Here is a 113,537-nt window from a genome sequence, read left to right as displayed (position 1 = left end):
AACCTTGGCTATTGCGAAACGATTGCGGCGACGAACCCCTGCGGTGAGCAACCTTTGCCCCCGTATGGCGCGTGTTTGCTTGGCTCGATCAACCTTGCGCGCCTCGTGCCGAACCCGTTTGAAGCGGATGCGGCCTTGGATGTTGCGGCGTTGAATGAATTGGTCGCAACTGCCGTGCGAATGATGGATAACGTGGTTGATGCGTCCAAGTTCCCGCTGGATGCGCAAGCGCGTGAAGCGGCGGCGAAACGTCGGATTGGTTTGGGTGTGACAGGCCTTGCAGATGCGCTTTTGATGGTTGGTCAGCGCTATGGCTCCGAGGAAGCGGCGCGTCAAACGGACGAATGGTTGCACGCGATCGCTCGCGCCGCATATCTGGCGTCGGTCGATTTGGCGAAGGAAAAGGGTCCGTTCCCATTGTTTGACGCTGAGGCCTATTTGGCGAGCGGCGCAATGCAGGACATGGACGAGGACGTGCGCGAGGCTATCCGCGAGCATGGTATTCGCAACGCATTGCTGACCTCGATTGCACCGACAGGCACGATTAGCCTCTATGCGGGCAACGTGTCTTCGGGCATTGAGCCTGTGTTTGCATATGCTTACACGCGCAAGGTCTTGCAAAAGGACGGCACGCGCACGGAAGAGGAAGTCGTTGATTACGCTGTGCAAATGTGGCGCGACAAGTTCGGCGACAAGGAGTTGCCCGACTATTTCGTAAACGCGCAAACGCTTGCTCCGCTGGATCACGTGCGCATGCAAGCAGCGGCGCAGAAATGGATTGATAGCTCGATCTCCAAAACGATCAACTGCCCTGAGGATATCGCCTTCGACGACTTCAAAGAGGTCTACATGGAGGCGTGGGACTCCGGCTGTAAGGGCTGCACAACCTACCGTCCTAACGATGTGACGGGGTCGGTTTTGTCTGTTTCCGAGACAAAAGAAGCACCTGACGTTATTGCAAACACTGACGCAGAGCCTCAGCGCCCGCATTCTGATGTGGTCTATATGACCGAGCCACTGGATCGCCCTCAGTCATTGGAAGGGGCGACCTACAAGCTTAAATGGCCTGACAGTGAGCATGCGATTTACCTGACGGTGAATGACACGATTGTTGGTGGTCGCCGTCGCCCGTTCGAGGTGTTCATCAACTCCAAGAACATGGAGCATTTTGCCTGGACCGTTGCGCTGACGCGCATGATGTCGGCTGTATTTCGTCGTGGCGGCGATGTGACGTTTGTCGTGGAAGAGCTTAAAGCGGTCTTCGATCCGCGCGGTGGTGCTTGGGTGGGAGGGAAGTATATCCCGTCTATCCTCGCGGCAATTGGCGGCGTGCTAGAGCAACACATGATCCAGATCGGCTTTCTTGAAGGCGAAGGCATGGGGCTAAAGACGGACCCACAAGCGCAAGTCGTGAGCATGCCCGCAAACCGGGGCAAGGCCTGCCCAAGCTGTGGTCAATATGATCTTCGCATGGTTGAGGGTTGCATGACCTGCGGCAGCTGCGGCCACTCCAAGTGCGGTTAGTGTTGCATCCGCACTGAACTAAGCTATTGAAACGCGAATACTGGGCGGCCATGAGTGCCGCCCATTGTATTTGAATTCACTATCGGACGACATTCATGACCATTGATCACCTTGTTACGCATTCAGGCGGATTTCACGCGGATGAATTGCTGTCTTCTGTCATTCTGACCTGCCTATTTCCTCAGGCTGAGCTGCGCCGCACGCGTGATCGCCAGTGGATTACACCTGCGGTGAACAAAATTATCTACGACGTGGGTGGCGCGTTTGATGCAGATGCGCAGATTTTTGACCATCACCAACGACCCGGTCCCTTGCGTGAGGACGATCAACCTTTCAGCTCATTTGGCTTGATCTGGGCGCAGTATGGGCGTGCGTATTTAGGCAAGCAGGGCGTTCCTGCCGATGCGATCGAAGCGATCCATGAGAAGTTTGACAGCAAGTTTGTGCTTCCGATTGATCTATTGGACAACGGCGCAATTGAACCTTCGGTGGCGGGCCCGTTGTCGATCATGACTTTGCCCGCGCTTTTGGCGAGTTTGAAGCCTGTCTTTGATGATCCGTCCCCGAGCGCTGACGATGATGCATTTTTCGCGGCGTTGCCTATCGCACGCAGCTTTGTTGAGGCGAAAATTCGGGGTATGGCTGCAAAAGCCCGCGCCGAGAGCATTGTGATCGAAGCAATCGAAAAAGCGGGTCAATCTGCGATTTTGGAGCTGCCGATGGGCATGCCTTATGGTTCGGTTCTGGATAAATCCGGGGCGGATCATATTTTATTCGTTGTGACACCGCGCGGAGCAGATTGGACGATTGGCGGCATAAAATTGTCTCGTGATACGTTTGATCAACGCGCGGATTTGCCTGCGTCATGGGCTGGATTGTCTGACGCGGCATTAGAAGAAGCGAGCGGCGTAACAGGCGCAAAGTTCTGTCACAACGCGCGTTTCATTGCAGTCGCAGAGTCGCGCGAGGCGATAATGGCAATGGCCGAGATTGCTGTCGATGAAGCACTAAGCGTCGCTAAGGCTACCGCTTAAACTGAGCGAAGCTTTTTGAGTTACGCGAAGCGATATGCTCACCTGCTGTGACGGGTGGGTATTTTGCTTCGTTGTCAGGGGTTCCCAAATGACGAGGATCGACCACAGTGTCGGTGTGCGGGTCGAAGAAAACGGGAATCGAATAACGCGCATTTGGTGTGCGATTGATGACGCGGTGCAAGGTTGATGCAAAGCGGTCGTTGCTCCACCGCGCGAGCAGATCGCCGATGTTGCACACGAGAGTGCCTTCGATAGGGGGCGCTTCAGCCCACTCACCTGACTTAGTGCGGACCTGCAAACCGCCACTTTGATCCTGCAACAATAGGGTCAAAACACCAAAATCTGTGTGCGGAGCAACGCCGAAACGCTCTTCAGCCTCATCTTGAGCGGTAGAGGGCGGATAGTAGACAAGCTGACCACGCGCGAGCGGTTTTTCATAGGCAGACGCGAAAAAATCCTTCGGCATATCAAGGCTAAGCGCGAGGGCTGACATGAGTTTACGCCCGATGTCACAGATTGCGTCATAGTATGGAATCAGTTCTTTGTGTAAACGCGGGAAAGCCTCGTCTGGCCATTGGTTTACAGCAACAAGCGGCTTGCCTAGGTCAGGGTCTTTGGGTGACGTTTCAGCACCCCAAAAGAATACTTCTTTGAGATCGTGGGTCTTAGAACCCGCAAGCCGTGACATACCCGGTTTCATCCAGCCGCGCTGATCGGTGTTTACCGCGACCGTTTCTTTGATTGTGCTTGATGCGGCGAAGAAATCTTTGCTGATCTGAAACGCTTGCTGCATGAGCGCTGGATCGATACCGTGGTTCCTAATGTAGAAAAAGCCTGAAGTGGTCGCAGCGACGTGGATATCTTTTGCGACCTTGCTTAGATCGCTGCCATCCATCGCGTCTGAAATGTCGATTATCGGAATCGTATCAAGAGATTTGGCCGCGCCAAAAGTGTCTCTACTCATGTTTGATGGCCCTCAAGAAAGTTCGGCTTGATGATGTTCGGTCTGCTCTGTTCAATGAGCGTGAGAATATCAGTGATCGGCAAGTTTGTTGAGCGGTGCAAAGCTGCCTTGTAAGGAGGCAGGTTTGTGCATTCCAATAGGATGTGCCGATGTTTTGGGGTTTGATGCTTTGCCACATGCGCGAGGATTTCGTCGCTGGCGCGTTTCGTATCGAGATGGGTTTTGTTCTGCGAAATGACCGTCCTTAAATGGCACTCTTTCGGTAGACCGACGATGCTGCTGGTATAAGCTTTATGTTTGCCAAGATGGGCGGCGTTCAGACGCTCGGCGTCGAAGGTCAGGATCAAGAGCTCTTCGGGTGCAATGCTTTGGCTCATGTGATCCAATGCAATGAGGGATGAGCTGATAAAAGGCTTTGGCGTGCGTGCCGCGAGGTGGTTCTGCCAATAGGAAAGAAAGCCACAAGACGTCGCGATGATGTCTCCGCTGGCCTTTCGCAGCGCATTTTCAAAGGGCTTGATTGCGATGCCTTCAGGATTGTCAGTGACGACCTGCGCGACGGTTGCTGAGGGAATGCGAATAATTTCAACGTCGCTCGCATAAGTATCCGAACATCCTACGTCGCCCGCCACCCTAGGAAAACTGGTGTCGAGCTGAAGAACGGTAAGGGCAGGGGGCATCGCTATTGCCGAATGTTTTCAGGTAGCCATGTCGCCAGCGCCGGGAAAGCAACAAGAATGATGACCATCAGTAACATCAGACCAACCATAGGGATTGCGGTTTTCGAGATGTAGCCAATCTCATGTCGCGTCATGCCTTGCAAAACGAATAAGTTGAATCCGATTGGCGGCGTGACCTGAGCCATTTCCACGACAACCACGATGAAAATACCAAACCAGATCACATCGATTCCTGCTTGGCGGATCATCGGCTCAACGATTGCCATCGTGAGAACGACGGAAGAAATGCCATCAAGGAACATGCCGAGGATGATATAAAACACTGTGAGCGCGGCAATCAGCGTGATCGGCGAAAGCTGCATTTCGTCTATCCAAGCTGCAAGGGCGCGGGGTAAACCTGTGAAACCCATTGAGAGTGAAAGAAAGGCCGCCCCCATGAGAATTAGGGCGATCATTGCAGAGGTACGGGTCGCACCCATGAGGCTTTCAAGGAAAACGCTAGGTGTGAGCGAGCGCTGAAATGCTGCGAGCGTGAGAGAGCCGAGAACGCCGACTGCGGCGGCTTCGGTAGCGGTTGCCCAGCCAAAATACATAGAGCCAATGACAGCGAAAACGAGCAGCAGAACGGGAATAAGAAAGCGGGATTCCGCGATCATCTGAGGCAAGCTCATCGCTGGTTCTGGTGCCGGGCGTTCACTGGGGCGGAATATGTGCCAGGCCATGATGTAAGCCATGAATAGACTTGCAAGAACGAGGCCCGGAATGATGCCGGCCATAAAGAGTTTGATGATGCTTTCATTGATCGAAACACCGTAAACGATGAGAGTCAGCGAGGGCGGGATCATCAAACCAAGTGTCGCGGCACCCGCAAGAGTGCCAACAATCATGTATTCGGGATAGCCACGTTTGCGCAGTTCTGGGATCGACATTTTGCCAACTGTCGTGAGAGTTGCGGCGGAAGAGCCAGAGACAGCCGCGAAGATCGTACAGCCTGCTATGTTGGTGTGTAAAAGACCTCCCGGGAGCCAGCGCATCCAAGGGGCTAAGCCGCGAAACATATCCTGCGAGAGCCGTGTTCGATAGAGAATTTCGCCCATCCAAATGAACAAGGGCAGCGCTGTTAGGGTCCAAGAGCTGGAACTGGTCCAGATGGTTGTGATCATCGCATCCCCTGCGGGGCGCACTGTGAACATTTCCATGCCCACCCAGGCCACGCCCATAAGGGCAAGACCAATCCAGATGGACGATCCTAAAAGGGTAAATAGGACAAAGAGGAAAACGATGGTTGCATATGCTTCGCTCATTCGACGGCCTCCGAAACGATAGGGTTTTTGCCGGTAACAAGCAGGCGGGTGAGTGTATCCCAAAGGGCGATTGCCAGAAGAATCGTGCCGATAGACATCGCGAGCTGAGGTATCCAAACGGGCGTGTAAACAAGTTTGTCACCGCCCGCCAAAGCACCAGAAAAATCGAGTTGGAAAAGTTTGACCACCCATTCGGGGATCCTGTCTTGCCCCTGTGTGCGATCATTCAGCATTTCTGAGAAGAAATTTGCTTTCACCGCGAAGCGGGCAAAATAGGTAGCGATCACTGCGGCGGCAAAAACGGCGAAGATATCGAGCCACTTTTTGAGGAAGGCTGTCGAGTTCAAAATGATCGAAACGCGAATATGCGCGCCGCGCATCATCGCATGGCAAAGCGCGAAGAACGACGTTGCAGCCATTGCATAACCAGCAAATTCAGTCGTGCCAGGCAGGGCGATGCTGGTCCAACGGGCGACCATCTGCGCGACGATGAGCAATAAAATTGTAACCATAAAGCAAGCGGCGATAACGCCGCTGGCGAAATAAACGCCGTCCAAAAAACGCCAGATCGGACGCATGATCTTTTCAATCTTTGGGCCCGCGATAAAGCAGGTGGCGGCAAGGATGCTTGGGATCACAAAGAGCCAAACCCAAAGGGGTAGGCCCATGACGGGCGACCAATCACGCATGGCAGTGTCTCAATTCTTTTGGAAGAAAACGGCCAGCCCGTTCATCTAGAAGGGCTGGCCGAGGCTTTGGTTAGTTCGCGTTGTATGCGTCGAGGATCTTTTGACCATCGGCACCAGCGGTTTCGAGCCAATCAGCGGTCATTTTCGCGCCGATCTTCTCAAGCTCGGCGAGGAATTCTGGACCTGCGTCTTCAACGCTCATGCCGTTTTTCGCAAGTTCGTCAAAGTAGAAGTTCGCCAATTCAGCGGACTTGGCTTGGCAGCTTGCTGCTGTCTCATCGGCGGCTTTCTGGATGCCTGCTTGAACTTCGGCGTCGAGACCTTCCCAAACTTGCGTGTTTACCATCACGTAGTTGCGCGGCAGCCATGCGTTGACTTTGTAGTAATGGGACAGATGCTCCCACACTTTGCGGTCATATCCAGTAGAACCTGAAGAAATAAACGCCGATGCAACACCTGTTGCGAGCGCTTGGCTAAGTTCTGCCGCTTCGATCTGGACGGGGATCATGCCCAGCTCTTCCGCAAAAGTTGCTGTGGCAGAGTTATATGAGCGGAACTTAATGCCTTGGGTATCAGCGGAGGACTTTACTTCTTTGTTGAAGTAGAAGCCTTGGCCCGGCCAAGGGCATGTATAGAGCGCAACGAGGTTGAGATCGGCAAGCTGAGCGTTGACCGTGTCTTTTGCGGCGGCCCAAAGCTTGGCGTTGTCTTCATATGTGGTCGCAATGAACGGTAGGTTGTCCCAACCGAGAAGGGGCGCTTCGTTTGCATGTGCTGACATGAAACGCTCGCCGATTGGAACTTGGCCTGTTTGAATAGCGCGTTTGATGTCGCCGCCGCCAAAGAGAGAGCCGCCTGCATGAACCGTGATGTCGATCGCGCCGCCTGTATGCTCGCGCACTTTGTCAGCGAAGATCACGCCATGTTCGGAATGGAAATTCGTGGCCGCATAGGCCATCGGCATATCCCATTTTTGCGCATGCCCATCGGCGATAGCTGTGGTTGCTGCGAGAGCGCCGAGCGCTGCGACGTAAGCAATTTTTGTAAAATTGGTCATTCCATTTTCCCTGATGTTTCAACTGTTAGCATATTTGCGAGGATCAAACGGGGCCAAATCTATGTTCGGCTTTTTCCCGTCAATGAGATCTGCGATGATCCGACCTGTTTTAGGTCCACCTGTCAAGCCAACGTGTTGATGTCCAAAGGCACTATAGCTGATCGCGCTGGAATCATTGGCACCGATAAGTGGTAGGCTGTCTGCGGGAGCTGGGCGATGCCCCATCCATTCCACGACCGAATCGTAGGAAATGTCAGGCAACAGGGTCGCAACTTGGCGTTTGAGCAATTCAATCGGCGCTTTGCTTGGGCCAGCCTCCAGCCCACCAAATTCGATAACTCCAGCCGCGCGCAGACGCCCGTCCATCGGTGTAAGCACAAATTTTCCGCTGGCTACCATCATCGAATTTTTTGGCATGTGGGACGGGTTTACGAGCTCGATGTGATACCCACGTTCGCTTTCGAACGGGACTTTGACGCCTAATTTGTGAGCAATTTGTTTCGACCACGGGCCAAGGGCGAAAACGATCTTATCCGCCGCGAGACGGCCAGCGCTCGTGTCGAGTGCAGTGATTGCACCGCCGTCCATATCAACATCATTGATGGTGGCGATCTCTAGTGTGCCCCCTTGTTCAACAAAATGTTCGGCTAAGGCTTTGACATAAGCGCCAGGGTCACTGATACGGCCATGGTTTTTGCAGCGCACAATTGTTTCAAAGGCGGTGCCAAAAGCTGAGTCCTCTTGAGCGTATTCGCTGCCTGTCAAGACCTCGTACTCGACACCTTGCGCGTCGCGTTTGCCCCATGCGTAGCTGTCTGCAAGATAATCAGCATGTGTTTTGTAGCCAAAGCAATAGTCTTGATCCCCAACGAAGCGTTCTGCTGGTGTCCCTTTGGCGAGAGCCATGTGTTGATCGTAGCTGTCGTGCAACAGCGTGTTCATCGACCGTGCGTAGTGATCAACATGATTGTTAGTCGCATGGGCCATGTATTTTGCAAGGAAAGGCAGCAGTTTTGGAAAATATGGCCATCGGATAAACAATGGAGAGTCTTGGCGTAGCAACATGCCCGGCGCTGACTTAAACAGACTTGGCGTTGTAACGGGGACGACACCGCCTGCGGCGAGAACCCCCGCGTTTCCGTGACTTGTGCCGCTTGCCGGGCCTTCACGATCTACGATTGTGACGTCGTGGCCCGCGCGTTGAAGCCAGATTGCCGTTGAAACCCCCACGATTCCCGCGCCTGCGACTAAGATATGCATTTTCCTGATCCTGTGATGATGCCTACTTAGACAGGATCACGGATCGTCGAGCGGATCAAATCGCTAGTTTGTTGCTTTGCTAATTGTCAGCAATTTGTTCAGCATAACCACTGCTGGCGTCCATTTGGCGAAGGGGGATTCACTCGCAAGAACGACGTCGCCCGGTAGAATTTTGAACTCACTCGCGCTGAACAAACCTTCGGCTTCGGTCAAGTTCATCACAAAGACAACCCGTGGGTATTGAGGTTCGTAAGTAGAACGTTTGGTTGCAAAATGAGGGAAGGTGCGGAGAACCAGCACGCCTTCGGCATCGGCGCGGGTTTCTTGGAGGCCACCAATCATTGAAACCGCTTCGATTGCGGTGATGGAGTCTTTTTCGAAATAGACGAGTTTCTCAGCGCCCGAGGCACCAAGGCCCACAAAGCTGCGATGATCTTCTTCAATTATGATCTTATCGTTGCCGCGAAGAGCGATATTGTGCCCCGGTGCTTCATAGAGGTGACGCAGTGAGATGGCGTAGCTTTTGCCAGAACGCTGTAGTCGGACCCTTGGGTTGCGAAGCGTCGTTGCAACGCCGCCACCGAGGCTAAGCGCGTCTAGGACCGTCAGCGATTCCAAACCCATCGGGTATGTTCCCGGCGCGCGCATTCCTGCGACCAGATCAATCGAATTGCGGTTGCCTGAGTTTAGTTTGAGTTGCACCTGCGCCGTTGGAACAATGGCTTCAAACGCGCTTTGAATTTTGCCCCGAGCCGTTTCAGGGGTCATTCCCGCGATGCCAATCTTGCCAACGTAAGGCAGGAAGACTTCTCCGTTGCTGGATACGTGCAACTGATTCATTTCGGTGCTTTTCTGCTCTGGGCTTGTAAGCAGAGAGTTGACTTCGTTGTCCCAAATCACAACGTCGACGGTATCGTTCGCCATGATTACAGTGCGCCGCCCAGAAGTGCCCTTGGGCCAACCTGCTTCTGCACCAACACCGCGAGACCATTTTTTCACTTTGGGAAGTAGATCGCGTGTTACAGGATAAACCGAGACTTGCGCTTCGGCTGCGCGTTCGGGGTTGGTGAGTTCATATTGGGTCGCAGCGCCTCTTGGCAGCGAACACGCTGCAAGGCTGAGCAAAAGCCCGAGTATGACAACGCGAGAGATCGCGCGGCTTATGCTCTTCATAGTCCCAAATCTCCAAAGGCAGCTATCGAATTTAGGTCCTTTCACCCATGACAAAAACTTGTCGAATTGACAAGCTAAACAGGCTTGGAAAAATGGATGTTACCTCTTTATCTTGTGGATAACTCGAGGCGTCGCGCTACTAGTAGTGGAAAATTTGCTCTAGGACGTGTTTGCACAGGTGCGTTTTTCAAAGAGAAAGAAGGCTCTTAGCGAGGTGCCGTTTCGGCCCGAGTGGGCAGAGGAAAGCGCCGCTCTAAGAACATGCAAATCTGATCGTTCCAGTAGGTGTCGTCATGGCTGTCATCGCCGTCGTTCAGGCAAAAAGTACGAACATTGCTACCTTCAACCATTTTCAGAAAATCCGCCTGCAAATCGGTCGTTGTGTTTTTTACGAGTTTGGCACGAAAGCCATGATATGCCGTAGCTTTGGTAGCAAAGCCGTAATGATGAAACAGAAATGACGCTGTAGATATGTCGGTTTGAGAGCGAAATTTGCCTGCTCGAGTGCGTTCAAAGTCGTCGTGGAAACGGTTTTCCATTTCAGTCATCAGAGATTTCGTCATCGCATAGGGCGAGTGTTTGTGAAGGCGTGTTGGCACCATGCCAAATTCCTTGTGCAACAAACCAACACCATTTCGCGCTGCGTTTAGGTAGTCGGGATCACCAGTGGTGCAGAGTCCATTGACGGTGCCATATTCTTCGAGATTGGCTTGAGTGACGCCATTCGCAGTGAAGAAGAGATGGGCGGGAAGCGCGTTATTCACGAAGAAATCATCGTTGAAGTAAATGAAATGCTCGGCAATTTTGGGGATCTTGTGAAGGTAACTCTCAATAGCATGAGAGCTGAAGGTGGGCAGGTGTTCGGGTGCAATGACCTCTTCATGGCGCACCCAAACGACAGTGTCGGATTCCCCCAACCAATCAGGTTTTGCGCAGTTGGAGAAAATGTAGATGTTCCGCACCCAAGGCATATACTGCTCAACCGAGCGCAGTGAATATTTGAGTTCTTGCCGGTTTTTAAAGCGAGACATGGCTGATGTGTCTGTCTCGCCATACGGCTCGTTTGGACTGCGTTTATCGTCCGCGCGGCTTTGGTCGCGCTCAGATTTGGCCGCAGCATACAGTTTTTTCCATTCAGCGTCCTCGTGGTTCACCCACGTGTAAACGACGTCAATCGGAAAGCTGATTGTCTGACTCGAAACACCATCTAGCAAGTCTTCGATGAAATGACATGCAGGCGTATCGAGCTTCTTTTGCAAGTTACCGCGAATGTAGCGCAGATCGCTATTTCGCTCGTTCGCGCTGTTTGTACCGCCGTCTGCGCGTCGATAAATATCAACTTCGATGGAAAGGCTTATTTGCGGGCCGAAAAGGACTTGCGCAGTGACTTTGTCGCAATCGCTAAGAAGCGGTGCAAAGCCTCGGTCTTTGGTGCTTGCCTGTTTGAAGGTGTTGCTGTTCCAGTGAAGCAAAGTTTTGAAATGAGCCTCGCAGAGAGCGGCGAAAGCGAGAAAGTTTTCATGTCGCATCCCTACTTTGAGCAGATTGCCTCTTTCCGCTTGGAAGACAATCACTGCCGCATCGCGCGCCGCGTCTTGGATCAAGGCTTCAACGAGTTTCGCGATCTCGGGAGACGCAAGAAAAGCATGATCTTTCAACGCCCTAGTGCGCTCTAAAGCGTTTGGGGAAATTGGAGAAAGGGAGCCGCTTGATCCCTTTTGACCCGAGAGTTTTCGCGCGATTGCCTTGGCAAGCGCCTTTGGTGTTTTGTATTTGCGTATCTTTTTCAGAAGATTCACTGAGGCTGCCTTTTACGACGCTCTGACGTCAGATGAGAGAAGATGAAAAGAATAAAAGCGCGATAAATGAGGGTGTCGTTTCAATCGGTGGACTTTCGCAAAAGCGAAGAAAATTGTCCATGTTTTGATCGCCCTCGCGCAGGAGACCAAGGATTTTTGTGTCAAACTGGCAAGAAGTTGCCGCTTCGCGCCTGCAAAACTGACAGGGAAGCCACAGTTGACCAATTTACGTCTCGATGCGGGTGAGGACCGTACCCAAGGTGCGGAGTTCAAGCTATAGACGTTAAGATTATAGATACACGAGGATTTTTGGGGCGTGCGCACATTTATTTTTGGAATAGCACTTTCAGCGCTTCCAGTCGTTGCCTCTGCTCAGACGCAGACAGCATTTGGAACGCCCGGCCTGATAGATATGCCGACCGCCGAAAGTGCGCCCGATGCGGAACTTTCGAGCAATGTGTCGTACTTTGCGGGTAGTTTGCGAACCACGCTCTCGTTCCAGATTACTCCAAGACTTTCGGGTAGCTTCCGGTATTCAACCGTTGAACGCATCAAACGTGGCGGTGGACCATTGTTCGATCGCTCTTTTGATCTGCGCTACCGGTTGTTGGACGAACGTAAATATACCCCTGCAATTGCCATTGGTTTTCAAGACATCATTGGTACTGGCATTTATGCTGGAGAATACATCGTTGCTACCAAACATGTCGTTCCGAGCGTCGCAGTCACGGGCGGTATAGGCTGGGGGCGCTTTGGCACGTTCAATGGTTTTTCCAACCCCTTGGGTGGTATCGATAGCCGATTTAACACGCGACCAACGGGGTTTACGGGAACAGGTGGTATCGTAGAAGCAGGTCGCTGGTTCCGTGGGAACGCCGGCTTTTTTGGGGGTATTTCTTGGAAGGCGAGCCCAAAGCTAACCCTGAAGGCAGAGTATTCGTCCGACGCCTATACCCGCGAAACCAACAAAGCGCTCTTTAAGCGCAAGTCACCTTATAACTTTGGTCTGGACTATCAGGTATCCAAAGCGGTGAACCTTCAGCTTAATTATCTCTATGGCTCTGAGATCGGGGCAGGCGTTACCTTCAAATTAAACCCCAAACATCCAAGCATTGTTGGTGGACTGGAACGCGCGCCTCAGCCTGTGCGCGTGCGCGTGCCAACGAATGTTGCCAATTTGGGCTGGACTAACATCCCCAATGCGGCCGCCAACATTCGCAAAGCCGCAAAAGAGCTAATGACGCGCGACGGGCTGGTTCTGGAAGCGATGTCGATCAAGTCAGATACGGCGACAATTCGAGTGCGTAATGGTCGCTACACTGCGAGCGCGGAAGCAATCGGGCGTACCGCGCGTATTATGACGCAAGTGATGCCGGATTCAGTTGAAACTTTTAATATCGTGCCTGTTTCGCGCGGAATAGCTTTGTCGAAGATCACGTTGCGCCGCTCGGATTTGGAAGTGCTAGAGCATGATCCAAATGGTACAAAGCTATCTTATCAACACGCGAAAATAACGGATGCCGCTGCGCGTGATGCTGATTTGGTTTATTCAAAAGGCTTATACCCACGATTTCGTTGGGGCATCGGCCCTTACCTAAGTGCGAGCTATTTTGATCCTGATAGCCCGATCCGCGCAGAAATTGGTCTCGAAGCCACTGCAGCTTATGACATTGCGCCGGGTCTTGTTATTTCGGGTGCCGTGCGCAAACGCGCGGGTGGCAACAAACATACGGCAACGCGGGTCTCAGATTCGATCATCCAGCGGGTCCGTTCTGACGGCAACATTTACAATCGCGAAGGCGATCCAGCGCTGACTAACTTGACGCTTGCTTACAATTTCCGACCTGGGAAAAACCTCTATGGTCGCGTGACTGTCGGGTACCTTGAAAAAATGTACGGTGGCATTTCGACAGAGTTGTTATGGAAGCGTGTGAATAGTCCCTTTGCGCTAGGCGCTGAGCTGAATTACGTAAAACAACGTGATTTTAATCAGCTGTTCGGCTTCCAAAGCTATGAAGTCGCCACGGGCCATCTCACGGCCTACTGGGACATGGGCAACGGCTTTCATTCTCAAGCAAGCGTTGGCCGCTATCTAGGCGGTGACTACGGCGGCACTTTGAAAGTGGAACGCATCTTTGCAAATGGCTGGCGCGTTGGCGCTTATGCGACACTTACAGACACCCCATTTAGCGATTTTGGCGAAGGATCGTTTGACAAAGGCTTAACGTTTACTGTGCCTCTCGATCATTTCATTGGGTCACCAAAGCGCAAGGTGTTCAACACTGTTCTTCAGCCACTTTCGCGAGACGGCGGGGCGCGATTGGATGTCGATGGACGCTTGTATGAAACGATCCGATCCAGCCATAACCCTGAACTTGTAAATAGCTGGGGGAGGTTCTGGCGATGATCCGTTTTTCAATAGCTTTGCTTCTTTCCCTCGCGGTCGCAGGATGTGGCTCTGAACGATCCGGGATTTCGGGCGTCGCGTTTGGCGCGCTAAAAGATGCCTTTTCCCGCAACAAACAGCCTCCGTTAACGACGGCCATTTTGCGTTCTCGTTTGACCCCTGAAGTGCGTGCCGAGCTTGGAGGGCCGCTGTTGATCATGGAACTGCCCAAGCAAAAGGTTGCGGCGGTCGTTGTCTATTCAACGCAAAATGGTGGTCACGTCACTTGGCTGGCACCTGATCGCACTGCCGTTTATACGAAGGGCGGTGTTTTGACAGGGACGCGCGGTGTTGGCTTTGACCTTATGAGCTCGCATGTAGATGGGCCTTTGTCGATCATTACGGGGTCGGGCACTGGTTTGGCCACACGTGTTCAGAACTATCTGGATGGTGAAAACCAGGAAGTTAGCATTCGCTTTGAATGCCAATATGTCGGTTCAAAACTGTATGTTTCGGAAACCTGCGAAGCAAAAGACCTCAAAATTGAGAACCACTATTGGCTGAACAAAGATCGCACGATTCAATCTTCACGTCAGTGGGTTGGTGAACGCAATGGTTACATGTTGATCGAGTCTCCCATTTTCGCTGACTAATGTTGACCCTGTCAGAGCAGTTGCCTTGTTGTTTTGCAAAAGAGGCTTTGGCACGCGCCTCACGCAGGCTCTCTGCAGGCACGCTTTTCACAAGTGATTCATGAGGGTAGGTTTTGAGTTAGTTGCGCTTGCGAAGCTTGCGACGGAGTTGCTTGCGAAAGTTTAGCACTTTTTGAGTGGCGCGGTAGCGAAGCTTGTCCAGCATAGTGTTTTGCGCGCTCTTGCTTCGTGCAGATGGATAGAGCGCGGTGAGCTGCCTTTGCATCCCCCGCGCGGTAGATCCACTCATGGCGCGATCACCTGTCGAATTTATGCAATGCACTTTGGGGCGTAGCTCTGCGCTCTCATAGCTTAACTTCATTAATTTGAGCACGAGGCGCGGCGCAGCGGTGTCATAGTAGCGATATTTGATCTTTGATGGCACAGCGCGATCAATCATCACCGCGTAATGAGCATAGAAGGATCCAGACGGAGAAATATCTGTGCGCGAGCGAAATCTGTTCTTCCTGAGACGGGAAAATTCCTTAGCAAACAATTCTTCCATCGTGAACATGACATCTTTGTGGATCGCGACGGGTGTATGTTGAAACTTGCGTGTTATTTGGTGATTAAACCGTTTGGCCAATAGCTTTCGTTGGTTGATCGCAGCGGCGTCAACAGCAAGCGTTTTATCAGTAATTGACCCCTTCGGAATGTAGGCTTTATTCGAATAGAATACTTTGGAGCGTCCTTTGGCGTCAAAAAAGTCGGCAGGGCAGGTTGGTCGTGCAAAGAGGAAGTCATCATTCAAATATAGGTATTGCTCGGATAATCCCTTGATATGGTGAAGACAGCTTTCAATGACATGAGAGTTAAACGTCGGTCGCTCGACATCTGTTCCCATGATATCAGCATGATTGACGAGGCTGACGCGCCCTTCGAATTCTTCGATAAAGTGAGGGGTTTGGCCGTCCGTGACCAAGTAGACTTTGCCGATGCCCGAAAAATACCGAAACAATGAACGCAGTGAGTAGAGAAGTTCATCGTTGCTTTGAAAGCGTGATTTATCTTCAGCGTCAGCAGAAGGATTTGCTGGATTGTACTGCCGCCGTTTTTCTGACCAAACGGGATCGGTATCGTCGACCCAAGTATATACGATATCCAATTTTGTCGGGATTTTACTTTTCTTGAGGCCTGACAGCAGCGTTTTGCTGGCCCGTAGGGTTTGGCCCGTCAAATAGGCGTTCGCTGCAAGACCATCAAAGAGGTCGTTTGGGAACTTGATCTTTCTGCCCTTGGAAAGGGTGTCCGTTAGCGTCATTTCGATCCCGCTGCTCGACCCGTGGATCATCCGCGCGTCTATCAGGATAGGGCTAAATAGGACCAAACGGGCAGGGAGAGCGACGCTTTCAAGAGACGCTTCGCCTAACGCCTGCTTTGTGGTTGCAGAGGTGATCTGAAAACCGTCAGCCAGCAAGCTCGCCAATGCTCTTAATGTGTTTTCGTTTGAAACAATCTCAAATCCTAGATTCGGTGTTTCATAGCAGTCGACTAATTGAGGTTTAACCTTGTGGGCATGGCAGGCGGTCAGGAAATTTTGGAGCAGGTGGCGCTGAATCTCTGGAAACTCGGGAATCGTGGCAGGCGCATCAGCGTTAGGCCAGCTACGAGAGTGGTTCATGGAGTATGCCCGTCATGAGTCGCGGAGAAATTTGTGTCTTTAATAATACGCGCTTTATCTGAAATGCAAAGGAAGGGAAACGCAGTTGTTCTATAGCAAGCGGTTTTGCTCCGTCGCGCTTTTGCACCCTCAATCAGGTTCTCGCAGCCAAGCAAGCCACGCATATTCGACCGAAAGCGCGCATTTAAGTCATGCGTTTCACCTTGCTGCGTCAAGGTTGCGCAAGAAACAGCTGTTGATGCGGATTGCAGTTCAAATCGCCACCAAAAACCTCTAACAGCGAATGAAGAAGCAAGTGAAAAGCGCAAGTTGGACGGATCAAAGTGATAAAGCGATCTTTCGGAGTGTTGAGGTTTTTGAACCGTCAGCACATTTGGCCGGTCCGCGCCTCGGCTGCATGTGTTGGCGGGCTTATCGCGCTTGTTTCCACGGGGCGTCTTGGCCTCGCACGTGAATTGTTTGGGCAATTCTATAACGGATTTTTCAAACTCGGTGGACGACGCACTGGATTTTACCTCTATGCGGGGTGGATGAAACGTAAGTTGGCGCATGATCCGTTCTTTAATTTTACGGAAGGCATGTCGCCAAACGAGCTGTCGGTGCTTTCTGATTGGATTTTGTCGCGTCGCAACGCTCTATCCATTGAGCTGTTCTCGGGTCATATGATGTTGCTCGAAGCAGCGCATGCTCATTGGGCGCTGGAAACCGACGATCAAGATGGTTTCGAAGCGCATTTGAAGCAATTCAAGCACTACGCGGATTTACTTTTGGGTAACGTTGTTGAGAACGACGATGTGCCTGTTGAATTGGATGCGGATGTTAGAGACACGCCAGGGTTTGTGCAAAACGCCGCTGAAGTTTTGCGCGATTTCGAGCGCGACCTTCCTATTGAACAGTGGCGCTGGTTTGTAGTCGGAGGGACGTTCCTTGGGCTTGTTCGTGATAAGGACTTTATGCCCCATGACGTCGATCTTGATGTCGGGTTGTTTTTAGACGATCTTGATTTGGTGGCTTTTGAGGCTGTTTTTGAAAACAGTGATCACTTTTCTATTGCCAAATTTGACTACCAGACAGAGATCTATCGTGACGCCGAAGGGCATGCGCAATTGCGCCGCGTTCCTGCTATGCTGAAGATTGTACACTCCAACGGTGTGAACTTGGACGTGTTTTTGCATGAGCGTAGGGATGGCAAAATCTGGCATGGCTCAGGCGTCAACAAGTGGGTGAATGCGCCGTTTAAGCTGGCTCCGTATGAGATCAAGGGTCAGAAGGTCTTGGGGCCAGATGATGCCGACCATTACCTACGTGAACACTATGGTGAATGGCGCGTTGTGGTTAAGAATTTCTCTTGCATTACTGGAACGACAAACCTCGCTTTTGTTAAAAACCTGCATACGATCGCGGTACTCTTGAAACGCTATGCGCACTTTTCCAAAGCGCGCCCTGCTGAGGCCAAAAAGGTCCTGAGAGAGCTACGAGAGCAGGGCTATATCGAGATTAACGATGGCACCAAATCGCTGTCGAATCATATTGTTTAGGCGGTTTTCTTTAGGGAAGTGGGCTCGCTCAGGTTGATTGGCCCGAATTTTCCGAGCGCTTGTTGTTACACTTTCGAAAGGATTTTTGCCGCATTTTTAGGCCGACGAGCTAAAAAGTGGCTATTTTTCGCCCATCTTCACGCTCGGTCTTGTAGACTCAGGGCAAAAAATGCTCATAAGGTCTCCTATAGTCATAAATTTTTTACAATGAGTTATTGGTGCAAATTCGTAAGGGGAGACTTCTCAACTTGAGCATTCAAAAATTTAATACTGACTTCGTCTTCGCGATCGACGCAGTCCCAGCAGGGCGCACATTCTTCTTCGCCAAACGTGCTGCTGACATTATCATTTCTATCCTATTATTGCCGACCCTCGCATTTTTCGCTCTGATTTTGTCAGTTGTTTGCCTGTTCGACTCTGGATCGTTGATCTTTTCGCAAAACCGAGTTGGCCAGCGCGGTAAGATCTTTAAGATTTACAAGTTTCGCACGATGACATGCCAAGGCGAAGCGCGCCCTGCGCGGTTTGCGCCTCAGGAACAGGATCGTATCAGCCGTATAGGTCGTTTTCTGCGATCAACGCGTATTGATGAGCTGCCGCAGATCATCAACGTGCTGAAAGGCGAGATGTCCTTGGTCGGTCCACGCCCTGAACAAGTTGCTTTCTACCGCATGTACGAGCATTCCATTCCTGGATATGCGCGTCGTCAGCTTGTCCGTCCGGGTATCACTGGTTTGGCACAGCTGAAGTATGGTTATACATCCGACGAAGCTGGCACAACGCGCAAGCTAAAGTGGGACTTGGCTTACATCACTCGCCAAGGTTTCTTGCTTGAGAGCTACATCATGCTGCTGACATGTCTTTTTGTTCTGGGTCGTTTGCTTCACATTCCAACGCGCTCAAAACTGTAAGCATCTTTAGATATCGTTGCGATTTTGAATGGGGCCTCATGCGGCCCCATTTTCGTTTCTGCTAGTGGGTTGGAGAAAACTGTGACGAATACTGTGCTTTCAAAGAGCAATCGTCGCTCGGTCGATCACCCTCGATTCACCAACACTCTGTTCCAGCGATAAAGCATGGTCATACCCAAAGCCATGGGGATCAAAGCAAAGGCAAATACATAGAGTGGCGAGGCATATTGCGCATCGTAAGACGGATAAAACCCTTTGCGCATAACGCCAACAATGTGAATGAGCGGATTATACCAAACGATATCCTGAAACCGCCAAGGGACTTCTTCAAAAATGTAGATCACTGTCGACAAAAGCATCAAAGGACGCGTCATCATCGACCAAACCTTTTCCCAAATCGGGAAAAACGACATAAGAAAACAGTTTAAACAGCCTACGCCCAAGCCAAGTGTTGCGGCCATTGTAAGCGCAAGTGCGATGGCAGGAATGTTCAGATGTACATCAAGATCGAAGCCAATATGTAGGCCCGTCATTAGAACGTAAAACACAACGAGATGGGTGATCAGATACACGATAAATCGCGCAGCGATCGCATCCACAAAGGTCACGCGCGGGTATTTGAGTAGTTTCTTTGAATACCGTAGTGATCTTGCAATTCGTTTGTTGGTTTGCATGAAGAGCATGTACGGCAAAAGACCCGACGCATAAAAAAGCATGAAATTGCTGCCGATGGAAGGTGAGCGTAGCCTAAGGCCATAAGCGATTACTAAAGTGAACAGAGTGATCGCGCCGACTGGCTCAAGAATGGCCCAAAGATACCCGCCCGGCGATTTGCCATAGCTGGTTTCCATCTCGCGCATTACCAGAGCGATGGTCGCACGCGGTCCTTTGAAGCGTCGCGCGGGCAGGGCTTTGGGGATGTTTTGATCTATCAAGTTGAAAATCGATCTTTTTTGCGCTCAGGATCACGGTTGGCCGCGTCTAAGGTCGTTTCGTTGCCAATTTCATGCTTCAATTGCTTCAGCGCAGACGTTCAGTTGCGCCCAGCTTATCTTAGAGATAGTATCCCTTTGAATTTAGCCCGTAAAGAGGCAGTGAGCATCGGCCAACAGACCAATCTGTTAGACCCCATTTAACTCCGTTCCTTGCAGTTTTTTCGAGCAAGGAATGTGGAATTTTTAACATCGCAAAGGGCTTGGTTTTTTGCCAAAGAAGAAATCGCAAAAGATACTGGACGCTGAAAATTCAGAAGTACCAGAGGCTGTAGAGATCGCTCCTGAAGGCGATCACGAAGCAGGTCTTGATGTCGAAGCAGTGAATGAAGCTGCCGTGGAAGATGATCCAAACTATGACGCCGGCGCGAAGTCAGGCCGTGGTGGAAAGCGGAAAAACCGCAAAGGCAACAAAAACCGGAACAAGCGTGACGGAAAAGGCAATGCAGCTGGCGCTTCCGAAACGGATGAAGCAGATAGCGAAGCCCTAGAACACGAAGAAAGTATCGGCGGCGAAGACGACGGCGTGGATGTTGGCCCTGTTGTCAGCAACGTTTCGAATAATCGCAATGGAAATATCAGGGACGGGAATGCTCAACCCAATTCTGGGGGCGATGGTCAACGCCGCGTAAGCGAAAAACAGCGGAGGCAGAACCGAGCGAACATGCGCGTTGAAAGCGTTAAGATGCCACCTGTCGCGGCAGGTTCTACATTCAAGCTGCGCCATTTTATGGTTGTCTTCAGTTTTTTGCTTATGGTGGTTCTGCCGTCTTCGGCGGTTTACATGTACCTCTACGAGCGCGCTGCGGATCAATACGTTTCTTCGATCGGGTTTTCGGTTCGCAAAGAGGAAGTGGGCTCGTCTGTCGATATCTTAGGTTCGATCAGCCAAATTTCATCCGGCAGTTCCACCGATACCGATATTTTGTACGAGTTTATTCAAAGCCAAGAGCAAGTCGCGCTCGTGGACGCGCGTCTTGATTTGCGCTCGATCTACACCAAACCTGACAATGATCCACTGTTTGCTTTAGCCGAAGGTAGTTCGCTAGAGGAGCTTGTCGTCTATTGGAACCGAATGGTGAAGGTCTTTTACAACGGCAGCAATGGGTTGATCCAAATCCGCGTTCATGCGTTCGAGGCGCAAGACGCGAAGGACATTGCCGAAGCGATCTTTGAAGAAAGCACGCGGGTGATCAACAAACTTAGCACCATCGCCCGCTCGGATGCGACGAAGTATGCGAAAGATGAATTGGACTTGGCCGTTGCGCGTCTGAAAAAAGCGCGTCAAACCATCACAGCATTTCGCAATGAAACTCAGATCGTGGATCCTCAAGCCGATCTTCAGGGCCAAATGAGTTTGATTAATACTTTGCAACAGCAATTGGCCGAAGCGATAATTGAGCAAGATTTGCTGCTTCAAACAACCAAAGAAAATGATCCAAGAAACGCGCAAGCGGCGCGCAAGGTCGAAGTGATCCATAATCGAATTGATAGCGAGCGGCGGAAATTCGGATCAGGTGGAACAGAGCAAGCAGAGGCCTATTCAACGCTTATAGAGCGCTATGAAGGATTGGTTGTTGAGCTGGAAGTTGCTGAGCAGTTCTATGTGTCATCCTTAACCACCTATGACGCGGCGCGCGCAGAAGCGCAGCGTACAAGCCGCTACTTGGCAGCCTATGTAGAGCCGACGCTTGCGGAAACACCCCAGTATCCAAAGCGTTTGACGATTCTTGGTTTGGTGACGTTCTTTGCATTCTTGATCTGGTCAATTGTCGTTATGGTTGGATATAGCATCAGATCGCGGCGCTGATCCTGGGTGACGGTTCTATGATTAAGATCACCAATCTGAACAAAGAGTTCGTCCTGCGAGGGCGGCGTAAAGTGGTTGCGGACAATATCAACGTGACTTTTCCAACTGGGGCAAGTGTTGCCATTCTGGGGCGAAACGGGGCTGGAAAATCCACCCTCTTGAGTATGATTTCCGGCGCGATTGAGCCAGACACTGGGAGCATTTACTCTGACGGTACAATTTCTTGGCCCGTTGGGTTTTCGGGGTCTTTTCACCGTGAATTGTCGGGCTGCCAGAACGTCCGCTTCATCGCGCGCGTTTATGGTGTTGATAGCAATGCTCTGGTTGAATTCGTCAAAGAGTTCGCGCAGTTAGGAAAGCACTTTTATCTTCCTGTGCGCACATATTCTTCTGGAATGAGATCTCGCTTGGCATTTGGTGCGTCGATGGGGGTGCAGTTCGATACGTATCTGGTAGATGAGGTTACTGCCGTAGGCGACGCCGATTTCAGAATCCGATCACGTATTTTGTTTAAGGATCGCATCCGTAATAGCGGTGCTTTGCTTGTGACCCATTCGATGCAAAAAGTACGCAACATGTGTGACAGTGCGGCGATCTTGGAAGATGGCAAACTTACCTATTACACTGATCTCGAATACGCGATTTCTAGGCATCTTGAAACGGTAGGCGGCGATCCTGATGACGATGAGGATGAAGAAGAAGGCTAATTTGATTCGTAGCTAGAGCCCGGTTAAGGGCTGATGCGGTGGCATATGCTCAATTCTTGAGCAAATTCCCGCCTTAAACTCGTATTTTCGGCAAGTTCTCTGGGCGTATTTTTGCCGAATTCACGTTGGGCTCGTGAACCGCGCCGCAAAACCTCGCTTGTTGGGTTTAGAGGTGATGCCAAAAGCACATATCGGCTGCGGCACGGGGAAGACAGCCTTTTCGCTTTTGCCGATAGAAAGCTGTTCTTTTTCAGATGCTTGAATAGTTTTGCTACGAGAGGGCGAGATATGCGTTTTTCGACAGCGCCAAGTTCGAAAAGTAAATGCTCGCCTTGCGAAAAGCGGCGCTCCCAAAAGGGGACATCCACTTGACAGAAAAATCCGAATATGCGACCTATTTTAAAGGATTAGGCGGGACCACTCGTCTCTACGGTGGTATATTACTGCCTGAATAACGTTTTTGCTTTGGAGAAATCTCATGAATCGTATTTCACTTCTTTCTGCTGCTGCGGCATTGGCTCTTTCAATCGCGCCAGCGGCTAACGCTCAAGTAATCGCAGGTGCCGGCGCTGGCGCAGGTGCGGGTGCAGGCGCTGCTGCAGGTGCCGCGGGCGCTGCAGGTGCCGCGGGCGCTGCGGGCGCAGGTCTTGCTGCTGGTCTCGGTGGCCTGACTGCTGCTGGTACGGCGCTTGGTATTGTTGCTGCGACTGTAACTGTTGTTGGCGTTGCTGCTTCTGACGACAGCGCACCAGGCACGAACTAAAAAATAGCTCGTCCTTAAGGCGAGCGTATTGTTGAAAGGGTCGGCTTAGTGCCGGCCCTTTTTGTTTGCCCGTTGTTCAGTTTTTGCCGCGTCTTTATTTGTAACGAGATAAGTTTACGCAAGAATGGGTAAAACAAAATAGGGCGGCCCAGCGTTGGGCCGCCCTTGTTCTTCAGAAATTTCAACTGGGCTTAAGACGCGGCGATAAGGCCCATGCTCTCAAGCTTGAGAAGCACTTGATGCGCGCAGTTGTCGACTTCGACGTTTGCGGTTTCAACGCTTAGCTCAGGGTTTGCTGGGACATCATAGGGATCAGAAATTCCTGTGAATTCCTTGATCTTGCCTTCGCGCGCAAGCTTGTAAAGGCCTTTGCGGTCGCGCTTTTCACACTCTTCAATCGAGGTTGCAACGTGAACTTCGATGAAGGCACCGAAGGCTTCGATGTCTTCACGAACTGCGCGGCGCGTTGTTGCGTATGGTGCGATTGGCGCACAGATCGCGATACCACCGTTTTTGGTGATCTCGGATGCAACATAACCAATGCGGCGGATGTTCAGATCGCGGTGCTCTTTCGAGAAGCCCAGCTCGGAAGACAGGTTCTTACGAACGATGTCGCCATCCAAAAGCGTCACAGGGCGACCGCCCATTTCCATCAGTTTCACCATCAAAGCGTTCGCAATGGTGGATTTACCTGACCCAGAGAAACCCGTGAAGAAGACAGTAAAGCCTTGCTTGGAACGTGGTGGCTTGGTGCGGCGTAGCTCTTTCACAACTTCTGGGAATGAGAACCACTCAGGGATCTCAAGGCCTTCAGCCAAACGACGGCGCAGTTCGGTGCCAGAGATGTTGAGGATCGTGACGTCGTCTTTGTCTTCGATTTCATCCATCGCTTCGTACTGCGCGCGCTCGGAGACCCAAACCATGTGCTTGAAGTCTACCATTTCACAGCCAATTTCGGACTGGTTCGCACGGTAGAGGTCTTGCGCGTCGTATGGGCCGTAGAAATCTTCGCCTTGGGAGTTGCTGCCGGGTCCAGCGTGATCGCGACCAACGATGAAGTGTGTGCAGCCGTGGTTCGCGCGGATCAAGCCGTGCCAAACCGCTTCGCGCGGGCCAGCCATACGCATTGCAAGGTTCAGAAGGGACATTGTTGTTGTGGACTGTGGGTATTTGTCCAGAACGGCCTCATAGCAACGAACGCGGGTGAAGTGATCAACATCGCCCGGCTTGGTCAGGCCAACAACTGGGTGGATCAACAGGTTTGCTTCTGCTTCGCGAGCTGCTCGGAACGTCAGTTCCTGGTGCGCGCGGTGCAGTGGGTTACGTGTTTGGAACGCAACCACTTTGCGCCAACCCATTTTGCGGAAATAGGCGCGCATCTCGTTTGGCGTGTCGCGGCGACCACGGAAATCGTAGTGAACCGGCTGTTGAATGCCTGTAACAGGGCCGCCAAGATAGATTTTGCCAGCTTGGTTGTGGAGGTAGTTTACGGCTGGGTGCGCGTCGTCGTCAGCGCCGAATACTTTTTCAGCTTCAACGGATTTGTTTGGCTCCCAACGGTCTGTAACAGTCATCGTGCCGAGGATAACACCCTCTTGGTCACGAAGCGCGATGTCTTGGCCAATCTCAAGCGATGCAGCGAACTCTTCGGAGACGTCCAAAGTGATCGGCATTGGCCAGAGGGAGCCGTCCGCGAGGCGCATGTTCTCAACGACGCCATTGTAGTCTTCTTCGGTTAGGAAACCTTTGAGTGGGTTGAAACCGCCATTCATCAGAAGCTCAAGGTCGCAAATCTGGCGCGGGGACAGATCATGGGATGTAAGGTCAGCCGCTTCGAGCTTCAGCTTTTCTGCTGAATCATAGCTGACATACAGCTCGGGGATTGGGGCAAGGTTGTTTTGCATCAGTTTGGTCCTGTGTTTGAATGGTTCAAGTCCGCTCGTCGTGCCGGTCAATTCGGCATGAAGAGCGTCATATTCGGCGAACTTACGAGTTAGAAAGTGATCAGTGAGGCGCGTCTTTTCCGCAGCGCCTCGCAAAGTGATTTCATAGGAAAAGCGTTGGCGCTTGTCCGGATTGTCATGTTCGCAAACTTTGATGAATCCTTTGCCCGTCGCTGAGCGCAGGAGCGCGTTTAGGCGGCCGAGCGATATCTTCAGTGCCTCTGCCATAGCGCGCTGCGTTGCGCCCGGCGTCAGATCAATCTGGCGCAGGAGGCGGAAGAGCTGGTCTTCTTCTTGTGGCAGTGATTTGGCTTCGGCGGGGTTCATATCGGTCTGCTTAAGGTTTGTTCATTTGTGAACAAACTCCGTATCAGATATTTCCTTACGTCGCGCAAGTGGGGATTTTTGCCATGCGCGGAACGTGGCCCATCCGCAACGAAAAACGCCCCGCAGTGCAAGCAGGGCGTTCTCTGAGCTTCATCGGTTTCTTTAGAAAAACAATACCTTAGCTGTCGTTTTCAGCCAGCCAGCGCTCGGCCTCCAGAGCGGCCATACAACCCATCCCAGCAGAGGTAACGGCTTGGCGATACTTATGATCCGTCAGATCACCCGCGGCAAAAACTCCGGGAATCGATGTGGCTGTGCTATCTGGTTGCGTGACGACATATCCACCCATGTGGGTTTCCAGCGTGTCCTTGACCAACTCGTTTGCGGGCGCATGACCAATCGCGATAAAGAGACCTTTGCATGGCAGATCAGTAATTTCGCCCGTTTTGGTATGTTTGACCTTCACGCCTTCAACGCCAAGCGGTGTGTCAGTGCCATAGACTTCTTCGATCTCGTGGAACCAAAGCGTTTCTATCTTTGGATTCTTATGAAGGCGGTCTTCGAGAATTTTCTCAGAGCGCAGTTCGTCGCGGCGATGCACCAGCGTTACTTTGGAGGCGAAGTTAGTTAGAAATAGCGCCTCTTCAACAGCCGTATTTCCGCCGCCAACGACGACGATTTCCTGATTGCGATAGAAGAAGCCATCACAGGTCGCGCAGGCGGATACGCCAAAGCCTTTGAACTTTTCTTCTGAAGGTAGGCCGAGCCACTTAGCGCGCGCACCTGTCGCTAGGATCACCGCGTCGCATGTATATAGTGTGCCGCTGTCGCCATTCGCTTTGAAGGGGCGTTCGGAAAGGTCTAGATTGGTGATGATATCGCCAACGATTTCGCAGCCCATTGCCTTGGCGTGCGCTTCCATGCGGAGCATTAGGTCAGGGCCTTGCACCTCTGAATCTCCAGGCCAGTTTTCAACTTCCGTCGTCGTTGTTAGCTGTCCACCCGGCTCGATGCCTTGAACGAGAAGTGGCTCTAGCATCGCGCGGCTTGCGTAAACGCCAGCGGTGTATCCTGCTGGACCTGAACCAATAATGAGAACTTTGCTATGACGGGTTTCGGCCATGTGATCGCTGCCTTTTGTTAAATCTGAAGGGCGGTATAACGCGGAATCAGAGGGGCTAAAAGCGCCAAGCGTTGAATGCGCATCTTTGTGACCAAAGGCCCCAGAATTGCGAGATGCTTAATTTTATTGCGCAGTGACGAAACATTATTGCGCATCCTCTTCGTCGCGTAGTAGATTGCGCAAGTAATCTTGGGGGTAAACGCATGGCTGGTACACGGCTTGATCCGATTGATCGGAAGATTCTAGCAGAACTACAAGCCGACGGCCGTATGACCAACGTTGAATTGGCCAAACGCGTTGGAATTTCTGCACCTCCTTGCTTGCGCCGCGTGCGTACGTTGGAAGAAGCTGGCTACATCAAAGGCTATCATGCGGATGTAGATTCGCGCGAATTGGGTTTTGAGGTACAAGTATTCGCGATGGTTGGCTTGCAAAGCCAAGCAGAGTCCGACTTGAGTGCTTTTGAAGCGCAATGCCGCAATTGGCCGCTTGTACGAGAGTGCCATATGCTCAACGGCGAGGTGGACTTCATTTTGAAATGCGTCGCACCTGATTTGAGCTCATTTCAAAGCTTCCTGACTTCGGACCTGCTGACAACAGAGAATGTCGGCAGCGTGAAGACATCATTGGTTATTCGCGGCGCTAAGGATGAACCGGGCGTTCCGTTTGACGTATTGGAAGCCCGTCTCAGTCAAAGCGAATAAATTAGCTTCGGGTAAGGCTTTCCAGCGTGTCCTTAGACATGCGCGGAAAGGCGAGCGATCCGAAGTCCTCAAAGCGTTCGATCTGCGGGAAAAGTGACAAGAAGAGCGAGCGCATGTTGTCGCCGAGCGCATCTTCAATTCCCTTGCCAGGATGATAGGTTTCTACAGGGCGACCACCTGCATAAATTGCGGTATGTCGTTGCAAGCAAACGTGAAAAAGGCGCACGCTGCTTGGTGGGGTTACTACAAATGCGCTGTGCCCATCTTCTAGATCACGAGCTGGTGTTAGCACTGATTTCACACCGATGATCTGCTCTAAAGAGGGGCGAGATTGCAACAATCGCGCGCTTGGTCCGAGCATAAGATCACCAAACGAGCCCGAATTAGAATACCCATCCGAAAGAATGCGAATAAGTCCATTCAGTGAAGAGTTGGGCAGAGATTGCGATGGGCCATAACTTGTGGAACCGATCCAAACCACAGGTTCTGGGTTGCCATCTATCGTATCAATCAAGTCGCCCGGATAGAGATCTTCGATTGCAGTAGGGCCCATGGGCGTTGAGATAAGCGTTCCGCGCGCGAACGCGGAACTTGTCGCCTCAAAAAGATCCGTGGCTGGCGCAAGGTGATGAGAGGTGCGCGCTGAGCCACAAGGAAGGAGTGAAACGATCTCAAATTTGCGCATGAGAGGTTGGGTGCGCTGAGATCGCTCGTTCGTAGGAGCAAACCGATCACTCTTGATCGGGAGGGAGTAGGTGTTTTCTACCCGCACTGCGGGTGAAGAAAGAATAGCCATGCGAATACCTGTTTCTAGGTATGCCACAACCGCGTCGGCCCCCACCGACAACGACAGAAGGACAAGTCACTTCAAATCTGAATTATGGATGTCATGCCCCGAGGGCGTGTGTCAAAATTTATATGAATTTTGTCATTTTTGTTCACCAATCTTACTCGTTACACGCGGACTGTTTCGCCACAAAAAGGCAAAGCTGCCACAATCTTGCCCAGAACCGGGCAGGTTACACACAAACAACGCCGAATCGCGGCGCTGAAAAGGCCTCAGTGAGAGGCTTGGATCGAGATACTTAGGCCGACTTTCGTTCAACCTTTTGCGAGTTGCGCTTGGCAATAAAGGCCGCGCGCCGCGCGCCACGCTCAAACGGAAGCGCAGGGATGTCAGATTTTGCTGAATTTACGACCGATGCGATGAAGCGTGCCTTGGGTTTCATATCGAATTCTGCCTGATGTTTGTCTTTGTTTACGTATCGAAGACAGTGATGCCTCTCGAATGAGGCAGTAAGGTGGCAAGCATAGGGTCGATTTTGGAAAATGATTGGGAAACAGTATGATTGTTCACAATCGGATAACGGAGATCAGGCGTCCGTAGTCTGTTTCCCGGTGATGCGTCGTGCGCCGGTATGAATAAAAGCGCGCTTCGTCACTATAGGTACAATGGCCAATCCATTGAGCGCTCTCAACTCCGGCTTCGCGTAGCATGTGCAACCCAAAGCTGGGGAGATCAAATTGCATGCGTTCGTCTTTGCCGCTCGCAAAGAAACGTGAAAACGCGGGGTCTTGCGACGTGAAACTCTCAAAAAACTCTGGCCCGACTTCGTAAGCGCGTTGGGAAATACACGGGCCAATCGCGGCGCGGATGTTTTTTCGCTGCGCCCCTAGGGCTTCCATTTCTTCAACCGTGCGCGACAGAACGCCGTTGAGTGCACCCTTCCAACCCGCATGTGCGGCGCCGATGACGCCGGCTTCAATGTCTGCGAACAAAACGGGCTGGCAGTCCGCTGTCAGGATGCCAAGAGCGACACCTTTGGTGCGCGTTACCATTGCATCGGCTTTTGGGCGCGCATCGGTTGGTGCCTCAATATGCGCCACATCTGCGCTATGGTGTTGATGTACACCGACCAGTGCGATTGGCTCTACTTTCATGGCATCGGCGACGCGCGAGCGGTTCTGCGCGACGATCTCGCTTTTGTCCGCGGAGCCCGCGCCGCAATTCAAGCCTGCATAAATGCCCTCGGAGGCACCCCCTTTGCGGCTGAAAAAACCGTGGTGCACTGCACCAAGGTTATCTGCTGTGAGTGATTCAAGCGTCATATTTCAAGTCCTGGTGGTGGCGTCGCGCCTGTTGGGAAAAGTGCGATGGTTTTGAACAGAGTTCCCATTTCATCAGGGTGCGTCAAGCGTTTGTGCGCCGCGATATGCTGGTCCAAAGCGTCCCCCTTTAGTCCTCGCGCCAAAGATTGCGCGCGCTGTGTTATGCCTAGCCGTTCCAAAAACACGCCCTGTGGGGTTAGACGTGAATAAGCGCAGGATAGATCATTCACTAGGGCCTCAAAATCGACATGCGCGGTTAGATCACTTTGGCCGAGTTGCTGGAGAGGGTCGATTTTCTCGTGACCCTTTAGGGCCTGCAATGTGTCGCCAAGAGAACGCCAATCACCATAGTCAAAAATCAACGCTGCGCCGCCATGGCGTTCAATTCTGTCTCCGATCGAGCGCAAGATCAAAGGGGCTACCGAGCAAATTTCAACAAGATCGCCGTCTTTTGTATCGCCTAAGCGATGTTCGAGCGCAGTTAGCGGGCTTGGATCGCTCAAACCGAATGTGAGTTTGTTTTGATCAACCCCGATCTGTCGTTCGCGCCAGCCGTCACCATCACGCACCATTTGCCGAATTGGCAGCGCATCGAAAAACTCGTTAGCTACAGCGAAAACAGGGAGCCCGTCAGGCAGATCTTCTACGCTATCAAGCCAGACAGGGTTATGATCGGCGAGCGTTTGCATTTGCACATCGCGAAGTCGCGCTGAGGCCTCCACTAAATAGACGTTGCAGGCTTGAGCGAATTTAGGAACCGCGCGGATCGTGCGCAGAATATCGGCCATTAATGTGCCGCGCCCCGGGCCAAGCTCGACAAGCGCAACCTGCTTTGGGCTGCCTTGATCCATCCACGCTTGCGCGAGAGAGAGACCGATCAACTCGCCAAACATCTGGCTGATTTCTGGCGCAGTGATGAAGTCACCACTGCTGCCGAACGGATTTTGCGTTGTGTAATACCCATGCTCTGGGTGCAGCAGGCATGTGTTCATAAACTGCGACACGCTCATTGGGCCGTGCGCCGCGATTTGGGCTTTTAGAATGGGTTCTAGGGGTGTCATTGTTGTCGTGCGCGTAGAATAATCCAAATGCCAATTAGGATCATCGGGATTGAAAGCAACTGACCCATCGTGAAACCATACCCACCTGTTTGCAAAGCAAGACCCAGAGGATTGTCTGGGGTGACAAATTGCGCATCAGGCTGACGAAAGAACTCGACGAGGAAACGTGCTGCGCCATATCCGGCAAAGAAGGTTCCCATCACAACACCTGGTGTTTTTAGCGCACCGCGTCGCCATGCAAGCCAAAGAAGCAAGCCGCCGAGGATGAAACCTTCTAGGATAGCTTCATACAGTTGCGAAGGGTGGCGTGCGCAGGCGTCGATCAATGCTCCGCACTCTTGTGCAGCATGACCCGGGAATATGACCCCCCATGGTAGCTCGGTTGGCCGACCCCAAAGTTCAGCGTTGATGAAATTTGCAAATCGCCCAAGCAATAGTCCCGGAGCAACGGCAAGGGCCATCATGTCAGCGGTTTGCAGGCGAGGAATGGAATTCTTTGCGCAAAAATAGAGACCTGCCGCTACCACGCCCAGCAATCCACCGTGAAAGGACATTCCGCCTTGCCAGATCATCAAGGCTTCGGCTGGATGGGCGAGGTAATAGGCAGGCTGGTAAAAGACGACATATCCGAACCGTCCCCCTACAATGACACCCAGAATGACTGCGGTTAGCAGGTCTTCGACCTGTGCAGGTGTCATAGGTGCTTTGTTTTCGGGCCAAAGCCGCGCGGCCTTTATTGCCATCAAGGCAATCCGCCAACCCACCAAAATTCCGACGATATAAGCTAAAGCATACCAGCGTAATGCGAAGTCAAAGCCAAACAGAGAGATGGAAAAAATCTCGGGTGAGATAGGCGGAAATGGGATCGCTGCGCGCATCTAATATATTGCCTTGTTGTCGAATGTGCCGAGTTGACGCCTTGTGGCTTGGGGATTTCAAGCCCATATATCCCTCAAATGGAACGCTGGAGGCAAATATGCAAACTCGAAACAAAGTTCTAGACGATATTTCGCAACTGATGACAAACGCGATGGGTGTTGCTCAGGGCGCAAAGACCGAAGCAGAGACGGCGATGAAGTCGATGATGGATCGCTGGCTTGCGGATCGTGATTTCGTGACGCGTGAAGAATTCGATGCAGTGCGCGCAATGGCGCAAAAGGCGCGTGAAGAGAATGAAGCGCTCAAAGCGCGCCTAGCTGCTTTGGAAGCCTCCTCCAAGTAAGACGTTTCAAGATTCTAGATGAAGAATGGCTCGCCGCATCTTGTGGCGGGCCTTTTTTTGTCCACAACTTATTGCGGTTATCCCCAACTTATAGCTTTACAGATGCCCTACATATGCCCACGATATGTTGTATCGGAATGGCGTAGACATACGATATCCGTGAATTCCGCCCAAACCTAGAGGGATAAACCCTTGGGTTGAGCAGTCAAACAGGGGCAGCGCATGGCAAATCTCGAGCAATATATCGAAGACGATCTTCACCCGATTGATTTGGTGGAGCACCTCGCAGAGCATCACGAGTGGGAATTTGATCGCATTCACGATGACCAAATCGCTATGGCTGTCGAAGGCCAATGGCGTAATTATTCGATTACGCTGGCATGGTCAGCCTATGACGAAACGCTACGTTTGATCTGCACGTTTGAAATGGAGCCGCCAAAGGCCGCGCTGCCGCGACTTCATGAAGCTCTGAACGCTATTAACGATCGTTGCTGGGCGGGGGCTTTCACATATTGGGAACAGCAGCAGCTTATGGTCTATCGCTATGGGCTGGTGCTGGTGGGTGGTCAGATCGCTGGACCTGAGCAAATCGATACAATGATCAACGCGGCGGTAATGAGTGCAGAGCGCTACTATCCAGCATTGCAATTGGTAGTCTGGGGCGAGCGAAGCATCGAGGAAGCCCTACAAGTCGCCATTGCAGAGGCCTATGGGCGCGCGTAACACTTCCCCCGAAGACTAAAGGGGGTTCAGATGAATTTAGATGCTGTCGCCGAGCGCGGACTTGTCTTGCTTGGATGCGGAAAAATGGGCTCTGCAATGCTTGCAGGTTGGCTCGATGGAGGGTTGCCAGCTGCTTCCGTTTGGGTGCAGGACCCCTATCCTTCAGATTGGTTGAAATCTAGCGGCGTTCATATCAACGAAGGGTTTCCAGAGGCACCGGCGGTTGTTCTGATCGCAGTAAAGCCGCAAATGATGGAAGAGGCCCTGCCAGCGCTTGGAGCGTTGCCCAAAGCAGGCACTGTGTTTTTGTCTGTCGCAGCAGGCGTGTCGATAACGTCTTATGAAAAAGCGCTGGGCGAGGGCGCTTGTATTGTTCGAGCGATGCCAAACACACCGGCGGCAGTGAGCAAAGGGATCACTGCTATTATCGGCAACCGCTTGGCATCTGACGAAGATTTGGAGTTGGCCGAAACGCTTTTGCGTGCAGTTGGGCAAGTCGTCCGTCTGACGGCTGAATCCCAAATGGATGCGGTGACTGGCGTGTCGGGGTCTGGTCCTGCCTACGTATTTTTCATGATTGATGCTTTGGCCGAGGCGGGTATCGCGCAAGGATTACCTGCTGATCTCGCTATGCAACTAGCAAAAGCGACGGTTGCCGGGGCAGGCGCTTTGGCTGAGCAAGCTGACGAAACACCCGAACAATTACGCATCAACGTGACATCGCCAAACGGAACCACTCAGGCGGGCCTAGAAGTACTGATGGCGGATGGCGCATTGGTGCCTTTGATGGCAGAAACCGTCAAAGCGGCTGCCGATCGTTCAAGGGAGTTAGGAAATGGCTGAGATCAGTTTTGATGATTTCATGAAAGTTGAAATACGTGTCGGCCGGGTTGTTCACGCAGAGCCCTATCCCGAAGCCCGCAAACCAGCGATAAAAATGCAGGTGGATTTCGGTGGCGACATCGGCGTTAAGAAAAGTTCGGCGCAGGTCACAGCTCACTATACTCCTGAGACATTGATCGGGCGTCAGGTTATGGCGGTCGTTAATTTCCCGCCTCGTCAAATTGGTAAATTCATGAGCGAGGTATTGGTGCTTGGCGTGCCTGATGAAGACGGAGAAGTCGTCTTGATCGCGCCTGACCAAAAAGTTCCTGCGGGTGCGAGGTTATTTTGATGAGGCTTCTTATAACGCGCCCCCTTCCTGACGTGATCATCACTGCCGCGAAAGATAAGTTTGATGTCGAAGTGCGCGAGAACACAACACCGCTGGATGCAGGCGAGCTTCGCCGCGCCTTGCGTGACTTTGATGTGGTCCTACCGACTTTGGGTGATCAATTCTCAGCGCAGATATTTGAAGAAGTGCCAAATCCGCGGGCGAAAATGTTGGCGAATTTTGGAGTTGGTTTTAATCACATTGATGTGGCCGCTGCGAAGGCCGCTGGGATCGCCGTTAGCAACACGCCAGGCGCGGTGACTGACGCAACTGCAGATATTGCAATGACGTTGATGCTTATGAGTGCGCGGCGCGCTGCTGAAGGCGAACGTTTGGTCAGAAGCGGCGCTTGGGAAGGCTGGCATCCAACGCAAATGCTAGGATTGCATCTAAGCGGCAAGCATGTTGGCATTTTGGGAATGGGGCGCATCGGCGAAGCGATTGCGCGCAGGTGTCATTTCGGCTTTGGCATGACTGTGAGTTTCTACAACCGATCGCAAAAGGAAATGGATTTCCCTGCCAAGAAATGCGAGTCTTTGATCGCACTGGCGCAGCAAGTTGATGTGCTCGTTGTTGCGGTGCCTGGCGGCGAAACACAGCATTTGGTGAACGCTGATGTGCTAAGCGCAATGCAACCTCATTCTCACTTGATCAACATCGCTCGGGGTGAAGTTGTCGAAGAGGCGGCATTGATCGCTGCTCTGGAGCAAAAGCAGATCGCTGGCGCGGGTTTGGATGTCTATGAATTTGAACCTGTTGTGCCTGACGCACTGAAGCGGCTGGATAACGTCACCCTGTTACCTCATTTAGGGACCGCGACGCTAGAAGTGCGTGAAAGCATGGGAATGATGGCACTAGAAAACGCGATTGCTTTCGCTGAGGGAAGGCCATTGCCGAACCCTGTCTAAGACCCGGTCGCTTCACGCCAATGACGGCGGCACATGGAGACGTATACTTCGTTGCCGCCGATCTGAACTTGGTCTCCTTCGGTGAGCGCGCGCCCATTCTCATCTTGGCGGATCACCATCGTCGCTTTCTTTCCGCAGTGGCAAATGGTCCGTACTTCACGCATTTCGTCACAAAGCGCGAGCAAGGCCGCTGAACCCGGGAATAGCTTGCCTCTGAAATCAACGCGCAGACCATAGCACATGATCGGAACTTTGAGGTCATCGACCGCGCGGGCCAGTTGCCACACATTTTCTTCGCTCAGAAATTGGGCTTCGTCGATGAAAACACAGGCGCAGGGCCCAGCGGCTAACCGCGCTTCAATCTTCGCAAAAAGATCGTCTTCGATATCAAACGTGTCTGCTTCTTTACCTATTCCAATTCTGCTGGCGATTCGACCATCCCCAGCGCGGTTGTCAAAACGGGCGGTTAACAAGTAAACCTGCATACCGTTTTCGATATAATTGTGCGCTGCTTGCAAAAGGACGGTGGATTTGCCCGCGTTCATGGTCGAATATTGGAAATAGAGCTTAGCCATAGACGCGTTTTGCCGCTGAAATGAACTGCTGACAAGATGACTTTGCGTGAGGTCACACCGAAAAACGAAAAGGACGCGGAAAACAAGAGAACTCTGGCCTTCGCGCGTCCGATACTCTTAACATCGCTAAGAACATACCAAGTAGCAGGTACTTATGTGGAATGTTCTTCGAGATTTCACACCCTCAAAATTGAGGGGAACTAGGCACTCACTCGTCTCGAAATCTTCGAGACTGTTTACAAATGCCACATTCCAGCTAAAGGATGCATGGGAATGTAATTAGGAACTTCCCCCTAGATGAAGGGGGAGCGTCGGGGATGTCACATGGCCGGAGTAGGCAGCTATCTAAAAAAACACACGGAAGCGTTGGTTAAAGACGTGGGCATCGAGCCTGCGTGCGAGCTAACAGGCAAGTCGAAAGCAACCTTGGGGCGCTATTATTCGGACAACGATGAGCATGCTGATCGCTTTATGCCAGTCGATGCCGTTGCCGCGCTCGAAGAGGCCTCGTCTTATCCACATGTGACAGCGGCTTTGGCAGAGTTAAAGGGCATTACGCTTTCCTACGACGAAAGACGTAGAAACACTGATAACAAAGGCGGGATCAACCAAGACGTGATCGCGCTAAGCCAGCGATTTGCGATGTTGATGGCCGAGTATAACACCTCGATTGATGATGGAATCATCACGGTGAACGAAGCCAAACGTTTGTTGAAAGAGACGTTAGCAATCCAGCAGGTATTGGTGGATATGAAGCTACATCTTGAAGAAGAACAAACCTGAGTTTACCCAAATTCATATTGAATGAAAAAGCCCCGACCGATTGGCCGGGGCTTTTTGGTTTCTAATGGTAAGCGGTATTATACGAAGAACTGTGCGCCGTTCGCAGAGATCGTAGAGCCGTTGATAAAGCCCGAATCATCTGAAGCAAGGAAGGCAACGCAGCGTGCGATTTCTTCTGGCTCGCCCAAACGACCTGTTGGGATCTGGCCAATGATGCTTTCGCGAACTTTTTCTGGAACAGCCATAACCATCTCGGTTGCGATGTAGCCTGGGCAGATCGCATTCGCTGTGATGCCTGCGCGCGCACCTTCTTGTGCAAGGGACTTCACGATGCCCAGATCGCCGGCTTTTGTTGCGGCGTAGTTAACCTGTGCGAACTGACCTTTTTGACCGTTGATCGAAGAAATCACGATTACGCGGCCAAACTTGTTTTCACGCATAGAAGGCCAGATCGGGTGCACGGTGTTGAATACGCCAGTTAGGTTCGTATCAACAACTTCGCTCCACATCTCAGGTGTCATTTTGTGGAATGGCGCATCGCGCGTGATACCCGCGTTCGCAACAACAACTTCGATCGGGCCCAAGTCTGCGGTGACTTTTGCAATGCCAGCAGCGCTGTCTTCGTAGCTTGCAACGTTCCATTTGTATGTCTGGATGCCTGTTTCGGCTGTAAACGCTGCGGCCGCTTCGTCGTTGCCTGCATATGTCGCTGCGACAGTGTAACCGTCCGCTTTTAGTTTCTTAGAAATCGCCGCGCCAATGCCACGTGATCCGCCTGTTACGAGTGCAACTCTTGCCATGTTAGTCTCCATTGAAATGTGTCTTGGTAATGTTGTTACTGATTAACTTACTTGGGCGCAATAATATTACTTGTGCAAAATTGCCGCGCTTGCACAAAAAAAGTGCTGCGGTTGCAAAGAAAAGGGCACCCGAAGGTGCCCAATTCGAACCAATTTAGCGCGTTTATGGGCGCTCAAGGCACATTGCCACGCCCATGCCGCCGCCGATGCAGAGCGTTGCGAGGCCTTTTTTGGCGTCGCGGCGCTTCATTTCGAACAAGAGCGTGTTGAGGATACGTGCGCCAGATGCACCGATTGGGTGGCCAATCGCGATTGCGCCGCCGTTCACGTTTACGACTTCAGGGTTCCAGCCCATGTCTTTGTTCACGGCACATGCCTGCGCAGCAAAGGCTTCGTTTGCTTCAACAAGGTCCAGATCTTCTGCTTTCCAACCGGCTTTCTCGAGCGCCTTGCGGGATGCGTGGATCGGGCCAACACCCATAATGGATGGGTCAAGACCTGCTGTTGCGTAAGATGCAATGCGCGCGAGTGGCTCGATGCCGCGCTTTTCAGCTTCATCTGCTGTCATCAAGAGTGCGCCAGCTGCGCCATCGTTGAGGCCAGATGCGTTAGCCGCCGTGACCGAGCCGTCCTTCGTGAAGGCTGGGCGGAGTTTTTGCATCGCTTCAATTGTTGCGCCGTGGCGGATGTATTCATCCGAATCAACAATGATGTCGCCCTTGCGCGTTTTCACTGTGAAGGGAACGATCTCGTCCGCGAAGTTGCCAGCTTTCTGAGCCGCTTCCGCTTTGTTCTGTGACGCAACGGCGAACGCATCCTGCATGTCACGGGAGATTTTCCATTGGTTTGCAACGTTTTCCGCAGTTTGACCCATGTGATAGCCGTTGAAAGCATCCCAAAGGCCATCGCGGATCATCGAATCGATGTATTTCATGTCGCCCATTTTCTGACCTGCACGCAGATGTGCAACGTGGGGGCTGAGGGACATGCTTTCTTGACCGCCCGCTGCCACGATGCTCGCATCGCCCAGCTGAATGTGCTGAGCGGCAATTGCGACGGCGCGAAGGCCAGAGCCACAAACTTGGTTGATGGACCATGCAGAGGATTCGATAGGCAAACCTGCGTTTACATGTGCTTGACGCGCTGGGTTTTGGCCTTGGCCCGCTGTCAGAACCTGACCTAGGATCGTTTCAGAAACGTCAGCTGCGTCGATGCCTGCGCGCTCTACCAAGCCCTTGAGCATTGTTGCGCCCAGATCGTGTGCGGGTGTGTTTGCGAAAGATCCAAGAAAGCTGCCGACGGCTGTACGAGCAGCAGATGCAATAACGATGTTGGTCATGTTGGTCCCACCTATGTGTAACGATCAGCCCCTAGAGGGAGCGCAAAGAACAAGGAACGTCCCTGCCTGACCGGATTCCCTAGGGTCAATATCTCAAGTGGGCGCTGGTGCAAAGCGGCAGGGTGTCTCAGAGCCGCGGTTTTTGAAAAGGCAATTGGATTTACGCGTGTTCTGCCTGCCTTCTTTATGAATGCCTGGGTTTTTTGGCTCATGCACTGTGGGATGAAATCTCAATCTGTTCTTCCCATGGCGGGCGAACAGTTGGCGCGCCGAAGTAATAGCCTTGCAAGCAATCCACCCCGTTTTGCGCTAAGAATTGGGCATCTTCAGCGTTCTCAACAAACTCGGCCACAGTGAACATATCGAAATGTTGCGCGATGGAAATCAACGCTTGGAGCAAGACCTGATTGTCCGGGTTCCTTGTTATACCGCGAATAAACTGGCCGTCGATCTTGATCATATCAAAGTAGAAATCGCGCAAATATCGGAAAGACGTATAACCCGAGCCAAAATCATCCAGCGCAAAACACACGCCGCGCGATTGCAGATCGTCCATGAATGACACAACTAGTTCAGGCACCAGCATGGCAGAGCTTTCGGTGATCTCAAGGATCAAGCGTTCACCCAACGTTGGATCGGTGCGCAGGTTACGTTCAAGCACCTTTTTCCAATTGCTGTAGCCAATCGAACGAGCGGACATATTGATCGACAAGCGCAGGGCTGGATTTTTGCGCAGCGCGCGCATGCCTTTTTCAAGGGCAAGGCAGTCGATGATGCGGCCCATCTCTGTTTCTTCGATAACACTGATGAATTCGCGTGCGGGGATGATGCGTCCCGTTTCATCCAGCACCCGTATAAGCCCCTCATAAAAAGCGACGCCGCCGTTGGCTTGCATCACGGGCTGGTAGGCCAACATCACTTGCTTATGCTGAAGCGCAGCTCGCACCATATCCATGGTGGAGCGATCCCGCTGGTTAATCGCTGCAGACAGTGGATCATCGTTACTATGCGGGTCCAACTTGTTGCGTTTGCGCCGTTGCGCCATTGCAAGCCTCCTAAATGCCTTCGGATTTGATAGGCGGAGACTTCCTAAGATGAGATTAATATTCCCATTTTGTTCTAATTTGACTAAAAGCTCTATTGTAACAGGCTAGGGGCCAAAAATGGGTGAGATTTGCGGCTGGGCCGATTCTGAAGAAATCTATGTCGAATATCACAATACTGACTGGGGCGTTCCCGAGTATGATTCCCGTGCCCTTTGGGAAAAGCTTATTTTAGATGGGTTTCAAGCAGGCCTCAGTTGGATCACTATCCTTAAAAAACGAGAGAATTTTCGTGAGGCCTTCGAGGGTTTTAATCCTAATGTTATCGCGGGATGGGGCGACGTTGAAATCGAGCGTTTGTTGCAAAACCCAGGCATTGTTCGTCATCGCGGCAAAATCTCAGGAACCATTGCCAATGCCCGTGTTTGGCAGAGTATCGAGCAAGAAAAAGGCTTTGATCGCTACCTTTGGGACTATGTCGGTGGCGCGCCTATTCAAAATTCTTGGACTTCCCTGAGCGAAGTGCCTGCGTTTACCGATCTATCCACTGAAATCTCGAAGGACCTCAAAAAGCGCGGTTTCAAATTCTGTGGACCCACGATCGTGTATGCGTTCATGCAGGCGGTTGGCATGGTTAATGATCACCTGGTGACGTGCCCTTGTCATGATGCGGTGAAAAAGCTGGCAAGATAAACGCTGGCGCTGTTGACTCACCCCAGCACCTAAGTATAAGCGCCGCTCATTGGTGTTGGTGGCCCCCGCAAGGGGATGCCTGTCGGGACCACTCTGTTTAAACCTTCACGTACAGAGTGACTTCAAAGGACAGCACCTTTCAAAATTGAAAATTGAAAGGATCCAGATCGTGACCAAACGCACATCTGCCAAGTACAAAATTGACCGCCGCATGGGCGAAAACATTTGGGGTCGTCCGAAGTCCCCAGTGAATCGCCGTGAATATGGCCCCGGCCAGCACGGTCAGCGCCGTAAAGCAAAAGTTTCCGACTTTGGTTTGCAGTTGCGCGCCAAGCAGAAGCTGAAAGGCTACTACGGCGATTTGACCGAGAAGCAGTTCAAGCGCATCTTTAAAGAAGCGGACCGTGTTAAAGGCGATACAGGCGAGAACCTGATTGGTTTGCTCGAGCGCCGTTTGGACGCGGTTGTGTACCGTGCCAAGTTCGTTCCAACAATCTTTGCTGCGCGTCAGTTCGTGAACCACGGCCACGTCCGTGTGAACGGCAAGAAAGTGAACATCGCATCTTACCGCGTCAAAGAAGGCGACGTTGTAGAGGTTCGTGATCGCTCCAAGCAAATGGCTGCTGTTCTTGAAGCAACACAGCTGACAGAGCGCGACGTTCCTGACTACATGGAAGTTGACCACGCAAAATTGACAGCGACGTTCACACGCACACCTGGTCTTGGCGACGTGCCATATCCAGTGCTGATGGAACCAAACCTCGTCATCGAATATTACGCACAGAACTAAAGTTCTTAAGCGACAGAATGAGAAGGCCCGCACTTGTTGCGGGCCTTTTGCGTTTGAAGATTGGCGTCGGCAAAACGTGGCTTAGGGAAGGTTTCGAGCTAATGCGCTGGTAAACTAGGCGCGTTCAAGCATTGAACGCTTCTGCGCTTTGCGAACTCTCTCGATCAGAACAAAATCAATTTGGGAGAGACGACTATCATGTATTAGGAATGTAAGGCGAAGAAATCGGAAAGAGATTAAATGTTAATGAAGTTATTCAGATCGTTGTTTGTGCTGCTCGTCCTTTTCGGTGTGTTTGTCGTTGTCGCGCGATTGTTATTGCCGCTGCCGGACATTTCCGAGCGCCAAGATGTGACAGCCACGCCTGCAAGCGCCGATACAACGTTTGGTCGAACGGTGTTGGCCGCATCAGAGGCATTTCCGGCTCTTTCTGGTGTAGAGCCGATTGCGGACGGAACCGACGCGCTTGCAAGCCGACTGAGCATCATTGATCAGGCCGAAGAAAGCATCGAGGTGCAGTACTATATCTGGCACGACGATACTTCGGGAATTCTCTTGTTGAACGCTTTGGATCAGGCCGCGAAAAGAGGTGTGGATGTCCGCTTGTTGCTGGATGACAACGGCGTGCCAGGGCTTGACCCCTTCATGGCTGCACTAAACGCGCAAGACAACTTCGAAATCCGGTTGTTCAACCCCTCAACAGTTCGCAATCCCAAAACGATGGGGTTTCTGTTCGATTTCTTCCGAATGAACCGTCGTATGCACAATAAATCGCTTACGGTGGATGGGGCCATAACGATCATCGGCGGGCGCAATATTGGCGATGAATACTTCGAAATCGGCGACGAATTCTATAAGGATATGGATGTTTTGGCGATTGGCAGCATTGTGCCGGAAGTTGCCACGACATTTTACGATTATTGGAACAGCAATTCAGTGTTTGAGCTTGAAACCATCGTTTCAGGCAATGGCGATCGTGCTGGGTTTGACGCCCGTGTCGCATTGGTGTTGGCCTCAGAAAAAGCGCGGGCTGTTATTTCGGACGTTGAAAATAGCGCTAAAAAGTTTGCTGAAAGTGAGAACATTTTGGAATGGACCACGGTCCAGCTCGTGGCTGATGATCCGATCAAGGGTGAAGGTTTGGCAAAGCGCGATGATCTAATGATCATGCGCTTAAGTGATATTCTGGGAACCATCGAAAAACGCCTCGATCTCGTGAGTGCCTATTTCGTGCCAAGCACGCTAGGCACGAAGTACTTCACTGACCTCGCCAAACAGGGCGTCGATGTGAATATTCTGACCAATGCTATGAACACCACGGATGTGATGATGGTTCATGCAGGCTATACCAAATATCGGCGTGACTTGCTTGAAGCCGATGTTGATCTGTTCGAGCTAAAGCTGCGCGGCGGCACAACACCGGGCTCTGAAAAACAGCTTCATGCGCTTGGTTTGTCGGGCGCATCGCTTCATGCGAAAACCTTCGCTGTGGACGATAAAAGGGTCTTTATTGGCTCATTCAACTTTGATCCTCGATCCGCAATTTTGAACTGTGAAATGGGCTTCTTGATCGATAGCCCGACCATGGCGCTTGATGTCAGCCAAGCCTTTGACGGACAATTCGCTCTGGTCAGCTACATGCCAGAGCTAAGCGCAGACGGGCGCATGGTTTGGAAAGAAGCCTCAGCCACCAAAGATCCCAAAATCTGGCAGCAAGAGCCAGGCACGAGCTGGTTCAAGCAGGTCTTTCTTGTCATCCTTCAAACCCTACCGATTGAGTGGATGCTTTAAATTGGGGCTTTCGTGCTTGCGAAAGCCACTTGAGTTAGCTCCAAACCGCGATCCAAAGGGCACCCTGATGCCACGTGTCGCAGGCGCTATATGAAACACATGCCTTTCGCGCTAGCCTTCCTGATTGCGCATGGCTAAAACCCGCCTAGGGAGACAGAAATGAGCAAGATTACACCACAGTCGGGCATTCTGGATATTGCAGTCTACCAAGGTGGTTCCGCCCATGTTGAGGGTGTGAGCAATGTGGTCAAACTGTCCTCGAATGAGAACCCTTTTGGTCCCTCCGACGCTGCTATCAAAGCCTTTGAAGCGACAGCGCGGTCGTTGCACCGTTATCCGTCTTCGGATCACGCCGAATTGCGAGGTGCGATCGCAGACGTGCATGATCTCGATCCAGAGCGCATCATATGCGGTGCCGGTTCTGATGAAATCATCGCGTTTTTGTGTCAGGCCTACGCAGGCCCCGGCGATGAGGTGATTCACACTGAACACGGGTTTGCGATGTATGCGATTTCGGCGCGCGCAGCAGGTGCAACACCCGTTGAAGTGCCAGAGCGTAGCCGTGTCACGGATGTTGATGCGCTGCTTGCGGCCTGCACCGAGCGCACCAAGCTGGTGTTCATCGCTAACCCCAACAACCCTACAGGCACGATGATCGCAAGTTCCGAGCTTGCACGGCTTGCGGCCAATTTACCGAGCCAAGCGATCCTCGTGCTCGACGGAGCTTATGCCGAATATGTCGAGGGCTATGATGGCGGTGCGGCGCTGGTGGATGGGCGCGACAACGTTGTTATGACGCGCACCTTTTCAAAAATTTATGGTCTAGGCGCGCTTCGCATCGGTTGGGGCTATGGCCCCAAACATATCATTGATGTTTTGAACCGTATCCGCGGCCCGTTCAACGTCAGCAATAGCGCTTTGCAAACTGCCGAAGCGGCTGTGCGCGACCAAGCCTATGTCGCACAGTGCCGCGATGCGAACGCGAAGTGGCGGGATTGGCTAGCGCATGCGCTCGGCGAACATGGTGTTCCTTCTGATACTAGTCTCGCGAATTTCATCCTCGCCCGTTTCGGCAGCGAAGAAGAGGCGGAGGAGTGTGACACCTATCTGCAATCCCAAGGGCTGATCGTACGCCGCGTAAAGGGCTACAAATTGCCCAATGCGTTGCGTATTACTGTTGGCGATGAAGCCTCTTGCCGCCAAGTGGCACATGCGGTTGGCCAATTTAAAGGTGGCGCACGATGAGCAAGATTTACGATCGTGTCGCGCTAATTGGGCTTGGGCTAATCGCTTCGTCTTTATTCTGGGCGATCAAGCGAGATGGGTTGGCTGGCGAAGTCGTCGGCTACGCGCGCTCCAGCGAAACACGCGATACTGCGCGCGAAATCGGCCTTTGCGATACTGTCTATGACAGCGCAGCAGCGGCTGTTGAAAACGCAGATCTCGTTATTCTTTGCGTGCCCGTTGGCGCGATGGATAGTGTTGCGCGGGAAATTGCGCCTGTCTTAAAGACTGGTGCAACGATTACAGATGTGGGCTCTGTCAAGCGCGCTGTAATTGACGCCGTAGCGCCGCATTTGCCCGATCATGTTCACTTTGTTCCATCGCATCCCTTGGCAGGGACCGAGCATTCTGGGCCGCGTTCTGGTTTCGCAGAATTGTTTGAGAACCGCTGGTTCCTCGTTGTGCCTGTCGAAGGAAGCGATGAAACTGCGATCAAGAGCATTGAGGCGCTTTGGCAAGGCATCGGTTCCAACACGGCGCGCATGGACCCAGAGCACCACGATCTTGTTCTGGCAGTCACGTCGCACACGCCGCACCTGATCGCGTATACGATGGTTGGCGTTGCAGATGATCTTAGCCGCGTGACCGATAGCGAAGTGATTAACTATTCAGCGGCGGGTTTTCGCGACTTTACCCGTATTGCGGCCTCTGACCCTACCATGTGGCGCGATGTGTTCTTAAACAACAAAGATGCAACGCTGGAGATTCTAGGGCGTTTCACGGAAGAACTTTTTGCGCTGCAACGTGCAATCCGCACGGGGGATGGTGAGATGCTACATGATTATTTCACCCGCACGCGGGCGATCAGGCGCGGTATTATTGAGGCGGGGCAGGACACAGACGCTCCAAATTTCGGACGCTCAAAAACATGAAGCATTTTCTCGCAGCAGCTTTGATTGCAACTTTGGCATCTCCTGCCGCTGCGATAGCGCCCGACGCAACAATGCGCCCCTTGGCGCGCGGTGAACAACCCGCCCCGGTTTTGATGCGGCCAAAATTACGGCCAACGGCAGTTACAAAAAAATCGACAGAAAAACCGCTTGTCGTGCGCCCAAGATTGCGTCCAATGTCAGAGCAGGAAAAAGCGATGACAACAGTGGATAACGCTGAGATCGTATTGGCCTCTGCGGCTGTTGGCTTGCCGCAATCGCTATACCCAAGCAGTCGCCCAAAGGGGTTGGCTGAAAAGGTGATGGCAAAACGGCGTAAAGCCAAACGTGACGCCGCGCGGGGTGCGGTTTGCGGAGATCCTGCGTTGCAGGGCGACGTTGTCGGTATGGTTCCTGGGCGGATTAACGGATGCGGTGTGAAAAATGCGATCAAGCTTCGCTCCGTTTCGGGGGTAACGCTTAGCCAATCCTCGATCATGGATTGCACCACGGCCAAAGCGCTCAAGACATGGGTGAATGGCAGCGCCAAACCCGCATTCGGTAACCGTGGGGGTGGGTTAACTGCAATTCGTGTCGCAGCACATTATGCGTGTCGTACCCGAAACAACAGAAAAGGCGCGAAGATTTCTGAGCACGGCAAGGGTCGCGCGATAGATATTTCGGGCTTCAAGATGAAAAACGGTGAAATCATTACCGTTCTCAAAGGCTGGCGCGCTGCAAGCACAAGCAAAGCGTTAAAGCGAATGCATAAAGGCGCATGCGGCCCGTTTGGCACCGTGCTTGGCCCAAATGCAGATCGCTACCACCAAGATCATTTCCATTTTGATACCGCGCGCTATCGTTCCGGCAGCTATTGTCGCTAAGCTTTGGGTTGTTCAAACGCTCGCGATGCAACTCTGACCGTTTAAGCGTCAATCAGTCTTAACAATAAGTCGGTAAGCAACGGACAATTAATTTGCCCATTCACAAAGGCTTCTGTTAGCGTTTTCGCGCGAATTGGAAAATGTGCCATAAGCAGATGCACCGCCATTGATTAAGTAAATTGACCGTATCTGCTTCACACCCCAAAAACGTCCGGCGTGATATGCCCGGGCGCGACAACAGTTCAGACAGTGGAGAGATTTCATGCCCTCATTTGCAATCACGAACACGGTTACAACAACGCAATCGCTTACCGCTGGTCAGGTCGGGTTTGTCGGCACGCAAGGTGGGATCTACCAGACCTCTGGTGATGCGGTTACCATGAGTGGCTTTGATACTGAGTTTTTTACCGCAGGAGATGTGTTCAGTTCGGTATTTGGCGTTGACGTTGCCGCCAGCTCGCGTGTTGCCGTCACTGTCACCTCCACGGGCAGCGTACTGGGAAGTCACGACATCGCTTCCAACGGCGTCGGGATCAGCGTCTGGCACGACTCCAGCGCGACCATCGCCAATAACGGGATGATTGGTGGGTATTACGGCATTCGGCACACAGCAAATGGGGGCGGAAATTTCGAGCTGTCCAATGGAGGTCATGTTTCGGGGGTTTATCACGGGATCAATCTGACAAACATTCAATCCTTCGCCACGATATCGAACACCGGCACGATTGAATCGCAAGGCAGCGACGCGATCCATCTCTCCCAAGGGAACAACGCGACATTCTATCTTTCAAATACCGGTGACATCATCGGCGGGCGTGGCACTGCGATTCAAGTCGCGGGCGCATCAACCATGAAGTCAAACATTATTAATACCGGCAATATCATTGGCAATATTCATCTTGGTCTCGGCGACGATGTTTTTGATGGTCGTGGCGGCGTGCAGAATGTGTATATTTCGCTCTTTGCCGGCAATGACCTTTTCCGCGGAGGTGATGGTGCTGAATCAGTGCACGGTGGCACTGGCTCTGACACGCTTGTAGGTTACGATGGCGACGACTCCTTGGATGGTGGCGATGCCCGCGATATCATTCTCGGCATGAACGGTGATGACAATCTGATTGGCGGCGACGGTGATGATCTCATACGCGGCGGCAGTGGCGACGACAGCATCGACGGAGGCGGCGACAACAACGATATCCGTGGTGGTAGCGGTGAGGATACGATCGAAACGGGCAGCGGTGATGATACGATCAAAGCTGGTAAGGATGATGATATCGTTGATTCAGGGGATGGGGCTGATGTAATTTTCACTGGATCGGGTCATGATCTGGTGAATGCAGGCGTAGGCAAAGATATTATCGTTACGCGTTCAGGTGCCGATACTGTCATCGGTGGCGATGGTGATGATACCGTTATTGCTGGCGATGGTGATGATCAGGTTACTCTGGGCAAAGGATCAGATGCTGCCCTTGGCGGGCGCGGCGATGACACGATTGAGGCTGGCAAAGGCCATGACACGGTTGGTGGCGGCGCAGGTAATGACGTCGTCACAGGGGGTGACGGCAATGATCAGATCGACGGCGGTGAGGGCAATGATCAGATCACTGGCGGCAGCGGCAATGACACGATTGCGGGCAATATAGGTCATGATCTGCTCAAAGGCGGAGGGGGTGCGGATGAGTTCTACTTCATCGGCATTGATGATCTGGACCTCATCGAAGACTTCACCTTTGGCACTGACAAGATCAATTTCGAAAATCTGGGCCTGACCTTCGCGGGCTTGCAAACAGATGCCTTCGCGGATCTGAATGGCATTGGCATCATTGATCTGACCGCACTTGGGTGGAACACGATCATTCACCTTGATGGCGTGGATACTTCCACGCTGAGTGCAAGCGATTTTATCTTATCTTAAGATAGCAGCGCGGCGTTTGCGGCAATGGAAAACGCCGCGAAATCCATCTTGGGTTTCGATTCCCGGAAAGCTTAGGTCAATCCCGGATTTCCTCTGGCTTCACTCCCCAAAGCTCTGCTTTTGGGGCCCATCCTTTGTAGCCCGAAGACGTTAGCCGGCACCATGTTGGACCGCATTTTCCAAGACGGGCGATCACACCAAGTTCCAAGCGCGCCATAACGGGCGTTTCTGGATCTGCGCGTTGATAAAGAGGCATCATGTCGCGTTCGACCAGCACATAGCGCGTGCCTGACAGCAGCGAATAATGAACCCATCCGCCAGCGCCATCACGATCACGTACGCGGCGCCAGTGCCCATGCTCTGCGGTAATCTCAAGCGGCATGTCACGACGCTTGAACACCCAGTCGATGCGATGGGACAGCGACGGACCGCGCCGCACGTTTCCTTCTGACGCTTTCAAAGAGACGTATCGGGGCAAAGGTAGATTGGTTTCTGCACCGCGTTCGCCAGCGGATAGCGAAGAAGCAAGGACAGCAAACAGCGCTGCGCGCATGAGCGTTGCTATAGAGGTCATCGGTGGGCCTGTGCGGTTACTGCGTTGTTTTGTGCGCTAAGGTTCTTGAAGCTGCCAGCGCTTTTCGCCACTCTGCACTGCAAAGGCCTGTTTGAAAAGCCACAAGGAGAGCAAGATGCCATCAGAACGCCTAAGTGTTGTCGTGACGCGACGCCTGCCAGACGCGGTTCAAAACCGTCTGAATGAGCTATTCAACGTCAACTTGCGCGATGATGATGCTCCTATGCCTAAAAGCGAACTTGTCGCTGCGATCAAGGATGCTGATGTTCTTGTCTCAACTGTATCCGATGTGATTGATGCACCCTTGCTGGCGCAAGCGGGGCCTAAACTGAAGTTAATCGCGAACTATGGCGCAGGCGTAGATCACATCGACGTCGCAACCGCACGACAACGCGGTATCCTTGTTTCCAATACGCCTGGTGTTCTTACGGATGATACCGCGGATATGACCATGGCACTCTTGCTCGCAGTGACACGTCGTATTCCAGAGGGTCTTGGCGTGATGCAATCAGGAGATTGGAGCGGTTGGTCGCCAACGGCATTCCTTGGGGGTCGCATCAGTGGGCGGCGTCTGGGTATTCTTGGTATGGGCCGAATTGGCCAAGCCGTCGCAAAACGCGCGCGCGCATTCGGGATGGATGTTTCCTATCATAATCGCCGTCGTCTTCGCCCGGATGTCGAAGAGGCGCTTGGAGCGAGCTATTGCGAAGATCTAGATCAGATGGTTGCATCGGCGGACGTTCTGTCGGTCAATTGTCCGAATTCTCCATCTACGTTCCATCTGCTCAATGCGCGTCGGCTCAAATTGATGAAGCCGAATGCGGTTCTTGTGAATACATCACGTGGCGAAGTGATTGACGAAAACGCCCTGACACGGATGCTGAAGGCGAATGAAATCGCGGGTGCAGGACTAGACGTGTATGAACACGGAACCGAGGTAAGCCCCGAGCTTCAAAGCCTCTCAAACGTGGTGTTGTTGCCGCATATGGGGTCGGCTACTCAAGAAGGTCGCCAAGAGATGGGTGAAAAAGTTATCATAAATATCAAGACATTCGCGGATGGGCACCGTCCACCCGACCAGGTCGTTCCGGGAATGCTATAAAGCAACTTTATAGGAGTAAGAGAAATGCGCCAGACTTTGATTGCAACAGGTTTGGCGCTGCTCGCGCCCTTTACTGTTTTTGCCCAAGATGCAGCCGATGCGGTTCAGCCCGAAACGACAATTTCGATAGATGCGAAGGCCGCAGGCACGCCTATAGAGGCTCAGGATTGGATGGTTGTCGCTGCCAATCCCTTGGCGTCTCAAGCGGGAGCAAAGGTGCTGGAGCGCGGCGGCACGGCTGCGGATGCGATGATCGCCGTGCAAACGGTCCTTGGTCTTGTTGAGCCGCAAAGCTCTGGCCTAGGCGGTGGTGCTTTTCTGGTTTGGTATGACGCGAAAAGCGGCGAGATCACCACTCTTGATGGGCGAGAAACTGCACCTGCGGCGGCAACCCCGCGCTTGTTTCAGGATGAAAATGGCGAGCCTTTGAAGTTCTTTGATGCGGTCGTTGGCGGGCGCTCTGTCGGGGTGCCTGCAATCCCAGCGCTCATGGAGCGCGCGCATCAGAAATGGGGAAATCAAGAGTGGAGCGGGTTGTTTTACGATGCCTATTCGCTGGCTGACTATGGATTCGCAGTCTCGCCACGGCTTGCAGGTTTGATCGCTCGCGATGCTGAGAGATTGGCAAAGTACCCTGAAACCGCCAGCTATTTTCTACCTAATGGTCGCGCATTAGCTCACAATGATTTACTTACAAACAAACCTTATGCGGCCCTGATGAATGAGCTTGCCCGAAATGGGACAAAGAGCTTCTATCATGGGGAAATTGCTCAAGACATCGTCGATGCCGTGCAAAATGCGACGGGCAATCCCGGTGTGCTCAGTATGGCGGATATGGCGAACTATCAGGTGAAGGAACGCAAACCTGTCTGCGCCACTTATCGCGCCCATGAGGTTTGCGGCATGGGTCCTCCATCCTCTGGCGCGCTGACGGTCGGACAGATTCTCGGAATGCTCGAAGGCTATGATCTGGCCGCGATGGGGCCTCAGAATCCGCATGCGTGGCGCTTGATCGGTGATGCGTCGCGGCTCGCCTTTGCGGATCGTGGGCGGTACATGGCGGATAGCGATTTTGTGCCTGTGCCGAGCAAAGGCCTGCTTGATCCCGCATATCTGTCCAATCGCGCAGAGGCGCTTGATGGTGGCCCTGCACTTGGGAGCGTTAGCGCAGGCATGCCTGCCTTTGATCACGCAATGAACTGGGCAGATGACGAGAGTTTAGAGCTGCCCTCGACCAGCCATATCTCGATCGTGGATAGCTATGGCAACGCGCTCAGCATGACGAGTACGATTGAAAACGCTTTCGGATCGCGCCTCATGGTGCGTGGTTTTCTGCTGAACAACGAGCTGACAGATTTCTCGTTCCGCTCACACAAAGACGGCGTTCCAATCGCCAACGCGATTGCCCCCGGCAAACGACCACGTTCGTCGATGGCTCCGACCATTGTACTGAAAGACGGAAAACCCGTGCTGATCGTCGGCAGTCCCGGCGGTAGCCGCATTATCGGTTATGTCGCGAAAACAATCATCGCGCATCTTGATTGGGACATGGATGTGCAAGCTGCCGTATCGTTTGGTCACGCGGTGAATCGATTTGGCACTTATGATCTTGAGAAAGGTGGCGCGATGGAGGCTATGGCTCCTGATCTGGAGGCGCTGGGGTATCAGGTAAACGTACGAGACCTGAATTCGGGGCTTCACATCATCGCAGTAGGTGACGTGTTACAGGGCGGCGCTGATCCACGACGCGAAGGTGTTGCATTGGGTCAATAAGGTGCCAAACCGTGCTAGGGCCACGCCTTGGGCAGGGCCCCAGATTTTTGGGCAGCAGCGGTTGTGGTTTTATACGAAGACATCTTATGCGACGAAAACCAGTTTCTCGGCGGCGGCACCAAAAGCTTGGTTACACCCATATGATGAAATCCAGATGGTAGCGTTGGTACGAGATCATCGTTGCGGTTGATCAGGAGGCATAGTTTGTCGTGTTTAACCGGGCCATTCACCAACTTGGGGCGCGGCGCGGCAAAACCAATGGCAGGCGCAGCATAACTTTTCGAGAGGATTTGCGCTGCTGCTGCGCCAAGCGAATGGCCAATGATGGTGTCTGGCTTGAGATTCTCGGTGTCGAGCCAATCATAGATTACCTTTGCATAGGCCAAGAAACCCTGATGCCAAAACGTACCTGATGCGCCTTTTTCGCTCCCTCCGTCCTTGAGGTGAAGCCGCTTATTCCCTAGGCGCAAAGGACGCAGGTTATACCTTAGATAATCGCGAACCGTGTTAGAGCCGGGAAGCAACAAGATGCCTCCTTCTAACACATAGGCCTGAACGTCGCGGTGCGGGCAGGACTTGACCAGTTTCGGCGAAACAATGCGCCCAATGTCATAGCTCGCCTCCGCCAGTGTAGCCGCGTCATCGAGCGAAATATGAGCCATTTGAACCTCCTAAGTCAGCATCTACATACTACTTCTAGTTGCTGTTTGATCAATCATCGTGTTCCATTCTCTACAAAGGTCGCAATTTTGCAGTATTAAGTCGGCTGAACCCTTCGCGTTCGCTTTGCATTTGGCAAAACAGGGGCAACGATGGTCCTAGGGAGTCGCGGGCTTATGAAAACTGATGTCAAAGCACTGGTCGTTGGCGGCGGAGCCGTTGGAACCTCAATCGCCTATCACTTGGCCAAAGCGGGCTGGGACGATGTCATGCTCTTGGAGCGGGACGAGCTGACCTCTGGGTCCACATGGCATGCCGCGGGTCTTTTGCCGCTCTTCAACATGTCCTTCGCGACCACGCATATTCACCAGTATTCGGTCGAGTTCTATAAAGAGCTTGAGGCAGAGACAGGCCTCAACGCGGGATTTGCCGTTGTTGGCAACCTGCGTATGGCCCAGACCAAGGAACGTATGGACGAGTACATGGTCTATGCGACCACAGCCGAAACCTGCGGCGTTCCTTACGAATTTCTGACCCCTGACGAGATAAAGGCGCGCTGGCCGCTGATCAATACAGAGACGCTTGAAGGCGCTTTGTACCATCACACAGATGGCTACATTAACCCCGCTGACGTCACCATGGCGATGGCCAAGGGCGCGCGTCAACGCGGCGTTGAAATCGTGCGCCGTTTGCAAGCCGATAGTTTTGAATGGACGGGCACGCATTGGAACGTGACCTGCTCTAAGATGGTTGAAAAGGGGGGCAATCTGGTTGCCTCTGACGAGCAAGTCGTCATCACCGCAGAGCATGTGGTCACCGCCTCGGGCAATCACGCGCAGCGCACGGCGAAGATGCTGGGTATCAAGATCCCTGCGATACCCGTTGAGCACCAGTTCATTGTGACGGACGTTGATCCCGCGCTTCAGCAATGGCGCAAGGATGGCAACCCAGAGCACCCCGTTATTCGCGACGCGGATGCGCAATCCTATGTGCGTGAAGAGCGTGGTGGCTGGATTTTGGGCGTCTACGAGAGAAATGCGCCAGCGGTGTTTGAGCATGGCGTGCCAGACAGCTTCCGCGCTGATCTCTTCCCGCTCGATCTGGAGCGGATCGAAGAGCAATATATGGCGATGATCCACCGCATGCCCTCTTGCGAGGAAAGCGGTCTCAAGGATGATTTCAACGGCCCGATCTGCTACACGCCTGATGGCAATCCGCTCGTTGGCCCTGCACCGGGCTTGCGTAATATGTGGCTGGCCGAGGGTTTTTCTTTCGGCATCACGGCGGCTGGCGGAACAGGCTATTACCTTGCCCAGATGATGGTCGAAGGCGAGGCAGAGATCGACATGGCCTCGCTCGATCCCAAGCGCTACGGCAACTGGATGACGACCGAGTTTGCCGCGCGCAAGAATGAAGAGTGCTACGATCACGTCTACATCCTGCACCACCCTGATGAAGAGCGGCCCGCTTGCCGTCCCTTGCGCACGGCCCCTGCCTATGATCGCCAAAAAGCGCGCGGCGCGCAGTTTGGGTTCGTCAACGGATGGGAGCGCCCGAACTATTTTGGCCCTCTGGATGCACCGGATAATTTCGACGAAGAAAGCCGCTCGTTTCGTCGTGGTGGCTGGTGGCAACACGCGGTTGATGAGGCAAAAGCGATCCGCGAGGGCGTAGGCCTGATCGACGCGACCGCCTTCACCAAACATGTGGTCAAAGGGCCGGGCGCGACCGCGTTCCTTGATTGGTTCACCTGTAACAAACTGCCAAAAGTGGGTCGTATCAACCTGACTTATGCGCTGACGCCTGCTGGTACCACGCGCACCGAATACACGATCGTGCGTAATGGCGAGAACGATTATTACCTTGTGTCTGCAGGGGCTTGGACGGCCTATGACGCCGATTACCTGCGCAAATGTGCCGAGGATAAAGCGCCTGAGTTCGGCTATATCGAAATTCAGGATGTCACCACCCAATGGGGCGTTTTCGCCATCGCGGGTCCAAAGTCGCGCGACGTGTTGAACGCGGTGATCAAGGACGCTGATCCAGCAACGGCGCTGTCTAACAAACGCTTCCCATGGCTCTCAGCGCGCCAGATCGAATTGGGCATGTGCCCCGTGAATGCGATCCGCGTTGCCTATACCGGTGAGCTGGGTTGGGAGTTGCATCACCCGATGGAAATGCAGAATTACCTCTTTGATCTGCTGGAAAAAGCGGGCGAGCCGCATGGTATGAAGCTGGTTGGCGCGCGCGCGCAGAACTGGCTGCGTCAGGAGAAATCTTATCGCGCCTTCGGCAACGAACTTGGCCGCGATGCGACCCCTGCCGAGGCCGATCTGCCGCGCTTCATCGACCTTTCCAAAGAGTTCCAAGGCAAGGCGGAGATGGAAGCGATTGGCATTCGTTCCAAATGTGTGACGCTGCTTATTGATGGACCTGAGGATGCCGACCCATGGGGCCGCGAGGCGCTTTATGATAGGGATACGAAGATAGGTCGTCTCACGTCTGGTGGTTACTCTGTTCACTTCGGTAAATCGATTGGGATGGGGTATGTGACACCAGAATTGGCAAGCGTTGGAACGAAGCTCAAGGTCAAGATGCTAGACCAACTTTGGGATGCTGAAGTTGTTGAAGACAGCCCCTATGATCCCAAAAACACAACAATTCGTGTTGATGGGTAAGTTTGTTTTAGCACACGGGGCATCTTAGGGAGGGTGCCCTTTTCAAACAGTTCGCAAGGCGCTAGAAGTAACATACGTTAGAGTATGGAGCCGTGAAGTGACCCTAAGCAAAGCCCATCGCCTGAATGCCAAAATTCTCGGGATTTTCATTGCGCTTCACTTGGTTAATCACGCGGTGCTTGTCGTGGGCCGCGAGACGCACCTAAAGGTGATGGAATTCCTCAGGTCAGGATACCGCTCTGGCCTAATCGAGTACCCGCTCTTTGGGCTCTTTGCGGTTCAGATAGTCCTTGGTCTCGCTCTGATTGCGAAGCGCGGCAAGCCAAAAGGCGCGTGGGCGTGGATACAGGTTCTATCAGGGCTCTATATCGCGTTCTTTTTACTTCAGCATCTCGGCGCGATTGTCATGGCGAGGATGAGCTACGAATTCGAAACGACAACTTATTTTGCCGCCGCAGTCGTCAGCGCGCCACCGTTCGCTTGGTACTTCTTTCCGTATTATGTTCTTGGCGTGACGGCGGTGTTCACCCATATCGCTGCTGCCGCGCGTTTTTCCAAATGGCGCGCGCCAGCAAAATTCTGGCACAAAGCTATGCCCGTCGTAGGCTTTGCATTTGGCCTAGCCGTTGTAACGTCACTATCGTATGGCGCAGCACAGGAACTGCCTGCGGAAAATCGTGCTTACCTAAAAGATACGTTTGGACACTAGCGAACCGCGCGCGCTTTGCGCCACTTTTTCCATTGTGCTTGGCTTCCGTTAAAGCAGTTAAGATCAATTTCCTTTTCAACGCCGTCTAGGACGCCAGTCGCCGTATATTGCCAGAACTGCCAATTTTTTACGCCATAGCGTTTTTCGACATGCTTGGCTGTCGAGCGAAGCCAGAAGTCGCGCTTTAGGCGTGCGACATCATTGCGGACCCAGAAATCAGGTGCGGTATAGACCACAACGCGTGTTTGATAGTGCTGCTCGATGAGACTGATAAATCGTCTTGATACGCGACGAACTTCTTTCGCGGGGGGGCGAAGTACGCATGTTGGCGAAAAGGGGTTCCACTCAAGATCAAGGACAGGCGGCATGCCACCACGCAAACGCGGTACGTTTTTGATGAAATTCTTTGCCTGAGTGTCAGGATCAGTACAGAAATAGTAGAAATGATAGGCGCCAAGCGCGATACCCGCACGTTTTGCAGCGCGCCAGTTTCCTTTGAATTCTGGGTCGACGAGATCACCGCCCTCTGTCGCTTTGAGCCAAGCGAATTGAATGCCTTGGCGTTTCACTTGTCGCCAGTTCATCTGACCTTGGAACCGCGCGGCGTCGATTCCGTGCACTGGAAAACTGGATGGCGCACGGCGGCCGAAATCAACGGGGTCGTTGTCTTTGAACTTGGAGCGGGCAAGCAATAGCGATGGTGCAGAAAGCAATGGTAGGCTGGCAAGGCCAGACAAAGTCGCGCGTCGGGTGAGGGTCATGGGCCGATTACTCCGGTTTACTAAAAACAAGGCTCAAATTGTTTGCTGGCATTTCCAGAATATGGGCAACATCAAGTCCAGCGTCGCACGCCCAATCAATCACATCAAAGTCATCCTTATAACCGATCTCTGGATCAGCTCTGATTAGGCTTTCATGAAAGCGTTCATCGCCCTCGGATGTCAATTCACCACCGCGCATGAAGGGCCCATAGAGCAAAAAGACGCCGCCGGGTGCGAGTGCCTTGGCGACTTCCTTGATGACAGTCTGGGCTTCGGCTTCGCTGATGAGGTGCAAAAGGTTTACCAAAACAGCCAGGTTAAGGGGGCCTGTCGTTTCGCTCCAACCCGCTTGTGTCGCATCAAGGCGCACCGGCAACGTGAGATTATCGAGCTGAGCCTCGCTCACATAAATTCCGATTGAGGCAAGCCGGTCTGCGTCGATGTCTGTTGGCACCCAAGTGAGGTTTGGACAAGCGCGCGCAAATGCAACGCAGTGCTGTCCAGTTCCGCTTGCCAATTCTAGTGCGCGCCCTTCGCGTGGGGCGATGTCGCGCAGCACTTGGCTAAGAGGAGCTGCGTTGTTTGCAGCAGACGGCGCAACGAGGCGACCATCTGCGGCCGTCTGTGCAATGCTTGCGGTGGCGGGCAATTGACGTGTCATGAGCGCTCTTCCCATCTATCTGTTGCAGGCGGCGGTGTCGGGCTAAGCGCCGTAATTTGCGCATATAGAGCGTCATCCATCTTGAAGTCTATTGCTTTCAAGGAGGGCTCCAGTTGAGCGCTTGATCGAGCAGACAATATTGGCATTGGTTGCGCAGAATGATGCGCAACCCACGCTGCTGCAAGAGTGGCAGGATGCACGCACAGATCTGCAGCAAGCACGTTAAGATCCTTCGCCGATTGGTGCATGAAGGCCAGCGAATAGCGCTCGCTATAGCGCTTGTCATTAGTGATACGCCCTTCAGAACCCGTCGTGTATTTCCCGGTGAGCAGCCCACCTCCCAACGGTGAATACGGCGCGCAAGTGATGTTCTGATCTGCGCACATAGGCAATAGCTCAACTTCGGCCTGACGCTTCACGAGGTTATACATGGGTTGAATAATATCGATGCGCGTACCGAAATCTTTTGCGATAGCAGCCGCTGCCATGACTTGCCACGCTGCGAAATTGGAAAGCCCGATGTATCGAATTTTGCCGTTGCGTTGCAGCGTGCTCATCCACTCGAGCGCGCGTCTTAGATCTGCGCCGACGTACATATGAAGGTAGAGGATATCGACGCTGTCCATCGCCAAGCGTTTGAGCGATGTGTCAAAATCAGATTGCAATTTTTTGGGATCGCCATTGCCATCATAGGCGACCTTTGTTGCGATCAATAGATCGTCACGAAACGGCGCTGCCAAAGCGCCAAGGATCGTTTCGGATGCGCCATCTGTGTAGATATAAGCCGTGTCGAAATGGTTGATTCCAGAATTTCGAGAGGCGTCAAACATCTCGGCAGATGCTGTTTTGTCGGCCTTGCCGCCAAATTGCATTGTCCCAAATGCAAAGTGGCTTGCCGCTTTGCCGTTTCGTGTCTTGATATGTGTCATGACACAAGAGTGGCACGCGCTTAAAGGGTTGAAAAGGTCTTAGGCGGGCGAACTCAGAGGTGCCCGTAGGGTAGTGATTGCCCGTCCTAGAAACTGACCGGCAGGAACGCATGTCACAACGGCAAAGCACGCCGCAAACATGCTCGATTGTGAGACTTCGGGGAGAAGCGCTGAAAGCGCACCGTTCGCGAAGCCAGCACAAAAGATTACCATCATCGCAAGCATTGTGATCCATTCACCTTTGACTTGGATAGAGCCCTTTGCCTTTAGCAAAATCCAACCGCGCTGCCAGACCATTCCGAAACCAATTCCCAGAGCATACGCCGCCGCTGCAACGAGCCAAACCCAAGCCGCAGGTGACAATGAAACAATGTTGCGAAGTGTGAGAATGCCGAGCAAAGGCAAGGCAAGAACCAAGATGATTGGCACCGTACGATCTTTGCTAGCGCGCAAACCCAAGATCACCAAAAGGACAAATAAGGGGTAGACCCACATCGGGACGTTAGCGAAAAATGTGCTCATAGTTTGGCTCCTTTGTTTGCGATGTTCTTTTCTAGAACCGGGTGCTTTTTCAAAGCGAGCAGGTTTACGCGAAATGCCTGTCCCAGACGCACGCTGCTGATAAAAGCAGTTCGCGAAGCGCGAAGCACTTTGCTCAGACAGATGAAATGCAAGAGCGAAAGCGAGCCAGTTTGTGCTTTGGGGTGGATAATGAGCGTATTTCCACGCCTTCGGTGCCATGCATCCTTGCCGGCGATCAAATCGTTTGGCCGATTTCGATAGGGAAGCGTAAAAAGGCATTTGTCACAAAAAAGGCCCCGCGCGAGAAATCGCGCGAGGCCAAAGATTTAGCGATTGCTTGGATCAGTTAGGAATATCGCCTGTGATGCCTTCAACGTAGAAAGACATACCAGCCAATGTGCCGTCATCCGCTGTCTCGCCTTCTGCGAGCCATGCAGAGCCGTCCTGTTTGTTGATCGGGCCAGTAAACGCGTGGTAGCTGCCGTCCGCCAATGTGTCGATCATTGCCAAGGCTTCGGCTTTTACATCCGCAGGAACCGCGTCAGAAATTTCACCGATTGCAACCATGCCAGCGCCGATGCCATCCCAAGTGGATGTGCTTGTCCAAGTGCCGTCCATAACTGCTTTAGTACGTGCAATGTAATAAGGTGCCCAGTCATCGATGATGGACGAGACGCGCGGCAGTGGGCCGAACTCAGCCATGTCGGACGCCTGACCGAATGTGATGACGTTGCCAGCTGCTTCCGCTGCGGCTTGTGGCGCTGTGGAATCTGTGTGCTGCAAGATCACGTCCGCGCCTTGCTCGATCAGCGCTTGGGCCGCATCAGCTTCTTTGGCAGGATCGAACCACGTGTAAGCCCAAACGATGGAAAATTCGACGTCTGGGTTCACTTTCTTCGCATGGATGTAGGCGGAGTTAATGCCGCGAATAACTTCCGGGATCGGGAAGGATGCGATGTAACCAATCTTGTTGGTTTTAGTCATCTTGCCAGCGATGTGGCCCTGAACGGCGCGACCTTCATAGAAACGCGCGGAGTAAACAGAAACGTTGTCCGCTTGCTTGTAGCCTGTCGCGTGCTCAAATTTTACGTCTGGGAATTTCTTCGCAACGTTGATTGTTGGATCCATGTAACCAAAGGACGTTGTGAAGATCAGATCTGCGCCAGACAGCGCCATCTGGGACATCACGCGCTCTGCGTCTGCGCCTTCTGGGACGTTTTCCTGAAAGACTGTTTCGACCTTGTCACCGAACTCAGCCTCAACGGCCAAACGGCCTTTGTTGTGCTCATACGTCCAGCCGCCGTCACCGACTGGGCCTACATAGACGAAACCAACTTTGGTTTTGTCTTCAGCCATTGCTGCGCCGCCAAATGCAAGCGCGACTGCTGCTGCACTCGCGAGAAGTGTTCTGCGTTTCATAAATTCATCCCCCTGTGGATGGTGAGTTGTTCTGCCGCTCGTTTTAGCGAGAGGCGTGGAAAATTTTGCCAAGTGCTGCTGGTGCGCCGTGATTCCCGCGCGCAGAGATTATGACGAGCACAGCAATAGTTATCAGATAAGGTGACATCGACAAGACCTCGACCGGCACCTTCGCGCCTGCGGCCTGTAGATTCAACTGTAGGACTGTAACGCCGCCGAAAAGATACGCACCAATCAAGACACGCCATGGCTTCCAGCTTGCGAAGACGACGATTGCGAGTGCGATCCAACCGGCGCCCGCGGTCATCCCTTCCGTCCATTGCGGAACACGTACAAGGCTGATGTACGCCCCTGCCAGTCCTGCGCAGGCACCGCCAAACAAGATTGCCAATATCCGAATGCGCACAACCTTGTAGCCTAGGGCATGCGCGGCATCGTGGCTCTCGCCGACAGCGCGAAGCACTAGCCCTGCGCGGGAGTATTTCAGCATAGCCCAAACGAAGGCCACTAAAGCGACGGAGAAATAGACCATCGGATCATGCGAGAAAAGCATTTTGCCAACGACGGGAATGTCGGAAAGGATCGGCAGCTCCATTTTTTGCAAGGTAGGAGATTTCATACCTTCATATGGCTTTCCGATAAGCGAACTTAGCCCCAGTCCAACCAGTGTGAGACCAAGGCCGGTCGCGACTTGGTTCGACAAAAGGTATTGCGTCAGGATGCCAAACGCGAGCGAGAGCAAAGCGCCGCAAACCGCTGCAAACATAAAGCCCAAAGCAGGTGAACCTGTGTTTACGCCAATCGCGAAACCGCAGATTGCGCCAGTGATCATCATCCCTTCAACGCCAAGATTGAGAACGCCAGATTTTTCGACAACAAGCTCGCCAATCGCGGCCAAAAGAATAGGAGTCGCAGACACCATGAGTGAGGCAATCAGCAGAACGGGATTGATAGAAGAAAGATCCATTACACGGCCTCCCGTTTGCTCATTCGAATACGAAAGTTGATGAAAACATCCGTTGCGAGAAGGAAGAAGAGCAGCATGCCTTGAAAGAGCTGAATCGCAGCAGATGGAATGCCGAGCATAAGTGATGCCAACTCTCCGCCGATATAGGTGAGGGCCATCAAAAGTCCTGCAAAAAGTATGCCGATAGGATGCAATCGTCCAAGAAATGCGACGATAATGGCGGTAAACCCATAGCCGGAGTTAAAGTCGATGGTGATCTGACCTGCAGGCCCTGCAACTTCAAACATGCCTGCCATACCTGCGAGCGCGCCAGCCAACCCGAGGCACAGAAACACGATGCGTTTGGGGTTCACACCCGCAAAACGTGCAGCGCGTGGGGCTTCGCCAGCAAGGCGAATTTGAAACCCGAGCATATGGCGCGAGAGTAAAACATAAGCGAATATTACTGCAAGAAAGGCGGTTAGAACCCCCCAGTGCATGCCTGTGCCAGAGATGATCTCCAAATTGGCCGTGCCCGCATGTTGCGCTAGATTGCGAGAGCCGGGAAACCCCATGCCATCCGGGTTCTTGAGAAGCCCAGAGGACACAGATGCGAGCCACGCTTCAGCAACATAGACCAACATCAACGAAACGAGGATTTCGTTTGTGCCAAAGCGTGTTTTTAGAACCGCCGGAATCATCGCCCAAGCCCAACCCCCAAGCGCGCCAGCAAGGACCATCAACGGAAAGATGATGAAGCTTTCAGAGGGATAAAACGCAAGGCCCATACCCGCACCGCAAATGGCGCCGATGATGTATTGCCCTTCCGCACCGATATTCCAGATACCCGCTTTAAACCCAAGCGAGAGGCCAATAGCGATCAAGATCAGCGGCCCTGCTTTCACCAAGAGCTGAGGGCGAGAGTATGCCGCGAATTGCTCGCTAAAGAGAGGGTCCCAAAAAATAATCCGGATCGCTTCAAACGGATCACTTCCAAGAGCGGCGAACATGATGCCGCCTACGATCATCGTCAATAGAACGGCTAGAAACGGGGTTGCGAGCGTCCAAAATTGGCTCGGTTGCGCGCGTTTTTCGAGACGGATCATGCCGCGCCCTCCATATTGGGTGCGCTATGGTCATGTACACCGCCCATCATCAGGCCAATCTCTTCGACAGTTAGCCCTTGAACGGGGCGAACTGGGGACAATCGCCCTTCGTTAAGGGCTGCGAAGTTGTCGGATATTTCCATTAGCTCGTCCAAATCCTGACTGATGACGACAAGGGCGGCTCCCTTTTCGGCCAAATCCATCAAGGATTGCCGGATCGCAGCGGCGGCTGAGGCGTCAACGCCCCAAGTCGGCTGGTTCACAATCAAGACTTCTGGATCTTGCAGAACTTCGCGTCCAATAACGAATTTCTGTAGATTTCCGCCAGAAAGTGAACGCGCTGCATTTGCAGAACTCGGCGTGCGCACGTCGAAAGCTTCGATGACTTCGTTTGCGTAGTCCTTGGCCTTGCTCCAGTTTAAGAAACCAGAAGAAACCATACCTTTACGCACGGCTGCGGACAAAAGCGCGTTTTCAGTGAGACTCATGTCAGGCACCGCAGCATGACCGAGGCGTTCCTCTGGCGCTGCAAGCACACCCAATGCGCGCCGCGCTTGCGGTCCGAGTTTGCTGATATCGCTCTCTTTTAGCGTTACATTTCCGTTAGCGCTGCTCACCTCGCCAGAGAGCGCGCCGAGCAGTTCGTCTTGACCGTTTCCAGCAACGCCGCCAACGCCAAGAATTTCTCCTGCGCGCACTTGAAAATTGATATCTTTTAAGGCGGTGCCAAACTCGCTGGGCGCAGGCAGTGAAAGGGCGCTAACACTCAACAACGCTGCCCCGAATTCGCCAGCCTCTCTTGACGGCACATGCAACGTTTCGCCGACCATCATCTCGGCAAGCTCTTTGGCGCTGGTTTCGGCTGGTGTGCAGGTCGCAACTTTCTTGCCGAGCCGCAATATCGTCGCCGTGTCACATAGGCTGCGAATTTCTTCGAGTTTGTGTGAAATGTAGAGGATCGCTGTGCCCTCTGCCTTTAGTTGCCTCAAGGTTTTGAACAGGATTTCCACCTCTTGAGGAGTTAAAACAGATGTTGGCTCATCCATAATAAGCAGCTTGGGATCCTGCAGCAGGCACCGAATAATCTCTACCCTCTGGCGTTCTCCAGCGGATAGATCGCCAACCCGCATAAACGGATCTAAGGGCAGGCCATATTGGTGGGACACTTCTTTGATCTTTGCGGCCAAATCACGTTGTTTGGGCGCGTCTTCCATTCCGAGCGCTATGTTTTCGGCCACATTCAATGCGTCAAACAACGAGAAATGTTGGAACACCATCGCAACACCTGATTGGCGCGCAGCACTTGGGGCGAGGGGGGCAAAGCCAACCCCATTCAGCGCCATAGTGCCACTATCAGGTTTTACCAAACCGTAGATCATTTTGACCAAAGTGGATTTGCCCGCGCCGTTTTCACCAAGCAAGGCATGCACCTCACCCGCGTGAATATCGAAGGATACTTCGCTATTGGCGACGACCCCGGGGTAGGCTTTGGTTAGGCCATTAAGGCGCAACAGTGGTTCACTCACGCGATGGTCCTTTGTTCTTTGGCGCTAGATCGCCCTGTCAATAGTTGAGAGCCGACCCCAATCGCAATGGCGTTCGGGTGTTTCCCAAGATTCGGATCGCCAATGGGGCAAGTAATGCGAGAAATTTGCCCATCGGTATGACCCAAAGCGGTTAATCGATTGCGAAAGCGGGCCCATTTACTCTTTGAGCCGATAAGTCCAACGAAATCAAAGTCGTGGCAAAGGAATTGATGACATAACTCCAGATCCAGCGCATGTGAGTAGGTTAGAATAAGGTGCTGGGCGTCTCTTGGCGCGCGCGCGACGAGCATTTCTGGGCGAACGGCAAGTAGCTTGGTGATTCCTTCAGGTATCTCTCTAGGAAACCGTGCTTCACATGTATCGATCCATGTGATCGCAAATTCGCCCAGCGGATGTAGGGTATGCACCATTGCACGGCCCACATGACCCGCGCCCCAGATCCACAAATCGCGGTGCGGCTTTTCAATGGGTTCAATGAACCAGCCATCAATGAGCTGTGTCGCAGGCGTTTGCCCTTTCCCACGTGCGTCAGAAATGAGCCGCTGAACGGACAGTGGTGCCTCTGTGGCGGTATCAATCGGGCGTGCGAAAACGCCGTTGCTGGGTGTTGGCAGCGACTTGCTATCAAAAACTTCAGTCAAAATGCTTATAGCGCCTCCGCAGCATTGGCCTAGCTCGGGGCCAAGCGCGTGCGAGGAAAGGCGGCTTCCTTGAACTGTCAACGCTTGTTTCGCCAATTCAAACTCCAGCGCGCCGCCACCGATTGTGCCGCTTTGACCTGTGCTCCAAACTAACATGGACGCACCAACGTCTCTCGGGGTCGAGCCTTTGACATCAGCTATAACAACGCGCGCGATGCGGCCGTGTTGGCTCACCGCTTTTTGTAAGATATCGAGATTAAACCCCATCGCGCACCTGCTCGATGGTTTTCAAAATACGTTCAGGGGTCGCCGGTGCATCAAGTGACGGGTAAGGCGCACCACACGCCGCTATAGCGTCCGAAATCGCCATCATCGCAGAAATTCCATGCATGAAAGGCGGCTCACCCACTGCTTTTGATCGGTAGATCGACTTTTCTATGTTTGCACCGTTCCAGAGGGTGACGTTGAAAATTTCAGGCCGATCCGAACAGGCCGGAATTTTGTAGGTCGAGGGTGCATGTGTGCGCAAGCGCCCCCGTTCATCCCAAACCAGTTCTTCCATCGTGAGCCAGCCAGCGCCTTGCACATAGGCTCCTTCGACTTGGCCGATGTCCAGCGCGGGGTTCAACGACGCGCCAGCGTCGTGCAAAATGTCGGTGCGCAAGATGCGGTTCTCGCCAGTAAGAGTGTCGATCACCACTTCACTCACAGAGGCACCATAGGCAAAGTAGAAGAACGGTCGACCCTGTCCTTTGATGCGATCCCAAGCAACTTTCGGTGTTTTGTAAAAGCCCGTCGCGGATAGCGAGATACGGTTTTGATAGGCCAACGTGGCCGCCTCTGCAAAACTCATGCTGTCCTTGCCGACAATAACGCGCCCACCTTTAAATGCGATGTCAGAGTCGGCTTGGGCAAAGTGACTCGCTAGAAATTTGGCAATTCGATCACGGATGGTATCGCAAGCGGCCTTGACCGCCATGCCATTCAAGTCAGTGCCTGACGAAGCTGCTGTCGCGGAGGTGTTTGGAACTTTGCCTGTGTCCGTCGCCGTAATTTTCACCGCGCCGACATCAATCCCAAAGCGCGAGGCGGCGACTTGAGCGATCTTTTGGAACAAGCCTTGCCCCATTTCGGTGCCGCCATGGTTCAAATGAACCGAGCCATCCGAATAGACATGCACCAAAGCGCCTGCTTGGTTCAGATGGGTCAGCGTAAAGGAAATGCCGAATTTTACCGGTGTAAGCGCGATCCCTTTCTTCAATATCGGGTTTTTGGCATTCCATTCTGCGATAGCTGATCGCCGTGCTTGATAGTCTGACGAAATCTCCAAGGCATCAGTCAGCTCGTGTAATATGAAATCCTCAACTTCCATCCCGTAGGGCGTGGTTTGTGGTGCCCCCTGACTAGAAATATTTGCGTCGCTCGCGCTGCTTTGATCCGCCATCGGATTGTAATAGTTCACGCGTCGAACCTCTAGTGGATCAAGGCCCAAATCATGCGCGACGTGATCCATCACGCGCTCGATCCCAAGCATCCCTTGGGGTCCACCAAATCCCCGATAAGCGGTTGCGCTTTGTGTGTTCGTCTTTAGCCTGTGGCTTTCAATGCGCGCGTTTTCTAACAGATAAGCGTTGTCTGAATGAAGCATTGCGCGATCCGCAACTGGAAGAGACAGATCCAAAGCCCATCCGCAGCGGGTATATTGGATGAAACTGACACCTTTCAGGCGGCCCGTCTCGTCAAATCCTGCTTCATATTTAATGCGGAAATCATGCCGCTTTCCTGTGATGACCATGTCGTCATCGCGATCATAGCGCATCTTGCAGGGTTTCCCCGTTAGGCGCGCAGCAATGGCAGAGCCAACAGCCAAAGCGTTTCCTTGGCTTTCCTTGCCGCCAAATCCACCCCCCATGCGGCGCACTTCAACGCGGACTGCATGCATGGGAACACCAAGGGCTTCTGCTACTTTGTGTTGGATTTCGGTTGGGTGTTGGGTCGAGCTATGCACGAGCATATCACCCGCCTCTTGCGGCAATGCGAGGGCGGCTTGGCCCTCGAGATAAAAGTGCTCTTGCCCGCCCATTTCCAGAGTGCCGCTAACCGCATGAGACGATGCGGCAATGGCTGTCCTTGCATCCCCTTTTTCATAAACGCGAGGGCCTTCTTCAAAGCGGCTGTTTGCTTCAAGCGCCGCTTCAATCGTCAACAGTGCAGGGCGTTCCTTATATGTGATTTGACCCAACCGAGCCGCTTTACGGGCAAGCAAATGCGAAGTTGCGATTACAAGGAAAACTGGTTGGCCAACATAGTGGACCGTGCCCGTCGCCAACAGCGGCTCATCATGTGCAGAGGGGCTGACGTCGTTTTCAAACGGAAGATCCTGCGCGGTCAGGACGGCAACTACGCCTTCGGCTTCTCGGACGCGATCAAGATTGAGCTCGGTAATCTCACCATGTGCAATTTCGCTTTGTCCAAAGGCCAAATGCAACGTTCCGTGTGGTGTAGGAATGTCATCAATGTAGCGCGCTGTTCCAGTGACGTGGAGTTTTGCGGCGTCGTGGGGCAGGGGCTTTGCAACGCTCATGGGTGAACCTCCAATACCGAGGTTGCGGCACCAGATAATTCCGCATGATAGCGCCGTAGCATGTTTTGCGCAGTTTTCATGCGATATTCGGCCGAAGCACGCATGTCTGACAGTGGGGTGTAATCCGCTGCCAAGGCATTGCACGCAGCGCTAATAGTCGTTTCATTCCATGGCTTTCCAAGCAAAGCGGCTTCCGCGGTTTTGGCCCTTTGCGGGATGCCTGCCATGCCGCCAAATGCAATGCGGGCGGAGACAATCGCGCCACCTTCGACATCGATGTTGAAGCAACCACAAAGCGCAGAGATGTCCTGATCAAATCGCTTGGATAGTTTGTAACAGCGCAGAGCCTTTGCTGCCTTGGGTATGCTCACGGCCTCAACAAATTCGCCTGTTTGCCGGTCTTGCTTGCCGTAAGCGATGAAGAAATCTTCGATTGCCATGCTTCGCTGTGCATCACCTTTTCGCAAATGCAACGTTGCCCCCAACGCGATGAGCGCAGGAGGGTTGTCTCCAATCGGAGATCCATTCGCGATGTTACCGCCAATGGTTGCGGCTTGGCGCACTTGCTCCGATCCGTATCGGCGGATCAATTCGGCGTAGGATGGATGATAGATCGAAAGCGTTTCATAGAGCGATGCCATTGAAACGCACGCTCCAATGCGGATCACGTCGCCTTCAAAGGCAAAGCGCTTCAAGTCCCAACAGCGGTTCAAAAAGATTGGCGTTTGCAGCGTTCTCAGTTGCTTTGTAACCCAAAGCCCAACGTCCGTTGCGCCTGCTATAAGCGTAGAGTTCGGCTCCGCCTCATATAGCGTTGCAAGAGCTTCGAGCGTTTCTGGAGAACGTTCCAGCGGTGGTTCTTTTAGAACGTCAGGCGCGTCATTTAGCCAATCAGGTGTTTCCGCCTCCTGAGCGGCTTTTGCCGCGCGAATGATCGGTGCGTAACCAGTGCAGCGACAGAGATTGCCGGCTAAAACCACATCATGATCTGTGCGACCTGCGGTATGCGCAGCAACCATTGAGCTGATGAATCCTGGTGTGCAAAACCCACATTGCGATCCGTGGTGTTCTATCATCGCCTCTTGGACAGGATGCAATGTTCCATCTTGGCCGCTCATCCCCTCAACTGTGCGCACGGCTTTGCCATGCAGTTGCGGTAGGAACAAAATGCACGCGTTGAGCGCTCTGGCCCCGTTTGCGTCGGTGACCATGACGCTACAAGCACCGCAGTCCCCTTCGTTACAGCCTTCTTTGGTTCCAGTAAGATGACGCGTCTCGCGCAGCCAATCGAGCAGAGTAACCGTAGGATTGTCCTCGGATAGCTCCACCGTCTCTCCATTCAGAAGAAACTTGATGCTCATGCTTTATGCCCGCCGCGGTACCATTGCCCTGATATTTGCTCAACTTCGATGCGGCGTAGAAGCTCAAGCGGGCGTTTCTGACGGTCAGCTAAGCAACAGTTTTGGCGTTTGGCAAGGCTTTTGACGGGCAGGTTAGGTTAGCGAACCTTAATTTGACGCCAATTCCTGTGCGAGTGCCTCAAGGTTGTGCAAACCACCTTCCCAACCTTCTTTAAACTCGCCCGTTGCATCCGGGCCGCTGAAAGACGCAACCGAAACATGAACGTAAAGCATGGAACCGGCGGCTTTTTCTTCGACGCGGTAAGTGACTAAAGAGGTTCCTACAGCGCTGCCGCCAAACTCAAGCGTTTCGGTGTATGTGGCGTCATTTGGCGCATCCAGTCGATACCAACGTGTTTCAACTTCGAAATCTGGATTGTCTTTGGCCCCGCAAATGTGGCGTTCAATTCCTCCGACTTTCAGATCGCTTTTGACAACGCTCAAGACCATGTCGTCGCTTGGCGCGCCCCAGCGTTCGCGCATCTTTGGATCGGTGAGAACATGCCAAAGCTGCTCTGGTGCCAAAGGCATTGCGCGTTCCAGATCAAAGCTTCCGGTGTCTGTGGTCATGATTTAGTCCTCTCTAATTGCTGCGCCAAACGATCCAAGCGATCAAGACGCCCATTCCAAGCGCTGCGTTGCTGTTTTAGCCAAGCGTCCAGCATGTCTAGCTGGTCTGGCTTAACGCTCACAACGCGCACGCGGCCTGTTTTTTCCGATTGGGTTAGCCCGCTTTTCTCAAGCACTTTTAGATGCCGCAAGAATGTCGGCAGCGCCATGTCATGCGGGGCGTGCAATTCGCTTACGGGAGCCGCACCATTGGTCAGCTGTTCGACAACGGCGCGCCGTGTCGGGTCGGCAAGCGCAGAAAAGACTTGATCAATATTGTTAGTCATATTGCTAACTATTGCGCTTCTTGCGGCGGAGTCAAGACAGTTATCTATTTGGCTAACTAATTAGTCACCGATACAAAAGCTTTGCCCTTTCAACGGGACGTGACGCGTCATATCCTTGCTGAATGACAAACGCCCCCCGATTCATTCACCTGCGCACCCATACCGAATACTCTTTGCTAGAGGGCGCGCTCAGGCTGAAAAAGTTGCCCGATCTGTGCAAGTCGATGGACATGCCCGCGATTGCCGTCACGGATACCAACAACCTGTTCTCGGCGCTTGAGTTTTCGGTTGGTGCATCGGGCGCTGGCGTTCAGCCTATCGTCGGCTGTCAGGTCGATATCGCCTATCTCCCCGTGCAACCCGGTGAGCGCCCCAAAGCGCCCGCCCCGCTTGTTTTCCTTGCGCAGAACGAGCGCGGCTATGAAAACCTGATGAAGCTGAACTCTTGTCTCTACGTCGACAAGGGCGGGCAGCTGCCGCAGGTCACTTTGGATGAATTGGATACGTTAAACGAAGGCCTGATCTGTCTGTCTGGTGGCCCCGAGGGCGCGATTGGTAAGCTGCTGCAAGGCGCGCAGCGGCCCGCTGCGGAAGCCTTGATGGATCGTCTTCATAGCGCCTTTGGCGATCGACTTTATGTCGAGCTGCAACGTCATCCCGTGGACGGTGGCTTGCCCGAATCTGAACGCCTGACCGAGCGCGGCTTTGTCGAAATGGCCTATGCCAAGGGCATCCCGTTGGTCGCGACAAATGACGTGTATTTCCCGAAATCGGATATGTACGAGGCGCATGATGCGCTGATTTGCATTGCCGATGGCGCTTATGTGGATCAGCAAGACCCGCGCCGCAAACTGACCGCGCAGCACTATTTCAAATCGCAACAAGAGATGGTCACGCTCTTCGCCGACCTGCCAGAAGCGATTGAGAATACGGTCGAAATCGCCAAGCGCTGCGCGTTTCAGGCCTATCGCCGTGATCCGATACTGCCGAAATTTGCGGACGATGAGGTCGCGGAACTGCGCCGCATCGCCAATGAGGGCCTGCAAAAACGCCTCGCGGTGATCCCCCACGCAGTGAGCGTGGAGGAATATCAAGAACGGCTCGATTTCGAACTGGGTATCATTGAGGGAATGGGCTTTCCCGGATACTTCCTCATCGTTGCAGACTTTATCCAGTGGGCCAAGGACAACAACATCCCTGTTGGGCCGGGCCGTGGTTCTGGTGCGGGTTCGCTCGTGGCCTATGCGCTGACCGTCACCGACCTTGATCCGCTGCGCTATTCGCTTCTGTTTGAGCGGTTCCTCAATCCCGAACGTGTTTCGATGCCGGACTTCGATATCGATTTCTGCATGGATCGCCGTGAAGAGGTGATCCAATACGTTCAGCAGAAATACGGCCGCGATAAAGTCGGGCAAATCATCACCTTTGGTGCTCTGCTCTCCAAAGCCGCCGTGCGCGATATTGGCCGCGTTTTGCAGATGCCATACGGGCAGGTGGATCGCCTAAGTAAGATGATCCCTGTTGAAGGCGTCAAACCCGTTTCCATCGAAAAGGCCCTCGCGGATGAGCCTCGGTTGCGTGAAGAAGCGCGTAATGAAGAAGTTGTTGAGCGGCTGCTAAACTATGGCCAGCAAGTCGAAGGACTGCTGAGAAACGCCTCGACCCACGCCGCTGGTGTTGTGATCGGGGATCGCCCGCTTGATGCGCTGGTTCCGCTTTATCAAGACCCGCGCTCGGACATGCCTGCGACACAGTTCAATATGAAATGGGTGGAACAAGCGGGGCTAGTGAAGTTCGACTTCTTGGGTCTCAAGACCCTGACCGTCATTCAGAACGCGATGGAGCAGATTTCTGCGGGTGGTCGCCATCTTCATGTCGCGGCGGATGGAACTGAACTTTATGTTCCGGCAGAAGGGACGATTGACGATATCAATGCGATTCCGCTGGACGATGAAGCGAGCTACAAGCTCTACGCCAGCGCGAAAACCGTCGCGGTGTTTCAGGTGGAAAGCTCGGGCATGATGGATGCCCTCAAGCGGATGAAGCCCACCTGTATCGAAGATATCGTTGCCCTCGTGGCGCTTTATCGCCCCGGTCCGATGGAGAATATTCCGACCTATTGCGAAGTTAAAAACGGTCTCAAAGAACGCGAGTCGGTGCATCCCCTCATCGACTATATCCTCGAAGAAACCCAAGGTATTATCGTTTACCAAGAACAGGTTATGCAGATTGCGCAGGTTATGGCGGGTTACTCGCTAGGTGGCGCTGACTTGTTGCGCCGCGCTATGGGTAAAAAGATCGCCGAAGAAATGGCGAAGGAGCGCCCCAAGTTCGAAAAGGGTGCCAAGGAAAATGGCGTGCCGGCCAAGAAAGCCTCGGAAGTTTTCGACCTTCTGGAAAAATTCGCCAACTACGGTTTCAACAAATCCCACGCCGCCGCCTATGCGGTGGTCAGCTATCAAACCGCATGGCTCAAAGCGAACCATCCGGTCGAGTTTATGGCCGGTGTGATGAACTGCGATATCCATCTCACGGACAAGCTGGCAGTCTACTTTGAAGAGGTCAAAAAGGGTCTCGACCTGCCGTGGGTGCCGCCCTGCGTGAACCGCTCTGATGCGACCTTCAAGGTCGTCGATGGCGCGCTTGTCTATGCGATGGGCGCTTTGAAAAACGTCGGCGTTGAGGCGATGAAACTGGTTGTCGAGGGGCGTGCGGGTAAACCTTTCGCGACCCTCTTTGATCTTGCGCGCCGCGTTGATCTCAAGCGAGTGGGCAAGCGTCCGCTGGAAATGCTTGCGCGTTCAGGGGCCTTTGATCAGCTTGATCCAAATCGCCGCCGCGTTTTTGACAGCCTTGATGGGTTGGTCAGTTATTCCAGTGCGATCTTTGATCAGAAGAATTCTAATCAGGTGTCTTTGTTTGGCGAAGCTGGCGACGATCTGCCTGAACCACGCCTCAGCCCTGTGCAGGACTGGATGCCTGCGGAACGCCTTAATGAAGAATTCCGCGCTGTTGGTTTCTATATGTCTGGTCATCCGCTTGATGACTATATGGCACCGCTGAAACGCAAGGGCGTGATGACGCTGGACGAAGTGACTGCGAAAGCTGAAGGCGGCGCGTTGGTAGCCAAACTCGCAGGGGTTGTTGCGGGGCGCCAAGAACGCAAATCCGCGCGCGGCAATCGTTTTGCCTTTGCGCAGCTGAGTGACACGAGCGGCGCCTACGAGGTAACGCTCTTCTCTGACACGCTGGATAAGTGCCGCGAGTATTTGGAGACGGGCGCGAAGGTTGTCGTCACAGTCGAAGCCACCATGGAAAGCGATCAACTCAAGTTGCTTGGTCGTTCTGTGGCTCCGATTGACGTGGCTGTCGCGGATGCGGGGCAAACGGCGTTGAAGATTTTCGTCGAAGATGCGGGGGCTTTGCCGAATATCTCATCGGTACTCACCCGCGCGCAGGAAACCGTGAAGCAGGGCGCGCGTGGACCTGTTATGCTTTGCTTGATGGACAGCAGCCTGCCCGGTGAGGTCGAGGTCGATCTGGGTCGCGAATTCCCTGTGAACCCGCAGATCAAAGGTGCCCTCAAGAGCCTTGATGGTGTGATGCAGGTCGAAGAGGTTTAATTCGATTTTCAGAGAAAACCGAAGCCTTCGGCGAGGATATTTTTGGAGAGAAGAAGCTTAGTGCGGCGCGCGAGATAGGGCAGCTTCGGCGAGGTCTTTTAGGCCCGTTTTTTGGTAAACTTCCGCCAGCATGCGATTGAGCGGGATACCGTCAGGATCGAAGGTGCGGCGCATTTCCAAAACTTGTTGGGCTTGCGCGAGGCGATCCGTCTTCATCAGCGCATCCAGATGAACCTGTTCGAACAAATCTCGCTGGGCGTGGCTGCCGCCAATTTCGGCCATGCGTGGCAAGGCAAGGCCAAGTTCACGCACCGCGGTTTCGAAATCTCCGCGCGTATAGGCGAGCAGACCCTCGCAAGCAGGTAGCGCGACCTGTTGCCAGACCTCTTGCTCAAAGCCCGGTGCGCTGGCCTTTTGTTTGATCGCACTGATCAAGGTATCGGCCATGGGATCGCCTGAGCGCCCCAGCGCATAGAGGTATTGCATCGTGAGAAATGGCAGTGTGGTGTCTGCGCCGCGCTGGGCAATGTGATCTGCGACGTCCTGCCAACGATCTTCAACGCCGATGCCTGCAAGTTCCATTCGCGCGAGCAGAGAGGCAGCTCCGATTTGATCCTGCGCAAAGCTTTTCTCCAGCCCCCAAACATGGGTGTCATAGGCGGCGCGCACCGCGTCATGCTGGCCCATGGAAATGTAAAACAGCGCAAGGTGCCACCAGTTGTGGCTATACATGAAACTGTTAAGGCCTTCCCAACGTGGGGCCATGTCTTCCATGAACTTTGCGCCCTCAACGATGCGCCCCTGCGTGAGCATCACATGGGCAATCGCGTGATGCGCCCAAGCATCATTGGGTTCAATCTCGATTGCGAGGCGGGCGCTGGCCTCGGCTTGCTTTAGCTGGTGGCACTGCTCGTAGCCAAAGGCGATCATGCCATGAAGATATGGCGCATCAACGAGTTCGGCTTTCAGCCCAACGCGCAGCATTGAGGGCGCATCACCGACGTTGAAATAGAGGTATTGCGAGAGCTTGATATTCGCGAGATCGCTGGGGAATTTATCCGCGTGCGCTTCGCTGAGGCGCATGGTTTCTGGCACATCGCCAGAGACCCACGTGGAAACAATTTGAACTATGGATTTTTCGCGCGCATTGGCGGTTTTCGCGGTCTTCGCGCGCGCAATATAGGGTGCGGCATTCTCGGCAGCGGCAGGGGCCTCAAGGAACATCCAGAGCATACCCGCGTAGGCATTAGTGAGCGCGTGATCGGGGGCGGCTTCGGCAGCGGCAAGAATGTTCGCGGCTTTGGGCTGATAGGCGAGAAAGCCATGCACGAAATCATCGAGCGCTTGCTCTGTGGCAGGGGTGCAGGGTGTGATGTCGTTGCCAAAACGGTCATGTGTCATCTGCATGTTCCTTTAGAAACGGGATGAGATGTGACAGAACTGCGCCCGGCGCATCCCAATGGATCGAGTGTCCCGAGTGCTCTATCGTGTGAACCTGAGCCTGCGGGATTTGTGTGAGCAAATCCAGCGCATCGCGGTGGGGTACGATGAGATCGTTCTGCGCGAGCAACCCAAGGGTCGGGGTTTGTATCTGCGCTGTAAGCGGGGAAGGATCGTAGCCAATAATGGAGTTGAGTTGGTGCTGCATCGCTTCAGCGCTCTGGGCATACGGGTAGGCAAGGCTGGCGGCCACTGCGCCATCGACCTGAGCTGGAATGTCGAAAAAGCTGTGGTGAAACAGCCAAGGAAAGAGGCTGCGCAGCCAAAGCCCCTCAGGGCCGCTCGCGCGGATATCGCAAAACGTTTGAAACAAGTGCCAAGAGCGCGGCAAGTTCATCGGTGCACTGCAAAGCAGCGTGAGCGATGCGGTGCGCTCTGGCGCGAGCGCGGCTAGTTCAGCGGATATGTATCCCCCCATGGAATGCCCGATGATTTGCGCGCTTGGCAAATCGAGATGGTCTAGAAGCGCGAGTATGTCCTTTGCGCATTTCGGCGGTGACGTGTCGGCGTTTGTTGGTGTTGTTCGACCTGTCGTGCGATTGTCGGGGCGGATCACGGTAAAATGCTCTGCCAAAGGGTCGAGCAAAGAACTCCAACTTGCGCTATCGCTGAGCATACCTGCGGCGAGGACAATCGGTGGGCCATCCCCTTCGATCTCATAGTGCAGGTCGATATCTGGGAGTTTCAGAAAGGGCATTTACAAGCGTCCATTCTTTTCGCGCCACGTGGGCAGTAAATCTCTTTTAGATGGCGTTGCCTCATAGACAGCACGCGCAATCGCCCGGCTCACACAAAGGGCGGCGGCATGGCCTATCATCGCAAGTTCCAGATCAGGTGCGGCGAGGGCTTTTGTGCCAGTAGTTGTTGAGAAGATCAGATCACCATCCATTGGCGTATGAGCTGGCATACAGGCGCGCGCGATGCCATCATGGGCTGCGATCGCGATGCGATTGCATTGCGCTTTAGATAGTTTGGCATCTGTGGCGACAATTCCGATGGTGGTGTTCGCTTGGCGCATCATAGCGGTGATTTTGTCGGACTTCAGATCGCGTCCAAGGCCGCTGCGTGGATCAGGGCCGAGGCCGCCAAACTCACCGTCGATCTCATAGGGAGCAGCCCAAAAATGCGCCTCGCCGGGAGTTGTTACTGAACCGATGGGATTGGCGATCATCAGCGCGCCAACAGTGACGCCGCTGTCTAAAACGAGCGAAGCAGAGCCGACGCCACCCTTAAGCATTGCGCTCATTGCGCCTGTACCCGCGCCGTGCGAGCCAAGCGCGAAATTGCGTTCAGCGCAAGCCAGCGCGGTTTGACCGAGCGCTGGATAAGGGCTTTGGCACCAATCTTTGTCGCCGCCGTTGATCAGATCGAAAATGATTGCCGCAGGCACGATTGGGACGCGTGCAGTATGAACAGGAAACCCTCGCCCCTTATCACGCAAGCCCTGCATCACACCGCTGGCTGCATCAAGGCCAAAGGCAGATCCGCCAGAGAGCACAAAGGCATCCACACCCGGCGCAGATTTGTCAGGGGCCAGCAAATCGGTCTCGCGACTGCCGGGTGCGCCACCCATAACATGCACCGAAGACGTCAGCGGCGTATCACAGGTAAGCACAGTCGTGCCCGACTTGAGCGCAACGTCTTGGGCATGGCCAACGGTGAGACCTTGTACATCAGTGATAAGATTTAGGGAGCCTGGTTGCATTGTTTGAAAGCCTCAAAAGGGGATTTGGGACGGATGGGGTTGCCGCTAGATACAGCGACCGCCGTCAACCTCCATGCAAACACCTGTGATCATGCTGGCTTCATCGGAGCAAAGATAACAGGCAGCATTGCCCATGTCTTCGGGCGTCGAAAAGCGACCAATTGGGATGGTCGAAAGGAATTGCGCGCGGCGATCTGGCGTGTCTTCCCCCATGAAGGAGGCAAGCAAAGGAGTTTCACCTGCGACTGGATTGAGTGCGTTAACGCGAATGCCAAACGGGGCAAGCTCAACGGCCATGGCTTTGGTCGCAGTGATCATCCAGCCTTTGGACGCGTTATACCAACTTAGGTTTGGACGCGGACTGACACCAGCGGTAGAGGCGACATTTAAGATCGTTCCAGAAGACCTGGCCTTCATGTGCGCGGTGAGGGCGTTTGCGATAAGGTAAACAGATTTGCAATTTACAGCGAATACGCGGTCAAAATCTTCTTCCGAAATTGTGTCGAGGGGCGCTGGCAAATGAGTTACGCCCGCGTTGTTGACGACAATGTCGACGTGGCCAAATTCAGAAATCGCTTGATTCGCCATCGCTTGAACACTGGCGCTATCACTAACATCAACAGCGCAGGCGACACCGCTTATTTCATCTGCAATTTCTCGGGCGGCGTCGGCATTTATGTCTGCGACGAGCACCCGCGCGCCCTCCGCTGCAAATTTGCGAGAGATGCCCGCGCCAAAGCCCGATCCTGCGCCTGTTACAATTGCGGTTTTAGATTGAAGTCGCATTGTCTTCTCCTGTCTGGGGACGGGTTTCGCGAGCGCGCCACATAACGTAAAGCGCGCCGAGGGCGCCGAGTGCACCGCCAAAATAACTGGCCTCATGCATGATCGCTGCGCGCACAAACCCTATCGGATCGGCAAAGGCGTCGATCATTGGTAGATAGCCAACCAGCGCGTTAACATCGGCAATATGAGCAAAGGCGAGACCAACAAAGCTGGTAATCGCTGTGATAGCTATTGCAACCCAAATTGCTTTGAGACCCGCGTAGAAAAAACGCCGTCGTCCCTTTTGGGTAAATGCGCCAAGCGTAAAGGCTGGAAGCCCCATAAGCGGGCCCATCCACCAACTTGCGAGTACGCCAACAACGCTCGCCCCTATGCGATTTTGGATCACGGGATCAATTCTGAATTGAGCAAACTTCACGTCGTAAAAATAGCTTGCGCCAACGGTGAAGCTGATCTGATTGTGCAGAGCGCCAAAGGCAGCCGCCGCGAACATCGCGCAGAAACAAAGTAGTATGAGAACCGCGACCCTAGCCATGTTTTGCAGCTACTGTCTTGAGTGACGAGAAACCATAAAGTGCTTCAAAGCCTTTTTCGCGGCCATGGCCCGACTTTCCAACTCCGCCAAATGGAAGCTCTACGCCGCCACCAGCACCGTAATTGTTGATAAAGACCTGACCGGACTTTAACGCTTTTGCGAGACGCATCTGACGAGCGCCATTCTGGGTCCAGACGCTTGCAACAAGGCCGTAGTCAGTGCCATTGGCGATTGCGATGGCGTCGGCCTCGTTATCAAACGGGATGATCACTTGGACGGGACCAAAGATTTCCTGCTGCGCGAGAGGGTGGCTTGGATCAGGGCACAGCAAAAGATGTGGGGCAACATAAGAGCCATCAATCGGGGCACTCTCGATGATTGTCCCAATCGCTGCGACTTGCAGGTCTTTGCCTTGATCCAAAAATTTCGTGACGATCTCTTTTTGTCGCTTCGAAATAAGCGGACCTAGATCTAAATCCTCTGCTGCTGGGCCGACTTGAAGCGTTTTGTATCGCTCGGACATTGCTGCAACGACGTCTTCGTATCGAGAACGCTGAACAAGGATACGTGAGGAGGCAGAACAAGTTTGCCCAGCGTTCTGAATGCCTGCGTTCACCAAGAAAGGAAGCGCGTCGTCCAAATCGGCGTCTTCAAATACCAACTGAGGGGATTTTCCGCCCAGCTCTAATGTAACGGGGACGGTGTTTGTGCCAGCGGCCTGCTGCACCAAAGCCCCTGTTGCGACAGAGCCGGTAAAGGAAATGTGTTGAACGTTTGAATGCGCGGAAAGCGCGGCGCCTGCTTCTGCGCCTAGGCCGGGTACGACATTAAGCGCGCCACTTGGCAAGCCAGCCATGTTCGCGATTTCTGCGAACATAAGAGCAGTCAGGCAGGCCTCTTCAGCGGGCTTCAATACCGCTGCATTGCCCATTGCAAGCGCTGCGCCGACAGAGCGCCCGATAATTTGCATGGGATAATTCCACGGCACAATGTGCCCCGTCACGCCATGCGGTTCGCGCAATGTATAGACCGTGTAGCCATCTAAATACGGAATGGTTTCACCGTGAACTTTATCCGCAGCGCCGCCATAAAACTCCATATAGCGCGCCAAAGCGATTGCATCTGCGCGCGCTTGGCTCAGGGGTTTTCCAACATCGAGTGCTTCAAGTTCAGCGAGCAAATCAACGTGCTCAAGAACCAACTGGCCAATCTTTGTCAAAATGCGCCCGCGCTCAAGCGCGCTGGCTTTGCCCCATTCACCATCCCGTGCGGCTTGGGCTGCACTGACAGCGGCATCTATGTCCGCACTTTGACCGCGTGCGATCGGGGCAAGCTCCGTGCCATCAGAGGGATTGAAGAGCGAGAGCGTTGAACCCGCGACAGGCGCGCGCCACGCGCCATCGATAAAGCAATGCGCTGTGTTGAAGGGTAAACTAGGCAAGGGCATCGGCGTGAGCTTTCACATCAGGAAGGGTTGGCGCAGCTTTGATCAGGCTTGCAGTGTAGGCGTGCTTTGGGTTGGTGAAAACCTGCTCGGTCTCGCCATCTTCGACAATCTCGCCGTCTTTCATCACCAGCACGCGATCGGTGATGGTGCGCACAACGCTTAGATCGTGGCTAATGAACAGATAACTTAGATCGTGGCTTTGGGTCAGCTCTGAGATCAGATCAAGGATTTGCGCGCGGATCGACACATCCAAAGCACTGACGGCTTCATCAAAGATGATCAACTCAGGGTGGATGATCAATGCACGTGCAATCGCGATGCGTTGGCGTTGCCCACCCGAAAATGCGTGGATGTATTTATCGGCATCCGAAGGGTGAAGACCGACAGCAAGCAACGTTTCGTCAATGCGGTTTTGCCGTTCAACGCCGTGTGGTGGATGAGGCAGCAAGTGGAAGGGTTCAGTGACAATGCGCGACACTTTGTGTCGGGGATTGAAGCTACCGTAGGGATCTTGGAAAACCACTTGCAAACCGGAACGTAGTGCCGCTGGCATATCTGGCCCGACGGGGCGCCCAAAGGCGGTGATCGAACCGCCTTGCAACGGTTCTAGCCCGAGAATAGCCCGCGTTAGGGTCGATTTTCCACATCCGCTTTCCCCGACTAAACCAATGCGCTCGCCTTTGTGGAGCGTGAAACTAATCTCGCGTACTGCGCGCGTATAGGCGCGCGGGCCGAACAGCTTTGTGCGCGTTTTGGGGTAGTCGCGGGAGGCATCTTTGACGACAAGCAAGGCATCATCACGCGGCGGTGCCTTGGGCAGGTCCACTTTATGGGAAGACGCGGCAAACAAGGACTGCGTATAGGGGTGTTGCATATTCGAAAACAGCGCACGCGTTGCGCCAGTTTCAACCACTTTGCCATGCTGCATGACGACAATGCGATCAGCGATATCCGATACAACCGCCAGATCATGCGTGATCATCAAAAGACCCATTCCATCATCTTGAACAAGGCTCTTGAGCAGCTCTAGAATTTGCGCCTGTGTGGTAACATCAAGGGCAGTCGTCGGTTCATCTGCGATAAGCAAGCGGGGCCGCAGTGCAATGGCCATCGCGATAACAACGCGCTGTCGTTGTCCACCAGAGAGCTCATGCGGAAAACGGGAAAGGCCGTAGGTGTCAGGGGGCAAACCAACGCGTGTTAGTGTTTGTTCTGCGAGTAAACGCGCTTCAGTGCGGCTCGAGCTGGTGTGAAGTAGAACGGTTTCCATCACCTGATCGCCGATAGTTTTGAGCGGATTCAACGCGGTCATCGGTTCTTGAAAGACCATGCCAATTTCGTTGCCGCGAAGCTTGCACATTGCATCATCGGGTGCATTCAAAAGCTCTGAACCATCTAGCTTGATCGACCCTGTTGTAATGGTTCCGCGCGGCAGCAATTGCATAACAGAAAACGCCGTAAGCGATTTTCCTGATCCGCTTTCGCCTGTGATGGCGACAATCTCGTTTTGGTCCACGTTGAGGCTGACATCGTGAAGAATGTCAGCGCCATGAATGCAAAGATTCAGGTTTTGGATCGCTAACAGACTCATGTGCGTTCTACCCTGATACGGGGGTCAAGCAGATCACGCAGGCCATCGCCCATGAGATTGAGGCCAAGCACAGTGAGTATGATTGCTCCGCCTGGGATCAGCGCGAGGTGAGGTGCAAAGCTGACCATCGTTTGCGCATCCGCAAGCATGCGCCCCCAGCTTGGCAAGGGCGGTTGTGCACCAAGACCTACATAGGACAGACCCGCTTCGGCAAGAATTCCAAGCGAGAACTGGATGGTGCCTTGTACGATCAACAGGTTCGCAACGTTAGGCAGAATATGTTCCAGCGAAATACGCGAGACGCCTTTGCCCGCTACGCGCGCTGCCATGATAAATTCCCGCTGCCAAAGCGGAAGCGCTGCACCGCGCGTGAGGCGGGCGAAAACAGGGATGTTAAAGATGCCAATCGCTATGATCGCATTGATCGCGCCGGGGCCGAAAACAGCAGTGATGAGGATGGCAATCACCAGTGACGGGAAGGCGAAAACCAGATCATTGCCGCGCATGATGATTTCATCCAACAGGCTCCCCTGACGTGCGGCTGCGGCAAGCCCAAGAGGAATGCCAATCCCCATGCCAATGCCCACAGCGACCAAAGCGACGGCAATAGAAGTGCGCGCGCCGACCATGATCATCGAGAAAATGTCACGCCCAAAATGATCCGTTCCCAGCCAATGGGTGCCATTCGGGGTTTGCAGCTTTGCAGGGATATTCATCTGGGCCACGTCAAAAGGCGTCCAGATGAAACTGACCAGAGCCGCAGCAACAAAGAGCGCAGAAAGGCAGGCGCCAAGGATGAGATTGCGCGACTTCATGTGCGAGACCTCAGGCGTGGATCGACCCATGCGTAGGCAAGGTCGACGAAGAAGTTCACCATGATGACCGCAAAGACCAGCAGCATCACGACGCTTTCAACCACGATCAAATCGCGCTGGGAAATGGATTGGAACACGAGGCGGCCAAGTCCGGGCAGGTAGAAAACTTGTTCAATAATGATCGACCCTGCGAGCAGGAACGAAAATTGCAGACCAATGATGGTTAATACTGGAATCAGCGCATTGCGCAGCGCGTGACGCCAGAGCGCTTGGCGACGTGACAGACCTTTTGCGCGGGCAGTGCGGATGAAATCCTCATTTAGAATATCCAAGAGCGAGGAACGCATGACGCGCGCTAGGATAGCCGCTTGGGGTAGCGCCAGTGCGATGGCTGGTAACGTAAGCGCTTTAAGGCCTGCGAAAAGCCCGTCTTCCCATCCAGGAAAGCCACCTGCAGAGAACCAGCGCAGGTTGATCGCGAAGACCAAGACTAACATCATTGCGAACCAGAAATTCGGGATTGCGACGCCCAGTTGCGTTGCCCCCATGACCGCGACATCCCCCGGCGCACCACGCCGCGAGGCCGCGTAAATGCCCGCAGGAAAGGCAATAAGGGTTGAAATCGCGAGCGCAAAAAGCGCCAAGGGCAAGGACACCCAGAGCCGATCCGCCACCATCTGCGCAACAGGTGTTCGGTAGGTATAAGAGGTGCCAAAATCGCCCTGCAACATACCAAAGGTCCACGTCAGATAGCGTTCCAGCTTGCTCTGGTTCAGCCCGAGTTCCTCGCGCAGCGCATTCAGCGTGTCTTCCTGTGCATTTAGCCCAAGCATAAAGCTCGCGGGATCACCGGGCGCCACCTCGATCACCAGAAAAATGACGAAGCTGGCGATGATTAGGCTTATCACGAGGGACAGCAAGCGTTTGAGGGCGTAGCGCAGCATTTGGATAGGCTAGGGGAGCGGCGCGAAAGGGTCCAGAGGGCAAGTGAAAGTGACGCTGCGCTATGGCGTGATTGAAATCACCTTTCTAGAGTGGATCATGAAGCAATTGGAATCGCAGGAAGGTCCGTCCAATGAGCAACTCGGAACCAAAGGTTTATTCAACCACGATTGAGCACAACCAAAAGGTCACTGAACGCCTTCCGCTTGCGGATCAAAAAGCGTTTGAGGATGCGCGACGTGGTTGGATCGCCAGCCTGCCGGAGGGTGGTGTTTCGCGGGCAGATGGGTTGAAGGCGTGGGACCCCGCTTGGTTCGACTTTTTGCAAGAAGATTGCCCTGAGACAGTGAACCCATCGCTTTGGCGTCACGCGCAACTTAACGCAATTCACGGGCTTTTTGAGGTGTGCGACGGCGTTTGGCAGGCGCGCGGTTGTGATTTCGCCAACATGACGATTATTCGTGGTGAAACGGGCTGGATTCTTGTCGATCCGTTGATCAGCCGAGAAAGCGCTGCTGCGGCGCTGGCATTGGTGAATGACACGCTCGGCGCGCGGCCAGTAAGCGCGATTTTGGTCACTCACACCCACCCAGATCATTTTGGCGGTCTGCGCGGGGTAACGGGGAATGATCTTGAAAACGGGCCACCGATTTATGTACCCGAAGGCTTCATGGATTTCGCAGCTGCCGAGGGTGTGATGGGAGGAAATCACACATCGCGCCGCGCTGTCGATCAGTTTGGAATTGCGTTGCCCATTGGCCCAGAGGGCATGGTCGACGGCGGTATCGGCAAAACCGTTGCGCGCGGTTCGCGGGGGTTTGTGTTGCCGACACATGAGGTTTGCAAGACTGGCGAAACCCGCGTGATAGACGGGGTGAATTTTGAATTCCTGATGGCCTCGGGTACAGAGGCCCCTGCAGAGTTTACCTTCTTCCTGCCAGATCACCGCGTGATGTGCATGGCCGAGGTTTGCACGCAAACGATGCACAATGTGCTAACGCCGCGCGGCGCAGAGGTACGTGATCCGCTATTGTGGGCGCAAGTGATCGACAGTGCGTTGATCCGTTTTGGCGCAACCGCCGAGGTCTTGATCAATTGTCACAACTGGCCTGTTTGGGGCGCGGATGACATCTCCACCTACCTGCACGAGCAGCGCGACATCTACAAATACCTGCACGACCAGACGCTGCGCTTGGCCAATCATGGGTTTGGCCCCGATGAAATAATGGCACGTTTAAGCGAGCCTGACTTCTCGCAGAGTGCTTTTCATACGCGGGGATATTATGGCTCTCTCAGTTTCAATGCCCGTGCGACGTATCAGAAATACTACGGTTTTTTTGATGGCCGACCAGTCAGTCTCGAGCCTTTGCCGCCTGAGAGTTTGGGAGAAAAATATACCGCTGCATTGGGTGGGCGCGACGCTGTAATGACGCTTGCTCGCGAGGCAATTGGCGCGGATGATTTGCAATGGGCCGCAACGCTCCTGAGCCATGTGGTGTTTTCACCTGAGGCCAATGATGCGGCGCGAGATCTGCTTGCAGAAGTGCATCGCAACCAAGGGTATCGCGCCGAAAGCGGCATCATGCGCAATATTTACCTCGCTGGCGCGCAGGAGCTTGAGAAAGGCGTCACGCGTCTACCTGCCGCTGGTGGACGCAACGCGGACCTCGCAGCGACGTTGAGTTTGCAAGATTGGTTCGACGCTTTCGCGGTGCGCCTAAATCCTGACAAAGCGCGCGGCGTAGACTTTGCAATCCTGTTTGTGGTTGAAGGAAAGAAGGCGCGCGTCGGGGTGTGCCGTCAAACAGAGTTCGCGCGCACTCAGAAAGACGCGGATTTTGGAGCAGTGGATGCAACGGTTTCGCTGTCGCAAGACATGCTTGAACAACTTGCCTCGGGCGCACTGTCTTTGGAGGATGCGGCAAAGCAAGGGATGACGATTGAAGGCGATCAACAGGTCATGCAGAGCTGGCTAGAAATGCACGACACTTTCGATTTCTGGTTCAATATCGCGACGCCGTAGGAGCATAAGGAAAGACAAACAAAAACGCGCGCCCTGAACTAGAGCGCGCGTTTCTAAGTCTTTGGTCAGAGCTTAGTTCGCCCAGCTAACGCCCGTCAAATCCGTCGCTTGGGTCGGTGCGTTCTCCCAAAGGCCTTGCACCTTGGCATCCGCCACGGTTGGGAAGGCCAGCTGGAACAAGTACCCGTTCACATAATCCTGCGAAATCGTTGTCTGCGCTGTGGCGATCATGTCTGAACGCATCGCAGGGTCCGCAGTCGCGTTCAGCTTGGTCATCAAAGCTTGGAACTCTGGGTTGTCATACTGGAAGTAGTAATCAGGACGCGCGTAGATACCAATGTCGAAGGGCTCTGTGTGGCTGACGATGGTCAGGCCAAAGTCTTTGCCACGGAACACAGTTTCAAGCCACTGCGCCCATTCCACGTTGATGATCTCTGCCTTGATGCCCACTGCGGCCAGTTGCGCCGCGATGATTTCACCGCCGCGACGTGCATAGGAGGGCGGCGGCAGGTGCAGCGTGGTTTCAAACCCATCAGGCATGCCTGCTTCGGCAAGCAGTGCCTTAGCCTTTTCAGGGTCATGCGCGGAGCCTGCTGTCAGGTCCACATAGTCGGGATTGTGCGGTGCAAAATGCGTACCGATTGGCGTGCCATAGCCGAACATAGCGCCATCAATGATCGCTTGGCGGTCAATCGCGTGGGCCACAGCTTGGCGTACCTTCACGTTATCAAATGGTGGCATTTTGTTGTTGGTAGACAGGATCGTTTCGCCCTCTGAGCTGCCAACAAGCACTTGGAAACGCGGATCAGCCTCGAACTGCGGAAGGTTCTCAGGGGCAGGGAAGCCCGCAAAGACATCCACGTCCTGCGCCATAACGGCTGCGAAGGCCGCCGTTGGATCAGAGATAAACTTGAACGTCGCTGCCTCGAGCGCAGGGGCATCGCCCCAATAGGCGTCGTTGCGCGTCAGTTCGATCTTGTCGCCCTGCACCCAGTTCGCGAATTTGAACGCGCCCGTGCCGATCGGCATTTGTTTGATGTTCTCGATGCTCTCAGGCGCGACAATCACCGCATCGCCCCATGCGAGGTTGAACAACATAGAACCATTCGCTTCGCCAAGGGTCAGTTTGACCGTCATCGGATCAACGACGGACACATCTGTGATGCCCGCATAAAGCGCCTTTTGCGCGTTAGTGCTATCCTCTGCACGCGCGCGATCGAGCGAGAATTTCACATCCTCAGCGTCCATTGCACTGCCATCATGGAAGGTCACACCAGAGCGCAGCTTGAACGTATAGCTGAGACCGTCAGCGGAAATTTCCCAGCTCTCGGCGAGGCCCGGCACGACAGAGCCATCCGCCATAAAGCGGGTGAGCCCTTCGAAGACGTTGGAGTAAAGAACGCTGTCAATCGCGCCAGCCGCAGCAGAAGTCGGGTCCAAATGCGGTGGCTCAAGCTGTAATGCGACTGTGATGTCGGACTTAGCAGAGGCCGCGCCTGCGAGCAGCGCAGCAGCAGAAGCGCCAAGCAAAAGGGTGCGAAGGTTGATCATTGGTAGTCTCCCATTGGTTGCTTAGGAAAGAGCGTAGCCCCTTCCCCTAGTGCTGGCTAGGGCAGATTGTCCCTTTCGTCGCATCGCGATCCTAAGGTCAGCGGAGTTTTGCCTTGGCCTTATCGCATTGCGATTGTTATATGCTGCACCGCAGTAAAAGGGGAGAACACCATGAGCGCGACAGCTAAACAAAAGGCACCGATGCCGGAAGATATTCGCGCTCGCAAGGGCGACACGCCTTTGGTGAGCCTGACAGCCTATACGACGCCGATGGCGCAAATGATGGATGAACACTGTGATTTCGTGTTGGTCGGGGACAGCGTTGGCATGGTGTTGCATGGGCTCCCTTCGACGCTTGGCGTAACGATGGAGATGATGATCCTGCACGGTCAAGCCGTTGCGCGCGGCCTTCAAAGCGCGATGATGGTGATCGACATGCCCTTCGGTAGCTATGAGACCTCCAAAGAAATTGCATTTGAAAATGCAGCGCGCCTGATGCGGGAAACGGGGGCTGGCGCGGTTAAGCTTGAGGGCGGCGTGCATATGGCAGACACCATCGCCTTTCTTGTGGCGCGGGGCATCCCTGTAATGGCGCATATCGGCCTGACGCCGCAGTCGATTAACACGCTTGGTGGCTATAAGGTACAGGGCCGCGATGACGCCGCCGATGCGGTCATCGCCGATGCAAAAGCGGTCAGCGATGCAGGTGCGTTTTCAGTCGTTCTGGAGAAAGTGCCAGAAGCGCTCGCCGATGAGATCACCAAGGCCGTGCCAATTCCCACAATCGGTATCGGGGCCTCGGCGGGCTGTGATGGGCAAATTCTGGTCGTAGACGATATGCTGGGTCTTTTCACGGCCTTCAAAGCTAAGTTCGTGAAACGCTATGCAACCCTTGGCGATGATGGCGCTGCTGCGATTGCGGCCTATGCGAGCGATGTGCGCGCACGTCGCTTCCCGGGGCCAGAGCATGTGTTCAGTTCATCTGCGCCTAAGGCAAAAAGCAAATGAGCGCGCTGCGTATTGTCCGCACGCTCAGCGAGCTGCGCGAGATCACACGCGCGTGGAAAATGGCAGGTGAGGTCATTGGCGTTGTGCCGACGATGGGCGCGCTGCACGACGGGCATCTCAGCCTCGTCCATCGCGCCAAGGAAGAATGCGCGCGCATTATCGTCACGATCTTCGTGAATCCCAAACAGTTCAACAACCCCGATGATCTGAAGAACTACCCAAGGACCGAGGTTGAAGATGCAGCAAAACTCGCGCCCCTTGGCGTGGATGTGGTCTATGTTCCCGATGGCGAGCAAATGTATCCGAATGGTTTTTGCACAAATATCTCGCTTAGTGGTTTGACCGATGTGCTTTGCGGCGCGCACCGCGCTGGGCACTTCGACGGGGTCGCAACGGTAGTCACTAAGCTCTTCACACAGACCAGCGCAGATCGCGCCTTTTTCGGTGAAAAGGACTTTCAACAGCTACAGATCGTGACGCGTCTCTCGCTTGATCTCGATCTGGGTGTGACCGTTGTCGGCTGCCCAACCATTCGCGAAGAAGACGGGCTTGCCATGTCCTCGCGCAACCTTTTGCTTTCGGATCGCACACGCGTTTGGGCACCGCGTCTGATTGAAGAGATGGAAAAGCTGGCCGCAACCATGCGCGCGGGCGGCGATTACGAAGCTGCCCACGCAGAGGCTCTGGCAGCTTTGAAAACGGCGGGTTTTACCGAGGTTGATTACTTCGAAATGCGCGCTGTGGACGATCTATCGCTGGTTACCGACGTTAAACGACCAGCACGGCTCTTCGCGGCGGCTTGGCTGGGGGGGGTCCGCTTGATCGACAATATCGCGGTTTGATCCTTGATGTAGCCCGCGTCCTTGGTTAAACCGCGCCTCTTTCTAGGGATAGGGTGTGGACATGGGGACGCTTGCGGTCGATTTCGGGACGTCGAATTCTGCGGTTGGGACCTACGTGAATGGCGCGCCGCAGGTGTTGGAGTTGGAGCCGGGCAAAACCACGCTGCCGACCGCGTTGTTCTTCGACTTCGAAGAGAAGTCAGTGATGTACGGATCTTTCGCGGAAGAAGCCTTGTTTGAAGGCGCATGGGGGCGCTACATGCGCGCGCTGAAATCGCTGCTTGGCACGCCGCTCATTCGAGAAAGCAATGTGTTCCTAGGCAAGCGCATGAGCTACATCGAGATTGTCGCGCGCTTCTTGTCTGAAATGAAAGCCCGCGCTGAAAAGCAAACGGGGCAAAGCTTCACGCGCGCGCTGTCGGGCCGCCCCGTGCACTTTCACGACGATCCCAAGCGCGATGCGCAGGCTCTAGCGGACCTGACCGAGTGCTACCAAATCGCCGGCTTTGAGAGCGTCGCATTCATGAACGAACCCGAAGCCGCTGCGCGCGCGCATGCCAGCGTGTTGCAAGCGGGGGATCTGGGCCTTGTGATCGACATTGGCGGTGGTACCTCTGACTTTACCCTGTTTCGCTCGCAAGCTGATGGCGCGATTGAGATCGTGCGAAGTGAAGGTCTGCGACTTGGCGGCACCGACTTTGACCGTCTTCTCAGCTTTGAACATGTCATGCCGCTCATGGGGCGCGGCACGCAGATCAAACATGCCTTTGGCAAGGATACGCATCTTGCGCCAAACGGCATCTTTGCCGATCTTGCCACATGGCAGAAAATTCCGTTTCTTTATGCGCCAGACACGCGCCGCGCGGCTAAAGATTTGCTGCAATATGCGATGGAACCTGACAAGTTAAAGCGCTTGAGCCGTGTGCTTGAGGATGAGCGCGGTCATGATCTCGCCTTTGCCGTTGAGGCCGCGAAGATCGCGCTCAACAGCAAACCGCTGGCGAGTGTCGATATCCGCCTTGATGCATTGGAAAAAGGGTTCCAAGCGCCGCTCTATGCTTTGGCCTTGGCCCATACCTTGCAAGACTCGGCAAAGAAGATCGCAGACATGGCCAGCACATGCACCGCGCAGGCAGGTTTGAAAAACGATGACGTCACCCATTTGGTTTTCGTTGGCGGTTCGAGCCTGATGCAAGTCGTTCAGGACGCCGTCACGGGAGCCTTCCCAAACGCCAAACCACACCACGGCGCGGCACTGACAGGGATCATCGAAGGGCTTGTTCAGGCCACGGCGGACTCACCCGCCAATAGTTGAGCAAGGCTATGCGCCATCACCTTGGCGCTGTCGATCATGTCATCGACGCCGACATATTCGTCGGGTTTATGCGCCAATTCCAAAATGCCCGGCCCGTAAGCGATGCAGTTCTTGAGCTTGCCGATGCGATCGATGTGTTTCTGATCATATGTGCCGGGCGAGGCCACATAGCGCACCTTTTTGCCCATCACCGCCTCAATCGCGTCAGCGACGGTTTGCACGACAGGCGCTTCTTTATCGGTCATCGAAGGCGCGACGTGATTTAACTCGCGCATGGCATATTCGAAATTCGGACGAGTGACGCGTAGCTCTTCGAGCAGGTCTTTGACCTCACCTTTGACGCCTTCATGGTTTTCTTCAGCCAAATAGCGACGATCAATCACGATGCGGCAGCTGTCAGGGACGCAGTGCGAGGGTAGGGCTGTGCTGTCTTCAGCCTGTTCGTTCTGCCCGCCATGGATCGAGTTGATATTCATCGTGGATTGGCGAGCACCCTCTGGAATGACAGGCATCTCGGTGTGGCGCGCTGCCATTGCAGGGTAAAGCGTATCTTCAAACTTATCGAGAACCGCGCCCATGTGGCGCACAGCGCAATCGCCAAGGAAGGGCATACAGCCATGGGCGATTTCGCCAAAAGTTTCGATCTCGGCCCACCAGCCACCACGATGTCCGAGGCAGATTTGATCAACGCCGAGAGGTTCGGGGATGATCACATGTTGCACCCTTTTCGGATCAAAAAATCCCTTTTCCGCAAGATAGGCGACACCACCATAGCCGCCGCTTTCTTCGTCCGCGGTGCCGCTGATCTCGATCGCGCCTGCGTAGTCAGGGCATTCTTCGATAAAGGCTTCCGCGGCGATGATGGAGGCTGCAAGCCCGCCTTTCATATCGCAAGCGCCGCGCCCGTAGATTTTGCCGTCTTTTAGTTCGCCGCCAAAGGGATCAAACGTCCAGCCTGCGCCGACCTCGACCACATCAATGTGCGAATTGAAATGCACACATTCACCTGCGTGCGCGCCTTCGCGCCTGCACACAACGTTCCAACGGGGGTATTTGGTGCTGTCACCGGGGCTACCTTCTGCGCGCACCATTTCCATCTCAAAGCCACTGCGCGCCATGCGTTCGCCGAGGAATGTGCAAATCTCGCGATAGTTTTCACCGGGAGGGTTGAGCGTCGGGATGCGGATCAAATCCTGCGTGAGCTGGATCAGATCATCACGTTTGCTTTCGATACGGGTCGCCAAACGGGCTTGCAGATCGCTCATCGCATGTCTCCAAATTGCACTAAGGCCAGAGTGACGCTGCGCGCGCGCTCTTGCAAGGGGCGACGCGGCGTGCAACGAAGGCGGTGTTCTCAGGGCAGGGTGAAAGTCCCTACCGGCGGTGATAGCCCGCGAGCGCCTTTGCAAAACGTGAGGGGTCAGCAGACTTTGGTGGAATTCCAAGGCCGACGGTGAAAGTCCGGATGAAAGAGAGCGGTGCGTTTGCCCTTTGGGGTGGGCGGGCCAATGCGATGCTCTGGGGCTTTTGTAACGTCTAAAACAAAGGTTCCAAAATGACGAAACAACTGAAAATAGCGTTTATAAAAGCGCGCTGGCATGCCGATATCGTGGATCAGGCGCTTGTCGGGTTTGAGGCGGATATGGACAGCGTTGATGCGACTGTTCAGATCAACGCCTTTGATGTGCCGGGCGGATTTGAAATGCCACTGCTTGCCAAAAAATTAGGCGCGACTGGCGAATATGATGCAATTGTATGCGCTGCGCTGGTCGTGGATGGGGGTATCTACCGTCACGATTTTGTCGCTGCCGCTGTCGTGAACGGTTTGATGGAGGCGCAGATGACCACAGGCGTGCCGACCTTCTCGGTCTCGCTCACGCCGCATCACTTCCAGCCGACGCCAGAACATATCGGTTTTTATACCGACCACTTCGTCAAGAAGGGCGCAGAAGCGGCACAAGCCGTGCGCGCAACGTTAGAGCATTACGCTTAACGCAGGCGAAACAGCGGGGCTGGTCCTAATGGGATCGGCCCCAGCTTCATTTGGCCGTCTTTCAGATCAAGCGGCAGATCGAGCGTGTTTCGATTGCCTGAGAGCCCTGATAGCAGTGATAGACCTTGCTCAATCGGGCGTACGAGCTGCGATGGAATCGCGCCAGATGCGGCGCTGACTGCGAGGATATCGCGCCAATTCTGCGCTTTCACAGTGATCTTCCCGTTTGCGCGGCCTTGGGTATCAACATCAAACTCACCTGCGAGCCGTAGCTCTAGCTGCCCCCATTTCGCTTCGATCAGTTTGACGGCGATCTTTGTTGGCTGCGGACGCGCGGTTTGTAGTGCGTTCAAATCCCAAGGGGCATTAAACTGTGCGGTAACATCCGCGCGGGCGTAATCTAACTTTTCGGGCAGCAGGCCAACTTCAAGCCGTAGCCCTTTGGGTTGAGGCAAAGTGAGATCTTTGAGATCAACGCCGAAGTGGTAGTTGTTCGCTGCAGCGGGAGTCGGGGTAAGTTCAACAGCAACAAGAGCTTTACCTGCTCCAAATGCGTCTCCATTGTCCATTTTAACGGCCAATTCGTCCGTTGTGAAATTTGCCTTTTGTAGCGCAAGCGCGGTGTTCTTCTTGACGATCAAAGAGGCGCGCATATCGGTGCTACTAACGGCAGCTTTGCCATACGGGCTGCTAAAGCTCTGTTCGTTAGGCCAAACTGCTATGATATGTTCGGGCTTATAGCTTAACGCGAAAATCTGTAAAAATGGTGCGCTGTAAGCGACGCCTGTTTCCGGGTCGGCCAACGACAGATTGGTGAGCGTCGTATCAAAGCGGCTGGGGAAACCGCGTGTGTTAATATCGTCAACCTCAGCGACCCAACCTTCTGCGCGGCGATCGTCAAACCAGCGCTCAAAGCCAGAATTGGCCCCGTTGGAGCCAACAAACCAATAGCCTGCATAAAGCGTGGCTGCGGCAATAATCACTACTAACAGTCGTATCATGTCTTTTCCTCAAGGCTTGGCTGGTATCTAAGGCAGCTATTCAAAAAGGACCAGTAAGATGACGATGTGGGTGTTTGGATACGGATCACTTTTGTGGAATCCGGGGTTTGAAGTCGAAGACAAGCAAATCGGCTTGATGCATGACTACGCGCGCAGCTTTTGTATGCGTTCCATCCATCATCGGGGCACTTCTGAACACCCAGGATTGGTTCTCGCGCTTGATGAGGTGAAGGGCGCGAGCTGTGAAGGCGTTGCACTGCGCGTCAAAGCTGGGACCGAGACCGAAACGTTGGAATACCTGCGAGAACGTGAATTGATATCCTCGGCCTATCTCGAACGTCTTTTGCCTGTGCATTTGGCCTCTGGCGAGGTTGTCGAAGCAGTCACTTATGTGATTGATCCGAAACACGTGCAGTACTGTCACCTCGAACTGGAAGAGCAGGCTCAGGCGATCGCCACCGCTGTTGGTGATCGCGGTCCAAACACCGACTACCTTCACAATACCGCCCAACATCTGGTCGAACTCGGGATTGAGGATGCCGATTTGAACTGGCTATCACGCCGCGTTGAGGCGCTTTGTTCATAACTCTTGGCTTGTCGCAGTATTCTGCGTATTCTGTTTCCAAATAAGAAACGTGTCAGGAGCAGTCCCCTTGGACAAGCCAGAACGTGAGGTAAGCGCGCAGTTCTCACAGCCTTGGCGGCAAATTACGCTAATGCTGATCGTCAGTGGTTTCGTTGGCCTTGGGGTCTTCGTTGCCATGCCGCGTGTTTTGCCAATTTTCTTGGCGAACCCTTGGCTTAACGGCTTTATCTTAGGCGTCTTCGCGATTGGTGTTTTTGCCTGTTTCTGGCAGGTCTTCCAGCTCATCAAAATGGTTCGCTGGATTGAAGGGTTTGCATCCGAAAAACAAGGTGTGGAAGAGCTATCCGTTCCTAGTTTGCTGGCACCTTTGGCTACTTTGCTACGCTCACGCGGATCGCGCATGCAGATCTCTAGTAGTTCGACGCGCTCAATTCTGGATTCCGTCGCGACACGCATTGATGAAGCGCGCGAAATAACGCGTTACATTGTGAACCTTCTGATCTTTCTTGGTCTCCTCGGAACTTTTTACGGTTTGGCGACCTCGGTTCCTGCAATCGTCGACACGATCCGCAACCTGAGCGCCGCTGAAGGCGAAACAGGGGCCGATGTGTTCAAGCGTTTGCAATCAGGGCTTGAGGCGCAAATGGGTGGCATGGGCGTTGCGTTTGGGTCATCGCTACTTGGCCTTGCCGGATCGCTCGTTGTTGGCTTGTTGGAACTTTTTGCAGGCCACGGACAAAACCGCTTCTACCGCGAATTGGAAGAATGGCTGTCCTCTATCACACGTCTTGGGTATTCAAGCGGCGACGGAGAGGGCGGTGTTGAAAACGCGGCAATGGGCGCTGTTGTCGATCACATGGCGGAGCAGATGGAAGCGCTGCAACTGATGTTCACACAAAGCGATGTGAGCCGCTCGATGGTGGATGACAAACTTTCTTCGCTCACCGACGCGATTTCCAGCATGACGGAACGTATGGAAGCTACGGGCACTGCGACCGACGCCTTGCTGCGCGTCGCGCAAGGGCAGGAAGCTCTGATCGCAAAGCTTGATGGCAGCTCGCTAGGCGGCGACGGTATGGATGCAGAAAGCCGTATGCGATTGCGTTCTATCGACGTTCAATTACTGAAAATTCTAGAAGAAATGTCAGCGGGTCGCGCAGAGACTATGGTCGAGCTACGCGCAGATATTGGCGCGCTCGGCCGCATGCTTACACAACCTCGCAAAGCTCCCGCAGGCGCTGCAAAAGCACAAGCGACGCGCAAACGTGACGGTGCCTAATGGCACTTTCGCGGCGCACAGGACAACGCTTTCAAGGGTCTATCTGGCCCGGCTTTGTCGATGCGATGACGGGCCTCTTACTGGTTTTGATGTTCGTTTTAACCATGTTTATGGTCATGCAGTTTGTTCTTCGGGAAACGATCACGGGACAAGAAAGCAAGCTTGATGATCTGGGCCAAGAAATCGTCGCTTTGGCCGAGGCTCTAGGCCTTGAACGTGATCGAACCGCTGAATTGGAAAACGATCTTGGCGCATTAAATGCAACCTTAGATGACGCAACAACGCGCGCAGAAGCGCAATCCGCCCTTATTTTGGCGTTGCAACAAGAGCGCTCGGAGCAGGACGCCGCCCTGCGCCAAGCTGCGGCGCAGATCACCAGCTTTGAAACGCAAGTTGCGTCGCTGATTGCGCAGCGTGATGATGCTTTGGGCAACATAGCCGCTTTGGAAACCGCGCAGGCGGACCTTCTCAGTGAAAAAGAAGCGCTGGATCTCGCGCTCGCAAGCGCACGCACCGAAATCGACGATCAAGTTGAAGCCGCCCGTTTAGCGGCAGCGCAGCGCGACGCAATGGAAGCCTTGATCGCAAGTCTTCGTCAAGAGGGAGAAGAAAAGGACGCAGTGCTAGATGCGCGCGCAAGCGAATTGGCAGAGCTTCAACAAGCGCTGAGCGCTGAAGAACAAGCCCGACTTTTAGAGGCCGAAGCCGCGAAAGCCCTTCGCGCGCGGCTTGAAACAGCGGATGCAGAGTTAACGGCAATGACCCTTGCATTAGAAGAGCAGCGCAAAGAGGCAGAGAATACGTTGACGCTTCTAGCGGCGGCGCGATCAGCGAGTGAAGATTTAACCGCTCAATTGGCGGCGGCAGTTACCGCAGGACAAGATACTGACCTAGCAAAGGTGGCAGTCGAAAAAGAATTGTCGGAAGTTCTGGCGCAATTGGCTTTGGCGCGCTCTGATCTGAATGCTGCGCTGGCGGAAGGGCAAGATACAGACGCGGCAAAACTGGCCGTTGAAGAAGAATTGGCTGAAGTTCTTGCGCAGTTGGCCTTGGCGCGCAGCAGCCTCGAAGCGGCGCAAGCGGAAGGGCAGGATGTCAGCGCCAGCAAGGCAATCGTCGAAGCCGATCTTGCAGCCGCGCAGGAACAAGTCGCTGAACTGAAGTCAAATTTGGAAGCGGCGCGGGCCAGTCAAACGCGGCTGGAGACCGAGCTAGAGACCGCGGGCGTTGCGGCGACGTCGCGATACGCAGCCTTGATCGTGGCGCAACAGTCAGCTGATGCCAAACTTGCGGCGATGACGGAAAAGCAAGAGAAATCAGCCCAAACGGTTATTGCTTTGACCGCTGAATTGGCGCGAACGCGGGACGCGTTGGCAAAGGCCCAAGCGGATCTAAACGTAGCTCTGGATGACAGCGAGATCGAGCAGACCCTTGCTGCAGCGCTGGCTGCACGTCAAGCCGCAGAACTTGAGCGTGAAGAAGTTCAGCGCCAATTGGCAGCGGCTTTGGCGGCAAAACTGGCGGCTGAAAGGGATGCGGAGGTGCGCCTTGATGATGCGACCGAGCAAGCGATCCTATTGGCGGCGGCGCGCGAGGAACTTGCGGCGCAAAGCGATAGTCTGAGCGAAGCCCAGCAGCAAACGCTAGAGCAACAACGAAAGACCGAGGCGTTGAACCAGCAAGTTGCGGCGCTTAGATCGCAACTATCCAGCTTGCAGGCCATTTTGGACGAGGCCAAAGCGCAGGATGCTGCGGACCAAGTGCAACTTCAAAACCTAGGTTCAGAGCTAAATTCTGCCCTCGCCAGGGTCGCCGCTGAAGAGCGCAAAAGGCGTGAGTTGGAAGAGGCTGAGCGCAAGCGTTTGGAAGCCGAAGCAAAGGCGTTGCAGGCCGAAACCAAGGATCTTGAGCGTTTTCGCTCCGAGTTTTTTGGTCGATTGCGAGATGTACTGGGCGCGCAAGAGGGCGTGCGCATCGAAGGAGACCGCTTCGTTTTTTCTTCGGAAGTGTTGTTTCCGCCGGGCAAGGCAAGTTTGTCAAATGAGGGGCGCGGTGAAGTTTCAAAGGTTGCTGGCATATTGCGCTCAATTGCCGACGATATCCCAGAAGGTATTGATTGGGTAATCCGCGTTGATGGTCACACGGACAATGTTCCGCTTTCTGGGTTTGGCGAATTTGCTGATAACTGGGAATTGAGCCAAGCTCGTGCGCTATCTGTTGTGAAATATATGGTGAACTTTCTAGGTATTCCACCTGACCGGCTCGCTGCGAATGGATTTGGTCAATACCAACCCGTGAACCTAGAAGACAGCGATGCAGCCCGCGCGCAGAACCGTCGAATTGAGCTAAAGTTCACCGAAAAGTAACATTTTCTAGTTCACGACAGTGACATGGGCAAATCGGTTTGCGATGATTTCTCCCTTTCGGGTCAAAGTCACACGACCAGTATATTCGCCCGAGGCCCAGCCTTTTGCAGGGGCTCTTTTCCCAAAAGCACGCCGTTCGCTTTTGCGGGGCGATTTCATCAATATGCTATGACTAAAAATCTCGCCGTTGGGTCCGTCAGCGTAAAACTCCAGAACGTCACCGTGTTGAGTGAGCCCAGCTTCTATGTACAGAACAAGTGGCTGATCTCCAGCAGAGGTTTTCAGCAACGCTTTTGCTGATCTCATGTCTTTGTACTCGGGAACAGAGTTGGAAAAGCCGGCGAAGCGCAAGATAGACGCGTGGTATTCAGGCGTCTCAACCCAAAGCGTTTCCTCAGGTTGTGCGGTTTCGCAAGAATTCGATTGAAACGGTCGAAATGGGTCGATCCGCATATTGTTCTTGGAAACCTGAAAGTGAAGATGAGGGTGGCTGGTTTGGCCAGAGAGACCCACAAGACCAAGAACCTGGCCCGCCTTAATCGCCTCCCCTGGCACTACCCGAACAGAGCCAAGCTTTAGATGACAATAGGTGCTAGTGTATCCATCGCCATGGGCAATAATAACCGCATTTCCACATGCGTTATTGGACGTAACGCCGCGCTGTAAACGATCATCGGGCATTTTATCGCGGGTGCGCAACACCTGACCATCTGCGGCGGCAAAAACACTAACGCCTTTTGTAATGTCAGAAAAATCTAGCAGGGCAAAGTCGGTACCCTTGTGTCCGTCGCGCGTATTGAAACCACACGTGAAATCCTGAGCCTGACGTTCATCGGGATCTGTATCAACATAGTCTTCAATGAAGCAGGTTTTCCCTAGTACGCAATCTAGGGGCTGTTGGAAACGGATGTCTTGCGCCGCGCTGGAGGTCGCGGCGCAAATCAAAAGTGCAAAAAGTGCACGCATCAATCAGCAGTCAGCAGAGGTGGCTTTTTTCCAGACAAACGGGGCTTTTCCGGCCCTTCTGTCTTTAGAACAATCTTGCCGTCCTTCACGTCGACCTTCACAACGCCGCCTTTGGCGAGCTTGCCAAAGAGCAGCTCTTCCGCGAGCGGCTTTTTGATGTGTTCCTGAATCACGCGGCCAAGAGGGCGCGCACCCATTTTGCTGTCATAGCCTTTGTCGGCAATCCATTCGGTCGCTGCTTTGGTCAATTCGAATGTCACATTGCGGTCCATCAATTGCGCTTCGAGCTGTAGCACGAATTTTTCAACCACTTGCATGATGACCTTCTTCGGCAACGCGCCAAAACCAATCACAGCGTCCAAACGATTGCGGAACTCTGGCGTAAACGTGCGCTCAATCGCGGCAATGTCTTCGCCTTCACGGGCGGAACGTCCAAAGCCCATTGCTTCCTTCGCTTGTTCGGAGGCACCTGCATTGGATGTCATGATCAACACGACGTTGCGGAAATCGACAGCCCGTCCATTGTGATCCGTCAGCTTGCCGTGATCCATCACTTGAAGCAGAATATTGAACACATCAGGATGTGCCTTCTCGATTTCATCAAGAAGCAGGACGCAGTGCGGATGTTGATCGACACCATCCGTTAACAAGCCACCCTGATCAAACCCAACATATCCGGGAGGAGCACCAATCAAACGGCTGACAGCATGCTTTTCCATGTACTCGGACATATCAAAGCGCAGCATTTCTACGCCAAGGGTATCTGCGAGTTGCTTCGCAACTTCGGTTTTACCCACGCCAGTTGGACCTGCGAACAGGTAGTTGCCAATGGGCTTTTCCGGCTCGCGCAGACCAGCGCGTGCGAGTTTGATCGCAGAACTAAGTGCGTCGATAGCCGCATCTTGACCAAAGACGACACGTTTCAGACTTGCTTCAAGATCGCGCAAGACCTCTGCATCGCCCTTGGAGACGTTCTTTGGCGGGATGCGCGCAATCTTGGCGACTACTGCTTCAATCTCTTTCGCGCCAATTGTTTTGCGGCGTTTGCTTTCCACAATCAAGTGCTGGGCTGCGCCTGCTTCGTCGATGACGTCGATGGCTTTGTCCGGCAGCTTGCGGTCATTAATATAGCGCGCCGCTAACTCGACGGCGGTCTTGATCGCATCGGAAGTGTATTTAACTGCGTGATGTTCCTCGAAATAGGGCTTGAGACCCTTGAGGATCTTGACGCTGTCTTCAACAGAAGGTTCAGCCACATCAATCTTTTGGAACCTACGCGACAGGGCGCGGTCCTTCTCAAAGTGCTGGCGAAACTCTTTATACGTCGTCGATCCCATCGTACGCAGCTTGCCGCCCTGCAACGCAGGTTTCAGCAAGTTGGACGCGTCCATTGCGCCGCCAGATGTCGCACCTGCGCCGATCACGGTATGAATTTCATCGATGAACAACACGCTATCGGGATGTTCTTCGATCTCTGTAACTACCGCCTTTAGACGCTCTTCGAAATCACCGCGATACCGCGTGCCTGCAAGTAGCGCGCCCATATCGAGTGAAAAGATAGTCGTGTTCGATAGGATTTCGGGTGTTTCACCTTGCACAATGCGGCGCGCAAGCCCCTCTGCGATGGCTGTTTTGCCTACGCCCGGATCGCCCACCAAAAGCGGATTGTTCTTGCGGCGGCGGCACAAAACCTGAATGCAGCGTTCAACTTCGCTGTCACGGCCGATTAGCGGATCAACATCGCCCTTGGCTGCTTTAGAGTTCAGATCAACGCAGTATTTGGCCAGCGCGCTTTCCTTCTTTTCTTCACCTTCCATCGCGGTAGTGGCTTCTTCGTCCATTTCTGGCGCGCCAGACACCGAGCGTGGTTCGCCAAACGCGGGGTCTTTCGCCACGCCATGGGCGATGAAGTTCACCGCGTCGTACCGTGTGATGTCTTGCTCTTGTAGAAAGTAAGCGGCGTTGCTTTCACGCTCTGCAAACATAGCAACCAGCACATTGGCGCCGGTCACTTCGGAGCGACCTGAACTTTGCACATGAATCGCTGCGCGTTGAATAACGCGTTGGAATGCGGCTGTTGGTACCGCTTCTGAGCCTTCGATGTCAGTGATCAAATTGCTGAGGTCGTCATCAATGAAACCCACCAAGGTCTGGCGCAGTTCTTCTGTATCAACCGAACATGCCTTCATCACACGCTCTGCGTCGGGTTCATCCACAAGCGCGAGCAACAAGTGCTCAAGCGTTGCAAATTCGTGGCGGCGCGCGTTAGCCAGTGCCAAAGCGGAATGAATAGCCTGTTCAAGTGTTGTCGAAAATGATGGCACGCGTGTGCTCCTTTTCTTGGGCCCTGCGCGAGGGATGCTGCGCAACCTAGGCCTATTGTCTTAAAGTTTGGTCGATATCCGCCCAGCTTCAAGTGTTTTTTCGCATCTTTCGTTCAAAATTGATGTGAATGCAGTCACAGAACTCACAATTGGAACCAAAGATGTTAAAGTTCACGCGACATCAAAAATTGTCGCGGCGTTTACGAATTTCGGTGAATATTTCCACCGGAGTTACACCGTTCATTCCAAGATGATCGGCGATCTGTGGGACGTGAGCGCGCAAAAACGGATTTGTCGCGCGTTCGAGTTTGAGAGATGTGGGCACGGTTGGGCGATCATCCCCTCGCGCTGTTTGAATTGCGTTGCTTCTAGAAATAAGCGCCGCATTGTCAGGTTCAATAGTCAGCGCAAATTTTGCATTCGTACTCGCGTATTCGTGGCCAGAGTAGACAATCGTGTCTTCGGGAAAGGTTTCGAATTTGCCGAGACTTTCGTGCATTTGCGCGGGGGTGCCCTCGAACAAACGGCCACAGCCAAGGGCCATCAGGCTGTCGGCTGTGAAAACAGCATCGAGGTCGGGCATATGAAATGCAATATGACCAAGTGTGTGACCAGATACGTCAAAGATGCGCGTCGGCGTTCCAAGAATGTCGATCGTATCTCCGTCCTTCAGTGCTTTGGATAGCGGTGGCAGGCGATGCGCATCGGCTTCAGCACCGATTACTTTCAGATTTTCGCGGTTCGCGAGGTCATCTAGTCCGTCCACATGATCCCAATGGTGGTGGGTGAGGAGAACAGTCGTAAGAGTCCAACCACGCGCAGTCAAAGCGTCGTTGATAGGACCAGCATCGGGCACATCGACGATGGCAGCTTCACGCGTTTCCAGATTGCCAATCAAAAAGGCGTAGTTGTCTTGCAAGCATGGGATGGTCTCTATCTCATAAGGCATGGCAATTCGGCTCCGTGTTGATATGGTCGGGGATAGATTGGCTGATCCCGAAGGGCGCTGCAATGCATCTTGACGTGCAGGACCTGCGAAATTTCTATTACCGCTCTGCTTTGGGCCGAGCGGCGCAGCGCGCCGTTCGTAATCGTGTGCTCAAGATGTGGCCAGAAGCACAGGGGCAGACCGTCGCAGGCTTTGGCTTCGCTGCGCCATTGCTGCGACCCTACCTCAACGATGCGCGCCGTGTTGTTGCTCTTATGCCGGGCCCGCAAGGCGTTATTCCGTGGCCGGCAGGTTTGCCGAATGTTTCGGTGCTTTGTGAAGAGATGCTGTGGCCGATCGAAACGGGCCGCGTGGATCGCCTGATCGTAATGCATGGGCTTGAGACATCTGAAAATCCAACCGCCGTTTTGGATGAATGCTGGCGGACCTTGGGGCCAGGAGGGCGGGCGCTTTTCATTGTGCCGAACCGTGCGGGTCTTTGGTCACGCAGTGATAAGACGCCATTTGGCTTTGGACGCCCCTATACGCTCACGCAGCTTGAAGCTCAGTTAAAGCGACACGGGTTTTTGCCAGAAAGACACTCGGCCGCGCTCTATCAACCACCCAGCTCGAAGCGGGCTTGGATGAAAACCGGTGCGTTTTGGGAGCGGGTAGGCGGGCGGATCCCTGCAATTTTTCCATCAGGCGTTTTGCTTCTTGAGGCGTCTAAAAGAGTGCAGGCTCCGACAGGGCCAGGGCATCGGCTTCGTGTGCCTAGTCCGCTTGAAGTTCTCGCCCCAAAACCAGTGCCTGAATCGGCTGTCGGGCTTAAGGGCGACGGAGCTTAAACTCACGTCGCGTCATTAAGGAATCGGAAGAATTCACGAAAAGTGACGGATTCTGTAACCCGATTTAGTGCGCATCTCGTCGCATGCAATGGTATACCCTTAAAAATAAGGGCGATGGACGATCACGCAATTGTATCAAGATATGTTGCGATGAAGCAAACCCTCTGCTACATCGGCCCAGAATTTCACGCACCGGCATATGTCGGAGCTCAATCGCTCTCGACCTACTCCCCCTCGGGGACGGGAACAGGGCCAGAATATCGGAAGGGTGGACGTGTCCGAACCAGCTTCGATTTCCTCAGGTATCGCTGCGCGCTATGCCTCAGCAGTTTTCGACCTTGCCAAAGATGGCAAAGCGCTCGCTAAACTCGAAACCAATGTAGACGATCTGTCTGCTGCACTTGATGAGAGCGCTGAATTACGCGATCTTATTTCTTCGCCAGTTTATACGCGCGATGTTCAAGGTGCGGCGATTGCAGCAGTCTCCAAGAAAATGAAGTTGCAGCCTGTCATGGCCAACACGCTGAGCCTTATGGCGACAAAGCGTCGTTTGTTCGTGTTGCCGCAACTTGTGTCCCAACTGCGCGCTTTGATCGCAGAGGACAAAGGTGAAGTGACCGCGGACGTTACATCCGCAACTGCACTGACCAAAGCGCAAGCCGACAAACTGGCCAAAACGCTAAAGGCCAATGTAGGCAAAGACGTTAAGATAAATGCGACCGTTGATGAGGATCTCATCGGCGGTCTTGTTGTAAAAGTTGGCTCGAAGATGATCGACACGTCGATCCGCTCCAAGCTGAATTCCCTCCAGAATGCAATGAAAGAGGTCGGATAAATGGGTATCCAAGCTGCAGAAATTTCTGCGATCCTAAAGGACCAGATCAAGAACTTTGGCAAAGACGCCGAAGTTGCTGAAGTTGGCCGGGTTCTGTCCGTCGGTGACGGTATCGCCCGCGTACACGGTCTGGACAATGTTCAGGCCGGTGAAATGGTTGAATTCCCCGGTGGTATTCAGGGCATGGCCTTGAACCTCGAAGCGGACAACGTTGGTGTTGTTATCTTCGGCTCCGACCGCGACATTAAAGAGGGTGACACTGTTAAGCGCACCAACTCTATTGTTGACGTTCCGGTTGGTGACGAGCTGCTTGGCCGCGTTGTTGACGGTCTTGGCAACCCACTTGACGGCAAAGGCCCGATCAAGTCTTCCAAGCGCGTTGTTGCTGAAGTTAAAGCACCTGGCATTATCCCACGTAAATCCGTTCACGAACCAATGGCGACAGGCCTGAAGTCCGTTGACGCGATGATCCCAATTGGTCGTGGCCAGCGAGAGCTGATCATTGGTGACCGTCAGACCGGTAAAACTGCCGTTGCTCTGGACGCGATCCTGAACCAGAAATCCTACAACGAAGCTGCTGGCGACGACGAGAACAAGAAATTGTACTGCGTTTACGTTGCGATTGGCCAAAAGCGTTCCACAGTGGCGCAGCTGGTTAAGAAGCTCGAAGAGTCCGGCGCGATGGAATACTCCATTGTTGTTGCCGCAACCGCGTCCGAGCCTGCACCTTTGCAGTTCCTCGCACCATATGCTGCGACATCCATGGCGGAGCACTTCCGCGACAACGGCCGTCACGCTCTGATCATCTATGATGACCTTTCTAAGCAAGCGGTTGCATATCGTCAGATGTCCCTGCTTCTTCGCCGCCCACCAGGCCGTGAAGCGTATCCAGGTGACGTTTTCTATCTTCACTCCCGTCTGCTTGAGCGTTCTGCGAAGCTGAACGAAGAGAACGGCAGCGGTTCTTTGACGGCTCTGCCAGTCATCGAAACTCAGGGCGGCGACGTTTCTGCGTTTATTCCGACAAACGTGATTTCGATTACAGACGGTCAGATCTTCTTGGAAACAGAATTGTTCTTCCAAGGTATCCGCCCAGCTGTGAACACAGGTCTCTCTGTTTCTCGTGTTGGCTCATCCGCTCAAACAAAAGCGATGTCTTCTGTTGCGGGCCCAGTGAAACTGTCCCTCGCTCAGTACCGTGAGATGGCTGCGTTTGCTCAGTTCGGTTCCGACCTTGACGCCGCAACTCAGCAGCTCTTGAACCGTGGTGCGCGTTTGACCGAGCTGATGAAGCAGCCACAGTATTCACCGCTGACAAATGCTGAAATCGTCTGCGTGATTTACGCGGGTACAAACGGTTTCCTCGACAAAGTTGACGTTTCTGACGTTGGCCGCTTCGAGGCTGGCATGCTGGCGCACATGCGCTCCAAGCACAGCGACCTGCTGGACGAGATCACCAACAACGATCAGAAGATCAAAGGTGAGATTGCAGACAAACTTAGCGCAGCACTTACCGAATTCGCTTCTGATTTCGCGTAAGGGGATCTGACAGATGGCAAATCTTAAAGATCTCAAAAATCGGATCGAGAGTGTGAAAAACACACGCAAGATCACGAAAGCCATGCAAATGGTTGCCGCGGCGAAACTTCGCCGCGCGCAGGAAGCTGCCGAGCAGTCACGTCCCTACACAGAGCGTTTCAACGCTGTGATGGCGGGTCTGGCGGCTTCGGTTGGTGGTTCTGACTCTGCGCCCAAACTGCTTAGCGGTACGGGCAACGACGATACCCACCTGTTGGTTATCATGACCTCTGAGCGTGGTCTTTGCGGTGGTTTCAACACCAATATCGCAAAGAAAGCGCGTGCGCATGCTGACGGACTTCTCGCTGCTGGTAAGACTGTCAAAATTCTGACAGTCGGCAAAAAAGGCCGCGATAGTCTCAAGCGTGACTTTGGTCAGTACTACATCGGTCACTTTGATCTCTCTGAGGTCAAAAACATCGGTTACTCAAACGCTCAAGACATCGCTGGCGATGTTCTGGCGCGCTTTGATGCCGCTGAGTTCGATGTTGCGACGCTCTTCTATGCGAAGTTCGTGAACGTGGTCACCCAAGAGCCGCAAGCACAGCAGATTATCCCTGCAGCGTTTGAGGCAGAAGAGGGCGCAGAGGCGGCAACGCTTTATGACTACGAGCCAAGTGAAGAAGCCATCTTGGCTGACTTGCTACCACGCGGCGTGGCGACAGCGGTTTTCTCAGCTCTGCTGGAAAATGCTGCGTCCGAGCAAGGTTCGCGGATGTCCGCGATGGACAATGCGACACGCAACGCGGGTGACATGATCGACAAGCTGACGATCCAGTTCAACCGTTCACGTCAGGCCGTCATCACCAACGAGCTGATTGAAATCATTTCGGGCGCGGAAGCGCTCTAAAAAATCGGAGTTTACGACATGGCTAACGCAGTCGGAAAAATTACTCAGGTCATCGGCGCCGTCGTTGACGTGCAGTTCGAAGACAACCTTCCAGAGATCTTGAACGCTCTGGAAACAACAAACCAAGACAAAACACTTGTTCTTGAGGTTGCTCAGCACCTCGGCGAGAACACTGTTCGCACAATTGCGATGGACGGTACTGAAGGTCTTGTTCGTGGTCAGGAAGTGACCAACACGGGCAACCAGATTTCTGTTCCAGTTGGTAACGCAACACTTGGCCGCATCATGAACGTTACAGGCGATCCTGTTGACGAGCAGGGCCCAGTTGCAGCAGAAGCACGCCGCCCAATTCACGGCGATGCGCCAACGTTTGAGCAGCAGTCCACAGCGACAGAAATCCTCGTGACAGGCATTAAGGTTATCGACCTTCTCGCGCCTTACACGAAGGGTGGTAAAATTGGTCTCTTCGGTGGTGCGGGTGTTGGTAAAACAGTTCTCATCATGGAACTCATCAACAACATTGCGAAGGTTCACTCCGGTGTTTCCGTTTTCGCGGGTGTTGGCGAGCGTACACGTGAAGGTAACGACCTTTACCACGAGATGATCGAATCTGGTGTTATCGTTCCTGATAACCTCCCAGACTCCAAAATTGCTCTCGTATACGGTCAGATGAACGAGCCTCCCGGTGCGCGTATGCGTGTTGCTTTGACTGGTTTGACACTGGCCGAGCAGTTCCGCGACGACACAGGTACAGACGTTCTGTTCTTCGTTGATAACATCTTCCGCTTTACACAAGCTGGTTCCGAGGTTTCCGCCCTTCTTGGCCGTATTCCTTCCGCGGTTGGCTACCAGCCAACACTTGCGACCGACATGGGCGCGATGCAGGAGCGTATTTCTTCCACGAAGAACGGTTCCATTACATCGGTTCAAGCGGTTTACGTTCCAGCGGACGACCTTACTGACCCGGCTCCAGCGACATCCTTTGCGCACCTCGACGCGACAACGGTTCTCGATCGTTCGATCTCTGAGAAAGGTATCTACCCTGCGGTTGATCCACTCGGTTCCACATCGCGCCTTCTTGACCCACTTGTCATTGGTGACGAGCACTACAAAGTTGCGACAGACGTTCAGCAGGTTCTTCAGCGCTACAAGTCGCTTCAGGACATCATCGCGATTTTGGGCATGGACGAATTGTCAGAAGAAGACAAACTGGCTGTTGCACGTGCACGTAAGCTAGAGCGCTTCTTGTCCCAGCCGTTCGACGTTGCGAAAGTCTTCACAGGTTCTGACGGTGTTCAGGTTCCACTCGAAGACACAATCGCGTCCTTCAAAGCGGTTGTCGCAGGCGAGTACGATCACCTTCCAGAGGGTGCCTTCTACATGGTTGGCGGCATCGACGAAGTGATCGCAAAAGCCGAGAAGATGGCCGCAGAAGCAGCTTAATCCCTGATTTGGTTGGTGCTGGCCATGGCCTGCACCACCTACAAAGGAGACGAACATGGCGGATACATTGCAATTCGATCTGGTTTCCCCAGAGCGCAGCCTCGCATCTATGCAGGCTACAGAAGTGCAAATCCCAGGCTCTGACGGTGACATGACAGCTATGGCTGACCATGCACCAACGATCACAACATTGCGCCCCGGCGTATTGAAAGTGGCCGGACCAGAGGGCGATGCTGAATATGTGGTCACTGGCGGTTTCGCAGAGATCGGTGAAGGCGGTATTTCCGTTCTGGCCGAGCGCGCGATCCCAAAGGCGGACATGGATCAGTCAACGCTGAAAGGCATGATCGACGCAGCAACTGACGTCTTTGCAAAGGCTCAAGAAGCCAAGAGCGAAGCGGCAGACGACGCAGCCAAGGTTTTGGCTGACACCGTTGCTATCGGCGATGCACTGGGAATTAGCGTTAACTAAATTGACGCGTATATGATTAGAAAAGCCCTTCCGGTCATCGGGAGGGCTTTTTCGTTTCAAACTTGATACTGGCATGTCAAAATGATGCCAATATTCAACTTTAGGAAGAACGTAAGTTAACTAGTAAGAACGCAAAGCCCTTATGAAACGTATCCGCAGTCATCTTTTTGGTATTGATCAAGGCGAACACGTCATGTTCTCGGACTACGAGAACGATGGAAAGATGTGGTCTGGAAGTGGCACGCGTCAACGCAAGAAGACGATCGTCTTTTCAGAACCATTTGCAGACACACCTTCTGTTCAGGTCTCTATGTCGTTGCTCGATTTGGACAAAGATACCAACGTGCGTGCAGATGCGCAGGCTAAGAATGTCTCGACGACAGGTTTCGATCTGATCTTCCGCACTTGGGACGATACACGCGTCGCGCGGGTACGTCTTTCTTGGATCGCGATGGGTGCTTTGATTGATGACGAAGGGTGGGAGCTGTACTAAGTTGCCAGTGATATGACGCGCCCGATCCTCTACTCCTTTCGTCGATGCCCCTATGCCATGCGCGCTCGCTTAGCGATTGCCTCTTCTGGCTTGCGGCCCGAACACCGTGAGATTTTGCTAAGGGACAAGGCACCTGAATTTCTTGAAGCCTCCCCAAAGGGAACTGTGCCCGTGGTGGTTGATGATGGCGCAATAATCGAAGAATCGCTTGAAGTGATGCATTGGGCGCTTGCCCAGAATGATCCAGAAAACCTGTTGAATATGTCAAGCGAAGGTGACGCCTTGATCGAAGAGAACGACACGAGCTTCAAAAAGGCGCTGGATCGCACCAAATATTTCTCGCGCGTCGGGTCCGATCCAGAAGTGGAACGAAGGAACGCGCAGGTCTTTTTAGATAAACTTGGTCAGCAACTTGAAGGGCGCGACTTCCTTTTTGGAACGCGGCCTACCCTTGCTGATCTCGCGATCCTGCCTTTCATTCGCCAGTTTGCCCATATCGACAGAGGCCGCTTTGATAGTGATGCGCCTATTGCCGTTCGCAGCTGGTTGGACAGGTTCTTGGCCTCTGATCGATTTACACAGATCATGAGCAAGTACCCGAAATGGACAAACGGCGACGAAGTAACAGTGTTTCTTCAATAAAAAAGGCCGCTCAGCGAGCGACCTTTTCCAAACAGTTTTGCAGTCCATTTACACCGAATAGAGACCTTCGTAGATCGGCCCCAGAGTTTCCGTTTCGAAAAGTGACGAAACAGAGGTGCCGTTCCAGATATTCAATGTCGCTTGAGCAAACATTGGCGCGGTTGGAACGATACGAATGTTTGGCGCGTTTTTCACCGGATCTGTTGCTTCGATCGTGTCGGTGATGACCAACGATTTCATCACAGAGTTTGTCACGCGCTCGACAGCAGGGCCGCTTAGGACGCCGTGTGTGATATAGGAGTGAACTTCCTTTGCGCCGTTCTCTAGTAGAACCTCGGCGGCTTTGCACAAGGTCCCAGCCGTGTCGCAAATGTCGTCTACGATGATACAGGTCTTGCCTTCAACGTTTCCGATGATTGTCATCTCAGCGACTTCACCGGGTTTCTCACGACGCTTGTCAACGATGGAAAGGGGAGCATTGATCCGCTTTGCAAGTTCGCGCGCTCGCGCAACGCCGCCTACATCCGGGGACACGACCATGACATCCGACAGCTGGTCTTTGAAGTTAGACAAAATGTCCAATGCAAAGATCGGAGAGGCATAGAGGTTATCAACTGGAATATCGAAGAAACCCTGAATTTGCGCGGCGTGAAGATCCATCGTCAAAATACGTTCAATACCAGCTTCAACCAACATATTCGCAACGAGTTTGGCTGTGATCGGAGTGCGCGCCTTTGTACGACGATCCTGACGGGCGTAGCCGAAGTAAGGGATAACCGCTGTAATACGCTGCGCTGACGAGCGACGCAGGGCATCTGCCATGATCAGCAGTTCCATCAGATTATCGTTCGCAGGGTTGGACGTCGGCTGGATGATGAACACATCTTCGCCGCGAACATTGTCGAACATTTCTACGAAAATTTCGCCGTCGTTAAAACGCTCTACCCGCGCGTCCACTAGGCCGACGTTCATGCCGCGGTGCATCGACATGCGGCGCGCAATGGCTTCCGCCAGAGGCTTGTTTGCATTACCGGAAATAAGCTTGGGATCAGTGAGATTGGGCATGAGCAGGGTCCTTGGCAGCCAATTCGCGCGCAGAGAATCGCGAGGTTGACACCGCTTAGCATGGCTCTACCGTGCGGCAAAGCTTGTCAGTTCTTTGGAGAGACCAGATGCCACATATTGACTACTATTTTTCGACTTTGTCCCCTTATGTCTACCTTGCTGGAGGTCGGCTTGAAGAAATCGCTGCCAAACATGGATGCACGATCAACTATAAGCCTTTGGATATTGGCCAACTGTTTATGCGCACAGGCGGCACGTTGCCAAAGGACCGCCATCCGAACCGAATGACATACCGTGCGCAAGAACTGCCGCGTCAGGCCAAAAAGGCAGGAATGCACCTGAATATGAAGCCCGCGCATTGGCCCACAAATGCTGCGCCGTCTGGCTATGCGATTATCGCAGCGCAGCGCGCAGGGGGCGGTGATCTTGGCAAACTCGTGCAGGCGTTCTGCCGCTCAGTCTGGGTCGATGACAAGGAAATCGCCGATGATGATGTCATTCGTGGCTGCCTCGTTGAAGCGGGCTTTGATGCGGCTCTCGCTGATAGCGGTATGATGGAATCGGCAGAAACCTATGCAAGCAACCTCGATGAAGCAGTGAATGCAGGTGCCTTTGGGACACCGTTCTATGTCACAGACCAAGGCCAGCAATTCTGGGGACAAGACCGCCTAGAAGACTTGGACGCTGTTCTGTCTGGCGAATTATAAGCCATGGTGAAAAGAGTTCTTGCGGGGGTTCCAACCCAGCTTAGCACGTATGGGTTTGGTCCGCGTAAGGCTCTGCTGCTTCACTGCTCGCTCGCGCATGGCGGCGTCTATACCAAGCTGGGCGCAGCCGTTGGCGGCGCGCTCACAGTGACCAGTTTCGATCAACCGGGACATGGGCGGGCAGCAGATTGGCAAAACGATTGCGATCTGCAAGATAAAGTCAGGGATATGGCGCTGGAGTTGATGACAGAGCCGGTTGATCTGATCGGGCATAGCTTTGGCGGCGTTATCTCACTTCGCCTTGCCGCTGAGCGCCCAGAAATGGTGCGAACGCTAACGCTGATCGAACCTGTAATGATGGCCGTTGCAAAGGCCGATAATCCAATGGCTGAGGATATCATCACAAGGGAAATGACAGGTTTTCACGAAGCGATGGAGCGCGGAGATCGCGAGACAGCAGCGCGTGTCTTTACGGCGTCCTATGGTGATGGCCGCCCGTGGGATAGCCTGAGCGAGCAAAGCCGTAAAGCAATCACGGATCGCATCCATATGATCAGCGCGGGCCAACCAGCTGTTCAACAAGACTTGCATAATTTGGTTGGGGCAAACGCGTTTTCCAAAATTTCGGCACCAACGCTCATTATCGACGGCGGATTGGGCGGACCAGTCATGGACAGCGTGTGTGATGGTCTTGCGCGGCGTATCCCAAATTCAACGCGCGTGTGCATTCCGCAAGGCGGGCATATGGTTCCGTTGACACGTCCAAACGCAGTCGGACGAGAGATATTGCAATTGGTTAGCCAGTCGCCAGCGCTATGAATTGATCTATCTGCGCATCTGAAACCGACCAGTCACATACCAATCGGCTGAGCAGTAGATCATTGTCATCACCGCCTTCTAGCTCGTCCATCAAATAATAGACAGCGCCGCCCGTTTGCAGGCGTTTGTGCGCAGCACGGGGCAGTTTGGCGAAGACAAGGTTGGCCTCGGGCTCGCAAAGGAATTCCGCGCCCTCAATTGCGCGTAACCCATTGGCAAGGCGTGCCATATTGGCGTTTGCCTTCGATGCACTGGTCAACCAAAGATCGTCACTCAGGTACGCTTCCATCTGCGCAGCCAAAAAGCGGCTCTTGGAGAATAGATGCGCGCCCCGTTTGCGGCGCAACTCGAACTCCCATGACTTTGCGGGATCAAAGAAGATCACTGCTTCAACGCCCATCAAACCGTTCTTGGTGCCTCCAAAGCTAACGGCATCTATGCCCAGCTTCCAAGACATCTGTGCTGGCGTACAGCCTAGGGCGACCAAAGCATTGCCAAAACGCGCGCCATCAAGGTGCACAGGCAGGTCAAATTCCTTTGCCACGTCGACCAAATCCTGCAACTCATCAAGCGAATGAACAGAGCCTTTCTCAGCGACTTGTGTTATTGAAACTGCGCCGCGCTGCGGGCCATGAACACCGCGTGTGCCTTCCTTGGCGATTACGCTTCGCAGGTCGTGAGGGTTCATCTTGTCCACATCACATGGCACGATCGTAAGCTTGCCGCCGCCAGAATAAAATTCTGGCGCGCTGCATTCATCCTCGAGGATATGGGCGACAGCAGAGCAGAATACGGTCTCATAAGGTTGGCTTAGACAAGCCAGAGCGATCGAATTAGCCGCCGTTCCAGTGGCCACTAAATGCACCATCGCATCGGGGGCTTCAAATATCTCGCGAATTTTTGCTTGAACGCGCTGGCTCGCGGCATCCGCGCCATAGGGCATTGCATAGCCATCATTTGCGCGGGCAATTGCCTCAAGAACTTCAGGGTGAACAGGGCCTGCGTTGTCAGAGGCGAAAAACATTAGGTTGGCTCCTCGATGATATGCTCTTCCCAATCGTCTTCATCGACTTCGAATTCAGGAATGGTCCTACCCTGCATCGAAACGCCAGCTTTGTGAACACTCTCCATGCTGCCAGAAATCAAGGGGTGCCACTCTTCTAACGCCCGGCCCTCATAGACCAACCGATAAGCGCAGGTCTGTGGCATCCAATAGAGGTGATCGGGGATATTGCTAGGCTTCAGTACGATACATTCCGGCACGAATTGATGTCGAATTTCATACTGTGCGCAGTGGCAAGAGGTATCATCCAACAAACGGCAGGCAATATTGGTCAAGACAACAACGCCGCTGTCTTCGTCCTCAAGCTTGTTTAGGCAGCATTTACCGCAACCATCGCATAGCGCTTCCCATTCTTTTTGGGACATATCCGCCATCTTTTTGCGCTCCCAAAAGCGCTTGGATAGGCCTGCGCGCTCTATCGGGTCGTCGCTCATAGAGCTGCCAATATTGCACGCGCTTTCGCGCTGTCTGCATCCATCTGCGTGATCAACGCATCAAGCCCATCGAACTTTTCTTCAGGACGCAGATATTCGATCAGCGCAACGGAAAGCGTCGCGTCATAAAGATCGCCAGAAAAATCAAAGATAAAGGTTTCAAGGTTCGCACTATTCTCGCCAAACATCGGACGCACACCGAGCGAAGCAACCCCGTTATATTGGCCTTTATGCGGGCCATCTTGAACCTCAACCAACACGGCATAAACGCCAAGTTTCGGCGGGTGGAGGCCGTCAATCGACATATTTGCAGTTGGATAGCCTAGAACACGGCCACGTTGTTCACCGCCTATAACAACGCCTTCAATGCGGTGCCAATGGCCGAGCATTGCAGCAGCGTCGCGCGGCTTGCCTTCACTCAATGCGGCTCGAATGCGGGTCGATGACACTTGGCCTTGTGAGCCTTCAACCAGCTTGGCAATCGTAACGCCAAAGCCCAGTTCTTTGCCGAATGCCTCTAAGTCAGAGGCTTTTCCAGCGCGTCCCCGGCCAAAGCAAAAATCGGCGCCAACAACAACATGGCGCAACCCTAAACCCTGGTGAATGACACGCGTTGCAAATTCTTCGGGGCTCAGCTCTGCAAGAGCGGTGTTAAAGTTGAGTTGATAGAGCCGCTCGACACCAATTTTATCCAAACGCGTCGCTTTTGCCGCCGAACTCATCAACCGAAATGGATCGGCATTCGGGGCAAAATACTCGCGAGGATGGGGATCAAACGTCATCACACCGCACGGGGCACCGATCGCTTCTCCAGCAGTGCGGGCGATATCGATCACAGCTTGGTGGCCGATGTGAACCCCGTCAAAGTTACCGATCGCAGCGCTCGCGCCGCGATCTTCAGGGGTTACATAGGTGTAGTCTCGAATAATACGCATGATGCTGGCCTAGCTGGCCTTTTCAGCCGTTGCAAGCATCCTCGCGCGTCATTTTGGTGTGCGCGTCGGTGCGAGGACAGTCGCTTCACCTGAGAGCACTTTTTTGCCATCTACCATGCAGCGGCAGTCCATTTTTACACGGCGCTTTTCGCGATCAAATTCGATGACTTCCAACTCAGTGTAGACTTCATCGCCGGGGCGTACCGGGGCAAGAAACTTAAGGCTCTGACCCATGTAAACCGTTCCATGACCGGGGAGTTGCTCGCCAATCACCGCAGACACCAAACCAGCGGTCAACATGCCATGTGCAATGCGTCCACGAAACATGGTGCCTTTCGCGTATTCGTCATCAAGATGGACAGGATTGCGATCTGTTGTGACGTCGGCAAACATCTCGATGTCTTTGTCGGTAATGACCTTGGTCAGGTGACGTGTAATGCCAACTTCCATGTCTTCGATGTAGATCGTACCGCGGGGCAAGTCGTCCATGGGGATGTCCTCTGTCTGAGTTCGTCAGGTAATAAATGATCGCCGCAAGAGGCGTCTTGATAACTTTATTACTTTGCAAGCGCAGCATTTGGCAAGTGGAAAACTACCGCAGATAGCCAATCGCAAAGGTGGGTGCACCAGTTTCCTTAATCAAATATGCGTCCAGTGCAGCAGGGTCGGGGTCTTTCACGGTTTTTGTCTCAGCGCGGGCAAGGCCACCAGTGATGAAGAGAGAATCAATATCTTCGCCCATTGCACCTGCAATATCGGTATGAATCCCATCGCCAATTGCCAAAATGCGATCTTCAGAAACTGGTTTGCCAAGTGCGGACAATCGGCGTCGCGCCAAATCGTAAATCGGTGGGTGCGGCTTGCCAAAGTAAAGGCTCTCCCCGCCCATCTCGGTATATAGCGCGGCCAAAGCACCAGCGCACCACTCGCGCGACTCGCCGCGATCAACAACAATGTCAGGGTTAGCGCAAAGTAGCTTTAGACCCTTTTGTTTGGCAAAAAGAAATTGGGGACGCATCACGTCAGGATCGGCCAGAGGATCAAAGGGACCAGCGCAGACGATGCCATCTGCATCTTCCAACGGCACTTGCTGAATTTCGGCAGGGTTTTCCAAAATGTCTAAAGGCTGAAAGAAATTCTGATCGTGATCTTCGCCAATGAAAAAGACCTTTTCACCGACCGCGCCGCGATACATTGCAGAGCGCGCAGAATCGCCAGACGTGGCAATGCTGTCCCATGCATCTTCAGGTACCCCAAAATGTGCCAGTTGCTTAACCACTCCGGCGCGTGGGCGGGGCGAGTTGGTGACGAGAACGACCTTACCACCTGTTTTGCGATAGGCCTGCAAAGCGGCGACAGCTTCGGGCAATGCCTTGACGCCGTCATGTACGCAGCCCCAAAGGTCTACGAAAAGCGCGTCATATTGGTGGGAAATCTCAGAAAGGGACGAGATGATACGGGTCATTGGCAGGCCTCAAAACAAGTTCTTTCGCCCTGAGTACACCAGCTGTGGCCAAAACGGCACCCTTCCTCTCTCTTAAAATATCTCCGCCGGAGGCAAACTAAAAAAGAAGAGCGCGCGCCCCGAAGGGCGCGCACAATATGATCAGACTTTAAGGTTAGGGATGATTTGCTTTTTGCGGCTAACAACGCCTTCCAAAACAACGGTATCCGCTTCAGCCGTAACGCCGAACGATTTTGCAGCGACGTTTTTCACCAGATCGTTAGGGACCAGCAAAGTGCTTTGCTCGTTCAGAATGTCCACGACGAACAAAAGAACCTGATCCACGCCATCCTCGGACGCAACTGATGTCATTGTCTCCATCAGGCTCGCTTTGCGATCCAGAACCGTTGCTGGCGATGTGGTTTCTAGAACAGAAACGCGGAACTTTGTGCCGTCGACCGCGTACTCTTTAGAGTCCATGCGAAGCAACTCAGCGTCGGAAAAGCTGGAAACGTCAGATTTCGCAGCAAACATCTCAGCTGCATATGCAGGGATGTCGATGCCAAGATCGCCCGCTAGTTTCTCTGCCACTGCTTTGTCGTGCGCTGTGGTTGTCGGGCTGCGGAATTCCAATGTGTCGGACAAGATGCATGTCAGTGCAGCGCCTTTCATGGCGTCTGGCATTTTCGCGGCGTCAGCGCCCATCAGATCATGCATGATCGTTGCCGTGCAAGCCAGCGGGCGGATCGTGATGTCGATCGGACCTTTGGTCATGATACCGCCGATAAGTGCGTGGTGATCGATGATCCCTTGCACGTCTGCATCGTTGATCGAGGCTGGCAATTCAGCTGGGTTGTTGGTGTCAACAATCA

At 53.5% G+C, this 113,537-nt stretch carries 104 protein-coding genes and 1 riboswitch (1 of these 105 only partly in view); of the genes, 46 read left to right on the top strand and 58 right to left on the bottom strand.

Going from position 1 to position 113,537, the window contains the following annotated elements; all coding sequences use genetic code 11:
- Both ACRBCU_RS11905 and ACRBCU_RS11900 read left to right on the top strand, forming a co-directional pair.
- On the top strand, positions 1-1,524 hold the 3' portion of the coding sequence (locus ACRBCU_RS11905; protein ID WP_431365608.1) for an adenosylcobalamin-dependent ribonucleoside-diphosphate reductase. 762 nt of this gene lie to the left of the window's left edge; 1,524 of the gene's 2,286 nt are visible here — the last part of the coding sequence; its start codon lies off the left edge, out of view; it ends in the stop codon at positions 1,522-1,524.
- 95 nt (positions 1,525-1,619) lie between these two features.
- Entirely contained in the window at positions 1,620-2,558 is a 939-nt protein-coding gene (locus ACRBCU_RS11900; RefSeq protein ID WP_431365607.1) for an MYG1 family protein, read from the top strand.
- Here ACRBCU_RS11900 and ACRBCU_RS11895 read toward each other — a convergent pair.
- The 8 genes from ACRBCU_RS11895 to ACRBCU_RS11860 all read right to left on the bottom strand — a co-directional run bounded on the left by ACRBCU_RS11895 (position 2,548) and on the right by ACRBCU_RS11860 (position 11,484).
- Positions 2,548-3,522 carry an isopenicillin N synthase family dioxygenase gene (locus ACRBCU_RS11895; RefSeq protein WP_431365606.1) on the bottom strand — a complete coding sequence of 325 codons (975 nt, stop codon included), beginning with the start codon at positions 3,520-3,522 and terminating at the stop codon, positions 2,548-2,550. The genes ACRBCU_RS11900 and ACRBCU_RS11895 overlap by 11 nt on opposite strands.
- Positions 3,519-4,202 (bottom strand): hypothetical protein, encoded by a 684-nt coding sequence (locus tag ACRBCU_RS11890; protein WP_431365605.1) that lies wholly within the window; start codon positions 4,200-4,202, stop codon positions 3,519-3,521. The genes ACRBCU_RS11895 and ACRBCU_RS11890 overlap by 4 nt, the downstream gene beginning before the upstream one ends.
- Before the next feature lie 2 nt (positions 4,203-4,204).
- The gene (locus tag ACRBCU_RS11885) at positions 4,205-5,506 is read right to left on the bottom strand and encodes a TRAP transporter large permease (protein WP_431365604.1); all 1,302 of its coding nucleotides are present in this window, start codon (positions 5,504-5,506) and stop codon (positions 4,205-4,207) included.
- Positions 5,503-6,195 (bottom strand): TRAP transporter small permease, encoded by a 693-nt coding sequence (locus ACRBCU_RS11880; protein ID WP_431365603.1) that lies wholly within the window; start codon positions 6,193-6,195, stop codon positions 5,503-5,505. Before ACRBCU_RS11880 ends, ACRBCU_RS11885 begins: the two co-directional genes overlap by 4 nt.
- Before the next feature lie 70 nt (positions 6,196-6,265).
- Complete coding sequence (locus tag ACRBCU_RS11875; RefSeq protein WP_431365602.1) at positions 6,266-7,252, bottom strand: TRAP transporter substrate-binding protein; 987 nt, start codon at positions 7,250-7,252, stop codon at positions 6,266-6,268.
- Between the two features lie 18 nt (positions 7,253-7,270).
- A complete protein-coding gene (locus ACRBCU_RS11870) occupies positions 7,271-8,512 on the bottom strand; it encodes an NAD(P)/FAD-dependent oxidoreductase (RefSeq protein WP_431365601.1) in 1,242 nt (413 codons plus the stop codon).
- Positions 8,513-8,575: 63 nt separating this feature from the next.
- Positions 8,576-9,685 (bottom strand): polysaccharide biosynthesis/export family protein, encoded by a 1,110-nt coding sequence (locus tag ACRBCU_RS11865; RefSeq protein ID WP_431365600.1) that lies wholly within the window; start codon positions 9,683-9,685, stop codon positions 8,576-8,578.
- Between the two features lie 206 nt (positions 9,686-9,891).
- Positions 9,892-11,484 (bottom strand): stealth conserved region 3 domain-containing protein, encoded by a 1,593-nt coding sequence (locus ACRBCU_RS11860; RefSeq protein WP_431365599.1) that lies wholly within the window; start codon positions 11,482-11,484, stop codon positions 9,892-9,894.
- A gap of 316 nt (positions 11,485-11,800) precedes the next feature.
- On the opposite strand from ACRBCU_RS11860, the gene ACRBCU_RS11855 reads away from it, so the two are divergent.
- Positions 11,801-13,891 (top strand): YjbH domain-containing protein, encoded by a 2,091-nt coding sequence (locus ACRBCU_RS11855; RefSeq protein ID WP_431365598.1) that lies wholly within the window; start codon positions 11,801-11,803, stop codon positions 13,889-13,891.
- On the top strand, positions 13,888-14,523 hold the full coding sequence (locus ACRBCU_RS11850; RefSeq protein WP_431365597.1) for a YjbF family lipoprotein: 636 nt from the start codon (positions 13,888-13,890) through the stop codon (positions 14,521-14,523). Before ACRBCU_RS11855 ends, ACRBCU_RS11850 begins: the two co-directional genes overlap by 4 nt.
- Before the next feature lie 118 nt (positions 14,524-14,641).
- Here ACRBCU_RS11850 and ACRBCU_RS11845 read toward each other — a convergent pair whose 3' ends face one another.
- Complete coding sequence (locus tag ACRBCU_RS11845) at positions 14,642-16,183, bottom strand: stealth conserved region 3 domain-containing protein (RefSeq protein ID WP_431365596.1); 1,542 nt, start codon at positions 16,181-16,183, stop codon at positions 14,642-14,644.
- Positions 16,184-16,506: 323 nt separating this feature from the next.
- On the opposite strand from ACRBCU_RS11845, the gene ACRBCU_RS11840 reads away from it, so the two are divergent.
- Positions 16,507-17,721: a LicD family protein gene (locus ACRBCU_RS11840; RefSeq protein ID WP_431365595.1), complete on the top strand. Its 1,215-nt coding sequence runs from the start codon at positions 16,507-16,509 to the stop codon at positions 17,719-17,721.
- 248 nt (positions 17,722-17,969) lie between these two features.
- Positions 17,970-18,632, top strand: coding sequence for a sugar transferase (locus ACRBCU_RS11835; RefSeq protein WP_431365594.1), 663 nt, complete (start codon positions 17,970-17,972; stop codon positions 18,630-18,632).
- A 125-nt stretch (positions 18,633-18,757) separates the two neighbouring features.
- Here the strand turns inward: ACRBCU_RS11835 and ACRBCU_RS11830 are convergent, their stop codons facing one another.
- The gene (locus ACRBCU_RS11830; protein WP_431365593.1) at positions 18,758-19,567 is read right to left on the bottom strand and encodes an ABC transporter permease; all 810 of its coding nucleotides are present in this window, start codon (positions 19,565-19,567) and stop codon (positions 18,758-18,760) included.
- A gap of 268 nt (positions 19,568-19,835) precedes the next feature.
- On the opposite strand from ACRBCU_RS11830, the gene ACRBCU_RS11825 reads away from it, so the two are divergent.
- The 3 genes from ACRBCU_RS11825 (at position 19,836) to ACRBCU_RS11815 (ending at position 22,904) form a co-directional block, all read left to right on the top strand.
- Positions 19,836-21,434: a sugar transporter gene (locus ACRBCU_RS11825; protein WP_431365592.1), complete on the top strand. Its 1,599-nt coding sequence runs from the start codon at positions 19,836-19,838 to the stop codon at positions 21,432-21,434.
- A gap of 17 nt (positions 21,435-21,451) precedes the next feature.
- Positions 21,452-22,141, top strand: coding sequence for an ABC transporter ATP-binding protein (locus ACRBCU_RS11820; RefSeq protein WP_431365591.1), 690 nt, complete (start codon positions 21,452-21,454; stop codon positions 22,139-22,141).
- A 478-nt stretch (positions 22,142-22,619) separates the two neighbouring features.
- Entirely contained in the window at positions 22,620-22,904 is a 285-nt protein-coding gene (locus ACRBCU_RS11815; protein ID WP_431365590.1) for a hypothetical protein, read from the top strand.
- 191 nt (positions 22,905-23,095) lie between these two features.
- Here ACRBCU_RS11815 and ACRBCU_RS11810 read toward each other — a convergent pair whose 3' ends face one another.
- Together ACRBCU_RS11810 and trxB are read right to left on the bottom strand one after the other, a co-directional pair.
- A complete protein-coding gene (locus ACRBCU_RS11810; RefSeq protein ID WP_431365589.1) occupies positions 23,096-25,174 on the bottom strand; it encodes a bifunctional sulfate adenylyltransferase/adenylylsulfate kinase in 2,079 nt (692 codons plus the stop codon).
- 178 nt (positions 25,175-25,352) lie between these two features.
- Positions 25,353-26,297 (bottom strand): thioredoxin-disulfide reductase, encoded by a 945-nt coding sequence (trxB, locus tag ACRBCU_RS11805; protein WP_431365588.1) that lies wholly within the window; start codon positions 26,295-26,297, stop codon positions 25,353-25,355.
- Between the two features lie 203 nt (positions 26,298-26,500).
- Here trxB and ACRBCU_RS11800 point away from each other — a divergent pair, with 203 nt between their 5' ends.
- Complete coding sequence (locus tag ACRBCU_RS11800) at positions 26,501-27,001, top strand: Lrp/AsnC family transcriptional regulator (protein ID WP_431365587.1); 501 nt, start codon at positions 26,501-26,503, stop codon at positions 26,999-27,001.
- Position 27,002: 1 nt separating this feature from the next.
- On the opposite strand, the gene ACRBCU_RS11795 is transcribed toward ACRBCU_RS11800, so the two are convergent.
- The 5 genes from ACRBCU_RS11795 to lgt form a co-directional block, all read right to left on the bottom strand.
- The gene (locus ACRBCU_RS11795) at positions 27,003-27,797 is read right to left on the bottom strand and encodes a Hint domain-containing protein (RefSeq protein ID WP_431365586.1); all 795 of its coding nucleotides are present in this window, start codon (positions 27,795-27,797) and stop codon (positions 27,003-27,005) included.
- 289 nt (positions 27,798-28,086) lie between these two features.
- The gene (locus tag ACRBCU_RS11790; protein ID WP_431365585.1) at positions 28,087-28,230 is read right to left on the bottom strand and encodes a hypothetical protein; all 144 of its coding nucleotides are present in this window, start codon (positions 28,228-28,230) and stop codon (positions 28,087-28,089) included.
- Positions 28,231-28,354: 124 nt separating this feature from the next.
- Positions 28,355-29,110, bottom strand: a complete 756-nt coding sequence (pgeF, locus tag ACRBCU_RS11785; protein WP_431365584.1) for a peptidoglycan editing factor PgeF — start codon at positions 29,108-29,110, stop codon at positions 28,355-28,357.
- A complete protein-coding gene (locus tag ACRBCU_RS11780) occupies positions 29,107-30,171 on the bottom strand; it encodes a class I SAM-dependent methyltransferase (protein ID WP_431365583.1) in 1,065 nt (354 codons plus the stop codon). The genes pgeF and ACRBCU_RS11780 overlap by 4 nt, the downstream gene beginning before the upstream one ends.
- The gene (gene lgt, locus ACRBCU_RS11775) at positions 30,168-31,049 is read right to left on the bottom strand and encodes a prolipoprotein diacylglyceryl transferase (protein WP_431365582.1); all 882 of its coding nucleotides are present in this window, start codon (positions 31,047-31,049) and stop codon (positions 30,168-30,170) included. Before lgt ends, ACRBCU_RS11780 begins: the two co-directional genes overlap by 4 nt.
- Positions 31,050-31,147: 98 nt before the next feature.
- Between lgt and ACRBCU_RS11770 the strand changes: the two genes are divergently transcribed.
- From ACRBCU_RS11770 to ACRBCU_RS11750, 5 genes are all read left to right on the top strand, one after another.
- The gene (locus tag ACRBCU_RS11770; RefSeq protein ID WP_431365581.1) at positions 31,148-31,393 is read left to right on the top strand and encodes an accessory factor UbiK family protein; all 246 of its coding nucleotides are present in this window, start codon (positions 31,148-31,150) and stop codon (positions 31,391-31,393) included.
- Positions 31,394-31,615: 222 nt separating this feature from the next.
- Positions 31,616-32,116, top strand: coding sequence for a YbjN domain-containing protein (locus tag ACRBCU_RS11765; RefSeq protein ID WP_431365580.1), 501 nt, complete (start codon positions 31,616-31,618; stop codon positions 32,114-32,116).
- A 30-nt stretch (positions 32,117-32,146) separates the two neighbouring features.
- On the top strand, positions 32,147-32,959 hold the full coding sequence (proC, locus tag ACRBCU_RS11760; protein WP_431365579.1) for a pyrroline-5-carboxylate reductase: 813 nt from the start codon (positions 32,147-32,149) through the stop codon (positions 32,957-32,959).
- Complete coding sequence (locus ACRBCU_RS11755) at positions 32,952-33,290, top strand: tRNA-binding protein (RefSeq protein WP_431365578.1); 339 nt, start codon at positions 32,952-32,954, stop codon at positions 33,288-33,290. The genes proC and ACRBCU_RS11755 overlap by 8 nt, the downstream gene beginning before the upstream one ends.
- On the top strand, positions 33,290-34,237 hold the full coding sequence (locus tag ACRBCU_RS11750) for a 2-hydroxyacid dehydrogenase (RefSeq protein WP_431365577.1): 948 nt from the start codon (positions 33,290-33,292) through the stop codon (positions 34,235-34,237). Before ACRBCU_RS11755 ends, ACRBCU_RS11750 begins: the two co-directional genes overlap by 1 nt.
- Here ACRBCU_RS11750 and ACRBCU_RS11745 read toward each other — a convergent pair.
- Positions 34,234-34,812 (bottom strand): thymidine kinase, encoded by a 579-nt coding sequence (locus ACRBCU_RS11745; RefSeq protein ID WP_431365576.1) that lies wholly within the window; start codon positions 34,810-34,812, stop codon positions 34,234-34,236. The two genes, ACRBCU_RS11750 and ACRBCU_RS11745, sit on opposite strands and share 4 nt — an antisense overlap.
- A gap of 324 nt (positions 34,813-35,136) precedes the next feature.
- Between ACRBCU_RS11745 and ACRBCU_RS11740 the strand changes: the two genes are divergently transcribed.
- Positions 35,137-35,595, top strand: a complete 459-nt coding sequence (locus ACRBCU_RS11740) for a hypothetical protein (RefSeq protein ID WP_431365575.1) — start codon at positions 35,137-35,139, stop codon at positions 35,593-35,595.
- A 77-nt stretch (positions 35,596-35,672) separates the two neighbouring features.
- Here the strand turns inward: ACRBCU_RS11740 and phbB are convergent, their stop codons facing one another.
- The 3 genes from phbB to ACRBCU_RS11725 form a co-directional block, all read right to left on the bottom strand.
- Complete coding sequence (phbB, locus tag ACRBCU_RS11735; protein WP_431365574.1) at positions 35,673-36,395, bottom strand: acetoacetyl-CoA reductase; 723 nt, start codon at positions 36,393-36,395, stop codon at positions 35,673-35,675.
- A 163-nt stretch (positions 36,396-36,558) separates the two neighbouring features.
- Positions 36,559-37,734 (bottom strand): acetyl-CoA C-acetyltransferase, encoded by a 1,176-nt coding sequence (locus tag ACRBCU_RS11730; RefSeq protein WP_431365573.1) that lies wholly within the window; start codon positions 37,732-37,734, stop codon positions 36,559-36,561.
- A gap of 208 nt (positions 37,735-37,942) precedes the next feature.
- On the bottom strand, positions 37,943-38,779 hold the full coding sequence (locus ACRBCU_RS11725; protein ID WP_431365572.1) for an EAL domain-containing protein: 837 nt from the start codon (positions 38,777-38,779) through the stop codon (positions 37,943-37,945).
- A gap of 118 nt (positions 38,780-38,897) precedes the next feature.
- On the opposite strand from ACRBCU_RS11725, the gene ACRBCU_RS11720 reads away from it, so the two are divergent.
- The 7 genes from ACRBCU_RS11720 (at position 38,898) to ACRBCU_RS11690 (ending at position 47,003) form a co-directional block, all read left to right on the top strand.
- On the top strand, positions 38,898-39,470 hold the full coding sequence (locus ACRBCU_RS11720; protein ID WP_431365571.1) for a DNA-3-methyladenine glycosylase I: 573 nt from the start codon (positions 38,898-38,900) through the stop codon (positions 39,468-39,470).
- 169 nt (positions 39,471-39,639) lie between these two features.
- Positions 39,640-40,260, top strand: coding sequence for a 30S ribosomal protein S4 (gene rpsD, locus ACRBCU_RS11715; RefSeq protein ID WP_431365570.1), 621 nt, complete (start codon positions 39,640-39,642; stop codon positions 40,258-40,260).
- A 240-nt stretch (positions 40,261-40,500) separates the two neighbouring features.
- Positions 40,501-42,051, top strand: coding sequence for a phospholipase D-like domain-containing protein (locus ACRBCU_RS11710; RefSeq protein WP_431365569.1), 1,551 nt, complete (start codon positions 40,501-40,503; stop codon positions 42,049-42,051).
- Positions 42,052-42,210: 159 nt separating this feature from the next.
- Positions 42,211-43,296 carry a histidinol-phosphate transaminase gene (gene hisC / locus ACRBCU_RS11705; RefSeq protein ID WP_431365568.1) on the top strand — a complete coding sequence of 362 codons (1,086 nt, stop codon included), beginning with the start codon at positions 42,211-42,213 and terminating at the stop codon, positions 43,294-43,296.
- Complete coding sequence (locus ACRBCU_RS11700; protein ID WP_431365567.1) at positions 43,293-44,207, top strand: prephenate/arogenate dehydrogenase family protein; 915 nt, start codon at positions 43,293-43,295, stop codon at positions 44,205-44,207. The genes hisC and ACRBCU_RS11700 overlap by 4 nt, the downstream gene beginning before the upstream one ends.
- A gap of 215 nt (positions 44,208-44,422) precedes the next feature.
- The gene (locus ACRBCU_RS11695; RefSeq protein WP_431365566.1) at positions 44,423-45,088 is read left to right on the top strand and encodes an extensin family protein; all 666 of its coding nucleotides are present in this window, start codon (positions 44,423-44,425) and stop codon (positions 45,086-45,088) included.
- 262 nt (positions 45,089-45,350) lie between these two features.
- Positions 45,351-47,003, top strand: coding sequence for a calcium-binding protein (locus ACRBCU_RS11690; protein WP_431365565.1), 1,653 nt, complete (start codon positions 45,351-45,353; stop codon positions 47,001-47,003).
- Positions 47,004-47,079: 76 nt separating this feature from the next.
- On the opposite strand, the gene ACRBCU_RS11685 is transcribed toward ACRBCU_RS11690, so the two are convergent.
- On the bottom strand, positions 47,080-47,577 hold the full coding sequence (locus ACRBCU_RS11685; RefSeq protein WP_431365564.1) for an SH3 domain-containing protein: 498 nt from the start codon (positions 47,575-47,577) through the stop codon (positions 47,080-47,082).
- A 115-nt stretch (positions 47,578-47,692) separates the two neighbouring features.
- Here ACRBCU_RS11685 and ACRBCU_RS11680 point away from each other — a divergent pair, with 115 nt between their 5' ends.
- Positions 47,693-48,679 carry a 2-hydroxyacid dehydrogenase gene (locus tag ACRBCU_RS11680; RefSeq protein WP_431365563.1) on the top strand — a complete coding sequence of 329 codons (987 nt, stop codon included), beginning with the start codon at positions 47,693-47,695 and terminating at the stop codon, positions 48,677-48,679.
- A gap of 24 nt (positions 48,680-48,703) precedes the next feature.
- Entirely contained in the window at positions 48,704-50,452 is a 1,749-nt protein-coding gene (gene ggt / locus ACRBCU_RS11675; protein ID WP_431365562.1) for a gamma-glutamyltransferase, read from the top strand.
- A gap of 14 nt (positions 50,453-50,466) precedes the next feature.
- Here the strand turns inward: ggt and ACRBCU_RS11670 are convergent, their stop codons facing one another.
- Positions 50,467-51,114 (bottom strand): hypothetical protein, encoded by a 648-nt coding sequence (locus tag ACRBCU_RS11670; RefSeq protein ID WP_431365561.1) that lies wholly within the window; start codon positions 51,112-51,114, stop codon positions 50,467-50,469.
- Between the two features lie 174 nt (positions 51,115-51,288).
- Between ACRBCU_RS11670 and ACRBCU_RS11665 the strand changes: the two genes are divergently transcribed.
- Positions 51,289-53,790, top strand: a complete 2,502-nt coding sequence (locus ACRBCU_RS11665; protein ID WP_431365560.1) for a GcvT family protein — start codon at positions 51,289-51,291, stop codon at positions 53,788-53,790.
- A gap of 97 nt (positions 53,791-53,887) precedes the next feature.
- The gene (locus tag ACRBCU_RS11660) at positions 53,888-54,499 is read left to right on the top strand and encodes a hypothetical protein (protein ID WP_431365559.1); all 612 of its coding nucleotides are present in this window, start codon (positions 53,888-53,890) and stop codon (positions 54,497-54,499) included.
- Here the strand turns inward: ACRBCU_RS11660 and ACRBCU_RS11655 are convergent.
- The 13 genes from ACRBCU_RS11655 to ACRBCU_RS11595 form a co-directional block, all read right to left on the bottom strand.
- Positions 54,496-55,260, bottom strand: a complete 765-nt coding sequence (locus ACRBCU_RS11655) for a GH25 family lysozyme (RefSeq protein WP_431365558.1) — start codon at positions 55,258-55,260, stop codon at positions 54,496-54,498. The two genes, ACRBCU_RS11660 and ACRBCU_RS11655, sit on opposite strands and share 4 nt — an antisense overlap.
- A 7-nt stretch (positions 55,261-55,267) precedes the next feature.
- On the bottom strand, positions 55,268-55,921 hold the full coding sequence (locus ACRBCU_RS11650; RefSeq protein WP_431365557.1) for a DUF938 domain-containing protein: 654 nt from the start codon (positions 55,919-55,921) through the stop codon (positions 55,268-55,270).
- Complete coding sequence (locus tag ACRBCU_RS11645; RefSeq protein ID WP_431365556.1) at positions 55,918-56,850, bottom strand: aldo/keto reductase; 933 nt, start codon at positions 56,848-56,850, stop codon at positions 55,918-55,920. Before ACRBCU_RS11645 ends, ACRBCU_RS11650 begins: the two co-directional genes overlap by 4 nt.
- Before the next feature lie 39 nt (positions 56,851-56,889).
- Positions 56,890-57,372, bottom strand: a complete 483-nt coding sequence (locus ACRBCU_RS11640; protein WP_431365555.1) for a hypothetical protein — start codon at positions 57,370-57,372, stop codon at positions 56,890-56,892.
- Between the two features lie 342 nt (positions 57,373-57,714).
- A complete protein-coding gene (locus ACRBCU_RS11635; RefSeq protein ID WP_431365554.1) occupies positions 57,715-58,791 on the bottom strand; it encodes a BMP family ABC transporter substrate-binding protein in 1,077 nt (358 codons plus the stop codon).
- A gap of 43 nt (positions 58,792-58,834) precedes the next feature.
- The gene (locus ACRBCU_RS11630) at positions 58,835-59,758 is read right to left on the bottom strand and encodes an ABC transporter permease (protein ID WP_431365553.1); all 924 of its coding nucleotides are present in this window, start codon (positions 59,756-59,758) and stop codon (positions 58,835-58,837) included.
- Entirely contained in the window at positions 59,758-60,843 is a 1,086-nt protein-coding gene (locus ACRBCU_RS11625) for an ABC transporter permease (protein WP_431365552.1), read from the bottom strand. Before ACRBCU_RS11625 ends, ACRBCU_RS11630 begins: the two co-directional genes overlap by 1 nt.
- Positions 60,840-62,369, bottom strand: coding sequence for an ABC transporter ATP-binding protein (locus ACRBCU_RS11620; protein ID WP_431365551.1), 1,530 nt, complete (start codon positions 62,367-62,369; stop codon positions 60,840-60,842). Before ACRBCU_RS11620 ends, ACRBCU_RS11625 begins: the two co-directional genes overlap by 4 nt.
- Positions 62,366-63,298 (bottom strand): xanthine dehydrogenase accessory protein XdhC, encoded by a 933-nt coding sequence (gene xdhC, locus ACRBCU_RS11615; protein WP_431365550.1) that lies wholly within the window; start codon positions 63,296-63,298, stop codon positions 62,366-62,368. The genes ACRBCU_RS11620 and xdhC overlap by 4 nt, the downstream gene beginning before the upstream one ends.
- Positions 63,288-65,615, bottom strand: coding sequence for a xanthine dehydrogenase molybdopterin binding subunit (gene xdhB, locus ACRBCU_RS11610; protein ID WP_431365549.1), 2,328 nt, complete (start codon positions 65,613-65,615; stop codon positions 63,288-63,290). The genes xdhC and xdhB overlap by 11 nt, the downstream gene beginning before the upstream one ends.
- A complete protein-coding gene (gene xdhA, locus ACRBCU_RS11605) occupies positions 65,612-66,976 on the bottom strand; it encodes a xanthine dehydrogenase small subunit (RefSeq protein ID WP_431365548.1) in 1,365 nt (454 codons plus the stop codon). Before xdhA ends, xdhB begins: the two co-directional genes overlap by 4 nt.
- 147 nt (positions 66,977-67,123) lie before the next feature.
- Complete coding sequence (locus tag ACRBCU_RS11600) at positions 67,124-67,585, bottom strand: SRPBCC domain-containing protein (protein WP_431365547.1); 462 nt, start codon at positions 67,583-67,585, stop codon at positions 67,124-67,126.
- Entirely contained in the window at positions 67,582-67,911 is a 330-nt protein-coding gene (locus tag ACRBCU_RS11595) for an ArsR/SmtB family transcription factor (protein WP_431365546.1), read from the bottom strand. The genes ACRBCU_RS11600 and ACRBCU_RS11595 overlap by 4 nt, the downstream gene beginning before the upstream one ends.
- Before the next feature lie 122 nt (positions 67,912-68,033).
- Between ACRBCU_RS11595 and dnaE the strand changes: the two genes are divergently transcribed.
- Positions 68,034-71,534 (top strand): DNA polymerase III subunit alpha, encoded by a 3,501-nt coding sequence (gene dnaE / locus ACRBCU_RS11590; protein WP_431365545.1) that lies wholly within the window; start codon positions 68,034-68,036, stop codon positions 71,532-71,534.
- A 57-nt stretch (positions 71,535-71,591) separates the two neighbouring features.
- Here dnaE and ACRBCU_RS11585 read toward each other — a convergent pair whose 3' ends face one another.
- Genes ACRBCU_RS11585 through ACRBCU_RS11545 form a run of 9 tightly spaced genes read right to left on the bottom strand, consistent with a single transcriptional unit; the run spans position 71,592 to position 80,857 of the window.
- Positions 71,592-72,935: a tetratricopeptide repeat protein gene (locus ACRBCU_RS11585; protein ID WP_431365544.1), complete on the bottom strand. Its 1,344-nt coding sequence runs from the start codon at positions 72,933-72,935 to the stop codon at positions 71,592-71,594.
- Entirely contained in the window at positions 72,925-73,731 is an 807-nt protein-coding gene (locus ACRBCU_RS11580) for an alpha/beta fold hydrolase (protein WP_431365543.1), read from the bottom strand. The genes ACRBCU_RS11585 and ACRBCU_RS11580 overlap by 11 nt, the downstream gene beginning before the upstream one ends.
- On the bottom strand, positions 73,732-74,739 hold the full coding sequence (locus ACRBCU_RS11575) for a P1 family peptidase (protein ID WP_431365542.1): 1,008 nt from the start codon (positions 74,737-74,739) through the stop codon (positions 73,732-73,734).
- 45 nt (positions 74,740-74,784) lie between these two features.
- On the bottom strand, positions 74,785-75,525 hold the full coding sequence (locus tag ACRBCU_RS11570) for an SDR family oxidoreductase (protein WP_431365541.1): 741 nt from the start codon (positions 75,523-75,525) through the stop codon (positions 74,785-74,787).
- Positions 75,509-76,060 carry a hypothetical protein gene (locus ACRBCU_RS11565; protein WP_431365540.1) on the bottom strand — a complete coding sequence of 184 codons (552 nt, stop codon included), beginning with the start codon at positions 76,058-76,060 and terminating at the stop codon, positions 75,509-75,511. The genes ACRBCU_RS11570 and ACRBCU_RS11565 overlap by 17 nt, the downstream gene beginning before the upstream one ends.
- Entirely contained in the window at positions 76,053-77,507 is a 1,455-nt protein-coding gene (locus tag ACRBCU_RS11560) for an aldehyde dehydrogenase family protein (RefSeq protein WP_431365539.1), read from the bottom strand. The genes ACRBCU_RS11565 and ACRBCU_RS11560 overlap by 8 nt, the downstream gene beginning before the upstream one ends.
- The gene (locus ACRBCU_RS11555) at positions 77,494-79,098 is read right to left on the bottom strand and encodes an ABC transporter ATP-binding protein (RefSeq protein WP_431365538.1); all 1,605 of its coding nucleotides are present in this window, start codon (positions 79,096-79,098) and stop codon (positions 77,494-77,496) included. Before ACRBCU_RS11555 ends, ACRBCU_RS11560 begins: the two co-directional genes overlap by 14 nt.
- Positions 79,095-79,913 (bottom strand): ABC transporter permease, encoded by an 819-nt coding sequence (locus ACRBCU_RS11550; protein WP_431365537.1) that lies wholly within the window; start codon positions 79,911-79,913, stop codon positions 79,095-79,097. The genes ACRBCU_RS11555 and ACRBCU_RS11550 overlap by 4 nt, the downstream gene beginning before the upstream one ends.
- On the bottom strand, positions 79,910-80,857 hold the full coding sequence (locus ACRBCU_RS11545; RefSeq protein WP_431365536.1) for an ABC transporter permease: 948 nt from the start codon (positions 80,855-80,857) through the stop codon (positions 79,910-79,912). The genes ACRBCU_RS11550 and ACRBCU_RS11545 overlap by 4 nt, the downstream gene beginning before the upstream one ends.
- A gap of 131 nt (positions 80,858-80,988) precedes the next feature.
- On the opposite strand from ACRBCU_RS11545, the gene ACRBCU_RS11540 reads away from it, so the two are divergent.
- Positions 80,989-82,878: an alkyl/aryl-sulfatase gene (locus ACRBCU_RS11540; protein ID WP_431365535.1), complete on the top strand. Its 1,890-nt coding sequence runs from the start codon at positions 80,989-80,991 to the stop codon at positions 82,876-82,878.
- 72 nt (positions 82,879-82,950) lie between these two features.
- Here the strand turns inward: ACRBCU_RS11540 and ACRBCU_RS11535 are convergent, their stop codons facing one another.
- Positions 82,951-84,429, bottom strand: a complete 1,479-nt coding sequence (locus ACRBCU_RS11535) for an ABC transporter substrate-binding protein (protein ID WP_431365534.1) — start codon at positions 84,427-84,429, stop codon at positions 82,951-82,953.
- A 171-nt stretch (positions 84,430-84,600) separates the two neighbouring features.
- Between ACRBCU_RS11535 and panB the strand changes: the two genes are divergently transcribed.
- The 3 genes from panB to ACRBCU_RS11520 all read left to right on the top strand — a co-directional run bounded on the left by panB (position 84,601) and on the right by ACRBCU_RS11520 (position 87,594).
- Positions 84,601-85,437: a 3-methyl-2-oxobutanoate hydroxymethyltransferase gene (gene panB / locus ACRBCU_RS11530; protein ID WP_431365533.1), complete on the top strand. Its 837-nt coding sequence runs from the start codon at positions 84,601-84,603 to the stop codon at positions 85,435-85,437.
- A complete protein-coding gene (gene panC, locus ACRBCU_RS11525; protein WP_431365532.1) occupies positions 85,434-86,279 on the top strand; it encodes a pantoate--beta-alanine ligase in 846 nt (281 codons plus the stop codon). The genes panB and panC overlap by 4 nt, the downstream gene beginning before the upstream one ends.
- Positions 86,280-86,340: 61 nt before the next feature.
- The gene (locus ACRBCU_RS11520; RefSeq protein WP_431365531.1) at positions 86,341-87,594 is read left to right on the top strand and encodes an Hsp70 family protein; all 1,254 of its coding nucleotides are present in this window, start codon (positions 86,341-86,343) and stop codon (positions 87,592-87,594) included.
- On the opposite strand, the gene ACRBCU_RS11515 is transcribed toward ACRBCU_RS11520, so the two are convergent.
- Positions 87,561-88,859 carry an acetylornithine deacetylase/succinyl-diaminopimelate desuccinylase family protein gene (locus ACRBCU_RS11515; RefSeq protein WP_431365530.1) on the bottom strand — a complete coding sequence of 433 codons (1,299 nt, stop codon included), beginning with the start codon at positions 88,857-88,859 and terminating at the stop codon, positions 87,561-87,563. The genes ACRBCU_RS11520 and ACRBCU_RS11515 overlap by 34 nt on opposite strands.
- An 81-nt stretch (positions 88,860-88,940) precedes the next feature.
- Positions 88,941-89,075, top strand: a riboswitch (FMN riboswitch).
- Positions 89,076-89,149: 74 nt separating this feature from the next.
- On the opposite strand from ACRBCU_RS11515, the gene ACRBCU_RS11510 reads away from it, so the two are divergent.
- The gene (locus tag ACRBCU_RS11510) at positions 89,150-89,587 is read left to right on the top strand and encodes a 6,7-dimethyl-8-ribityllumazine synthase (RefSeq protein WP_431365529.1); all 438 of its coding nucleotides are present in this window, start codon (positions 89,150-89,152) and stop codon (positions 89,585-89,587) included.
- On the opposite strand, the gene ACRBCU_RS11505 is transcribed toward ACRBCU_RS11510, so the two are convergent.
- A complete protein-coding gene (locus ACRBCU_RS11505; RefSeq protein ID WP_431365528.1) occupies positions 89,584-90,588 on the bottom strand; it encodes a DUF2125 domain-containing protein in 1,005 nt (334 codons plus the stop codon). The two genes, ACRBCU_RS11510 and ACRBCU_RS11505, sit on opposite strands and share 4 nt — an antisense overlap.
- Positions 90,589-90,646: 58 nt before the next feature.
- Between ACRBCU_RS11505 and ACRBCU_RS11500 the strand changes: the two genes are divergently transcribed.
- The 3 genes from ACRBCU_RS11500 (at position 90,647) to ACRBCU_RS11490 (ending at position 94,819) form a co-directional block, all read left to right on the top strand.
- Positions 90,647-91,174, top strand: a complete 528-nt coding sequence (locus tag ACRBCU_RS11500) for a gamma-glutamylcyclotransferase (protein WP_431365527.1) — start codon at positions 90,647-90,649, stop codon at positions 91,172-91,174.
- A gap of 67 nt (positions 91,175-91,241) precedes the next feature.
- On the top strand, positions 91,242-92,453 hold the full coding sequence (locus tag ACRBCU_RS11495; protein WP_431365526.1) for a biopolymer transporter ExbB: 1,212 nt from the start codon (positions 91,242-91,244) through the stop codon (positions 92,451-92,453).
- Positions 92,453-94,819, top strand: a complete 2,367-nt coding sequence (locus tag ACRBCU_RS11490) for a peptidoglycan -binding protein (RefSeq protein ID WP_431365525.1) — start codon at positions 92,453-92,455, stop codon at positions 94,817-94,819. The genes ACRBCU_RS11495 and ACRBCU_RS11490 overlap by 1 nt, the downstream gene beginning before the upstream one ends.
- 6 nt (positions 94,820-94,825) lie before the next feature.
- On the opposite strand, the gene ACRBCU_RS11485 is transcribed toward ACRBCU_RS11490, so the two are convergent.
- The 3 genes from ACRBCU_RS11485 to gloB form a co-directional block, all read right to left on the bottom strand.
- Positions 94,826-95,785, bottom strand: coding sequence for a M23 family metallopeptidase (locus ACRBCU_RS11485; protein ID WP_431365524.1), 960 nt, complete (start codon positions 95,783-95,785; stop codon positions 94,826-94,828).
- Entirely contained in the window at positions 95,785-98,109 is a 2,325-nt protein-coding gene (clpA, locus tag ACRBCU_RS11480; RefSeq protein WP_431365523.1) for an ATP-dependent Clp protease ATP-binding subunit ClpA, read from the bottom strand. Before clpA ends, ACRBCU_RS11485 begins: the two co-directional genes overlap by 1 nt.
- Positions 98,110-98,290: 181 nt before the next feature.
- On the bottom strand, positions 98,291-99,058 hold the full coding sequence (gloB, locus tag ACRBCU_RS11475) for a hydroxyacylglutathione hydrolase (RefSeq protein WP_431365522.1): 768 nt from the start codon (positions 99,056-99,058) through the stop codon (positions 98,291-98,293).
- A gap of 62 nt (positions 99,059-99,120) precedes the next feature.
- On the opposite strand from gloB, the gene ACRBCU_RS11470 reads away from it, so the two are divergent.
- The 8 genes from ACRBCU_RS11470 to ACRBCU_RS11435 all read left to right on the top strand — a co-directional run bounded on the left by ACRBCU_RS11470 (position 99,121) and on the right by ACRBCU_RS11435 (position 106,198).
- Positions 99,121-99,885, top strand: a complete 765-nt coding sequence (locus ACRBCU_RS11470) for a methyltransferase domain-containing protein (protein WP_431365521.1) — start codon at positions 99,121-99,123, stop codon at positions 99,883-99,885.
- Positions 99,886-100,159: 274 nt separating this feature from the next.
- Positions 100,160-100,720, top strand: coding sequence for a F0F1 ATP synthase subunit delta (locus ACRBCU_RS11465; protein WP_431365520.1), 561 nt, complete (start codon positions 100,160-100,162; stop codon positions 100,718-100,720).
- Complete coding sequence (gene atpA, locus ACRBCU_RS11460; RefSeq protein WP_431365519.1) at positions 100,721-102,259, top strand: F0F1 ATP synthase subunit alpha; 1,539 nt, start codon at positions 100,721-100,723, stop codon at positions 102,257-102,259. It abuts the gene before it with no gap.
- Positions 102,260-102,272: 13 nt separating this feature from the next.
- Positions 102,273-103,148 carry a F0F1 ATP synthase subunit gamma gene (locus ACRBCU_RS11455; RefSeq protein ID WP_431365518.1) on the top strand — a complete coding sequence of 292 codons (876 nt, stop codon included), beginning with the start codon at positions 102,273-102,275 and terminating at the stop codon, positions 103,146-103,148.
- Positions 103,149-103,166: 18 nt separating this feature from the next.
- Positions 103,167-104,591, top strand: coding sequence for a F0F1 ATP synthase subunit beta (atpD, locus tag ACRBCU_RS11450; protein WP_431365517.1), 1,425 nt, complete (start codon positions 103,167-103,169; stop codon positions 104,589-104,591).
- A gap of 55 nt (positions 104,592-104,646) precedes the next feature.
- Positions 104,647-105,063 carry a F0F1 ATP synthase subunit epsilon gene (locus ACRBCU_RS11445; protein ID WP_431365516.1) on the top strand — a complete coding sequence of 139 codons (417 nt, stop codon included), beginning with the start codon at positions 104,647-104,649 and terminating at the stop codon, positions 105,061-105,063.
- Positions 105,064-105,205: 142 nt separating this feature from the next.
- Positions 105,206-105,556, top strand: coding sequence for an H-type lectin domain-containing protein (locus ACRBCU_RS11440; RefSeq protein WP_431365515.1), 351 nt, complete (start codon positions 105,206-105,208; stop codon positions 105,554-105,556).
- A gap of 12 nt (positions 105,557-105,568) precedes the next feature.
- Positions 105,569-106,198: a glutathione S-transferase gene (locus tag ACRBCU_RS11435; RefSeq protein ID WP_431365514.1), complete on the top strand. Its 630-nt coding sequence runs from the start codon at positions 105,569-105,571 to the stop codon at positions 106,196-106,198.
- Between the two features lie 48 nt (positions 106,199-106,246).
- Here ACRBCU_RS11435 and ACRBCU_RS11430 read toward each other — a convergent pair whose 3' ends face one another.
- Complete coding sequence (locus ACRBCU_RS11430; protein ID WP_431365513.1) at positions 106,247-107,263, bottom strand: ribose-phosphate pyrophosphokinase; 1,017 nt, start codon at positions 107,261-107,263, stop codon at positions 106,247-106,249.
- A 107-nt stretch (positions 107,264-107,370) separates the two neighbouring features.
- On the opposite strand from ACRBCU_RS11430, the gene ACRBCU_RS11425 reads away from it, so the two are divergent.
- Both ACRBCU_RS11425 and ACRBCU_RS11420 read left to right on the top strand, forming a co-directional pair.
- The gene (locus ACRBCU_RS11425; RefSeq protein WP_431365512.1) at positions 107,371-107,970 is read left to right on the top strand and encodes a 2-hydroxychromene-2-carboxylate isomerase; all 600 of its coding nucleotides are present in this window, start codon (positions 107,371-107,373) and stop codon (positions 107,968-107,970) included.
- A gap of 3 nt (positions 107,971-107,973) precedes the next feature.
- Positions 107,974-108,789 carry an alpha/beta fold hydrolase gene (locus ACRBCU_RS11420; protein ID WP_431365511.1) on the top strand — a complete coding sequence of 272 codons (816 nt, stop codon included), beginning with the start codon at positions 107,974-107,976 and terminating at the stop codon, positions 108,787-108,789.
- On the opposite strand, the gene ACRBCU_RS11415 is transcribed toward ACRBCU_RS11420, so the two are convergent.
- The 6 genes from ACRBCU_RS11415 to ACRBCU_RS11390 form a co-directional block, all read right to left on the bottom strand.
- The gene (locus ACRBCU_RS11415) at positions 108,767-109,813 is read right to left on the bottom strand and encodes a threonine aldolase family protein (RefSeq protein ID WP_431365510.1); all 1,047 of its coding nucleotides are present in this window, start codon (positions 109,811-109,813) and stop codon (positions 108,767-108,769) included. The two genes, ACRBCU_RS11420 and ACRBCU_RS11415, sit on opposite strands and share 23 nt — an antisense overlap.
- The gene (locus ACRBCU_RS11410; RefSeq protein WP_431365509.1) at positions 109,813-110,286 is read right to left on the bottom strand and encodes a YcgN family cysteine cluster protein; all 474 of its coding nucleotides are present in this window, start codon (positions 110,284-110,286) and stop codon (positions 109,813-109,815) included. The genes ACRBCU_RS11415 and ACRBCU_RS11410 overlap by 1 nt, the downstream gene beginning before the upstream one ends.
- Entirely contained in the window at positions 110,283-111,221 is a 939-nt protein-coding gene (locus ACRBCU_RS11405; protein ID WP_431365508.1) for a bifunctional riboflavin kinase/FAD synthetase, read from the bottom strand. Before ACRBCU_RS11405 ends, ACRBCU_RS11410 begins: the two co-directional genes overlap by 4 nt.
- Before the next feature lie 48 nt (positions 111,222-111,269).
- Positions 111,270-111,710 (bottom strand): MaoC family dehydratase, encoded by a 441-nt coding sequence (locus ACRBCU_RS11400; protein WP_431365507.1) that lies wholly within the window; start codon positions 111,708-111,710, stop codon positions 111,270-111,272.
- A gap of 103 nt (positions 111,711-111,813) precedes the next feature.
- Positions 111,814-112,686, bottom strand: coding sequence for a TIGR01459 family HAD-type hydrolase (locus tag ACRBCU_RS11395; RefSeq protein ID WP_431365506.1), 873 nt, complete (start codon positions 112,684-112,686; stop codon positions 111,814-111,816).
- Between the two features lie 141 nt (positions 112,687-112,827).
- Positions 112,828-113,537: DHH family phosphoesterase (locus tag ACRBCU_RS11390; protein WP_431365505.1), on the bottom strand; the 710-nt coding region annotated here is incomplete at its 5' end.

The organism is Planktotalea sp., assembly GCF_050633725.1.
GTDB lineage: Bacteria > Pseudomonadota > Alphaproteobacteria > Rhodobacterales > Rhodobacteraceae > Planktotalea.
This window is presented reverse-complemented; position numbering and strand designations above follow the sequence as displayed.

What these genes read in the sequence shown, in the direction of transcription:
- ACRBCU_RS11900 (WP_431365607.1), top strand. Translation starts at nt 1,620, where the DNA reads ATGACCATTGATCACCTTGTTACGCATTCAGGCGGATTTCACGCGGAT.
- ACRBCU_RS11895 (WP_431365606.1), bottom strand. Translation starts at nt 3,522, where the DNA reads ATGAGTAGAGACACTTTTGGCGCGGCCAAATCTCTTGATACGATTCCG.
- ACRBCU_RS11890 (WP_431365605.1), bottom strand. Translation starts at nt 4,202, where the DNA reads ATGCCCCCTGCCCTTACCGTTCTTCAGCTCGACACCAGTTTTCCTAGG.
- ACRBCU_RS11885 (WP_431365604.1), bottom strand. Translation starts at nt 5,506, where the DNA reads ATGAGCGAAGCATATGCAACCATCGTTTTCCTCTTTGTCCTATTTACC.
- ACRBCU_RS11880 (WP_431365603.1), bottom strand. Translation starts at nt 6,195, where the DNA reads ATGCGTGATTGGTCGCCCGTCATGGGCCTACCCCTTTGGGTTTGGCTC.
- ACRBCU_RS11875 (WP_431365602.1), bottom strand. Translation starts at nt 7,252, where the DNA reads ATGACCAATTTTACAAAAATTGCTTACGTCGCAGCGCTCGGCGCTCTC.
- ACRBCU_RS11870 (WP_431365601.1), bottom strand. Translation starts at nt 8,512, where the DNA reads ATGCATATCTTAGTCGCAGGCGCGGGAATCGTGGGGGTTTCAACGGCA.
- ACRBCU_RS11865 (WP_431365600.1), bottom strand. Translation starts at nt 9,685, where the DNA reads ATGAAGAGCATAAGCCGCGCGATCTCTCGCGTTGTCATACTCGGGCTT.
- ACRBCU_RS11850 (WP_431365597.1), top strand. Translation starts at nt 13,888, where the DNA reads ATGATCCGTTTTTCAATAGCTTTGCTTCTTTCCCTCGCGGTCGCAGGA.
- ACRBCU_RS11845 (WP_431365596.1), bottom strand. Translation starts at nt 16,183, where the DNA reads ATGAACCACTCTCGTAGCTGGCCTAACGCTGATGCGCCTGCCACGATT.
- ACRBCU_RS11820 (WP_431365591.1), top strand. Translation starts at nt 21,452, where the DNA reads ATGATTAAGATCACCAATCTGAACAAAGAGTTCGTCCTGCGAGGGCGG.
- ACRBCU_RS11815 (WP_431365590.1), top strand. Translation starts at nt 22,620, where the DNA reads ATGAATCGTATTTCACTTCTTTCTGCTGCTGCGGCATTGGCTCTTTCA.
- ACRBCU_RS11810 (WP_431365589.1), bottom strand. Translation starts at nt 25,174, where the DNA reads ATGAACCCCGCCGAAGCCAAATCACTGCCACAAGAAGAAGACCAGCTC.
- trxB (WP_431365588.1), bottom strand. Translation starts at nt 26,297, where the DNA reads ATGGCCGAAACCCGTCATAGCAAAGTTCTCATTATTGGTTCAGGTCCA.
- ACRBCU_RS11800 (WP_431365587.1), top strand. Translation starts at nt 26,501, where the DNA reads ATGGCTGGTACACGGCTTGATCCGATTGATCGGAAGATTCTAGCAGAA.
- ACRBCU_RS11795 (WP_431365586.1), bottom strand. Translation starts at nt 27,797, where the DNA reads ATGGCTATTCTTTCTTCACCCGCAGTGCGGGTAGAAAACACCTACTCC.
- ACRBCU_RS11790 (WP_431365585.1), bottom strand. Translation starts at nt 28,230, where the DNA reads ATGAAACCCAAGGCACGCTTCATCGCATCGGTCGTAAATTCAGCAAAA.
- pgeF (WP_431365584.1), bottom strand. Translation starts at nt 29,110, where the DNA reads ATGACGCTTGAATCACTCACAGCAGATAACCTTGGTGCAGTGCACCAC.
- ACRBCU_RS11780 (WP_431365583.1), bottom strand. Translation starts at nt 30,171, where the DNA reads ATGACACCCCTAGAACCCATTCTAAAAGCCCAAATCGCGGCGCACGGC.
- lgt (WP_431365582.1), bottom strand. Translation starts at nt 31,049, where the DNA reads ATGCGCGCAGCGATCCCATTTCCGCCTATCTCACCCGAGATTTTTTCC.
- ACRBCU_RS11770 (WP_431365581.1), top strand. Translation starts at nt 31,148, where the DNA reads ATGCAAACTCGAAACAAAGTTCTAGACGATATTTCGCAACTGATGACA.
- ACRBCU_RS11765 (WP_431365580.1), top strand. Translation starts at nt 31,616, where the DNA reads ATGGCAAATCTCGAGCAATATATCGAAGACGATCTTCACCCGATTGAT.
- proC (WP_431365579.1), top strand. Translation starts at nt 32,147, where the DNA reads ATGAATTTAGATGCTGTCGCCGAGCGCGGACTTGTCTTGCTTGGATGC.
- ACRBCU_RS11755 (WP_431365578.1), top strand. Translation starts at nt 32,952, where the DNA reads ATGGCTGAGATCAGTTTTGATGATTTCATGAAAGTTGAAATACGTGTC.
- ACRBCU_RS11750 (WP_431365577.1), top strand. Translation starts at nt 33,290, where the DNA reads ATGAGGCTTCTTATAACGCGCCCCCTTCCTGACGTGATCATCACTGCC.
- ACRBCU_RS11745 (WP_431365576.1), bottom strand. Translation starts at nt 34,812, where the DNA reads ATGGCTAAGCTCTATTTCCAATATTCGACCATGAACGCGGGCAAATCC.
- ACRBCU_RS11740 (WP_431365575.1), top strand. Translation starts at nt 35,137, where the DNA reads ATGGCCGGAGTAGGCAGCTATCTAAAAAAACACACGGAAGCGTTGGTT.
- phbB (WP_431365574.1), bottom strand. Translation starts at nt 36,395, where the DNA reads ATGGCAAGAGTTGCACTCGTAACAGGCGGATCACGTGGCATTGGCGCG.
- ACRBCU_RS11730 (WP_431365573.1), bottom strand. Translation starts at nt 37,734, where the DNA reads ATGACCAACATCGTTATTGCATCTGCTGCTCGTACAGCCGTCGGCAGC.
- ACRBCU_RS11725 (WP_431365572.1), bottom strand. Translation starts at nt 38,779, where the DNA reads ATGGCGCAACGGCGCAAACGCAACAAGTTGGACCCGCATAGTAACGAT.
- ACRBCU_RS11720 (WP_431365571.1), top strand. Translation starts at nt 38,898, where the DNA reads ATGGGTGAGATTTGCGGCTGGGCCGATTCTGAAGAAATCTATGTCGAA.
- ACRBCU_RS11710 (WP_431365569.1), top strand. Translation starts at nt 40,501, where the DNA reads ATGTTAATGAAGTTATTCAGATCGTTGTTTGTGCTGCTCGTCCTTTTC.
- hisC (WP_431365568.1), top strand. Translation starts at nt 42,211, where the DNA reads ATGAGCAAGATTACACCACAGTCGGGCATTCTGGATATTGCAGTCTAC.
- ACRBCU_RS11700 (WP_431365567.1), top strand. Translation starts at nt 43,293, where the DNA reads ATGAGCAAGATTTACGATCGTGTCGCGCTAATTGGGCTTGGGCTAATC.
- ACRBCU_RS11695 (WP_431365566.1), top strand. Translation starts at nt 44,423, where the DNA reads ATGACAACAGTGGATAACGCTGAGATCGTATTGGCCTCTGCGGCTGTT.
- ACRBCU_RS11690 (WP_431365565.1), top strand. Translation starts at nt 45,351, where the DNA reads ATGCCCTCATTTGCAATCACGAACACGGTTACAACAACGCAATCGCTT.
- ACRBCU_RS11685 (WP_431365564.1), bottom strand. Translation starts at nt 47,577, where the DNA reads ATGACCTCTATAGCAACGCTCATGCGCGCAGCGCTGTTTGCTGTCCTT.
- ACRBCU_RS11680 (WP_431365563.1), top strand. Translation starts at nt 47,693, where the DNA reads ATGCCATCAGAACGCCTAAGTGTTGTCGTGACGCGACGCCTGCCAGAC.
- ggt (WP_431365562.1), top strand. Translation starts at nt 48,704, where the DNA reads ATGCGCCAGACTTTGATTGCAACAGGTTTGGCGCTGCTCGCGCCCTTT.
- ACRBCU_RS11670 (WP_431365561.1), bottom strand. Translation starts at nt 51,114, where the DNA reads ATGGCTCATATTTCGCTCGATGACGCGGCTACACTGGCGGAGGCGAGC.
- ACRBCU_RS11665 (WP_431365560.1), top strand. Translation starts at nt 51,289, where the DNA reads ATGAAAACTGATGTCAAAGCACTGGTCGTTGGCGGCGGAGCCGTTGGA.
- ACRBCU_RS11655 (WP_431365558.1), bottom strand. Translation starts at nt 55,260, where the DNA reads ATGACCCTCACCCGACGCGCGACTTTGTCTGGCCTTGCCAGCCTACCA.
- ACRBCU_RS11650 (WP_431365557.1), bottom strand. Translation starts at nt 55,921, where the DNA reads ATGACACGTCAATTGCCCGCCACCGCAAGCATTGCACAGACGGCCGCA.
- ACRBCU_RS11645 (WP_431365556.1), bottom strand. Translation starts at nt 56,850, where the DNA reads ATGACACATATCAAGACACGAAACGGCAAAGCGGCAAGCCACTTTGCA.
- ACRBCU_RS11640 (WP_431365555.1), bottom strand. Translation starts at nt 57,372, where the DNA reads ATGAGCACATTTTTCGCTAACGTCCCGATGTGGGTCTACCCCTTATTT.
- ACRBCU_RS11635 (WP_431365554.1), bottom strand. Translation starts at nt 58,791, where the DNA reads ATGAAACGCAGAACACTTCTCGCGAGTGCAGCAGCAGTCGCGCTTGCA.
- ACRBCU_RS11630 (WP_431365553.1), bottom strand. Translation starts at nt 59,758, where the DNA reads ATGGATCTTTCTTCTATCAATCCCGTTCTGCTGATTGCCTCACTCATG.
- ACRBCU_RS11625 (WP_431365552.1), bottom strand. Translation starts at nt 60,843, where the DNA reads ATGATCCGTCTCGAAAAACGCGCGCAACCGAGCCAATTTTGGACGCTC.
- xdhC (WP_431365550.1), bottom strand. Translation starts at nt 63,298, where the DNA reads ATGGGGTTTAATCTCGATATCTTACAAAAAGCGGTGAGCCAACACGGC.
- xdhB (WP_431365549.1), bottom strand. Translation starts at nt 65,615, where the DNA reads ATGAGCGTTGCAAAGCCCCTGCCCCACGACGCCGCAAAACTCCACGTC.
- xdhA (WP_431365548.1), bottom strand. Translation starts at nt 66,976, where the DNA reads ATGAGCATCAAGTTTCTTCTGAATGGAGAGACGGTGGAGCTATCCGAG.
- ACRBCU_RS11600 (WP_431365547.1), bottom strand. Translation starts at nt 67,585, where the DNA reads ATGACCACAGACACCGGAAGCTTTGATCTGGAACGCGCAATGCCTTTG.
- ACRBCU_RS11595 (WP_431365546.1), bottom strand. Translation starts at nt 67,911, where the DNA reads ATGACTAACAATATTGATCAAGTCTTTTCTGCGCTTGCCGACCCGACA.
- dnaE (WP_431365545.1), top strand. Translation starts at nt 68,034, where the DNA reads ATGACAAACGCCCCCCGATTCATTCACCTGCGCACCCATACCGAATAC.
- ACRBCU_RS11585 (WP_431365544.1), bottom strand. Translation starts at nt 72,935, where the DNA reads ATGACACATGACCGTTTTGGCAACGACATCACACCCTGCACCCCTGCC.
- ACRBCU_RS11580 (WP_431365543.1), bottom strand. Translation starts at nt 73,731, where the DNA reads ATGCCCTTTCTGAAACTCCCAGATATCGACCTGCACTATGAGATCGAA.
- ACRBCU_RS11575 (WP_431365542.1), bottom strand. Translation starts at nt 74,739, where the DNA reads ATGCAACCAGGCTCCCTAAATCTTATCACTGATGTACAAGGTCTCACC.
- ACRBCU_RS11570 (WP_431365541.1), bottom strand. Translation starts at nt 75,525, where the DNA reads ATGCGACTTCAATCTAAAACCGCAATTGTAACAGGCGCAGGATCGGGC.
- ACRBCU_RS11565 (WP_431365540.1), bottom strand. Translation starts at nt 76,060, where the DNA reads ATGGCTAGGGTCGCGGTTCTCATACTACTTTGTTTCTGCGCGATGTTC.
- ACRBCU_RS11560 (WP_431365539.1), bottom strand. Translation starts at nt 77,507, where the DNA reads ATGCCCTTGCCTAGTTTACCCTTCAACACAGCGCATTGCTTTATCGAT.
- ACRBCU_RS11555 (WP_431365538.1), bottom strand. Translation starts at nt 79,098, where the DNA reads ATGAGTCTGTTAGCGATCCAAAACCTGAATCTTTGCATTCATGGCGCT.
- ACRBCU_RS11550 (WP_431365537.1), bottom strand. Translation starts at nt 79,913, where the DNA reads ATGAAGTCGCGCAATCTCATCCTTGGCGCCTGCCTTTCTGCGCTCTTT.
- ACRBCU_RS11545 (WP_431365536.1), bottom strand. Translation starts at nt 80,857, where the DNA reads ATGCTGCGCTACGCCCTCAAACGCTTGCTGTCCCTCGTGATAAGCCTA.
- ACRBCU_RS11540 (WP_431365535.1), top strand. Translation starts at nt 80,989, where the DNA reads ATGAGCAACTCGGAACCAAAGGTTTATTCAACCACGATTGAGCACAAC.
- ACRBCU_RS11535 (WP_431365534.1), bottom strand. Translation starts at nt 84,429, where the DNA reads ATGATCAACCTTCGCACCCTTTTGCTTGGCGCTTCTGCTGCTGCGCTG.
- panB (WP_431365533.1), top strand. Translation starts at nt 84,601, where the DNA reads ATGAGCGCGACAGCTAAACAAAAGGCACCGATGCCGGAAGATATTCGC.
- panC (WP_431365532.1), top strand. Translation starts at nt 85,434, where the DNA reads ATGAGCGCGCTGCGTATTGTCCGCACGCTCAGCGAGCTGCGCGAGATC.
- ACRBCU_RS11520 (WP_431365531.1), top strand. Translation starts at nt 86,341, where the DNA reads ATGGGGACGCTTGCGGTCGATTTCGGGACGTCGAATTCTGCGGTTGGG.
- ACRBCU_RS11515 (WP_431365530.1), bottom strand. Translation starts at nt 88,859, where the DNA reads ATGAGCGATCTGCAAGCCCGTTTGGCGACCCGTATCGAAAGCAAACGT.
- ACRBCU_RS11510 (WP_431365529.1), top strand. Translation starts at nt 89,150, where the DNA reads ATGACGAAACAACTGAAAATAGCGTTTATAAAAGCGCGCTGGCATGCC.
- ACRBCU_RS11505 (WP_431365528.1), bottom strand. Translation starts at nt 90,588, where the DNA reads ATGATACGACTGTTAGTAGTGATTATTGCCGCAGCCACGCTTTATGCA.
- ACRBCU_RS11500 (WP_431365527.1), top strand. Translation starts at nt 90,647, where the DNA reads ATGACGATGTGGGTGTTTGGATACGGATCACTTTTGTGGAATCCGGGG.
- ACRBCU_RS11490 (WP_431365525.1), top strand. Translation starts at nt 92,453, where the DNA reads ATGGCACTTTCGCGGCGCACAGGACAACGCTTTCAAGGGTCTATCTGG.
- ACRBCU_RS11485 (WP_431365524.1), bottom strand. Translation starts at nt 95,785, where the DNA reads ATGCGTGCACTTTTTGCACTTTTGATTTGCGCCGCGACCTCCAGCGCG.
- gloB (WP_431365522.1), bottom strand. Translation starts at nt 99,058, where the DNA reads ATGCCTTATGAGATAGAGACCATCCCATGCTTGCAAGACAACTACGCC.
- ACRBCU_RS11470 (WP_431365521.1), top strand. Translation starts at nt 99,121, where the DNA reads ATGCATCTTGACGTGCAGGACCTGCGAAATTTCTATTACCGCTCTGCT.
- atpA (WP_431365519.1), top strand. Translation starts at nt 100,721, where the DNA reads ATGGGTATCCAAGCTGCAGAAATTTCTGCGATCCTAAAGGACCAGATC.
- ACRBCU_RS11455 (WP_431365518.1), top strand. Translation starts at nt 102,273, where the DNA reads ATGGCAAATCTTAAAGATCTCAAAAATCGGATCGAGAGTGTGAAAAAC.
- atpD (WP_431365517.1), top strand. Translation starts at nt 103,167, where the DNA reads ATGGCTAACGCAGTCGGAAAAATTACTCAGGTCATCGGCGCCGTCGTT.
- ACRBCU_RS11445 (WP_431365516.1), top strand. Translation starts at nt 104,647, where the DNA reads ATGGCGGATACATTGCAATTCGATCTGGTTTCCCCAGAGCGCAGCCTC.
- ACRBCU_RS11440 (WP_431365515.1), top strand. Translation starts at nt 105,206, where the DNA reads ATGAAACGTATCCGCAGTCATCTTTTTGGTATTGATCAAGGCGAACAC.
- ACRBCU_RS11435 (WP_431365514.1), top strand. Translation starts at nt 105,569, where the DNA reads ATGACGCGCCCGATCCTCTACTCCTTTCGTCGATGCCCCTATGCCATG.
- ACRBCU_RS11430 (WP_431365513.1), bottom strand. Translation starts at nt 107,263, where the DNA reads ATGCCCAATCTCACTGATCCCAAGCTTATTTCCGGTAATGCAAACAAG.
- ACRBCU_RS11425 (WP_431365512.1), top strand. Translation starts at nt 107,371, where the DNA reads ATGCCACATATTGACTACTATTTTTCGACTTTGTCCCCTTATGTCTAC.
- ACRBCU_RS11420 (WP_431365511.1), top strand. Translation starts at nt 107,974, where the DNA reads ATGGTGAAAAGAGTTCTTGCGGGGGTTCCAACCCAGCTTAGCACGTAT.
- ACRBCU_RS11415 (WP_431365510.1), bottom strand. Translation starts at nt 109,813, where the DNA reads ATGTTTTTCGCCTCTGACAACGCAGGCCCTGTTCACCCTGAAGTTCTT.
- ACRBCU_RS11410 (WP_431365509.1), bottom strand. Translation starts at nt 110,286, where the DNA reads ATGAGCGACGACCCGATAGAGCGCGCAGGCCTATCCAAGCGCTTTTGG.
- ACRBCU_RS11405 (WP_431365508.1), bottom strand. Translation starts at nt 111,221, where the DNA reads ATGCGTATTATTCGAGACTACACCTATGTAACCCCTGAAGATCGCGGC.
- ACRBCU_RS11400 (WP_431365507.1), bottom strand. Translation starts at nt 111,710, where the DNA reads ATGGACGACTTGCCCCGCGGTACGATCTACATCGAAGACATGGAAGTT.
- ACRBCU_RS11395 (WP_431365506.1), bottom strand. Translation starts at nt 112,686, where the DNA reads ATGACCCGTATCATCTCGTCCCTTTCTGAGATTTCCCACCAATATGAC.